The organism is Mesorhizobium sp. B2-3-13 (assembly GCF_006442195.1).
GTDB classification, from domain to species: Bacteria; Pseudomonadota; Alphaproteobacteria; order Rhizobiales; family Rhizobiaceae; genus Mesorhizobium; species Mesorhizobium salmacidum.
Window position 1 is genome coordinate 170,544 of sequence record NZ_VFVQ01000003.1, and the last position, 115,343, is coordinate 285,886.

Annotated in this window: 102 protein-coding genes, 1 tRNA gene and 4 pseudogenes (2 of these 107 cut by a window edge); 41 read left to right on the plus strand and 66 right to left on the minus strand. The window is 62.8% G+C overall.

Annotated elements, in window-relative coordinates; genetic code table 11:
• Positions 1–219 carry the 5' end (the start) of an SRPBCC domain-containing protein gene (locus FJ941_RS05445; protein ID WP_140503722.1) on the minus strand. 249 nt of this gene lie to the left of the window's left edge, so only the first 219 of its 468 coding nucleotides appear in the window; its start codon is at positions 217–219; its stop codon lies off the left edge, out of view.
• Positions 220–233: 14 nt separating this feature from the next.
• Positions 234–548 carry a metalloregulator ArsR/SmtB family transcription factor gene (locus FJ941_RS05450; protein ID WP_140503724.1) on the minus strand — a complete coding sequence of 105 codons (315 nt, stop codon included), beginning with the start codon at positions 546–548 and terminating at the stop codon, positions 234–236.
• 226 nt (positions 549–774) lie between these two features.
• On the opposite strand from FJ941_RS05450, the gene FJ941_RS05455 reads away from it, so the two are divergent.
• On the plus strand, positions 775–1,299 hold the full coding sequence (locus FJ941_RS05455) for a single-stranded DNA-binding protein (protein WP_140503726.1): 525 nt from the start codon (positions 775–777) through the stop codon (positions 1,297–1,299).
• Between the two features lie 131 nt (positions 1,300–1,430).
• Positions 1,431–1,856 (plus strand): OsmC family protein, encoded by a 426-nt coding sequence (locus FJ941_RS05460; protein WP_140503728.1) that lies wholly within the window; start codon positions 1,431–1,433, stop codon positions 1,854–1,856.
• Positions 1,857–1,861: 5 nt separating this feature from the next.
• Here FJ941_RS05460 and FJ941_RS05465 read toward each other — a convergent pair whose 3' ends face one another.
• From FJ941_RS05465 to FJ941_RS05475, 3 genes are all read right to left on the minus strand, one after another.
• A complete protein-coding gene (locus FJ941_RS05465) occupies positions 1,862–2,491 on the minus strand; it encodes a MarC family protein (RefSeq protein ID WP_140503730.1) in 630 nt (209 codons plus the stop codon).
• Positions 2,492–2,589: 98 nt separating this feature from the next.
• The gene (locus tag FJ941_RS05470; protein ID WP_140503732.1) at positions 2,590–2,967 is read right to left on the minus strand and encodes a VOC family protein; all 378 of its coding nucleotides are present in this window, start codon (positions 2,965–2,967) and stop codon (positions 2,590–2,592) included.
• Between the two features lie 32 nt (positions 2,968–2,999).
• The gene (locus tag FJ941_RS05475; RefSeq protein WP_140503734.1) at positions 3,000–3,536 is read right to left on the minus strand and encodes a hypothetical protein; all 537 of its coding nucleotides are present in this window, start codon (positions 3,534–3,536) and stop codon (positions 3,000–3,002) included.
• Between the two features lie 85 nt (positions 3,537–3,621).
• Between FJ941_RS05475 and FJ941_RS05480 the strand changes: the two genes are divergently transcribed.
• Complete coding sequence (locus FJ941_RS05480) at positions 3,622–4,452, plus strand: AraC family transcriptional regulator (protein ID WP_140503736.1); 831 nt, start codon at positions 3,622–3,624, stop codon at positions 4,450–4,452.
• 36 nt (positions 4,453–4,488) lie between these two features.
• Here the strand turns inward: FJ941_RS05480 and FJ941_RS05485 are convergent.
• Positions 4,489–4,762, minus strand: a pseudogene (locus FJ941_RS05485) (SulP family inorganic anion transporter); the annotation flags it as partial.
• A gap of 210 nt (positions 4,763–4,972) precedes the next feature.
• Between FJ941_RS05485 and gyrA the strand changes: the two are divergent.
• Complete coding sequence (gene gyrA / locus FJ941_RS05490) at positions 4,973–7,756, plus strand: DNA gyrase subunit A (protein WP_140503738.1); 2,784 nt, start codon at positions 4,973–4,975, stop codon at positions 7,754–7,756.
• Positions 7,757–7,818: 62 nt separating this feature from the next.
• On the opposite strand, the gene FJ941_RS05495 is transcribed toward gyrA, so the two are convergent.
• Positions 7,819–7,971: a hypothetical protein gene (locus FJ941_RS05495; protein ID WP_140503740.1), complete on the minus strand. Its 153-nt coding sequence runs from the start codon at positions 7,969–7,971 to the stop codon at positions 7,819–7,821.
• Between the two features lie 195 nt (positions 7,972–8,166).
• Here FJ941_RS05495 and coaD point away from each other — a divergent pair, with 195 nt between their 5' ends.
• Genes coaD through tgt form a run of 7 tightly spaced genes read left to right on the plus strand, consistent with a single transcriptional unit; the run spans position 8,167 to position 12,742 of the window.
• Entirely contained in the window at positions 8,167–8,667 is a 501-nt protein-coding gene (gene coaD, locus FJ941_RS05500; RefSeq protein WP_027144953.1) for a pantetheine-phosphate adenylyltransferase, read from the plus strand.
• A 17-nt stretch (positions 8,668–8,684) separates the two neighbouring features.
• The gene (locus tag FJ941_RS05505; RefSeq protein ID WP_140503741.1) at positions 8,685–9,272 is read left to right on the plus strand and encodes a peptidylprolyl isomerase; all 588 of its coding nucleotides are present in this window, start codon (positions 8,685–8,687) and stop codon (positions 9,270–9,272) included.
• Between the two features lie 26 nt (positions 9,273–9,298).
• Complete coding sequence (locus tag FJ941_RS05510; RefSeq protein ID WP_140503743.1) at positions 9,299–9,811, plus strand: peptidylprolyl isomerase; 513 nt, start codon at positions 9,299–9,301, stop codon at positions 9,809–9,811.
• A gap of 11 nt (positions 9,812–9,822) precedes the next feature.
• The gene (locus FJ941_RS05515; protein ID WP_140503745.1) at positions 9,823–10,272 is read left to right on the plus strand and encodes a DMT family transporter; all 450 of its coding nucleotides are present in this window, start codon (positions 9,823–9,825) and stop codon (positions 10,270–10,272) included.
• Positions 10,272–11,360, plus strand: a complete 1,089-nt coding sequence (gene queA, locus FJ941_RS05520; protein ID WP_140503747.1) for a tRNA preQ1(34) S-adenosylmethionine ribosyltransferase-isomerase QueA — start codon at positions 10,272–10,274, stop codon at positions 11,358–11,360. The genes FJ941_RS05515 and queA overlap by 1 nt, the downstream gene beginning before the upstream one ends.
• A complete protein-coding gene (locus FJ941_RS05525; RefSeq protein ID WP_027144957.1) occupies positions 11,350–11,619 on the plus strand; it encodes a hypothetical protein in 270 nt (89 codons plus the stop codon). Before queA ends, FJ941_RS05525 begins: the two co-directional genes overlap by 11 nt.
• Positions 11,612–12,742 carry a tRNA guanosine(34) transglycosylase Tgt gene (gene tgt, locus FJ941_RS05530; RefSeq protein WP_140503749.1) on the plus strand — a complete coding sequence of 377 codons (1,131 nt, stop codon included), beginning with the start codon at positions 11,612–11,614 and terminating at the stop codon, positions 12,740–12,742. Before FJ941_RS05525 ends, tgt begins: the two co-directional genes overlap by 8 nt.
• 19 nt (positions 12,743–12,761) lie before the next feature.
• On the opposite strand, the gene FJ941_RS05535 is transcribed toward tgt, so the two are convergent.
• Positions 12,762–13,181, minus strand: coding sequence for a DUF4864 domain-containing protein (locus tag FJ941_RS05535; protein ID WP_140503751.1), 420 nt, complete (start codon positions 13,179–13,181; stop codon positions 12,762–12,764).
• Between the two features lie 303 nt (positions 13,182–13,484).
• Here FJ941_RS05535 and FJ941_RS05540 point away from each other — a divergent pair, with 303 nt between their 5' ends.
• The 15 genes from FJ941_RS05540 to glpK all read left to right on the plus strand — a co-directional run bounded on the left by FJ941_RS05540 (position 13,485) and on the right by glpK (position 29,680).
• Complete coding sequence (locus FJ941_RS05540) at positions 13,485–13,721, plus strand: Lrp/AsnC family transcriptional regulator (RefSeq protein WP_091574954.1); 237 nt, start codon at positions 13,485–13,487, stop codon at positions 13,719–13,721.
• A gap of 171 nt (positions 13,722–13,892) precedes the next feature.
• Positions 13,893–15,305 carry a circularly permuted type 2 ATP-grasp protein gene (locus FJ941_RS05545; protein ID WP_181166272.1) on the plus strand — a complete coding sequence of 471 codons (1,413 nt, stop codon included), beginning with the start codon at positions 13,893–13,895 and terminating at the stop codon, positions 15,303–15,305.
• 91 nt (positions 15,306–15,396) lie between these two features.
• On the plus strand, positions 15,397–16,338 hold the full coding sequence (locus FJ941_RS05550) for an alpha-E domain-containing protein (RefSeq protein ID WP_140503757.1): 942 nt from the start codon (positions 15,397–15,399) through the stop codon (positions 16,336–16,338).
• 86 nt (positions 16,339–16,424) lie between these two features.
• Positions 16,425–17,219 carry a transglutaminase family protein gene (locus FJ941_RS05555; RefSeq protein WP_140503759.1) on the plus strand — a complete coding sequence of 265 codons (795 nt, stop codon included), beginning with the start codon at positions 16,425–16,427 and terminating at the stop codon, positions 17,217–17,219.
• Positions 17,220–17,250: 31 nt separating this feature from the next.
• A complete protein-coding gene (locus FJ941_RS05560; protein WP_027144963.1) occupies positions 17,251–17,982 on the plus strand; it encodes a peptidase in 732 nt (243 codons plus the stop codon).
• 69 nt (positions 17,983–18,051) lie between these two features.
• Positions 18,052–19,464, plus strand: coding sequence for an aspartate aminotransferase family protein (locus FJ941_RS05565; protein WP_140503761.1), 1,413 nt, complete (start codon positions 18,052–18,054; stop codon positions 19,462–19,464).
• Between the two features lie 127 nt (positions 19,465–19,591).
• A complete protein-coding gene (locus FJ941_RS05570; protein ID WP_140503763.1) occupies positions 19,592–20,359 on the plus strand; it encodes a DeoR/GlpR family DNA-binding transcription regulator in 768 nt (255 codons plus the stop codon).
• 126 nt (positions 20,360–20,485) lie between these two features.
• Positions 20,486–22,012, plus strand: a complete 1,527-nt coding sequence (glpD, locus tag FJ941_RS05575; protein WP_140503765.1) for a glycerol-3-phosphate dehydrogenase — start codon at positions 20,486–20,488, stop codon at positions 22,010–22,012.
• Positions 22,013–22,054: 42 nt separating this feature from the next.
• Positions 22,055–23,134, plus strand: a complete 1,080-nt coding sequence (locus FJ941_RS05580) for an ABC transporter ATP-binding protein (protein ID WP_140503767.1) — start codon at positions 22,055–22,057, stop codon at positions 23,132–23,134.
• A gap of 10 nt (positions 23,135–23,144) precedes the next feature.
• Complete coding sequence (locus FJ941_RS05585) at positions 23,145–24,212, plus strand: ABC transporter ATP-binding protein (RefSeq protein ID WP_140503768.1); 1,068 nt, start codon at positions 23,145–23,147, stop codon at positions 24,210–24,212.
• Entirely contained in the window at positions 24,213–25,079 is an 867-nt protein-coding gene (locus FJ941_RS05590; protein ID WP_140503770.1) for a sugar ABC transporter permease, read from the plus strand. It begins immediately after the preceding gene.
• Positions 25,080–25,185: 106 nt separating this feature from the next.
• Positions 25,186–26,004, plus strand: coding sequence for a carbohydrate ABC transporter permease (locus FJ941_RS05595; protein WP_245262239.1), 819 nt, complete (start codon positions 25,186–25,188; stop codon positions 26,002–26,004).
• Between the two features lies 1 nt (position 26,005).
• Positions 26,006–26,293, plus strand: a complete 288-nt coding sequence (locus tag FJ941_RS05600; protein ID WP_140503773.1) for a DUF2160 domain-containing protein — start codon at positions 26,006–26,008, stop codon at positions 26,291–26,293.
• Positions 26,294–26,373: 80 nt separating this feature from the next.
• Complete coding sequence (locus FJ941_RS05605) at positions 26,374–28,098, plus strand: ABC transporter substrate-binding protein (protein WP_140503775.1); 1,725 nt, start codon at positions 26,374–26,376, stop codon at positions 28,096–28,098.
• Positions 28,099–28,189: 91 nt separating this feature from the next.
• Positions 28,190–29,680: a glycerol kinase GlpK gene (glpK, locus tag FJ941_RS05610; RefSeq protein ID WP_140503777.1), complete on the plus strand. Its 1,491-nt coding sequence runs from the start codon at positions 28,190–28,192 to the stop codon at positions 29,678–29,680.
• A gap of 48 nt (positions 29,681–29,728) precedes the next feature.
• On the opposite strand, the gene FJ941_RS05615 is transcribed toward glpK, so the two are convergent.
• Positions 29,729–30,196: a BA14K family protein gene (locus FJ941_RS05615; RefSeq protein ID WP_140503778.1), complete on the minus strand. Its 468-nt coding sequence runs from the start codon at positions 30,194–30,196 to the stop codon at positions 29,729–29,731.
• Between the two features lie 250 nt (positions 30,197–30,446).
• Here FJ941_RS05615 and FJ941_RS05620 point away from each other — a divergent pair.
• Positions 30,447–30,522: transfer RNA gene (locus FJ941_RS05620), tRNA-Lys, on the plus strand.
• A 38-nt stretch (positions 30,523–30,560) separates the two neighbouring features.
• Here the strand turns inward: FJ941_RS05620 and FJ941_RS05625 are convergent.
• The 10 genes and pseudogenes from FJ941_RS05625 to FJ941_RS05670 all read right to left on the minus strand — a co-directional run bounded on the left by FJ941_RS05625 (position 30,561) and on the right by FJ941_RS05670 (position 41,728).
• Positions 30,561–31,724, minus strand: a complete 1,164-nt coding sequence (locus FJ941_RS05625; RefSeq protein ID WP_083882946.1) for an IS481 family transposase — start codon at positions 31,722–31,724, stop codon at positions 30,561–30,563.
• 140 nt (positions 31,725–31,864) lie between these two features.
• Positions 31,865–32,197 (minus strand): annotated as a pseudogene (locus FJ941_RS05630) (IS481 family transposase); the annotation flags it as partial.
• A 14-nt stretch (positions 32,198–32,211) separates the two neighbouring features.
• Positions 32,212–33,438 carry a cyanate transporter gene (locus tag FJ941_RS05635; RefSeq protein WP_140503782.1) on the minus strand — a complete coding sequence of 409 codons (1,227 nt, stop codon included), beginning with the start codon at positions 33,436–33,438 and terminating at the stop codon, positions 32,212–32,214.
• Positions 33,439–33,483: 45 nt separating this feature from the next.
• On the minus strand, positions 33,484–34,143 hold the full coding sequence (locus FJ941_RS05640; protein WP_140503783.1) for an ankyrin repeat domain-containing protein: 660 nt from the start codon (positions 34,141–34,143) through the stop codon (positions 33,484–33,486).
• Positions 34,140–34,910 (minus strand): aspartate/glutamate racemase family protein, encoded by a 771-nt coding sequence (locus FJ941_RS05645; RefSeq protein WP_140503785.1) that lies wholly within the window; start codon positions 34,908–34,910, stop codon positions 34,140–34,142. Before FJ941_RS05645 ends, FJ941_RS05640 begins: the two co-directional genes overlap by 4 nt.
• Positions 34,911–34,994: 84 nt before the next feature.
• Positions 34,995–36,437: an amidohydrolase family protein gene (locus FJ941_RS05650; protein ID WP_140503787.1), complete on the minus strand. Its 1,443-nt coding sequence runs from the start codon at positions 36,435–36,437 to the stop codon at positions 34,995–34,997.
• A gap of 11 nt (positions 36,438–36,448) precedes the next feature.
• Entirely contained in the window at positions 36,449–38,173 is a 1,725-nt protein-coding gene (locus FJ941_RS05655; protein ID WP_140503789.1) for an ABC transporter ATP-binding protein, read from the minus strand.
• Positions 38,173–39,072, minus strand: coding sequence for an ABC transporter permease (locus FJ941_RS05660; protein ID WP_140503790.1), 900 nt, complete (start codon positions 39,070–39,072; stop codon positions 38,173–38,175). Before FJ941_RS05660 ends, FJ941_RS05655 begins: the two co-directional genes overlap by 1 nt.
• Positions 39,072–40,037 (minus strand): ABC transporter permease, encoded by a 966-nt coding sequence (locus FJ941_RS05665; protein WP_140503964.1) that lies wholly within the window; start codon positions 40,035–40,037, stop codon positions 39,072–39,074. Before FJ941_RS05665 ends, FJ941_RS05660 begins: the two co-directional genes overlap by 1 nt.
• A 119-nt stretch (positions 40,038–40,156) precedes the next feature.
• A complete protein-coding gene (locus tag FJ941_RS05670; RefSeq protein ID WP_140503792.1) occupies positions 40,157–41,728 on the minus strand; it encodes an ABC transporter substrate-binding protein in 1,572 nt (523 codons plus the stop codon).
• A gap of 162 nt (positions 41,729–41,890) precedes the next feature.
• Here FJ941_RS05670 and FJ941_RS05675 point away from each other — a divergent pair, with 162 nt between their 5' ends.
• From FJ941_RS05675 to FJ941_RS05690, 4 genes are all read left to right on the plus strand, one after another.
• Positions 41,891–43,261 (plus strand): amidohydrolase family protein, encoded by a 1,371-nt coding sequence (locus FJ941_RS05675; RefSeq protein ID WP_140503793.1) that lies wholly within the window; start codon positions 41,891–41,893, stop codon positions 43,259–43,261.
• 40 nt (positions 43,262–43,301) lie between these two features.
• A complete protein-coding gene (locus FJ941_RS05680; protein WP_140503795.1) occupies positions 43,302–44,498 on the plus strand; it encodes an amidohydrolase in 1,197 nt (398 codons plus the stop codon).
• Entirely contained in the window at positions 44,488–45,963 is a 1,476-nt protein-coding gene (locus FJ941_RS05685; RefSeq protein WP_140503797.1) for an amidohydrolase family protein, read from the plus strand. Before FJ941_RS05680 ends, FJ941_RS05685 begins: the two co-directional genes overlap by 11 nt.
• 156 nt (positions 45,964–46,119) lie before the next feature.
• The gene (locus tag FJ941_RS05690; RefSeq protein WP_140503966.1) at positions 46,120–46,830 is read left to right on the plus strand and encodes a GntR family transcriptional regulator; all 711 of its coding nucleotides are present in this window, start codon (positions 46,120–46,122) and stop codon (positions 46,828–46,830) included.
• A gap of 549 nt (positions 46,831–47,379) precedes the next feature.
• Here FJ941_RS05690 and FJ941_RS05695 read toward each other — a convergent pair.
• From FJ941_RS05695 to FJ941_RS05740, 10 genes are all read right to left on the minus strand, one after another.
• Positions 47,380–48,177, minus strand: a complete 798-nt coding sequence (locus tag FJ941_RS05695; protein WP_140503798.1) for an ABC transporter permease subunit — start codon at positions 48,175–48,177, stop codon at positions 47,380–47,382.
• A gap of 2 nt (positions 48,178–48,179) precedes the next feature.
• Complete coding sequence (locus tag FJ941_RS05700; protein WP_140503800.1) at positions 48,180–49,037, minus strand: 2-aminoethylphosphonate ABC transporter permease subunit; 858 nt, start codon at positions 49,035–49,037, stop codon at positions 48,180–48,182.
• Positions 49,030–50,175, minus strand: a complete 1,146-nt coding sequence (locus FJ941_RS05705) for an ATP-binding cassette domain-containing protein (protein ID WP_140503802.1) — start codon at positions 50,173–50,175, stop codon at positions 49,030–49,032. Before FJ941_RS05705 ends, FJ941_RS05700 begins: the two co-directional genes overlap by 8 nt.
• Positions 50,176–50,207: 32 nt before the next feature.
• Positions 50,208–51,239, minus strand: coding sequence for a 2-aminoethylphosphonate ABC transporter substrate-binding protein (locus FJ941_RS05710; protein WP_140503803.1), 1,032 nt, complete (start codon positions 51,237–51,239; stop codon positions 50,208–50,210).
• Positions 51,240–51,505: 266 nt separating this feature from the next.
• On the minus strand, positions 51,506–52,516 hold the full coding sequence (locus FJ941_RS05715; protein WP_140503805.1) for an NAD(P)-dependent oxidoreductase: 1,011 nt from the start codon (positions 52,514–52,516) through the stop codon (positions 51,506–51,508).
• 2 nt (positions 52,517–52,518) lie between these two features.
• The gene (locus tag FJ941_RS05720; RefSeq protein WP_140503807.1) at positions 52,519–53,877 is read right to left on the minus strand and encodes an aspartate aminotransferase family protein; all 1,359 of its coding nucleotides are present in this window, start codon (positions 53,875–53,877) and stop codon (positions 52,519–52,521) included.
• 73 nt (positions 53,878–53,950) lie between these two features.
• The gene (gene phnY / locus FJ941_RS05725; protein WP_140503809.1) at positions 53,951–55,408 is read right to left on the minus strand and encodes a phosphonoacetaldehyde dehydrogenase; all 1,458 of its coding nucleotides are present in this window, start codon (positions 55,406–55,408) and stop codon (positions 53,951–53,953) included.
• A 234-nt stretch (positions 55,409–55,642) separates the two neighbouring features.
• Positions 55,643–56,899, minus strand: coding sequence for a phosphonoacetate hydrolase (phnA, locus tag FJ941_RS05730; protein ID WP_140503811.1), 1,257 nt, complete (start codon positions 56,897–56,899; stop codon positions 55,643–55,645).
• A gap of 25 nt (positions 56,900–56,924) precedes the next feature.
• On the minus strand, positions 56,925–58,124 hold the full coding sequence (locus FJ941_RS05735) for a 2-aminoethylphosphonate--pyruvate transaminase (RefSeq protein WP_140503812.1): 1,200 nt from the start codon (positions 58,122–58,124) through the stop codon (positions 56,925–56,927).
• A gap of 142 nt (positions 58,125–58,266) precedes the next feature.
• A complete protein-coding gene (locus tag FJ941_RS05740; protein ID WP_140503814.1) occupies positions 58,267–59,967 on the minus strand; it encodes a Na/Pi cotransporter family protein in 1,701 nt (566 codons plus the stop codon).
• Between the two features lie 146 nt (positions 59,968–60,113).
• Here FJ941_RS05740 and FJ941_RS05745 point away from each other — a divergent pair, with 146 nt between their 5' ends.
• Positions 60,114–60,983, plus strand: coding sequence for a LysR substrate-binding domain-containing protein (locus FJ941_RS05745; protein WP_140503816.1), 870 nt, complete (start codon positions 60,114–60,116; stop codon positions 60,981–60,983).
• Here the strand turns inward: FJ941_RS05745 and FJ941_RS05750 are convergent.
• From FJ941_RS05750 to FJ941_RS05790, 9 genes are all read right to left on the minus strand, one after another.
• The gene (locus tag FJ941_RS05750; protein ID WP_140503817.1) at positions 60,980–63,457 is read right to left on the minus strand and encodes an FAD-dependent oxidoreductase; all 2,478 of its coding nucleotides are present in this window, start codon (positions 63,455–63,457) and stop codon (positions 60,980–60,982) included. The genes FJ941_RS05745 and FJ941_RS05750 overlap by 4 nt on opposite strands.
• 82 nt (positions 63,458–63,539) lie before the next feature.
• On the minus strand, positions 63,540–64,325 hold the full coding sequence (locus tag FJ941_RS05755) for a DeoR/GlpR family DNA-binding transcription regulator (protein ID WP_140503819.1): 786 nt from the start codon (positions 64,323–64,325) through the stop codon (positions 63,540–63,542).
• A 403-nt stretch (positions 64,326–64,728) separates the two neighbouring features.
• On the minus strand, positions 64,729–65,307 hold the full coding sequence (locus tag FJ941_RS29635) for a hypothetical protein (protein WP_281405561.1): 579 nt from the start codon (positions 65,305–65,307) through the stop codon (positions 64,729–64,731).
• Complete coding sequence (locus FJ941_RS29640) at positions 65,201–65,842, minus strand: ABC transporter permease (protein ID WP_140503823.1); 642 nt, start codon at positions 65,840–65,842, stop codon at positions 65,201–65,203. The genes FJ941_RS29635 and FJ941_RS29640 overlap by 107 nt, the downstream gene beginning before the upstream one ends.
• 139 nt (positions 65,843–65,981) lie before the next feature.
• Positions 65,982–67,109: an S-(hydroxymethyl)glutathione dehydrogenase/class III alcohol dehydrogenase gene (locus FJ941_RS05770; RefSeq protein WP_140503824.1), complete on the minus strand. Its 1,128-nt coding sequence runs from the start codon at positions 67,107–67,109 to the stop codon at positions 65,982–65,984.
• Between the two features lie 58 nt (positions 67,110–67,167).
• Positions 67,168–67,818, minus strand: coding sequence for a glutathione S-transferase (locus FJ941_RS05775; RefSeq protein WP_140503826.1), 651 nt, complete (start codon positions 67,816–67,818; stop codon positions 67,168–67,170).
• Between the two features lie 9 nt (positions 67,819–67,827).
• On the minus strand, positions 67,828–69,594 hold the full coding sequence (locus FJ941_RS05780) for a Rieske 2Fe-2S domain-containing protein (RefSeq protein ID WP_140503828.1): 1,767 nt from the start codon (positions 69,592–69,594) through the stop codon (positions 67,828–67,830).
• Between the two features lie 24 nt (positions 69,595–69,618).
• Entirely contained in the window at positions 69,619–70,512 is an 894-nt protein-coding gene (locus FJ941_RS05785; RefSeq protein ID WP_140503830.1) for an aromatic ring-hydroxylating dioxygenase subunit alpha, read from the minus strand.
• Between the two features lie 33 nt (positions 70,513–70,545).
• Positions 70,546–71,403 (minus strand): aromatic ring-hydroxylating dioxygenase subunit alpha, encoded by an 858-nt coding sequence (locus FJ941_RS05790; protein WP_140503832.1) that lies wholly within the window; start codon positions 71,401–71,403, stop codon positions 70,546–70,548.
• A 240-nt stretch (positions 71,404–71,643) separates the two neighbouring features.
• Here FJ941_RS05790 and FJ941_RS05795 point away from each other — a divergent pair, with 240 nt between their 5' ends.
• The 5 genes from FJ941_RS05795 to FJ941_RS05815 all read left to right on the plus strand — a co-directional run bounded on the left by FJ941_RS05795 (position 71,644) and on the right by FJ941_RS05815 (position 77,233).
• Positions 71,644–72,471: a GntR family transcriptional regulator gene (locus tag FJ941_RS05795; protein ID WP_140503833.1), complete on the plus strand. Its 828-nt coding sequence runs from the start codon at positions 71,644–71,646 to the stop codon at positions 72,469–72,471.
• Positions 72,468–73,562, plus strand: a complete 1,095-nt coding sequence (locus tag FJ941_RS05800; RefSeq protein WP_140503835.1) for a BMP family ABC transporter substrate-binding protein — start codon at positions 72,468–72,470, stop codon at positions 73,560–73,562. The genes FJ941_RS05795 and FJ941_RS05800 overlap by 4 nt, the downstream gene beginning before the upstream one ends.
• A gap of 96 nt (positions 73,563–73,658) precedes the next feature.
• The gene (locus tag FJ941_RS05805) at positions 73,659–75,206 is read left to right on the plus strand and encodes an ABC transporter ATP-binding protein (RefSeq protein WP_140503836.1); all 1,548 of its coding nucleotides are present in this window, start codon (positions 73,659–73,661) and stop codon (positions 75,204–75,206) included.
• Entirely contained in the window at positions 75,190–76,284 is a 1,095-nt protein-coding gene (locus FJ941_RS05810) for an ABC transporter permease (protein WP_140503838.1), read from the plus strand. Before FJ941_RS05805 ends, FJ941_RS05810 begins: the two co-directional genes overlap by 17 nt.
• A 28-nt stretch (positions 76,285–76,312) precedes the next feature.
• Positions 76,313–77,233 (plus strand): ABC transporter permease, encoded by a 921-nt coding sequence (locus FJ941_RS05815; RefSeq protein WP_140503840.1) that lies wholly within the window; start codon positions 76,313–76,315, stop codon positions 77,231–77,233.
• A 493-nt stretch (positions 77,234–77,726) separates the two neighbouring features.
• Here FJ941_RS05815 and FJ941_RS05820 read toward each other — a convergent pair whose 3' ends face one another.
• The 8 genes from FJ941_RS05820 to FJ941_RS05855 form a co-directional block, all read right to left on the minus strand.
• Positions 77,727–78,443: an ABC transporter permease gene (locus FJ941_RS05820; RefSeq protein WP_140503842.1), complete on the minus strand. Its 717-nt coding sequence runs from the start codon at positions 78,441–78,443 to the stop codon at positions 77,727–77,729.
• Complete coding sequence (locus FJ941_RS05825) at positions 78,440–79,153, minus strand: ABC transporter permease subunit (protein WP_181166607.1); 714 nt, start codon at positions 79,151–79,153, stop codon at positions 78,440–78,442. Before FJ941_RS05825 ends, FJ941_RS05820 begins: the two co-directional genes overlap by 4 nt.
• Positions 79,154–79,230: 77 nt before the next feature.
• Positions 79,231–80,028 carry a transporter substrate-binding domain-containing protein gene (locus FJ941_RS05830; RefSeq protein WP_140503844.1) on the minus strand — a complete coding sequence of 266 codons (798 nt, stop codon included), beginning with the start codon at positions 80,026–80,028 and terminating at the stop codon, positions 79,231–79,233.
• Positions 80,029–80,103: 75 nt separating this feature from the next.
• Entirely contained in the window at positions 80,104–82,110 is a 2,007-nt protein-coding gene (locus tag FJ941_RS29645; RefSeq protein ID WP_140503846.1) for a DUF2817 domain-containing protein, read from the minus strand.
• A gap of 22 nt (positions 82,111–82,132) precedes the next feature.
• Positions 82,133–83,659, minus strand: a complete 1,527-nt coding sequence (locus FJ941_RS05840; RefSeq protein ID WP_140503847.1) for an FAD-binding oxidoreductase — start codon at positions 83,657–83,659, stop codon at positions 82,133–82,135.
• A complete protein-coding gene (gene hisC, locus FJ941_RS05845; protein WP_140503849.1) occupies positions 83,656–84,777 on the minus strand; it encodes a histidinol-phosphate transaminase in 1,122 nt (373 codons plus the stop codon). Before hisC ends, FJ941_RS05840 begins: the two co-directional genes overlap by 4 nt.
• 47 nt (positions 84,778–84,824) lie before the next feature.
• Positions 84,825–85,952 carry a 2Fe-2S iron-sulfur cluster-binding protein gene (locus FJ941_RS05850; RefSeq protein ID WP_140503850.1) on the minus strand — a complete coding sequence of 376 codons (1,128 nt, stop codon included), beginning with the start codon at positions 85,950–85,952 and terminating at the stop codon, positions 84,825–84,827.
• Positions 85,949–86,989 carry an aromatic ring-hydroxylating dioxygenase subunit alpha gene (locus FJ941_RS05855; protein WP_140503852.1) on the minus strand — a complete coding sequence of 347 codons (1,041 nt, stop codon included), beginning with the start codon at positions 86,987–86,989 and terminating at the stop codon, positions 85,949–85,951. The genes FJ941_RS05850 and FJ941_RS05855 overlap by 4 nt, the downstream gene beginning before the upstream one ends.
• A 121-nt stretch (positions 86,990–87,110) precedes the next feature.
• On the opposite strand from FJ941_RS05855, the gene FJ941_RS05860 reads away from it, so the two are divergent.
• Positions 87,111–88,028: a LysR substrate-binding domain-containing protein gene (locus tag FJ941_RS05860; protein ID WP_140503853.1), complete on the plus strand. Its 918-nt coding sequence runs from the start codon at positions 87,111–87,113 to the stop codon at positions 88,026–88,028.
• A gap of 897 nt (positions 88,029–88,925) precedes the next feature.
• Here the strand turns inward: FJ941_RS05860 and FJ941_RS05865 are convergent.
• From FJ941_RS05865 to recQ, 3 genes and pseudogenes are all read right to left on the minus strand, one after another.
• Positions 88,926–89,171, minus strand: a pseudogene (locus FJ941_RS05865) (IS481 family transposase); the annotation flags it as partial.
• Between the two features lie 756 nt (positions 89,172–89,927).
• Positions 89,928–91,265 carry a hypothetical protein gene (locus tag FJ941_RS05875; protein ID WP_140503857.1) on the minus strand — a complete coding sequence of 446 codons (1,338 nt, stop codon included), beginning with the start codon at positions 91,263–91,265 and terminating at the stop codon, positions 89,928–89,930.
• Between the two features lie 578 nt (positions 91,266–91,843).
• Positions 91,844–93,679 (minus strand): DNA helicase RecQ, encoded by a 1,836-nt coding sequence (gene recQ / locus FJ941_RS05880; RefSeq protein WP_140503858.1) that lies wholly within the window; start codon positions 93,677–93,679, stop codon positions 91,844–91,846.
• A gap of 231 nt (positions 93,680–93,910) precedes the next feature.
• Here recQ and FJ941_RS05885 point away from each other — a divergent pair, with 231 nt between their 5' ends.
• Complete coding sequence (locus FJ941_RS05885; protein WP_140503860.1) at positions 93,911–95,332, plus strand: coniferyl aldehyde dehydrogenase; 1,422 nt, start codon at positions 93,911–93,913, stop codon at positions 95,330–95,332.
• Between the two features lie 260 nt (positions 95,333–95,592).
• On the opposite strand, the gene FJ941_RS05890 is transcribed toward FJ941_RS05885, so the two are convergent.
• From FJ941_RS05890 to uxaC, 8 genes are all read right to left on the minus strand, one after another.
• On the minus strand, positions 95,593–95,931 hold the full coding sequence (locus FJ941_RS05890; protein ID WP_140503861.1) for a cupin domain-containing protein: 339 nt from the start codon (positions 95,929–95,931) through the stop codon (positions 95,593–95,595).
• A 10-nt stretch (positions 95,932–95,941) separates the two neighbouring features.
• A complete protein-coding gene (kduD, locus tag FJ941_RS05895; protein WP_140503863.1) occupies positions 95,942–96,706 on the minus strand; it encodes a 2-dehydro-3-deoxy-D-gluconate 5-dehydrogenase KduD in 765 nt (254 codons plus the stop codon).
• Positions 96,703–97,554, minus strand: a complete 852-nt coding sequence (gene kduI, locus FJ941_RS05900) for a 5-dehydro-4-deoxy-D-glucuronate isomerase (protein ID WP_140503864.1) — start codon at positions 97,552–97,554, stop codon at positions 96,703–96,705. The genes kduD and kduI overlap by 4 nt, the downstream gene beginning before the upstream one ends.
• Before the next feature lie 22 nt (positions 97,555–97,576).
• On the minus strand, positions 97,577–98,347 hold the full coding sequence (locus FJ941_RS05905) for a FadR/GntR family transcriptional regulator (protein ID WP_140503866.1): 771 nt from the start codon (positions 98,345–98,347) through the stop codon (positions 97,577–97,579).
• Between the two features lie 11 nt (positions 98,348–98,358).
• Complete coding sequence (locus tag FJ941_RS05910; RefSeq protein ID WP_027145118.1) at positions 98,359–99,639, minus strand: TRAP transporter large permease; 1,281 nt, start codon at positions 99,637–99,639, stop codon at positions 98,359–98,361.
• 3 nt (positions 99,640–99,642) lie between these two features.
• Positions 99,643–100,167 carry a TRAP transporter small permease gene (locus FJ941_RS05915; RefSeq protein WP_032935732.1) on the minus strand — a complete coding sequence of 175 codons (525 nt, stop codon included), beginning with the start codon at positions 100,165–100,167 and terminating at the stop codon, positions 99,643–99,645.
• A gap of 62 nt (positions 100,168–100,229) precedes the next feature.
• The gene (locus FJ941_RS05920; protein WP_140503868.1) at positions 100,230–101,207 is read right to left on the minus strand and encodes a TRAP transporter substrate-binding protein; all 978 of its coding nucleotides are present in this window, start codon (positions 101,205–101,207) and stop codon (positions 100,230–100,232) included.
• Between the two features lie 33 nt (positions 101,208–101,240).
• Positions 101,241–102,653, minus strand: a complete 1,413-nt coding sequence (uxaC, locus tag FJ941_RS05925) for a glucuronate isomerase (RefSeq protein ID WP_181169719.1) — start codon at positions 102,651–102,653, stop codon at positions 101,241–101,243.
• A gap of 201 nt (positions 102,654–102,854) precedes the next feature.
• Here uxaC and FJ941_RS05930 point away from each other — a divergent pair, with 201 nt between their 5' ends.
• On the plus strand, positions 102,855–104,363 hold the full coding sequence (locus FJ941_RS05930) for a mannitol dehydrogenase family protein (RefSeq protein WP_140503871.1): 1,509 nt from the start codon (positions 102,855–102,857) through the stop codon (positions 104,361–104,363).
• A gap of 145 nt (positions 104,364–104,508) precedes the next feature.
• On the opposite strand, the gene FJ941_RS05935 is transcribed toward FJ941_RS05930, so the two are convergent.
• The 8 genes and pseudogenes from FJ941_RS05935 to FJ941_RS05975 all read right to left on the minus strand — a co-directional run bounded on the left by FJ941_RS05935 (position 104,509) and on the right by FJ941_RS05975 (position 113,064).
• Positions 104,509–104,916, minus strand: coding sequence for a F0F1 ATP synthase subunit epsilon (locus tag FJ941_RS05935; RefSeq protein ID WP_140503873.1), 408 nt, complete (start codon positions 104,914–104,916; stop codon positions 104,509–104,511).
• 112 nt (positions 104,917–105,028) lie between these two features.
• Complete coding sequence (gene atpD / locus FJ941_RS05940) at positions 105,029–106,627, minus strand: F0F1 ATP synthase subunit beta (protein ID WP_181169720.1); 1,599 nt, start codon at positions 106,625–106,627, stop codon at positions 105,029–105,031.
• 69 nt (positions 106,628–106,696) lie between these two features.
• Entirely contained in the window at positions 106,697–107,584 is an 888-nt protein-coding gene (locus FJ941_RS05950; protein ID WP_140503875.1) for a F0F1 ATP synthase subunit gamma, read from the minus strand.
• Between the two features lie 31 nt (positions 107,585–107,615).
• Positions 107,616–109,145 (minus strand): F0F1 ATP synthase subunit alpha, encoded by a 1,530-nt coding sequence (atpA, locus tag FJ941_RS05955; RefSeq protein WP_140503877.1) that lies wholly within the window; start codon positions 109,143–109,145, stop codon positions 107,616–107,618.
• Positions 109,145–109,705, minus strand: a complete 561-nt coding sequence (locus FJ941_RS05960) for a F0F1 ATP synthase subunit delta (RefSeq protein WP_140503878.1) — start codon at positions 109,703–109,705, stop codon at positions 109,145–109,147. Before FJ941_RS05960 ends, atpA begins: the two co-directional genes overlap by 1 nt.
• 246 nt (positions 109,706–109,951) lie before the next feature.
• Positions 109,952–110,347 (minus strand): DUF4345 family protein, encoded by a 396-nt coding sequence (locus FJ941_RS05965; RefSeq protein ID WP_127275645.1) that lies wholly within the window; start codon positions 110,345–110,347, stop codon positions 109,952–109,954.
• Positions 110,348–110,442: 95 nt separating this feature from the next.
• Positions 110,443–110,831 (minus strand): annotated as a pseudogene (locus FJ941_RS05970) (aspartate/glutamate racemase family protein).
• A gap of 49 nt (positions 110,832–110,880) precedes the next feature.
• Complete coding sequence (locus FJ941_RS05975; RefSeq protein ID WP_140503880.1) at positions 110,881–113,064, minus strand: primosomal protein N'; 2,184 nt, start codon at positions 113,062–113,064, stop codon at positions 110,881–110,883.
• A gap of 91 nt (positions 113,065–113,155) precedes the next feature.
• On the opposite strand from FJ941_RS05975, the gene fsa reads away from it, so the two are divergent.
• Positions 113,156–113,812, plus strand: a complete 657-nt coding sequence (gene fsa, locus FJ941_RS05980) for a fructose-6-phosphate aldolase (protein WP_027145130.1) — start codon at positions 113,156–113,158, stop codon at positions 113,810–113,812.
• 79 nt (positions 113,813–113,891) lie between these two features.
• On the opposite strand, the gene FJ941_RS05985 is transcribed toward fsa, so the two are convergent.
• On the minus strand, positions 113,892–115,343 hold the 3' portion of the coding sequence (locus FJ941_RS05985) for a DNA translocase FtsK (protein WP_140503882.1). 1,095 nt of this gene lie beyond the right edge of the window; the window shows 1,452 of its 2,547 coding nt (coding positions 1,096–2,547); the start codon falls outside the window, past its right edge; the stop codon is at positions 113,892–113,894.

Genomic DNA, 115,343 nt, shown 5'->3' on the forward strand with positions numbered 1-115,343 from the left:
CTCGGGCTCGGCGTCGAGGATCTCGCATTCGATCGGCGCGTCAGGCCCGGCGAAGGCAAAGCGGCTGCCGGTCCGCGGACTGATATCGTTCGGCATCATCCAGGCGGCGAGCAATTCCGGCACGGTCAGCGCCCGCCATACTTTTTCCGGCGGCTCGGCAAGGTCGTATTCGAATTCGAGCGCCTCTGGAGCGACCTGGGTTTGGTTTGCGTCTTTCATTGATCGCCCGTCTTTCATTGATCCATGTCCTTCAAAACGGCCTTCAGTTTTTCAATGCGTTCCGGCCAGAACGTCCGATAGCGTTCAATCCAGGAGAGCAGCGGGGCAAGCCCCTGCGGATCGGCGCGATAATAGGCGTTGCGGCCGGCCCGCCGCTCGACCACCAGGCCAGCGCCGCGCAACACTGCCAGATGCTGGGAGACGGCCGGCTGCGACACCGTGAGGCCGCTGCGCAGTTCCGACACGCTCATCTCGCTCGCCGCGAGACGCTCGAAGACGGCGCGGCGCGTCGGGTCGGCCAAGGCGCGGAAAATCTCTGCTTCGATCATGACGAAAGCATAAGTCGATACTTATCGATTTGGCAAGCACTGTTTTGAGACCCATATGCAGCGTTCGGGCATTGCTGCCATTCCTTGACAATTGGGGGCAGTGCATATAGGAACGAAAAGGGAACAAAAACCTTGTGGGAAAAGCCAGCCTTGGCAGGCGGCCAATATCGGCAGCCTGTAAGGTGCTGCGACAAAAATTTGTTTCGGATGAGCGCGGAGAAATATCATGGCGGGCAGCGTCAATAAGGTCATTCTGGTCGGCAATCTCGGGGCGGACCCTGAAATCCGCCGCCTGAATTCGGGCGAGCCGGTCGTCAACATCCGCATCGCCACCTCGGAAAGCTGGCGCGACAAGAATTCCGGCGAGCGCAAGGAAAAGACCGAGTGGCACAATGTCGTCATCTTCAATGAGGGCATTGCCAAGGTGGCCGAGCAATATCTGAAGAAGGGCATGAAGGTTTATGTCGAGGGCCAGTTGCAGACGCGCAAATGGCAGGACCAGACCGGTGCCGACAAATACACGACCGAAGTCGTGCTGCAGAAATTCCGTGGCGAACTGCAGATGCTCGACGCGCGCGGCCAAGGTGAGGGCGGTCAGGTCGGCGGCTACAGCGGTGGCGGCAGCAGCCGTGGTTCCGATTTCGGCCAGTCGAGCCCGAACGAAGGTTTTAGCCGTGGCGGCGATGGCGGCTCCAAAGGGGGCGGTGGCGGTGGCTCGTCGCGCGAGCTGGACGACGAGATACCGTTCTGATCGGAAGCCATACCAAACGGCGAATGCTTGTTGCTTGAGATGCCCCGAGGGTCCTGCACGGACTTTCGGGGTTTTGCATTGTTGATTTTGAGCCGACAGTCGGCGCGATCAACGACTGAAAGGACGGAGCGATGAAGGCACGTGTCAAATGGGTCGAGGAGCGCACCTTTGTCGGCGAATCCGGCAGCGGCCACAAGGTCGTGATGGGCACGGCGTCCAGCCTGGAAGGCAAGACGCCGGGACCGAGCCCGATGGAGCTGGTGCTGATCGGCACCGGCGGCTGCTCGGCCTATGACGTCGTGCACATCCTCGAGAGGGGGCGCGAGGCCGTCGATGATTGCGTGGTCGAGCTCGATTCCGACCGCTCCGAGGCCGATCCCAAAGTGTTCACCCGCATCCATATGCATTTCATCGTCAAGGGCCGGGCGCTGTCCAGCGACAAGGTCAAGCGGGCAATCGACCTTTCGATCGAAAAATACTGCTCGGCCTCCGCCATGCTGGCCAAGACCGCGACGATTACCCACGACTTTGAAGTCATCGATACGACCTCGAAATAAGCGGCCTACGAGACCATCAGCGCCTTGATGCCATCTGCCACGAACTGCACGGCCAGTGCCGCCAGGATAACCCCGAGCAGGCGGGTCAGGATCGAGCGGCCGGTCTGGCCGAGGATGCGGTCGATGCGTTCCGACAGCACGAACACCAGATAGGTTATGACGAGGCAGACGAAAATGATGCCGACCAGGGCCGCCTGCGCGGCAAAGCCCTGAAACGAGCCGGAGAGCAGCACCGTCGCTGAAATCGCGCCAGGCCCGGCGATCAGTGGGATCGCCAGCGGGAAGGCGGCGATGTTGTGGATCATGTCCTTGGTGATGGCGACGTCGCCGATCTTCTCCTTGCGGTCCTGCCGGCGCTCGAAGACCATTTCGAAGGCGATGAAGAACAGCAGGAACCCGCCGGCGACGCGGAACGCCGGCAGGGTGATGCCGAACACCGACAGGATAGAGGCGCCGGCCAGCGCAAACAACGCCATCACCAGAAAACCGATGATCGAGGCACGGACGGAAACTTGGCTGCGCTCCTCGCGATTCATGCCGCGTGTGACGGCCAGGAACAGAGGCGCCAGGCCGGGCGGATCGATGGTCACGAGAATGGTGACGAAGGCATTGAACAGGCTGTCGAAACTCGGCATCGCTGACCCTCCCACCGGGCCAGGCCCGTACCCGCATTGGTAGTGCAAAGCCCGGTCGGTGGGAACTGTCAGGACTGCGAAACTACAGCTCTCGACGGTTAGCCGGCAGTGCCGCAATAGGCCTCCAGGCGATAGCCGTCCGGATCGACGACGAAGGCCGCGTAGTAGTTCTCGCCATAGTCGGCGCGCAGGCCCGGCGCGCCATTGTCGCTACCGCCTTCGCGCAACGCTCCGGCATGAAAGGCATCGACGCTATCCCGTGTCGGCGCCGCGAAGCAGAAATGCAGGCCGGATTTTTCGTCCGCCGGCACCGGCCGCGCCGCCTCATTGACCCATAGCGCGACACCCAGGGCGCCATAGCCGAGCGAACCCGGCGATTGGCTGACGCAAGTGAAGCCGAGCGGCATTAGCGCGGCATCGTAGAAACGTTTGGAGGCGGTGACGTCGCGAACGCCGATCGAGATATGATTGAACATCGTTTTCTCCATTCTTACAATGCTTTGCGGTGTCAACTTCTTGCTGATCGGTGCGCCAGGAATTCCACCTCGGGCCGCCATGTCGCACCATCGTCCTGTGAACGTTCGCCGAGCCATCGGAAGGAATTTTCGGTGATCCGCGAAAAGCTCCAGCGCACCGAGGAGCCGGTGTCATCAGCGCCGACCTGCACGATGGTGTCGCCTTCGGCGCGGCCGAGCTGGCGGCTGAAATACTGGTTGCGCGGGTCGCTCCAGAAAATGTGCCAGGCGTCGACGCGGGGGTCATAGACCCGCAGCGTCGTGCCATAAAAAGTCCATTTGCCGAGCGACGGCGAGGAACCGGCGTCACGCGCGGGCAGGATCCAGACATCCTGGATCGCCCGGCCTTCCAGAACCCAGCCGAAATGCACCTCGCCACGTCCGGTCAGCACCGTGCCGTCCTCGAGATGGCGCGAGGCGTCAAACGTCCAGGCACCGACGAAGCGGCCATAAAGGTTCAGTTTTTCGGCGAGACCTTCCATCGGTCCGGGACTGTGCAAGGCTTCGGCAAATGAGGATTGGTCGAACACGGCAGCGGCCTCTTCTTGTCAGGAGATCGCCAAGAGTAAGTGCTGGCAGGGTTCTGGGCTTGGGAAAAATTGCTATATTTTGGCCATGACGGCGACCGCGGATACCCTTGCATCCGGACCCGGTTGGCACGTGGCGGATGTAATCTGCACGGCCAGCGCCGGCGATCGGCCATTCGAGGAAGCGCATCGGGATTTCTGCGTTGCAGCCGTCACCAGCGGCTCGTTCCGCTACCGCGCGCAGCAAGGCACGGCAGTGCTCGCGCCAGGCAGCCTCCTGCTCGGCAATTCCGGCACATGCTACGAATGCGGGCACGAGCACGGCAATGGCGACCGTTGCCTCTCCTTCCATTTCGGGTCGGCCTATATGGACCGGATCGTGGCCGACGTGCCGGGCGCCAGGACGCTCAGCTTCGCGGCGCCACGCCTGCCGCCGTTACAGGCCTTGGCGCCGCTGCTGGCCGAGGCGGAAGCCGCGCGCGACATGGCCGACACGGACGCATTCGAGGAACTCGCCCTGCGCGTCGCGGGTGCCGCCGTGGCAACGCTCTCCGGCGACACGCATGCCGGGTGCGATCCAAGCCGCCGCGACCAGAAAAGGGTTGCCGAGGCGGTGCGGCGGATCGAACTGGATGCCGACGGGCCGATCTCGCTTCCGGCGTTGGCGGATGAGACCGCGACCAGTCCCTATCATTTCCTGCGCATCTTCCGGCAGGTCGCCGGCATGACGCCCTATCAGTACCTGCTCAGGACCCGGTTGCATCGCGCGGCGGTGCGATTGCGCACGTCCAACGATGCCATCTCGGCAATTGCTTTCGAGGCCGGCTTCAACGATCTGTCGACGTTCAATCGCCGGTTTCGGCGTGTCATGGGCGAGACGCCGGGCCGCTATCGCGCCAGGCGCGCGGGCCGCGGCTGAAAAATCGCGTCACACCCGCGGCATCAGTCCATGATCGGCCAGCATGGCGAGGCCGCCGGCAAACAGTGGCGTGACCGTCGAATCCGCGCTCGCCGAAAGGTGGCGATTGGCGCCGAACAGGGCAAACGCCACCGAACCGGCGACAAAGGCGAAAAAGCCGAGCTCTGGAGCAAAACCGCCGAGCCTGGCTGTCGCCATCTGTTCGGGAATAGCGATCGCGGCCAGTGTCGCCCGCGATCAGGTCACCATTGAGATCCCGGGCCTGCCAGCCGCTCAGCGCCCGGAAAGGCGGCCATAGGCTCCAATTCATGGTGATCGCGGCTTTTGCTTGGGGAGTTGGTCCATTGCCGGCTTTTGCCTTGGCGGCGGCGAAAAGCATAATGGCCATATCGTCGCAATTAGCGGTATCCTTTTGAAATTACCACCGAAAATGACACTGGAAAAGTGCCGTGAACGTTGGAGTTTCGGCCGTGCTTCCTATATAAGCGGGCAGTGATTCCTAATTAGATTGTGATACGATTTGACCGACCAAAAGACACCGCGCGGCGCCGACGGCGGGCCTACCGGCATTGAACCCATCTCCATCATCGAGGAGATGCAGAGTTCTTATCTCTCTTACGCCATGAGCGTGATCGTCAGCCGTGCGTTGCCCGATGTGCGCGATGGCCTGAAGCCGGTGCACCGCCGCATTCTCTATGCTGCGCATGAGAGCGGCTACCACTGGAACCGCAAATATGTGAAATCGGCGCGTCCGGTAGCCGACGTGATGGGTAAATACCATCCGCATGGCGATGCCTCGATCTATGACGCCTTGGTGCGCATGGCGCAGGATTGGTCGCTGCGCGTGCCGCTGATCGACGGGCAAGGCAATTTCGGCTCGATCGATGGCGATCCGCCGGCGGCGATGCGCTATACCGAATCGCGCCTGACCAAGGTCGCGCACGAGCTTCTGGAGGATATCGACAAGGACACGGTCGATTTCCAGGACACTTATGATGCTTCGGACACCGAGCCGAAGGTTCTGCCGGCGCGCTTTCCCAATCTGCTGGTCAACGGCTCGGGCGGTATTGCCGTCGGCATGGCCACCAACATCCCACCGCACAATCTCGGTGAAGTCTGCAACGCCGCCATTGCCGTCATCGACAATCCGGCGATCGACCTGCCGGCGCTGATGGAGATCATTCCAGGCCCCGATTTCCCGACCGGCGGCATCGTGCTTGGCCGCTCCGGCATCTATAGCGCCTATTCCACCGGCCGCGGCTCCATCGTCATGCGCGGCAAGGTCAACATCGAACAGCGCGGCAACGACCGCGAATCGATCATCATCACCGAGGTTCCCTACCAGGTGAACAAGGCCTCGATGATCGAGAAGATGGCCGAACTGGTGCGCGACAAGCGCGTCGAGGGCATTTCGGACATCCGCGACGAAAGCGACCGTCAGGGTTATCGCGTCGTTATCGAGCTCAAGCGCGACGCCGTTGCCGACGTTGTCCTCAACCAGCTCTACCGGTTCACGCCGTTGCAGACGTCCTTCGGCGCCAACATGGTGGCGCTAAACGGCGGCAAGCCGGAGCTGCTGAACCTGATCGACATGCTGACGGCCTTCGTCACCTTCCGCGAGGAGGTGATCAGCCGGCGGACAAAGTTCCTGCTCCGCAAGGCGCGCGACCGCGCCCATGTGCTGGTTGGTCTGGCCATCGCCGTTGCCAACATCGATGAAGTGATCAAGCTTATACGTACCGCGCCGGATCCGCAGACGGCGCGCGAGCAGTTGATGGAGCGGCGCTGGCCTTCGGGTGACGTTGAATCGCTGATCCTTCTGATCGACGATCCGCGCCACCGCATCAACGAGGACGGCACCTACAATCTGTCCGAGGAACAGGCGCGCGCCATCCTCGAACTGCGCCTGCAGCGCCTGACCGCGCTCGGCCGCGACGAAATCGCCGATGAGTTGAACACGATCGGCGACGAGATCAAGGACTACCTCGACATCCTGTCGTCTCGCGCGCGTATCCAGCAGATCGTCAAGGACGAACTCGCCGCCGTGCGCGACGAGTTCGGCACGCCACGCCGCACCGAGCTCACTGACGGCGGCGCGGACATGGAAGACGAGGACCTGATCCAGCGCGAGGACATGGTCGTGACGGTGAGCCATTCCGGCTACATCAAGCGCGTGCCGCTTTCGCTGTACCGGGCGCAGCGCCGCGGTGGCAAGGGCCGCTCCGGCATGTCGACCAAGGAAGAGGATTTCGTCACCCGGCTGTTCGTCGCCAACACGCACACGCCGGTGCTGTTCTTCTCCTCGCGCGGCATCGTCTACAAGGAAAAGGTCTGGCGCCTGCCGATCGGCAACCCACAGTCACGCGGCAAGGCACTGATCAATATGCTGCCGCTGGAGCAGGGCGAGCGCATCACCACGATCATGCCGCTGCCCGAGGACGAGACGAGCTGGGGCGAACTCGACGTGATGTTCGCCACCACGCGCGGCACCGTGCGCCGCAACAAACTGTCCGATTTCGTACAGGTCAACCGCAACGGCAAGATCGCCATGAAGCTGGAGGAGGAGGGCGACGAAATCCTCGGCGTCGAGACCTGCACCGATAATGACGACGTGCTTCTGACGGCGAATTCGGGTCAGTGCATTCGCTTCTCGGTCGGCGACGTGCGCGTCTTCCAGAGCCGGAACTCCGTCGGCGTGCGCGGCATAACTATGGCCGCGACCGACCGCATCATCTCCATGTCGGTGATAGAGCATGTCGATGCTTCACCGGCGGAACGCGCCGCTTACCTCAAGCGGGCGGCGTCGGAGCGGCGGCTTGCCGCCGAGACGGCTGGAGAGGAAGAAGAGATCGCGCTCACCAATGAGGAGATCGGCGAGGAGACCGAGCTTCCAGACGATCGCTACGAATTCCTCAAGGCGCACGAGCAGTACGTGCTGACGGTGACCGAATATGGTTACGGCAAGCGTTCGTCGTCCTATGATTTCCGCCTGACTGGTCGTGGCGGCAAGGGCATCCGCGCCACCGACGTCTCGAAAGCAACCGAAATCGGCCAGTTGGTGGCAACCTTCCCGGTCGGCAACGACGATCAGATCATGCTGGTGTCGGACGGCGGCACCGTCATTCGGGTGCCAGTCAACGGCATCCGTTTCGCCAGCCGCGCCACCAAGGGCGTGACCATCTTCAACACGGCTGAAGGTGAAAAGGTGGTTTCGGTCGAGCGGATTTCGGAGCCGCAATCGGACGAGGAAACGGAAGAGGCCGTGGGCGCGGAGTCGGACAGCGGTCCGGATAGCGCCGAATAGTCCCTGGAGCAGGCTTGACATACGCCGGCCGATGGGCGGCGTGGCAGCAAGTCGGGACTGACTTAGTAGTGACGATATGGCTTGCGCGAGCCAAAGCCTTCGAAGCGCTTGGTGGTTGCCTTGACGCGGATGCGCTGTGCCTCCTGGTGCAGCCCGAATACTGTGGCGATCAGCATGGCGACGGCCATCGCGGTGGCGAGCATGTAGATCAGCATGTGCGTGTTCTCCTGCGCCTTACAAACGGATATATGGGACTTTGGTTTCATCTTATTAAGGGTGGAACCTAGTGAACGCTGCGTGAAGGCTGCGTGATCAGCGTATTCATCTGTCGTTCATGTGCCGGAAAAGGTTCACGGGCCACCTGCCAATCGGATTTGCCTTTGTGAGAGAGGCTCGCTAGAAGCTCCCGCATGACCGAACGCATCGCCCTTTATGCCGGCTCCTTCGACCCGCTGACCAACGGCCATCTCGATGTGCTGAAAGCGTCGCTGGCGGTTGCCGACATCGTTTATGCCGCGATCGGCATTCATCCGGGCAAGAAGCCGCTGTTTTCCTTCGAAGAGCGGGTGCGGTTGATCGAAGCCGCCACGAAAGCCGAATTCGGCCGCGACGGCGCCCGCATCAAAGTGGTCGCTTTCGATGGGCTGGTGATCGATGCCGCCAGACGAGAAGGCGCCTCGATCATGATCCGCGGTCTGCGCGACGGCACCGATCTCGACTACGAGATGCAGATGGCCGGCATGAACGAAACCATGGCGCCTGAGTTGCAGACGGTTTTCCTGCCCGCCAGCCCATCGGTGCGCACCATTACCGCCACACTTGTGCGCCAGATAGCCTCGATGGGTGGCGACATCCGCCCCTTCGTGCCGGCGGCCGTGGCCGGTGCGCTCACCGCAAAATTCGCGAAATAAGCCCGGAGAAAATCCTCATGCAGCTCAAAAGGCTCGCCTCATTCTTTGTTGTGCTCGCCGGTCTCTTGACCGCGTCCGTTTCCGCCCATGCCGCCGATCCGGAAAACACCATGATCATCACCCTGAAAGATGGCGACGTGACTGTCGCCCTGCGCCCCGACCTGGCGCCCAAGCATGTCGCACAGATCAAGAAGCTGGTGCGCGATCATGCCTATGACAATGTTGCTTTTCATCGTGTCATCGACGGCTTCATGGCGCAGACCGGCGACGTCAAGTTCGGCAACATGAACAAGGGTTTCAATGCCCAGGCCGTCGGCACCGGCGGCTCGGACCTGCCCGACCTGCCGGCCGAATTCTCGCAGACCGAGCATTACAAGCGTGGCGTGGTCGGCATGGCCCGTTCGCAGGATCCGAACTCCGCCAATTCGCAGTTCTTCATCATGTTCGCACCGGCACCGCCGCTCGATGGCCAGTACACAATCATCGGCAATGTCGTCAGCGGCATGGAGCTGGTGGACAAGATCAAGAAGGGCGACGAGGCGGACAATGGCACGGTCACCGATCCCGACCGCATGATCAAAGTGCGCATCGCCGCCGACAAATAATTCAATTTTTCAAAAGGATATCTGACATGGCCGAGATCAAGGACCGCGAGAACGCGCTCATCATGGAAACGACCAAGGGCAAGGTCGTCATCGAACTGTTTCCCGATTTGGCCCCCGGCCATGTCGCCCGCATCAAGGAACTGGCCCGCGAAGGCGCCTATGACGGCGTCGTCTTCCATCGCGTCATCGAAGGCTTCATGGCGCAGACCGGCGACGTCAAGTTCGGCAATTCGAGCAAGCCTTCGTTTGCGCCATCGCGCGCCGGCATGGGCGGCTCTGAAAAGCCTGACCTGAAGGCTGAATTCTCCAACGCGAACCACGGCCGCGGCACCTGCTCGATGGCCCGTTCGCAGAACCCGAACTCGGCCAACTCGCAGTTCTTCATCTGCTTCGACGATGCCGCGTTCCTCAACCGCCAGTACACGGTCTGGGGCCAGGTCATCGAAGGCATGGACAATATCGACAAGATCAAGCGCGGCGAGCCGGTGCAGGATCCCGACAAGATCGTGTCGCTGAAGGTCGCGGCCGACGTCAAGTAAGGCGAACGACAATGATGGGCGTCGTCTGGTCGCTTCTCGGCATCCTGTCCGGCGCCTTCATTGCCATTCAGGCGCCGATCAATTCGCAGCTTGCGCGCGGCCTGGGTCTCCCGGTCGCGGCCGCCGCGTTTTCGTTCCTGTCGGGTGCGATCGTACTCGGCATCATCTCCGTCACGGTGGTGAAGCTGCAAGAGATTTCGCTCGACTGGAAGGCGCCGGCACCCTGGTTGTTCGTCGCCGGCGGCATGCTCGGCGGCTTCTACGTCACGCTTTCAACTATCCTGACGCCGCGCATTGGTGCGGCCGCCCTGATGGCGTTCCTGGTGGCCGGTCAGTTGATCGCCGGCATGCTCATCGACCGCGTCGGCTTCCTTGGTGTCGCTGTGCGCGAAATCTCGCTCGGCCGGATCGCCGGCGCCGTGCTTCTGCTGGCCGGAGCGCTGCTCGTTCGGCTGTACTGATGCGCGTCGACCTCTTCGATTTCGACCTGCCGGAGGAGCGCATCGCGCTTCGCCCGGCAGAGCCGCGCGACAGCGCCAAAATGCTCGTCATCGAGCCGGGCAAGGGGCTGGAGGACCGCACGGTTGGCGATCTGCCGTCCTTGCTCCGCACCGGCGACGTGCTGGTCTTCAACGACACCAAGGTCATTCCAGCGCAGCTGAAAGGGATCAGGCGACGCGGCGAGGCGGTGGCGCAGGTCGAGGCCACGCTGCACATGCGCAAGGCTCCAGACCGTTGGCTGGCGTTCATGCGGCCGGGAAAGCGCATCGCCGCCGGCGACCGCATCCATTTCGGCCATGACGGCAATTCCTGTTTCCTCGGCCAGCTCGATGCCACGGTGATCGAGAAGGGCGAGGGCGGCGAAGCGCTGCTCGGCTTTGACCTATCCGGTCCCTTCCTCGACGAGGCGCTGCACGCGGTCGGCCACATTCCGCTGCCGCCCTACATCGCCTCGAAGCGCGATGACGACGAGCGCGACCGTGCCGACTACCAGACCATCTATGCCCGGGAAGAAGGTGCCGTTGCCGCGCCTACCGCTGGCCTGCATTTCACGCCGGAGCTTTTTGCGGCGCTGGACGCCAAGGGGGTCGAGCGCCGCTTCGTCACCTTACATGTGGGCGCCGGTACGTTCCTTCCTGTGAAGGCGGACGACACCGCCGACCACAAAATGCATGCCGAGATCGGCTCGGTCAGCCCGGCGACCGCCGATGCGCTCAACGCCGCGAAGGCAAGGGGCGGGCGCATCATCGCCGTGGGTACGACTTCGCTGCGCCTGCTCGAGAGCGCGGCGCGTGAAGACGGCACGCTGGCGCCATGGTCAGGCCCGACCGACATCTTCATCACGCCCGGCTACCGCTTTCGCACCGCCGACATGCTGATGACCAATTTCCATCTGCCGCGCTCGACGCTGTTCATGCTGGTTTCGGCCTTCAGCGGCCTCGACACGATGCGTGCCGCCTATGCGCATGCCATAACGAATCGCTACAGGTTCTACTCCTATGGCGACGCAAGCCTGCTTTACCGAGCGGAGGTGAGCGATGGACGATGATCTGCAAACCCTCGATCGCGAAAGCCTGATCGCGGAAGTGAAAAAGCTGCGCGCCGGCATTCGCGCACACCGCGACACCACAGGGCACGATCTGTGCTGGCATCACCCCGATCTGTGGGACCTGCTGCCTGAGAAGACCGAGCCGTCGATCGCTGTGCCCCCCTGGCCCAAATTCATGCGCGGCTGCATCCGATATCGCCAATCGCTCGACAGGCAGGCGCCGGATGCGCCGGTCCACGACAAGGAATTCAATGGCTGAGACGTTCACCTTCAAGGTGCTGGCGACCGATGGCAAGGCGCGGCGCGGCTTGATCGACATGCCGCGCGGCGAAATCCGCACACCGGCCTTCATGCCGGTCGGCACCGGTGGCACGGTCAAGGCCATGTACATGGACCAGGTGCGCGGCGTCGGCGCCGACATCATCCTTGGCAACACCTATCACCTGATGCTGCGGCCCGGGGCCGAGCGCGTGGCGCGGCTCGGCGGTCTGCACGAATTCGCCCGCTGGCCGCACCCGATCCTGACCGACAGCGGCGGATTCCAGGTGATGTCTCTGTCGAAGCTGAGGAAGCTGACCGAGAAAGGCGTCACCTTCCGTTCGCACATCGATGGCGCGGCTTATGAAATGTCACCGGAGCGCTCCATAGAAATTCAAGGATTGCTCGATTCCGACATCCAGATGCAGCTCGACGAATGCACGGCGCTGCCCGCCGAGATGAAAGAGATCGAGCGCGCCATGGAATTGTCGCTACGCTGGGCGGAGCGCTGCAAGGCGGCGTTCGGCGACCAGCCGGGCAAGGCGATGTTCGGCATCGTGCAGGGTGGTGACAACGCGGCGCTCAGGGTGCGCTCGGCGCAGGCGCTGAGCGCGATGGACCTGAAGGGCTATGCTGTCGGCGGCCTGGCTGTCGGCGAGCCGCAAGCAGTGATGCTCGACATGCTCGACATCACGTGCCCGGAACTGCCCGACAACAAGCCGCGCTATCTCATGGGCGTGGGAACGCCGGACGATATCCTGAAATCGGTGGCGCGCGGCATCGACATGTTCGACTGCGTGATGCCGACGAGGGCCGGCCGGCATGGTCTTGCCTATACCAGGCGCGGCAAGGTCAATCTGCGCAACGCCCGCCACGCCGACGATCCGCGCCCGCTCGACGACGAGAGCGATTGCCCCGCGGCGCGCGACTATTCGCGCGCCTATCTGCACCATCTGGTGCGCTCGCAGGAGGCGCTCGGGGCGATGCTGCTGACCTGGAACAACCTTTCCTATTACCAGAAGCTGATGCAGGACATCCGGGCCGCGATCGAGGCGGGCAGCTTCGAGGCACGCGGCGCCGATATCAGCGAAGGCTGGGCGAGAGGCGACATCCCGGCGTTGTAACGCACCGACGCTGCAGCGTTCAGGTGCTCAGCGAGTTCGAGGCGCGCAGGCTGCAGCCGGTGATCTGGAAGGTGCCGTCGGGCTGTTGCTGCAGCGTGTAGACCGCCTCGTAGTCCTTGCCGTCGGGGCCGACGATCAGCACGTGCTGGACGATCGAACCCGAGCCGGTCTCCTCGAACTTGCCGAAGGAATAGGACTGCGGCTTGCGCACCGGTGGGTAGCCGTTGGTCACCATGTTCATGAAGGCATCGACGGTCGGGAAGACCTGCTTCACGTTCGGGGCGGCGAAGCTATAGGCCTTGGCGCCGTCATTGGCGATGAGGGCCTTCAATTGACCGTCGATGACGGCCTGGCCAGCCTTGATCTCGGCGTCGCCGGCAAACGCTTGGGAAGCCAGCATGAGCGAAACGAACGCGAATGCGAAAAAGCCGCGGCGCATGGCCTGTCTCCACCGTCCCTCGAGAAGCCGCCTCCAGCAAAAGCTGTTCCGGGAGGCATTCTAACATACGGGTGGCGGCGCTTCACGGTTTCAGCGGGCGGCAATATTCGTCCCGCCGCGGCGAATTCCTACGCGTAAGCTTCCTTTAGGGCGGGGCTCTCATCGTGGACCCTGAGGGAGAGAGCATGCTGCGCGAGGCCGCGGCCAAGGCAGGCGCCGGCTAAGTGCGCATTCCAACGCTTGAAAGGCCGCCTCCAGTCTGCCAGAAGGGCCGCTGGACCTGGAAGTTAGCGGGACGAAGCCATGAAGGCGTTTTTCGTGCAGATCAAATGCGAGCTGGGCAAATCCTATGAGGTTGCCAGCGCGCTTGCCGACGCCGAGATCGCCTCGGAAATCTACTCCACCGCCGGCAATTACGATCTGCTCGCCAAATTCTATGTCGACGATGAGGAAGACGTCGGCCATTTCGTCAACGAGAAGGTGCAGGTTCTTCCCGGTATCAAGGACACGTTCACCGTCGTCACCTTCCGCGCCTTCTAGCAGCGCGGGGCATTTGCCCGGGCATGAGGCAGAGCCTGATCAAGCTCATATTTCAGCTGCCTCAATTTTAGGCAGCCGCAACATACTGATCGTCCGGATCTCCCAAATCACCGATTGCGCTTGATTTTCTCCAACGACGCCAGTGAAATGGCGTCACAGGGGAGTATGCGATTGGCAGCGTTCGATGAAATGCTTCCGGAGGTTTCCGGACTTAGACGACCGTATTCGGCTTACGATCGCTGGCTGAAGGAGCAGGATCCAGCCAGACTTACCGAAAAGATGCAGGACGCCGAACGCGTCTTCCGCAAGACCGGCATCACGTTTGCCGTTTATGGCGAGCAGGAAGCATCCGAGCGGCTGATCCCGTTCGATATCGTTCCCCGCATCATTTCAGGCAATGAGTGGCGTCGCCTGACGCAAGGCATCGAGCAGCGCGTACAGGCGCTGAACGCCTTCCTCGACGACATCTACCATCGCCAGGAAATCCTTCGCGCCGGCCGCGTTCCCAGGGACCTGATCGCCAGGAACGAGGCATTCCTGCCGGAAATGATCGGCGTGCGGCCGCCGGCCGGAGTCTATACCCACATCATCGGCGTCGACATCGTGCGTATCAGCGAGGACGAGTTCTATGTGCTGGAGGACAATGCGCGCACGCCGTCCGGTGTCTCCTACATGCTGGAGAACCGCGAAACGATGATGCAACTGTTCCCCGAGCTGTTCCAGAAGATCAAGGTGCGGCCAGTGGAGAATTATCCGCAGTTGTTGCGCCAGTCGCTGGCGGCGGTGCGGCCGCAGAACACCAAGGGTGCGCCGACCATCGCGGTGCTGACGCCCGGCAGTTTCAATTCCGCCTATTTCGAACACGCCTTCCTTGCCGACCAGATGGGTGTGCAGCTGGTGGAGGGGCAGGATCTGCGCGTCGTCGATGGACATGTCGCGATGCGCACGACCGAAGGCTACAAGCAGATCGACGTTCTTTACCGCCGCGTGGATGATTCTTTCCTGGACCCGCTGACCTTCAGGCCGGATTCAGCTCTCGGCATACCCGGCATCATGGATGTATATCGCGCCGGTAACATCACCATCGCCAACGCACCGGGAACCGGTATCGCCGACGACAAGGCGATCTATTCCTATATGCCCGAGATCGTCGAATTCTACACCGGCCGCAAGGCAATCCTCGGCAACATCCCGACCTGGCGCTGTTCGGAGCCGGACAGCCTGAAATATGTGCTCGAGCATATCCACGAGTTGGTGATCAAGGAAGTGCATGGTTCGGGTGGCTACGGCATGCTGGTCGGACCGGCCGCGACCAAGAAGGAATGTCAGGATTTTGCCAAGAAGCTGCAAGCCAAACCGTCTAATTACATCGCCCAGCCGACGCTCGCGCTCTCGACCTGTCCGATCCTGACTGAAAAGGGCCTGGCGCCGCGCCACGTCGATCTCAGGCCCTATGTGCTGGTGTCCGATCGCATCCAGATCGTGCCCGGTGGGCTGACGCGCGTTGCGCTGAAGGAAGGCTCGCTGGTGGTGAATTCCTCTCAGGGCGGCGGGACAAAAGACACTTGGGTGCTGGATGACTGAGCTGAGCGGGGGGACGCAGCGATCATGAAACCCATTCTTCCCTACTCCCTACTCCCTATTCGCTATTCGCTCGATATCAAGGCAAGCTGACATGCTTCTCGGCCGTACCGCGAACGGACTTTATTGGATGAACCGCTATATCGAGCGGGCCGAAAACATGGCGCGGCTGGTCGACGCCGGGCTGCGTATGGCGCTCACTCGCACCCAGAGCGCGTCGGAGGAGTGGAATTCGGTGCTGCTCAGCGCCGGCTCCGACGTCGCCTTCAAGCAGAAATACCCGGACTATACGGCGGCCAATGTCTCCGACTTCCTTTTGCGCGACACGTCGAACCCATCGAGCACGATGTCGTCGATCGAGACTGCCCGCAACAATGCGCGCATGGTGCGCACCGCGCTGACGCGCGAGACGTGGGAGAGCATCAACGAAGCCTGGATGGCGCTGAAACGGATGCTAGCGAGGCCGATCGACGAGCGCGACCTGCCCACCGTGCTCGATGCGATCAAGCGCGAGACCGCACTGATCCGCGGCTCGTTCTACGGCACCATGCTGCGCAACGAGATTTTCGACTTTTCGCAGCTCGGCACCTATGTCGAGCGCGCCGACAACACCGCCCGCATCCTTGACGTGAAATACTACGTGCTGCTGCCATCGATCTCCTGGGTCGGCTCGACGCTCGACAACTATCAGTGGGAATCGATCCTGCGCTCGGTGTCGGCGCATCGCTCCTATCGCTGGGTCTACGACGCCGACTACAAGCCGACCAATATCGCGGACTACCTGATCCTCAACGTCCGCATGCCGCGATCGCTGACCTTCTGCTACCGTTTCCTGGCAGAGCATCTGAAATTTCTCTCCGACGACTATGGCGAGCGCCATGCGTGTCACGCAACGGCGGAAAAAACGCAGGCGATGCTGAGGGCAGGGTCGATCAAGGACATATTCGACGCCGGCCTGCATGAGTTCCTGGCCGGGTTCATCCGCGACAACACCAGGCTCGGCGACGAGATCGCGCAAGACTACAGGTTTTATTGAAACATGATCCCGAACCGAAGGACCGCGTCAGCGAAAGGTGGGTACCGGCTTTCGCCAGGGATCATGCACTCGAACGGAAGATGGCCATGCGGCTGAAAATCACGCACCGGACAGAATACCGCTACGACGCACCGGTGCAGTATTTGCTCCAGAGGCTACGGCTGCTTCCCATGAGCGGGCCGACCCAGACCGTGCTGTCCTGGGCGCTGAAGGTCGAGGGCGCGCGCGAGGAAGTGCGATTTACCGACCATTACGGCAACGATAGCAGGCTGCTGAGCGTCGAGGGTGATCACGACTTCATCACAGTCGAAGCGTTGGGCGAGGTGGTGACGCGCGATACATCAGGTGTCAGCGGGCCGCATCAAGGCTTCGCGCCACTCTGGTTGTTCGCGCAGGAGACCGCTTTGACCACCATAGGCGGCGGCATCCGTGATCTTGCCGAGGCGCTCGGCAAGGGCACCGACCTTGACAGGCTGCACCGGCTGATGGCCGCCATCGGCGAGCGCGTCGCCTACACGCCGGGAACCACCAATGCGACGACTCCGGCCGAAGAGGCCTTGATGCTGAAGACCGGGGTTTGCCAGGATCATAGCCACATCTTTGCCGCCGCCGCACGCGCCATGGGATTTCCGGCCCGCTATGTCAGCGGCTATCTGATGATGGATGCGGCGGTGAAGCAGGCGGCGAGCCACGCCTGGGCCGAAGCCCATGTCGCGGGCCTCGGCTGGGTTGCCTTCGATCCCGCCAATGGTATTTCTCCCGACGAACGCTATGTGAAGGTGGCCACCGGCCGCGATTACCGTGACGCTTCGCCGGTGTCGGGAATTCGACTGGGACAGGCGGAAGAACTGCTTGCGGTCACCGTCACGGTAGAGCAGTAATCCCCCAGGGATTACTGCCTCAAGAGATTCCATGACCTATTGCGTCGGCCTCAAGATCGATCGCGGGCTCGTGTTCATGTCGGACACGCGCACCAATGCCGGGATGGATTCTATCTCGACCTTCAAGAAGATGCACGTCTGGGAGCAGCCGGGCGAGCGCGTCATCGTTTTGATGTCGGCCGGCAATCTGGCGACGACGCAGGCCGTGGTCAGCCTGCTCGACGAACGCACCAAGGCGGTGACCGACCGCCACGAGAAGCTGCTCGAAACGCCATCCATGTACCAGACGGTGCGGCTGGTCGGCGACACGGTCAAGGAAGTGATCGCGCAATCGTCACCAGCGGGCGAGAAAGCCGATTCCTATTTCAATGCCTCCTTCATCCTCGGTGGGCAGATCAAGGGCAGCCCGCCGCGCCTGTTCATGATCTATCCCGAAGGCAATTTCATCGAATCGACTGACGACACGCCGTTCTTTCAGATCGGGGAAACCAAATACGGCAAGCCGATCATCATCCGCGCTTACGAAAAGACGATGAGCCTCGCCGAGACGGTGAAACTGCTGCTGGTGTCGTTCGATTCGACGCTGAAGTCGAACCTGTCGGTCGGCCTGCCGCTCGACCTGCTTTTCCTGGAACAGGGTGCCTTTCAGGTTGGTCTGAAAAAGCGGATCGCCCAGGACGACCAGTATTACCGCACGATCTCCGACGGATGGTCGAATGCCCTGAAGACGGCGTTCGCCAGCCTGCCGGATTTTCCTGGCTAGTCCGCATATCTCGCCGTTCGCAAAAGCCGGCGCGTCACCGGCGGCGAAAGATCATGTCGGGAGGACAAGATGAACAATGATGATTTCCGGCAATGGTCGCAACGTGCCGCTGATTGGGGCGCCGACTATCGCAACAATCTGCGTGAGCGGCCGGTGCGGCCGCTGGTCGAGCCGGGCGACATTTTCAGGAGCATAGAGGCGTCGCCGCCCGAAGACGCGGAGCCGATGGACAGGATTTTCGCCGACTTCGAAGAGAAGATCGTGCCGGGGATGACGCATTGGCAGCACCCGCGCTTCTTCGCCTATTTTCCGGCCAACGCTGCGCCCGTCTCGGTGGTGGCTGAATACCTGGTGTCGGCGATGGCCGCGCAATGCATGCTTTGGCAGACGTCGCCGGCGGCGACCGAACTTGAAACGCGGACCGTCGACTGGATGCGCCAGGCGCTCGGCCTGCCGGAGGGTTTCTCCGGCGTCATCCAGGATTCGGCCTCGTCGGCGACACTCAACGCGGTTTTGACCATGCGCGAGCGGGCGCTGGACTGGCAAGGCAAAAAAAAAGGATTGGCCGGGCAGGGGCGGTTGCGCATCTATTCCTCCGACCAGGTGCACACTTCGATCGATCGGGCGATCTGGGTGTCAGGGATAGGCGAGGACAATCTCGTGCGCATTCCGGTCGCCGGCCGTTTTCGCGCCATGGAAGCGGCCGCACTCGAAGCGGCAATCGTCGCCGATCGCGAGGCCGGCATGCTGCCCGCCGGCATCATCGCCAGCGTCGGCGGCACCAGCACCGGCGGCACGGACGATATTGCAGCGGTTGCGGAGATTGCCAGGCGGCACGGGCTCTACCTGCATGTCGATGCCGCCTGGGCCGGGTCGGCGATGATCTGCCCGGAATTTCGCCATTTCTGGGCCGGCGCCGAGTTGGCTGATTCCATCGTCTTCAACCCCCACAAATGGCTGGGCGCGCAGTTCGATTGCTCGATGCAGTTCATCCGGCAGCCGGAAGACGTGATTCGTACACTGGCCATCAAGCCCGAATTTCTCAAGACACATGGCCGCGACGGCATCATCAACTACTCCGAATGGTCGGTGCCGCTTGGTCGGCGCTTCCGGGCGCTGAAAGTTTGGTTTCTGCTGCGCGCCCATGGACTGGAAAACCTGCGAACCATGATCCGCAACCATGTCGCCTGGAGCGAAGGCCTTGCGCTGCGTCTGGCAAGGGAGCCGGATTTCGAAATCGTGAGCGAGCCGATGCTGTCGCTGTTTTCATTCTGGCACAAGGCTGCAGCGGGCGCCGATGCCGACGAGCACAATCTGCGGCTGGTCAATGCGATCAACGACGATGGCCGCATCTACCTGACGCAAACGAAAGTCGATGGGAGGGTGGCGATCCGCTTCCAGGTCGGTCAGTTCGATGCCACGGCAGAGGACGTCGACGCCGCTTTCACCGTCATCACCGAAATAGCGCGTGCCATGGCCTGAAAAGGCTGGGTCAAGGTCGCGCCGAGGTTCACCCGTACAATCATCGGATTTCGTTAGCCGGCTTGCACCTTTTCATCGGTTTCGTTTTCGATTATAAGCAAGAAAAACGAAAACGGGAGCTTGCCTGATGTATCTGTCGCCGCGCCATGCCGAGATCATCCAGATGGCCAAGGACAATGGCCGCGTGCTGGTCGATGATCTGGCCACGCATTTCAACGTGACGCCGCAGACCATCCGCAAGGACCTCAACGATTTGTGCGACCAGCGGCTGCTTTCGCGCATCCATGGCGGCGCCTTGTTCCCGTCTGGTATCGAGAACATGGAGTATGAAGCCAGGCGCAAGATCGCGGCCGACGAGAAGGAAGCGATTGGTCGCGCGGCGGCCAGGTTGATCCCCGACAACGCCTCGCTGTTCATCAACATCGGCACCACGACCGAGGCGGTCAGCAAGGCGTTACTCGATCACGACGGCCTGATGGTCATCACCAATAACATCAATGTTGCCAATAGGATGCGCATCTACCCGTCGATCGAGGTGGTGATTGCGGGCGGAGTGGTGCGCGGCTCGGACGGGGGTGTCGTCGGCGAGGCGGCGGTCGATTTCATCAGGCAGTTCAAGGTCGACTATGCTGTCATCGGCGCCTCGGCCATCGATCATGATGGCGCCTTGCTCGATTTCGATTTTCGCGAAGTGAAGGTCGCGCAAGCGATTATCGCCAATGCCAGGCATGTCATCCTTGTATCCGACCAGACCAAATTCGAACGCACGGCACCTGTGCGCATCGGTCACCTGTCGCAGGTCAACACCTTCATCACCGATCGCTGCGATATCGCTTCGGTACGCAAGATCTGCCAGGAGGCCGAGGTTCAGCTGATCGAGACATCGCTTGGCTGAGATGAATCACGGTCTTCTCGCAGGTGTGTGATATTTCGTTTGACATTCGTTATGAGTTCGAAATAATTCCGCAACGGTTTCGCAAAAGACCCAAAATGGTGCAATGCGAAATCGTGGAGGAGCTAAGTGGACACATCTTCAGTCCGGGACATTTTCGTCATAGGCGGCGGCATCAACGGTTGCGGCATCGCCCGTGATGCCGCTGGGCGCGGTTTTTCGGTCTTTCTCGCCGAGATGAACGATCTCGCCAGTGGAACCTCGTCCGGCTCGACCAAGCTGATCCATGGCGGGCTGCGCTATCTCGAATTCTACGAATTCCGCCTGGTGCGCGAGGCGCTCATGGAGCGCGAGGTTCTGTGGAAGAACGCGCCGCACATCATCTGGCCGATGCGCTTCGTGCTGCCCTATGCCAAGGGCCTGCGCCCCGCCTGGTTGATCCGGCTTGGCCTTTTCCTTTACGACCACATTGGCGGGCGCAAATTGCTGCCGGCGACCAGGACGCTCGACATGACGAGCGACCCGGCCGGTAAGCCTTTGAAACCTTTGTTCAAAAGGGCTTTCGAATATTCCGACGGCTGGGTCAACGATGCGCGGCTGGTGGCGCTGAATGCACGTGACGCCGCTGACCGGGGCGCAACGATCCGGACCCGCACGAAAGTGATTGGAGCCCGCCGCGAAGGCGGCATCTGGACGATAAAGATCGAGAACCTGCAGACCGGCGAGACCGAAGAGGTCAAGGCCCGGTTGCTGGTCAATGCGGCGGGTCCTTGGGTCGACCACGTGCTGTCCGGCGTCGTCGGGCAGAATGACGTTCACAATGTTCGCCTCGTGCAGGGCAGCCACATCGTCATCGCCAAGAAGTTCGACGATCCGCGCGCCTATTTCTTCCAGAACAAGGATGGCCGCATCATCTTCGCCATTCCCTACGAGGACGAGTTCACGCTGATCGGCACCACCGATCAGGATTATCCCGGCGATCCGCATGATGTGAAGATCAGCGACACAGAGACCGATTATCTCTGTGCCGCGGCCAGCGAGTATTTCGCGGTTCCGGTCAAGCTCTCGGACATCGTCTGGACCTATTCGGCCGTGCGTCCGCTCTATGATGACGGCGCCTCCAAGGCGCAGGAAGCGACACGCGATTATGTGCTGAAGGCCGAAGGCGGCGAGGGCGCCGCGCCGTTGGTCAACGCGTTTGGCGGCAAGATCACCACCTATCGCCGGCTGTCGGAATCGATGTTGGAGAAGATCGAAGGGTTTCTCGGCAAGCGCGGCAAGCCGTGGACATCAGATGCGCCGCTGCCAGGTGGCGATTTTCCCGCCACCGGTTTCGATGCGCAGGTGACGAAGCTGAAATCGGCCTATCCGTTCCTCGACGCACGCCTGGCCCGCCGGCTGACCCGGCTTTACGGCACGCGAGCGCAGGTTCTTCTGGGCCTGGCCAAATCGAATGCCGATCTGGGCCGCAATTTCGGTGCCGATCTCTACGAGGCCGAGATACGTTACCTCGTCGAAAACGAATGGGCTATCACAGCTGAAGATGTACTATGGCGCAGGACCAAGCGCGGCCTGCATCTCGGCCGCGAGCAGGTGGCATCGCTCGATGAATTTATGCGCGGCATAAGCCGACGGCATGTCGCGGCTGCTGAATGAAGAAGGTTTTGAGCTGATGCTGAAAGCCTGGGAGGAGGCGTCATGCTGGAACTGAGGAACGTCACCAAGACGGTCGGTGCGGTCGAGCACATCCGCGACGTGTCGCTGACGCTTCAGCACGGCTCGCTTAACGTATTGCTCGGGCCCACGCTTTCCGGCAAGACCAGCCTGATGCGGCTGATGGCCGGCCTCGATGTACCGACTTCCGGCTCGGTCTGGTTCGACGGCCAGAATGTCACCGGCACGCCGGTGCAGAAGCGCAAAATCGCCATGGTCTACCAGCAGTTCATCAACTATCCGGCGATGACCGTCTATGACAATATCGCCTCACCGCTCAGGGTGGCCGGCGTCGAGCAGCGCAAGATCGACAGCCAAGTGCGCGAAGCGGCGGCACTCCTCAAACTGACCCCCTATCTCGACCGCACGCCGCTCAGCCTGTCGGGCGGCCAGCAGCAGCGCACAGCGCTGGCGCGTGCCATCGTCAAGAATGCCAGCCTGGTGCTGCTCGACGAACCGCTTGCCAATCTCGACTACAAGCTGCGCGAGGAATTGCGGGCGGAACTGCCAAGGATCTTTGCCGCCGCCGGCACCATCTTCGTTTATGCCACCACCGAGCCGCATGAAGCCCTGCTGCTCGGCGGCAACACGGCAACGCTGTCGGAAGGCCGCATCACCCAGTTCGGGCCGACCATCGACGTATTCCGCAAACCGATCGATCTGGTGACGGCCAGGACCTTTGCCGATCCGCCGCTCAACACCATCGTGCTGGCCAAAAAGGGGGCGGATTTTCTGCTCGAGGGCGGGGTCAAGCTGCCGGTGCCGGCGGAACTCGTCGGCATCGCCGATACGAACTATACGATCGGCTTCCAGCCGCACCATCTTTCGCTCGATCGGCCCAATGTCTCCGCGGTGCCGGTGCGGGCAAAGGTCACCATCACCGAAATCACCGGGTCCGAGAGCTTCATCCATCTCGACTTTGCCGATGCCCGCTGGGTGATGTTGACCCACGGCATCAGGGATTTCGAGACCGACGCGGTGGTCGAGGTGTTCATCGACCCGCGTCACATCATGGTCTTCGACGAGCACGGCCATGCCGTGACCGCGCCGAAGCTGGCGGCTTAGGAGGGGCGATATGGCACGCATCGACGTCAACCATGTCAGGCATTCCTATCTGCCGAACCCGCGCACGGATGCCGATTTCGCGCTACGCGAAGTGCACCACATTTTCGAGGATGGCGGTGCTTATGCGCTGCTTGGGCCGTCCGGCTGCGGCAAGACCACGCTGCTCAACATCATATCGGGGCTGCTTCACCCCTCGCACGGCCAGTTGCTGTTCAATGGCAGGGACGTGACCACACTGTCGACGCAGGAGCGCAACATCGCGCAGGTGTTCCAGTTCCCGGTCATCTACGACACCATGACCGTCTACGACAACCTGGCCTTCCCGCTGCGCAATCGCGGCGTGCCGGAACCAGATGTCGACCGCAAGGTGCGCGAGACGCTCGACATGATCGACCTCGCCTCGTGGGCGAAAAGGAAGGCAAGGGGCCTGACCGCCGATCAGAAGCAGAAGATCTCGCTCGGCCGTGGGCTGGTGCGCTCGGACGTCAACGCCATCCTGTTCGACGAACCGCTGACCGTCATCGATCCGCACATGAAATGGGTGCTGCGCTCGCAGTTGAAACAGCTCCACCGCCGCTTCGGTTACACGATGGTCTATGTCACGCACGACCAGACCGAGGCGCTGACCTTCGCCGACCAGGTGGTGGTGATGTATGATGGCGGCATCGTGCAGATCGGCACGCCGGCGGAACTGTTCGAGCGGCCGCGTCACACTTTTGTCGGCTATTTCATTGGATCGCCAGGCATGAATGTCGTGCCGGTGGCAATCGAAGGCAGGACTGCGACGCTCGGCTCGCAACGGATCGAATTGCCTGGAGTACCGAAGGCGGGCAGAGGCGCGGTTGAGCTTGGTATCCGCCCGGAATATGTGCGGCTCGGCCGCGATGGAATGGCGGTTTCAATCACCAAGGTCGAGGATGTCGGCCGCCACAAGGTGGTGCGCGCCAAGCTGGAAGGCCGCGACATCGCGGCGGTCATCGGCGAGGACGAAACCGTACCCGCCGAACCAAAGGTGCGGTTCGACCCGGCCGGCATCAACATCTATGCCGATTCCTGGCGCGTCGAGATGGGGGCGTAGATGGAAAAGACCTGGAACAACAAGGCCTGGTTCCTGGTGCTGCCGGTGCTGGTGCTGGTGGCCTTCACCGCGGTCATCCCGCTGATGACGGTCGTCAACTATTCGGTGCAGGACACGTTCGGCAACAATGTCTTCACCTGGGCAGGCACCGAATGGTTCGAAGACCTGCTCTCGTCCAGCCGCTTCTGGGAGGCGATGGTTCGCAACCTGATCTTTTCCTTCATCATCTTGGCCATCGAAGTGCCGCTCGGCATCTTCATCGCGCTCAACATGCCGAAAAAGGGCTGGGGCGTGCCGGTCTGCCTGGTGCTGATGTCGCTGCCGCTGCTGATACCGTGGAACGTGGTCGGCACCATCTGGCAGGTGTTCGGGCGCAGCGATATCGGTCTGATGGGCTACTACCTCAACGCGGTCGGCATCGACTACAATTATGTGCAGGATCCATTCGACGCCTGGGTGACGATCATCATCATGGATGTCTGGCACTGGACCAGCCTTGTCGTGCTGCTCTGCTATGCCGGCCTGGTCTCGATCCCGGATGCATTCTACCAGGCGGCCAAGATCGACGGTGCGTCGCGCTGGGCGGTGTTTCGTTACATTCAGTTGCCGAAGATGCAGCGCGTGCTTCTGATCGCCGTGCTGCTGCGGTTCATGGACAGCTTCATGATCTACACCGAACCCTTCGTCGTCACCGGCGGCGGTCCGGGGAACTCGACGACGTTCCTGTCGATCGACCTCGTCAAGACGGCACTCGGCCAGTTCGACCTTGGTCCGGCGGCGGCAATGTCGCTGGTCTACTTCCTCATCATCCTGTTGTTGTCATGGGTGTTCTACACCGTGATGACCAACTACGACGCGGAGCGCTGATATGGCTGGCGCCAACGAACGCACCGAGCGCAATGCAATGAGCCGGACCGCCCCCGCGGAAGGGGGGCTCGCCAGTTCACTGTCACAGAGCGAACTCGACAGGCGGATGCGCCGGCGCGGCGAGGAATCGCGCTGGTGGTGGATCGTGCCAACGCTCTACATCATCGTTCTGCTGCTGCCGATCTACTGGCTCATCAACATGAGCTTCAAGACCAATGCCGAGATCGTCAACTCGCTGACGCTTTACCCGCACGCACCGACGATCGCCAACTACGTCACCATCTTCACGCAGAAGGCCTGGTATTCCGGCTACATCAACTCGATCACCTATGTCGTCATGAACATGGTGATTTCGGTGTCGGTGGCCCTGCCGGCGGCTTACGCTTTCTCGCGCTATCGCTTCCTTGGCGACAAGCATCTGTTCTTCTGGCTGCTGACTAACCGCATGGCGCCGCCGGCCGTGTTCGCGCTGCCGTTCTTCCAGCTCTACTCGGCCTTCGGCCTCATCGACACGCACATAGCGGTGGCGCTGGCGCACTGCCTGTTCAACGTGCCCCTGGCGGTGTGGATCCTGGAAGGTTTCATGTCGGGCGTGCCGAAGGAAATCGACGAGACAGCCTATATCGACGGGTATTCCTTTCCGCGGTTCTTCATCAAGATATTCATGCCGCTGATCGCCAGCGGCATCGGCGTCGCCTGCTTTTTCTGCTTCATGTTTTCGTGGGTCGAACTGCTGATCGCCCGCACGCTGACCACGACCGATGCCAAGCCGATCGCCGCGACCATGACGCGTACGGTGTCGGCCTCGGGCATGGACTGGGGTCTGCTGGCAGCCGCCGGCGTTTTGACACTGATCCCCGGCGCGCTCGTGATCTGGTTCGTGCGAAACTATATCGCCAAGGGCTTTGCCCTGGGGAGGGTCTGACATGAACCTCGACTTTTCCTGGATGGCGTGGACCTTGCCGACGGCCGCGTTCTTCAGCGTCATCGCGCTGCTTTTGCTTGGCATGGGTGTCTGGGAATATGCCTCGCCCGGCGGCAATCCGCGTATCGGCGTGCTGCGCTTCGAGACGACGCGCGGCGACCGCCTCTTCGTTTCGCTGCTTGGCAGCGCCTTTATCCATCTCGCTTGGCTGGGTCTGGTTGGGTCCAACCTGTGGTGGGCTCTCGCTCTCTCTGTGGTCTACGCAATTGGCGTGTTCCGCTACGTATAGAGGGGGATACTGATGGAGCGGCCCGTAGGTGGTCGCTCCAGTTCGCACTTGAAACCTTTTAAAAACTCGGAGGAGACACAATGCGACGGCAATTTTTAACATCAACGACAGCCCTTGCCCTTTTGCTCGGCGCGGGCCACGCCTATGCCGGAATGGATGAGGCAAAAGCCTTTCTCGACAAGGAGATAGGACCTCTTTCGACGCTCTCGCGCGCCGATCAGGAAAAGGAAATGCAGTGGTTCATCGATGCGGCCAAACCGTTTGCCGGCATGGACATCAAGGTCGTCTCGGAAACCTTGACCACCCACCAGTATGAATCGCAGGTGCTGGCGCCTGCCTTCACTGCCATCACCGGCATCAAGGTTACGCATGACGTCATCCAGGAAGGCGACGTCGTCGAGAAGATCCAGACCCAGATGCAGACCGGCCAGAACCTTTATGACGGCTGGGTCAACGACAGCGATCTGATCGGCACCCACTGGCGCTACCAGCAGGTGCGCGACCTGACTGATTGGATGGCGGGCGAAGGCAAGGACGTCACCGATCCGATGCTCGACGTCAACGACTTCATCGGCACCAAATTCACCACGGCGCCGGACAAGAAGCTCTACCAGCTTCCCGACCAGCAGTTCGCGAACCTCTACTGGTTCCGTTACGATTGGTTCAATGACGAAAAGAACAAGGCCGACTTCAAGGCCAAGTACGGCTATGACCTCGGCGTGCCCGTCAACTGGTCGGCTTACGAGGACATTGCCGAATTCTTCACCGGCCGTGACGTCGGCGGCAAGAAAGTCTATGGCCATATGGACTACGGCAAGAAGGACCCATCGCTCGGCTGGCGTTTCACCGACGCCTGGCTGTCGATGGCCGGCAACGGTGACAAGGGCCTGCCGAACGGCCTGCCGGTCGACGAATGGGGCATCAAGGTCGACGAGAACTCTCGTCCGGTCGGCTCATGCGTGGCGCGCGGCGGCGACACCAACGGCCCGGCGTCGGTCTATGCGATCCAGAAATACCTCGACTGGTTAAAGGCTTATGCGCCGCCGGAGGCGCAAGGCATGACCTTCTCTGAATCGGGTCCGGTTCCGGCGCAGGGCAACGTGGCGCAGCAGATCTTCTGGTACACCGCCTTCACCGCCGACATGGTCAAGCCCGGCCTGCCTGTCATGAACGACGACGGCACGCCGAAATGGCGCATGGCGCCGTCGCCGCACGGTTCCTACTGGAAGGACGGCATGAAGCTCGGCTATCAGGACGTCGGGTCGTGGACGTTGATGAAGTCGACACCGACCGACCGCGCCAAGGCCGCCTGGCTCTACGCGCAGTTCGTGACCTCCAAGACCGTGGATGTGAAGAAGAGCCATGTCGGTCTGACCTTCATCCGCGACTCCACGATCCACGACAAGAGTTTCACCGAACGCGCTCCCAAGCTCGGCGGCCTGATCGAGTTCTACCGTTCGCCGGCGCGCGTACAGTGGACGCCGACCGGCACCAACGTTCCCGATTATCCGAAGCTGGCACAGCTCTGGTGGCAGAACATCGGTGACGCTTCGTCGGGCGCCAAGTCGCCGCAGGAAGCCATGAATGGCCTCTGCGCCGATCAGGAGAAGGTTCTGGAACGAATAGAGAAGTCGGGTGTCCAGGGCGATATCGGTCCGAAGATGGCCGAAGAGCATGACCTTGCTTACTGGAATGCCGACGCGGTCAAGAAGGGCAACCTCGCGCCGCAGCTGAAGCTGGACAACGAGAAGGAAAAGCCGGTCACCATCAATTACGACGAGTTGGTCAAGAGCTGGCAGAAGTAAGACGGTCTATGCGGGCGTTCGCGCCCGTATGAATTGAGGGAGGCGGCGCGTTGCCGTCTCCCTTCTTTGTGTCAAGGCGGAGGATGCGGGAATGAGCGGTTTTGTGCTGGCGATCGACCAGGGGACGACATCGACCCGGGCGATCCTGTTCGACGGCAAGATGAAGGTCGTAGGCAGCGGGCAGAAGGAATTCGCCCAACACTATCCGGCCTCCGGCTGGGTCGAGCACGATCCCGAAGAGATCTGGGCAAGCGTCATGACCACCGTGAAGGCTGCACTGAAGGCCGCCGGCCGTAGCGCCTCGGAGGTGGCCGCCATCGGCATCACCAACCAGCGCGAGACCGTCGTCATCTGGGACAAGGCAACCGGCAAACCGATCCACAACGCCATCGTCTGGCAAGACCGCCGCACGGCACCGCTGTGCCAGAAGCTGAAGAAGCAGGGGCTGGAGAAGAAATTTACACGCAAGACAGGGCTTCTGCTCGACCCCTATTTCTCGGGCACCAAGATCGCCTGGATGCTAGACAAGGTGAAGGGCGCGAGGAAACGTGCCGAGAAGGGCGAATTGCTGGCCGGTACCATCGACAGTTTTTTGATCTGGCGGCTGACCGGCGGCAAGGTGCACGCCACCGACGCGACCAACGCCTCGCGCACGCTGGTCTACAATATCGAGAAGAATGCCTGGGACGACGAACTGCTTTCCATCCTGCGCATCCCGGCCGCGATGCTGCCGGAGGTCAAGGATTGCGCGGATGATTATGGAATCACAGAGAACAACTTGTTTGGCACCGAGATTAGAATCCTAGGGGTTGCCGGCGACCAGCATGCCGCGACCATCGGCCAGGCCTGTTTCGAACCGGGCATGATGAAGTCCACCTACGGCACCGGCTGTTTTGCGCTGCTCAACACCGGCAGCGATCTGGTGCGCTCCAAGAACCGGCTCTTGACGACCATCGCCTACCGGTTGAACGGCAAGACCACTTATGCGCTTGAAGGCTCGATCTTCATTGCGGGTGCCGCGGTGCAATGGCTGCGTGACGGCATCAAAGTCATCGGCAAAGCCGAGCAGAGCGGCAAGCTCGCGGCGGAAGCCGATCCGACGCAGAACGTCTATCTGGTACCGGCCTTTGTCGGGCTCGGCGCGCCGCACTGGGACGCCGGGGCGCGCGGCGCCATCTTCGGGCTAACCCGAAATTCCGGTCCGGCCGAGTTCGCCCGAGCGGCTTTGGAATCAGTCGCTTATCAGACTCGCGACCTACTCGACGCCATGCACAAGGATTGGAAGGGCGCCAAGGCAAAGACGGTGCTCAGGGTCGATGGCGGCATGGTGGCTTCGGACTGGACCATGCAGCGCCTGGCCGACATACTCGACGCGGCGGTTGACCGGCCGACAATCCTGGAGACGACCGCGCTGGGGGCTGCCTGGCTCGCCGGCTCGAAGGCGGGCGTGTGGCCCAAGGTGAGGGAGTTCGCGAAAAGCTGGGCACTTGAGCGACGGTTCGAGCCTGATATGGGTAGCTCGATCCGATCCGCCAAGCTGGCAGGCTGGCGCGATGCCGTGCGCAGGACGCTGAGCGCATAAGGAAAGGCCCGCGCCGTTCCGCCGCGGGCCTTCCACTCACACCACGCATCAGTAAGGCGAACGGCATTCCCGACGAGGACCGTTGTTCGGCTGGAAGGTATTGTCCGAGGCGCGGTAGCTCCGATAATGGTCGTAGCACCACTGCACATGGGCATTGCCTTCATAGACGCGGTTGTTCTCGTTGACGATTGCGCCGGTGATCAAGGCGCCAGTCGCAAAGGCCGCGAGCGGGAACCAGTAGTCGCCATGACGGCGATAGCCGCGGCGATATTCACGATAGCCGCGGTGACCATTCCAATACATGTCACCGTTGCGGCTAAAGCTGCGATTGCGTGAGAAATTGCGGTCGAAGGAGCGGTTTCTCCTCCACTCCCGGTACTGCACTGTCTGCACATCCGGCATTGCCGCCTGGGATAATGGCACGTAGCTCGGCTGGGCGTTGACCGGCACCACCTCCGCCGCGACGAATGTGGCCGAGAGGGTGGCGGCAAGCAGGCCCGTTGTGATTCTATTCATTGGTATTCTCCGCAAAGGTTTGTCGGGCGTCCCATTGGCAAAAAACGATAGCGCGTCGGATTTGTTCCCCATGCTGGCGGCCGCCGGACTGAGATCGACTGCCTGGCTGCTCGCCAGAGCCCGGGGAACAAGCAGGGGCCAGCGATTTAGGGCAAAGCGCGGGTTTGGAACCCATCTTTTCCGGTTGACCGGTCGCGGCACTCTCCCTATGTTCCGCGCAATTTCGAGGGCGGCCTTTTCGAGCCCGCGGGAGCGCGTAGCTCAGCCGGTAGAGCAACTGACTTTTAATCAGTAGGTCATGGGTTCGAATCCCATCGCGCTCACCAAAAACTCAAGGGTCCGTTCCGGACACATAGGTTACGGTTTATACCGGAGACATGGGTAACACTTTTGGCCCGAAGGGGTTTTGGAGTGGTTCGAGCCTGCATGTCTCATCGTCGAAATATCCCAAATCATAGTCCATGAAGCTAGCCAGCCAGATATGGTCCTCGACCTGTTTGATGCCGACGCTCTGGCCGGCGAAGACGAGGCTGAGGTTGATCTTCTTTCTGTTATAGCAGATGCGGCCGCAGGTAGTGACGATGACAGCCTTGTCGTGAAACGGATAATCGAGATCTGGCAGGCCGGCATAGGGTCGCGTTGAGGGTGCGTAACGCTCTGCCGGACAGTCCATGCCGAGGGCCTGGTGGGGGCGTTCTGAGTTGAACTCGTCGATGAAGTCATCGAACCTGGCCTGCTGCTGCAGAAAGTTGGCGCCTGCCGGTTTGGTGGTTTCCTTCTTCAGGGTCAGGTGCATGCGTTCATGGCGCCCGTTCTGCTGCGGGCAGCCCGGTTTGATGCGCTCGATGTCGATGCCCAGGCGCAGCCACCAGACCGACAGTTTGCTGAGGTTGAACAGCGCATTGGGGCTGGCGAAGGGAACACCATTGTCGGTCCTGATCGCGCTGGGCAGGCCGAACTCCTTGAAAACCCTTTCGAACACGGTGAAGGCATAGGCTTCCTTCGTGGTCGACAGCGCCTCGCAGGCGATGAGATAACGGCTGGCGAAGTCGGTGATCGTCAGCGGATAGCAATAGCGCCGATCGGCGAGCATGAACTCGCCCTTGTAGTCGGCACACCAAAGATCGTTGGGCCGACAGCCGTTGGAAAGCGGTGTTCCCGTCGCCCTGTTGCGCCTTCGCTTGCGGTGCTCGACCATGCCGTGCCGGTCGAGCACGGCGTGCACGGTCGAAATCGCGGGCCGGTGCACATCCGGATATAGCCGGGCCAGCCGCTCGCGTATCTTCGGCGCACCCCAAGTCGGCTTGTCTTGCTTCAGACGCACAATCAGCTTCTCGATTTGAAACGGAAGCTGATTGGCATGGCGGTAGGGCCGGCGCGATCGATCCGTCAGCCCCTCCAAGCCGCTATCATTGTAGCGCGTGAGGATCTTGTAGCCGGTCTTGCGCGAGATATCGAACTCACGGCAAAGCACGGCCATCTTCTCGCCGTCCAGCAGCCGCGCGACGAACTTCAGCCGCTCGTCCATGACGTTACACTCCTTCCAAGGCACCTTGCTCTCCTTGCAAAGGGCCGAAAGTGTAACCCATCTATCCGGAATGAACTGTCACCCATCTCTCGGGAAGGGCATCGGGTGTACGGCCCGGAGACATGGGTAACAGTTCGTACCTAAGACATGGGTGACAATCTCGTGCCGAACGGATTGTCGATGGTCTGCAAGGTTCTCTGCTCCAGGTCGATGTACCCGAGATCATAGCTCATGAAGGAGACGAGCCAAATGGCGTCGTCGACTTCCTTGATGCCGAGCCGTTGACCGGCGAGCACATGCGAGATGTTGATTTTCTTCCTATGCATGCAGATGCGGCCGCAGTTGGTGACGAGAATGTCGCGGTCGTGGAAAGGGTAGTGCAAGTCCTGCAAGCCGGCATAGGCTCTTGAAGAGGGTGCGTACAGGTCCGCTGGCGCCTTCATGTCGAGCGCCTCATGCGGCCGCTCGCAAGACTTCGCCGATGAGTTCAGCGGCTCGCAGCGGACGGAGCCGGCGAATTCCCCGCAGGCCTCATGATCTCGGCGTAACCTTTGGGATTGAAGCGCAGATAAAGGAATGTTGTGGTCGTCACGCAGACAAGATGCATGATCCATCCGGAGGCGAAGCTCCCGCTCCAGTCATGCAAGAGAGCGGTGGCAAAGGGGCCAAGTGCCGCAATAAGGAAACCGCCACCCTGCATCAGCGCAGCCAGGGCGCCGGCCTGCTCCGGTCGCGGCAAATGATCCAGGGCTATGACGATCGCAAGCGAGAAGCTTCCACCAAGGCCGGCGCCGCATATCCCAACCCAGAGAATGGGCGACTGTGCCGGAAAGAACGCCAATCCGGCAAAGCCTGCTGCCTGCAGAAACAAGGTCAGCAAGAGCCAGGGTCGACGGTCAACGTTTGCGCGGGCAAGTATCGGCAGCGCCAGGGCCGAGATCGCTTGGCAAACGGCCATCACGGCGACGAGGTTGCCGCTTGCAACACTGCTCCACCCTTGCGCCTGGTAATAGGGTGCAAGCCACGCAACCATGGATGAATAGCCGGAATTGACCAGTCCGAATGCCGCCATCAGCGCCCATGTCCGCGGGCGGCGCAGCAGCAGGCCGGTCAAGGCGCGATCGGGCCTTGCCTCCTTGGCGTCGGACAGGACGCGGAATGCCGCGCATAGTGCGATGCCGGCGGGAACGGCGAGCCAGGCCAGTGCCGCACGCCAGCTGTAGCCACTGTTGACAAGCTGGGGCGCCAGGCGCGCGCCGAGTGCGCCGCCGCCCATGATCATGCAGGAATAGAGGCCGGTCACCGCAGGCGTGCTTGCCGGAAATCTTGCCTTGATAATCCCCGGAAAGGCCGCCTGGATGAAGGCCACCCCTGCCCCGCAAAGTGCGGCTGTCAGGATCAGTGACAGGCCGCCGGTCGCGACAAGCCTGATCAACGAGCCCGAGGTCAGCACCGCAAGAGCCAGGAGTAGGCCCCGGCGTGTCCCGACAGCCGCCTGGATGCCTGGTGCAACAAAAGCACCGACACCCATCAACAGCATCGGCAGCAGTGTCAGCATGGCCAAGCTGCTGTAGCCCATGCCGGTGTCGGCCACGATATTGGCCAATATCGGCCCCGGCGCCGTCAGGAAGGGACGCAGGTTGATTCCGACCAATACGACCAGGACAAGCAAACTCCATTGCCTGCCGGCCGCAGGCTGTGTGGTCCCCGACATGGTCTTCCTAACCTTCTGGTACAGTGCGGGCTTTGCCGATGCCGCTCATCTGGCGCCCGCCTTTTCCAGCAGGCTCACCATTTGCACGTAGCCGTTCTTGCGCGCGTGCCGCAGCGGCGTCACGCCATCCTTGTCGGCGAGATTGACGTCGGCGCCGGCGTTGATCAGCCGGCTTACGATCTCAACATGACGCGGTCCGCCATCGGCCAGAATGATGGCCTCCAGCAAGGCGGTCCAGCCGAGCTTGTTGACGTGGTCGACATCGACGCCGGCCTCAATCAGCATGCTGACGGCCTCGACATGCCCGCGTTCGGATGCCGGAATAAGAGCGGTGCCGCCGTAACGGTTGGTGCTCTTGAGGTCGGCTCCGTGCTCAAGCGTCATCTTCAGGATTTCGATATGCCCGCGGGCGCCCGCGTAAAGGTATGGGCTGTCGCTGATATTGTCCTTGGCGTTGACGTCAGCGCCGGCCTCGATCAGGGCCCTGGCGGCGTCCACCCTGTTGCGCTGGATCGCGACGAGAAGAGCCGTGCGGCCGTTTGCGTCGCGCGCGTCGATGCTGGCTCCCTTGGAAACGAGCGTCTTGACCGTGGCGACGTCGTCCTGTTCCGCCGCCGAATAAAGTGTCGTCTCATTCATGGTCTGTCCCAACGCGATCAATGGAATGCAGGCGGCGATCCCGCACAGCAGAATTCTGCGCTTCATGATCCGGCCAAGCTCCTCGATAGGCTGGCTGCGGAACTCGGATGCCTTGCCGCGGCGAACGACGCTGCCTTGCCCTGCCGGGAGGCGGTGAAATCATGCGGCCTGGGGTGCAATTCCAGACCGACAAGCAACTCGGCAAGCCTGACAGCCGCCGAAACCCCTTCGACCACCGGGATGCAATGAAGGCCTGACAGCCGCTTCGCCATGTCGGCCATCCCGGCGCAACCAAGGACGATGGCGTCGGCGCGATCCACCCGGAGCGCCTCCCGAATCTCGGCGCCGATGATCGACAATGCCGCCTCGCCGTCCGCTTCCAGCGCCAGCACCGGAATGCCGCTTGCCCGTACCGTGGCGAAGGACGAAAGGCCGTAGCGGACCAGATTGTCCTCGAGAATGGAAATGGAAACCGGTAAGGTCGTAATGACCGTGAAGCGCCTCGCCATGATGCTCGCGACACGCGCCGCGGCCTCGCCTATGCCGATGACGGGCTTGCGCGTCAGCATACGCGCGGCGTCGAGCCCGGTGTCGTCGAAGCAGGCGATGATATAGGCATCGACGGCGTCGTCCTGCTCGGCGCGTTCGATGCGCTCGAGAAGACCCGGAACCGCCATTGCGCCATCGATCGCGCCCTCGATCGAAGCAGGTCCGTTCTCGTTCTGCATGACGATGATTTCCGTGCCTGCCTGCGCTGCCCGAGATGCCGCGGCACCGATGGACGTCGTCATCGACGCTGTCGAATTGGGATTGATAATGCCGATGCGTGTCATGCGATAATTCCTGAGGGCTGACCGACGGAACGAGCGTTGCAACCGCCGGCGATCGCCGGTGACCTGTTTCGTCTCCAGATCGACCTATTCGATCAGATCCGTGTCGCGGCTGTGCCTCCAGAACCTGGCGGGGGTCCTGAGCAGCTCGCGCAGGCCCAGCCGCTCGATCATCAGTTCCGTCTCGCGTTGCGCGGCATCGAGCACGGCATCCTGATCGACATGAACGGGCTTGCGGTCCCGCAAGAGCACGCGTCCGCCGACCAGCACGGTGTGGACATCGTTTCCATTGGCGAAATAGGTGACGCGGAATTCCGGCATGTTCGCGGGGTAGAGATGCGGACGTCGGAGGTCGACCAGGATCACATCGGCCTTCTTGCCGGGCTCCAGCGATCCGACCTCATGATCGAGCCCAAGCACGCGCGCGCCGTCGATGGTGCACATCTCCAACGCCTTGCCCGGCGGAAGCCAGCTTGGGTCGTGGAAGTAGGTGCGGTGGTAGTGCATGCATTGCTGCATGTGGCGGAACATATCCGCCGAGCGATCTGGTGCGGTCGCATCGGAGCCGATGGCGACCGTGACGCCGGCGTCCAGGAGTTCGGTCACCGGGCAACGTGCCAGAATGGCGGCTACCGCGCTGGGATTGTGCACGATGCTGGTGCCGGTCTCGGCGCAGATGGCGATTTCCTCTTGAGTAAGAGCGGTTGCATGCGAGAGCAGCGTGCGCGGTCCGAGAACGCCGATCTCTCGGGCGATCTTCACGCTGCCCTTGGTATGACCATCCTGGGTGAAGACCAGGCCGCGCTCCTCGGCGATCCGCTTGACCTTTCGCGATTGCGCCATGGCATCCCCGGCGCCGGGACCATCGAGATGCTCTTGATGCACGGTCGGCGTCAGCAGGGCGACATGCAGGCGATCCTCGTGAGTGCCATGCCAGCGGTCGGCCAGCTGTTGGGAAGTGGCAAGCTGCTGGTCGAACGATACCGGATAGTCCGTGCGGCTGGAGCCTTCCCAGCGCGCATAGGTCAGGGGATGCGGCGGGCGCGTCGTGCCGACGGCCACGACGGAACGCGTGCCGATGCCGAGCACGCCCTCCATATGCGCATCGCCATAGGCCGGGTCGTCGGTGCGCATGACGGAATCGCCGCCACCCAGCAGGGACACACCGGTCGTCACGCCGAACCGCAGGCGCTCCAGCGCGGCAAGCTGCGCCTCCGCGTGCCAGAACTCCGGCGTCGAGCCCACCGTGTAGGCCCCTTGGCATGCCCGGTACCAGAGATCACTGCGTCCGCCGCCCAACGTCTTGATCAGCCCATGCCCGGCATGAGCATGGCTGTCGACGAAGCCGGGCATGATGGCCATCCCAGTGGCATCGATCGTTTTGCACGCTGGATGGGCTGTCGCCACATCCTCCGCGCGGCCGACAGCAACAATGCGATCGCCTTTTATGGCGACGGCGCCATTGGCGATGATCCGCCGTTCGGGATCGATTGCAATGACGGTGCCGCCCCTGATCAGAACATCTGTCATGCTGCTATCTCTCACAGGCTCGCTTGAGCATTTTCTCTGGACAGGACACGGTCGAGCGAGGGCGCGAGGCGCAGCAATTCCCGCGTATATTCATGGGCGGGAGCGGTAAACAGCGTTTCGGCGTCCGCAAGTTCGACGATCTCGCCCTGTCTCATCACCGCGACGCGGTCGCACATCTGACGTATCACCGCGAGGTCGTGGCTGATGAACAGCATCGACAGGCCCGCGAGATCGCGTAGGTCCTTCAACAGATTCAGGATCTGCGCCTGCACCGATACGTCGAGCGCCGAGGTCGGCTCGTCGCAGATCAGCAGGGATGGCCGTGGGCCGAGCGCCCTTGCGATCGCGATACGCTGGCGCTGGCCGCCGGAAAAAGCGTGGGCGAACCGCGTGCCCGCATCGCCCGGAAGCCCGACCGCCTCCAGCAGCGTCTCGGCATCCAGCCGCGCCTCCGCCGCGTTCGAGGCGAGCTTGTAGAACAGGATCGGTTCCGCGATGGCCGCGTTGATCCGCAGCCTCGGATTGAGGGCCGAATAAGGATCCTGAAACACCATCTGCAGAGACTGGCGAACGGATTTGTCGCGACGCGCGCCAAGCGCCGTGCCCTGAAAATCGATCGTTCCCGAACTCTGCGTTACAAGACCGGCGATGGTGTTGGCGACGGTGGTCTTGCCGCAGCCGGACTCGCCCACAAGTCCGAATATTTCGCCACGGCGCACATCGAAGGACACGTCCTTCACAGCCTTGAACACCGATGCCCTGCGGCCCGGGATGAAGGACCGCTGGCCGTACTCCACGCACAGGTTTCGCACCGTCAGCTTGGCCTCACCACCGCCGCTTGTGGCGCCGCCGGTATTCTTGCTGCGCACGGCCTGGCGCGCCTCCAGCGTTGCTTTCGTCTCCTCGCTCGGCACCGGCAGGCGCTCGAGCCGGATGTCGATCGGCGGAACGGCTCCGATCAGCGTGCGCGCATAAGGTGCTTTCGGCTTGGCCAGCACATCACGCGCGGGCCCGCTTTCCACCACGCAACCGTTCTGCATGATCGTCACGCGGTCGGCGATTTCCGCCACCACGCCCATATTGTGGGTCACCAGCAGGACACCGACGCGGCGGTCATCGGCGAGATCGCGGATCAGCTTGAGGATCTGCGCCTGCACCGACACGTCGAGCGCCGTCGTCGGCTCGTCCGCGACAATCAACCTGGGACCGCAGGCGAGCGCGGTGGCGATGACAACGCGCTGGCGCTGCCCCCCCGACAATTGATGCGGATAGCTGCCAAGCCGGCGCTCCGGCTCGGGAATGCCGACTGCCTTCATCAGGTCGAGTGCGCGGCCGCGGGCTTCGCCGCGGCCGATCTTCAGATGCGCCAGCATGCCCTCGCACAACTGGCTTTCAACCGTGAAAAGCGGGTTCAGGCTGGTCATCGGATCCTGGAAGATCGCGCCGACGTCACGGCCTGGAATGATGCCCTTGGTGCGGCCGGTGCGGATGTCGATTGGCTTGCCCGCTATGGTGATGGCGCCCGAGGCAATCCTGCCCGGTGCCTGCAGCAAACCCATCAACGCGTTGCCGACGGTCGTTTTTCCCGCCCCGGATTCTCCGACCAGTGCGTGAATCTCGCCGGGTTGGATCGTCAGGTCGATGTCGTCGACCGCGGCGAGGACGCTGCCGTTGGCAAGCGGATATTCGACCCGCAGGTTCCGGATGTCGAGGACGGGCGAAATTGCGTTTTCCATCAGTTCGTCATCAGTTTGGGGTTGAAGCGATCACGCAGATAGTCGCCGATCACGTTGACGGCCAGAACCAGAATCACCAGCACGATGGCGGGCATCACGGCGATCCACCACAGACCCGAGAACAGGAACTCGTTGCCGATGCGGATCAGCGTGCCGAGCGAGGGATAGGTGGCCGGCATGCCCGCGCCCAGGAATGACAGCGTGGCTTCGGTCAGGATAGCGCCGGCGAGGTTGATGGTGGCGATCACCATCACCGAGCTCATCACATTGGGAAGGATGTGGCGCATCATGATCCGGCCAGACGGAAGGCCGATGACCTTGGCGGCCCGCACATAGTCGCGGGAAATCTCCACCATGCTGGATGCCCGCACGGTGCGCGCATATTGCACCCATTCATTGATCGCGATCGCAAAGATCAGGATAAGCGGAGCCCAGCTCGTCACGGTTTCGGCGCTTAGTTGCGCGCGGGCGATGCCGCTGATCAGAAGCGCGACGAGGATCGTCGGGAAGCTGACCAGGACATCGGCGATCCGCATCACGATGCTGTCGATGATGCCGCCGAAAAAGCCGGCTATCGATCCGAGCGCCACACCTATCGCGGCGGCCAGCAGCACCGCCCCGGCGCCGATCAGGACAGATATGCGCAACCCGAACAAGATGACCGACACCAGGTCGCGCCCCTGGTTGTCGGTGCCGAGCAGGAAGCGCGGATCGCCACCGTCCATGAACACAGGTGGAATTTCCATGTCGATCAGCGAATAGGAGGAGACGTCACGCGGATCGATCGGCGCGATCAGCGGGGCGAAGATCACCAGCACCAGCATGGTCGCCAGGACCAGGCCGGCAATCATCACCGAGACGGGCGGAAGCCTGCGCAGCAGGGTGGCATTCGTCGCCATTATCTTGTCCTCAGCCGGGGGTCGATGAAGGCATAGAGCATGTCGACGAGCATGTTAATCAGCACGAACAGGAAGCCGACGAAGAGGAGATACGCAGCAAGAACCGGGATGTCCGGATAACTGACGGCGTTGGTGAAGAGCAGTCCCATGCCCGGCCATTGAAAGACGGTTTCGGTGACGATGGCGAAGGCGATGAGCTGGCCGATCTGCAGGCCCGTGACGGTTACGACCGGCATCAATGCGTTGCGCAGCGCCAGACGTCCATAAATGTAGGTGCGAGGCAGACCGCGCGCGAAGGCGAAACGGATATAGTCCGAAGACAGCACGTCGATCATCTCGGAGCGCACCAGGCGCATGATCAGCGTCAGTTGGAACAAGGCCAGTGTGATCGACGGCAGGATCAGCGATTTCAGGCCGGAAGCCGTCAGGAAGCCGGTCTTCCAGAAGCCGAGATCGACGAGGTCTCCTCGTCCGGATGAGGGGAGCCAGCGAAGGTTGACGGCGAAGATCAGGATCAGCAGCAGGCCGGTAACGAATGTCGGCATCGAAATGCCGACCAGCGACAGCGACTGGATCAGCCGCGACAGGAAGCCGTTCGGCCTCAAGGCGCACACGATCCCTAACGGAATGCCGATGGCCAGCGACATGACGGTCGCGACCACCACCAGTTCCAGCGTTGCGGGAAGCCTGGTCAACAGAAGATTGACGACCGATTCCTGATAGCGAAAGCTCGTTCCCAGATCGCCGTGGAGCGCACGCCCCACGAAGCCGAGGAACTGGACCAGAAGCGGCCTGTCGAGGCCGAGCGTGGCGCGCAATGCGTCCTTCTCGGCCTGGCTGGCTCCTTCACGCACCATTGTGGCGACAGGGTCGCCGACAAAGCGGAACATGATGAAGGCGATGGCAGTTACGGCAGCCATCACGAGGATGGCCTGAAGCAATCTTACCGATAGAACCCGGATCATCAGGAATACCTTGTAGGAAGCGCGGATCGAGCCGGATGGGATTTGCACCGGCCGCCGGTGGGCGTGCGCAAAAGCGGCTTCGCTTTCGTGGGCACACACCGGCGGCGTGGTTTCAGCAGCTATTTCATATGCGCGAACCAGGGACGCACGTATTCGTCGGGGAATTGCGGCATGTCGACCTTGTCGCTCATCGCCCAGGCCACCGGCTGCTGATGCAGCGGCAGATAGAGGGCTTCGTCATGCGTGATCTTGAAGGCTTCCTTCAGCATCTCGACGCGCTTGGCCTCATCGAGTTCGGTCGAAGCCGAACGGGCCAGTTCGTCGATCTTGGCATTGGAAAGGCCATTAGGATTACTGCCGCCGAAATTGCCGTCATTGGTCGCCAGCAAGGCCTGCAGCACGCTGTAGCCGTCCATCGGCGGCAGGGAAGCCCAGCCCAGCATGTAGATGTCGAGATCGCCCTTATCCATGCGTGGAAAATAGGTTGTCTTGCTTTCGACATGAACGTCGGCCTGCACGCCGATCTTGGCCCACATCGAAGCGATCGCCAGACATATCTGTTCGTCGGCGATGTAGCGGTCGTTGGAACAGGCCAGCCCGACCTTGAAGCCATCGGGATAGCCGGCCTCCGCCAGCAGCGATTTCGCCTTGGCGACATCATAGTCCAGGGGCACGTCGATCGACTTGTCGTAACCGGTGACCTCCGGCGCGACCAGCATGCCTGACGTGCGGGACTTTCCGCGCATCAGACGCTTCTGGATCGTGCTCAGGTCGACCGCATGCCAAAGCGCCTGGCGCACCTTCAGGTTCAGCAGCGGATTGGGCTTGCCGGGCTCGGCATGAAGTTCGGGCCGGAAGCTGAAGCCGAGAAAGATTTCGCGCAGGGACGGGTTCTCGACCACCTTCAGGCCGGGGGTGTTGCTGACGCGGTCGATATCCTGCAGCGGAATCGGGGCGATCATGTCCAACTCTCCCGAAAGCAGCGCGGCGACGCGCGTGGCGGCCGACGCGATCGGACGGAATTCAACGCCCGTCAGATTGTGCTGGGGCTTGTCCCACCAATCCTTGTTCACGGCGAAGACGGAGCGCGAATCCGGCTCGTAGCTGACCAGCTTGAAGGCACCCGTTCCGTTGGCATGATTGCTGGCATAGGTAACGACGCCGGTCGAAGCATTGCCGGGCTTGAGGGCGTTGTGCTCCTCCATCCACGGCTTGCTCATCATGTATATGGCAACCAGATCGTTCAGCAGCAGCGGATAGGGTCCGCGTAAGGTCATGTCGACCGTGTAGTCATCGATCTTCTCGACGCCGGTGACAGCGGAGAGGTTTTCCTTGTTGCGCGCCCCCGGATCGATCTGGCGCTGGATGGTTGCGACCACGTCGTCGGCATTGAAGGGCTGGCCTTCGTGGAACTTGACGCCCTGCCGCAGATGGAAGCGCCAGCGGGTCGGCGAGACGGTCTCCCAGGAGGTCGCGAGCGCCGGTTCGATGGCCATATCCTTGTTGCGCCGCACCAGCGCGTCGAACACCATGTTCTGCACGCTTTGGGTAAAGCTGTCGACCTGGGCGTTCGGATCATACGAGATGACGTCGCCCGCCGACGACCAGCGCAATGTCTGCGCAAGCGACGGCGCCGTTACCGACATGACCATCGCGAGCCCCGCCAGGAGGGCCTTGACACACTTCTTCACACGTTTCTCCCATTTCTTGTATACCAATTCACATTTCAATTGGATACGATTATTCCCGTTGCTACCGTACATATCTTGTGCACAATATCAAGCCTGCCATCTTCGATTTCGCTTTCGCATGTGCAAAAGCACTGAAACACCGTTCCGGAATGGGGAATACCGATGGTCAAGTCTCTGCTCATAGAAAACGGCGTGATCGTCACCATGGACGCAGGGCGCAGGATTTTCTCGAAGGGTCATGTCCTGGTGGAGGACGACCGGATCGCTGCCATCGGCGACGCCGCGCCGCCCGCGCCAAGCCCGAATGCAACCCGCATCGACGCCTCCGGCATGGTGGTGATGCCGGGTCTCGTCGACACACACGCCCATGCGGGCCACATGTTGACCAAGGGCCTGGGAGACGATTCGGAAGCATGGATGAATACGGCCGGGCGTATCTATGCCGAGGCAACCGACAGCGAATTCTGGGCTGCGGAAGGCGCATTATCAGCGCTTGAGCGCATAAAATGCGGCACGACCACCGCCGCGCTGCTGTTTGGCGGCGGGCCGGATATTATGCGCACCGAGGCGCCCGAGGCGGCTCAGGCGCATCTGGCCGCCGTCGCCGGGATGGGCGTGCGCGAGATACTCGGTGTCGGTCCGAACCGGCCGGGCGCGGCCCACGTCTATCGCGACTACTCACGAAGCCCCTGTGCGGACATCTCCGTTTCGCCGGAGGCCCAGTTGGCCGTGTGCGCCAGACTTGTCGACGACTGGCAGGACCGCAACGGTCGTTTGCGGCTCGCGATTACCCTTCCGGTTTTCACCGCACGCGAGCTCGAAGATCCGGCAGTATACAATCTATCGCGCAAAGTGCGCGACTTTTCTCGGGAAAAGGGTATGCTGCTCATACAGGACGGGCATCGCGGAGGGTCTATCGCCGCTAATGCGGAGCGGCTCGGGCTGTTCGATGGACATTCGCTGCTGGCGCATTGCGTCGAACTGACCGAAGCCGACATTGCCGCGCTGAAAGACACCGGCGCCAAGGTGGCGCACAATCCAAGTGCGCTGATGTCGGTCTCCGGCCGCTGCCCGGCGATAGAACTGATGGAGGACGGCGTCACCGTATCGCTCGGCACGGACGCGTCGGCACCCGACCGCTCCTTCGACATGTTCCGCAACATGTTCCAGGCGCACCGCTACCATGCCCGGCATTTCAGGGACGACGCAGTCCTGCCGCCGATGCAGCTGCTGGAGATGGCGACCATCGAAGGCGCGCGCGCTTTGTCGATGGAAAGCGAGATCGGCTCGCTGGAGCTGGGCAAGCGCGCTGACATCATCCTGGTCAATATGCGCCAGCCGCATCTGTGGCCACCGGCGCATCCCGTGCAAAGGCTAGCACGCTTCGCCAACGGTGCGGACGTGGATACGACGATTGTCGACGGCCGCATCCTGATGCGCGCACGCAAGCTCGTCGACCGTGATGAGGATGCCATTCTGGATCGCGCCGAAAGGGCTTTCCATCTGATGATGAACCGCGCCGGGCTGGCATAGGCCCGTGGCAAGCCGGGACCGGAAACAGGGGGAGACCCAGATGACTGAAGACCTTCTCATTCGCAATGTCAGGCCACTGGGCGGCGCCGTGACCGATCTCTACATTCGCGACGGCCGGTTCGCGCAAGCAACCGGCGGGAAAGCGGCACACGAGATCGATGGGCGCGGGCACATCGCCCTGCCCGGCTTGGTCGAGGCGCATACGCATCTCGACAAGACGCTTGTCGGCATGGACTGGTTTCACAATCGTGTCGGCCCCACCCGCAACGACAGGATCCTCGCCGACCGGACGGCCAAGCGGGAACTCGGCATCGACGGGCGCAGGCAGTCAGCGCGCCAGATCCTGCAGACGCTGGCTTTCGGCGTCACGCATATCCGCAGCCATGTCGACGTCGACACGGAAATCGGCATCGCCAACATCGAGGGCGTCGTGGCAACGCGGGAAGCCTTCAAAGGGCTGGTCGACGTGCAGATCGTCGCCTTCCCGCAAAGCGGCATGCTCGGACGCGAAGGCACGCTGGCGCTGATGGAGAGTGCGCTGAAGGCGGGTGCCGACATCGTCGGCGGCATCGACCCGGCGACGATCGAGCGGGACCCAGTGCGCCATCTCGACGCGATTTTCGCGCTCGCCGATCGGTACGGCAAGCCGATCGACATTCATTTGCACGAGCCGGGAGAGTTAGGCGCCTTCTGCCTCGAACTGATCGTCGAACGCACCCGGGCGCTGTCCCTCCAGGGCCGCGTCATGGTGAGCCATGCCTATTGCCTCGGCATGCTGGATACACAGAGGCGGCACGCGCAGGTCGACGCGCTCGTCGCTCAAGACATCGCCGTCATGACCGTCGGCAGCCCGTCCGCGCCGGCGGTGCCGCTGCGCATATTGCGCCAATCCGGTCTCGTCGTCGCGTCCGGCTCCGACGGGATACAGGGCACCTGGGAGCCATGGGGCAATGGCGACATGCTGGAGCGGGCCAAATATCTGGCGCAGCGCAACGGCATGACCAACGATGCCGACCTGGAGGAGATGGCGCGCATCTGCACCTTCGGCGGCGCCGAGGGCATCGGCCTGACCGACTATGGGCTTTCGCCCGGGTGCCATGGCGATGTCGTGCTGGTTGGCGCGCGGACCCTTGCCGAAGCCGTCGCCCTCACCCCGCAAAAGCGCACGGTTATCCATGGCGGGCGCGTGCTTGTGCGCGACGGTGTCCTGGCCGGAGACCTGCCTGATGCCGCATAGCCATCAGACGAACCGGCGCGACGATGGTCCTACCCTGCTCACCGCGCGCTGGGTTGTCGGCCACCGTGACGGACGCCATGTCCTCTATGAAAACGGCGAGATCGTCCATGAGCACGGCACGATCCTCTTCGTCGGCCATCATTATGCCGGGCCGGTAGAGCGGCGGATCGATCATGGCATGGCTCTGATCGGTCCGGGGTTCATCGACCTCGACGCGCTTTCAGACCTGGATACCGGCGTGCTCGGCCTCGACCATCAACCCGGTTGGAAGAAGGGCCGCGTCTGGCCGCGCGACTATGTGGAAGCCGGGCCGGTCGAAATGCTGGACCCCGACGAACTGGCCTTTCAGAGACGCTATGCCTTCGCGCAATTGATCCGCAACGGCATCACCACCGCTTTGCCGATCGCATCGCTGTTCTATCGCGCCTGGAACGAAACACCGGACGAATTCGTCTCCGCCGCGCAAAGCGCCGCGGAATTGGGGCTTCGCGTCTATCTCGGGCCAGCCTTTCGCGCCGGCCATTCCGTCGTCGAAGCGGATGGCAGCATCGTCGTCGAGGTAAATGAAGCGCGCGGCTTGGCAGGCCTGAAGCAGGCCATTGCCTTCTGCGAGGAGCATGAGAGCCGGTTTTGCGGGCTGGTGCGCACGATGCTCGCGCCGGACCGGGTGGAATTCTGGACCCCCGGCCTGTTGCGCCGGACCGCCGATGCAGCGCGCGATCTCGACGTGCCTGTCCGCCTCCACTGCTGCCAGTCTTCGTTCGAGGTCGAGACGATGCGTGGCCGGTTCGGCACGACATCGGTCCGCTGGCTTCAGGACATCGGCTTTCTCGATGACAGGGCGTTGCTGCCGCATGGGACCCATGCCACCGACGACGATCTCTGTATCATCGCCAACTCCGGCGCGACATTGGTCCATTGTCCGCTGGTGATGGCGCGGCATGGCGCGGCGCTCGACAATTTCGCGCGGCTCCGCAGCCAGGGTTTGCGCATCGGCATGGGCACGGATACCTGGCCGCCAGACATGGTCTTGAACATGCAGCTTGGCCTGATGCTCGGCCGGATCATGGCCGGCAATTTCGAAACGCCGAAATCAGCCGACCTCTATGACGCCGCGACAACCGGCGGCGCCGATGCGCTTGGGAGGCCCGATCTCGGGCGCCTGCAGGAGGGGGCAGCCGCCGATATCGTCGTGTTCGACCTGTCCGGCAATCACCTGGGCCAAGTGGTCGATCCGATTGCCTGCCTCATGACATCCGCGAGCGGGCGCGACGTGCACACTGTCATCATCGACGGCCGCACGGTGATGAGCGCCGGAACGATCGCCGGCTTCGATTTCGAAACGGCCCACGGCCGTGCGCAGGCCCAATTCGAGCGCCTTCTACATCGCTATCCGCAACGCACCTGGCAACATCCCGGCATTGCGGAGATTTTTCCACCCAGCTATCGGACATTCGTGGCATGAGAGTCTTACACAAACACCTGCCGGCAATTGGAAATGATTTGCCGGCATGCAGGCCGGCGGCCTTATGACCTCGACGGCGGGCTGGCAACTTTTCTAAACTCTTGCTTTGCGAATGCTTTTCTTCGTGCGCGCTTGGACATGAACTCAGGATCGGCCATGACACTGACGATACGTAACCAGAAATCTGCCGGGTCCAAATCCGATGCGGTCTATCGCACCTTGAAACGCGCAATACTCGATCAGGCGCTGACGGCGGGAACCAAACTTCCCGAGGATTCGATTGGCGAACGGTTGGGTGTCAGCCGCACCATCGTCAGGCAGGCATTGGCAAGGCTGAACGGCGAGGGCCTGGTTGAATTGCGTCCGCACAAGGGAGCCTGCGTGGCCGAGCCAAGCCTTGACGACGGCCGCAACATCTTTGCGGTGCGGCGTGCGTTGGAGGCTCTGGCGATCGATACGCTGATCGGCAAGCTTACACCGCAGACGATCGGGCAACTCGAAGCCCATGTCGCCGCGGAAGATGCAGCAAAAGCCAACAGCACCGCGGCATCGGTTCGACTGGCCGGAGAATTTCACGTGCTCCTCGCCATGCTGACGGAAAACGATCTGTTGGTGCGCTATGTCACGGAACTCGTATCACGCTCGTCGCTCATTCTGTCGCTTTACGGACGGCCGCATTCGGCCGATTGCGCCGTCTCGGAACATCGTGAGATCATCGCCGCGCTCGCGCAGGCTGATCGGAACAAGGCGATTGCCCTCATGGAGCATCATATCGATGCAATCACCACGCGCGCGCTGCTGAAGGCCAATCCAGGAAATGATTTTCCCGATCTCCTCGCCGCCTACGCACGGGAGGAAGGCCTGTGAGGTATTGGATGGGCCCGGCTGCACGGCGTATCGTGGTTGTTTTGCGTAAATACCATCAGCGCCGAACCTTGGAGACGCTCCGTCTCGGCGCGGCGAAGCTGGCAAGCACATCCTGGCCGCAGAATTCGCTGATGGCACAGCGTTATTCCGCGTTGCCAGTTGCTGTTGGCCACCAGTTCAACCAGCGAACAAGACCGTACCTGCGAATGTACCCACCGGTGCTGCCGCGGCTTTCACTGCCAGCCTCGTAGCGCGACCTACCTTTCGTCGCGCTCAAGGATCCGCTGGCCCGGCGCCAGGTTGGGCTGCCTTCCCGCGCTTCCGAGATCGCCTCACCGGCTACGGAAGCTTTGGCCGCGAACTGCGTCGGATCGTCAACGCGATTGCCGACGAATTGGATGTTGAGGTGATTGCGGCCTGAGGCGGGCGAGGTCGGCTGGCCACTTGGCCGAAGGCACTCTACGCAGTGGCCAGTGCTTCGGCCAAGCCTTCGAGCAAATCCTCCGCTCGCTCTAAGGATATTCCGCAAGCTCGAGCATTCCACGCGACCTACCTGCCAACCGACTTCGTGGTAACTCGTTCGAGACCAAGCAGTAGTATCAGCGTTGCGGCGACCAGGATCATGGTGAGCGCCGCTCCGTTGAAGATGTCACCGCGGTCGGTCAGACTGAAGATCGCCACCGGCAGCGTCACCCAGCCTGGCGGATAGACCATCACGGTCGCGCCAAGCTCACCCATGGAGAGTGCGAAGCTTAAGCCGAAGGCGGCGACCAGATAGGGAGCGAGCAGCGGCAGCGTGACATGCCAGAGCCGGTAGGCCGGCCTGGCGCCAAGGCTCGACGCCACCTGTTCGAAATCGGGCGAAAGCCGTGCCAGCCCGGCCGAGACATTGCCGAAAGTGAAAGCCGAAATCAGCACGAAATGCGCGATCATGACGATCGCTACCGTGCCGTTGAACAGAAGCGGCGGATGGCTGAACGCAACCAGCAGGCCAAGCCCGACGGATACCGAAGGCACCGCGCTGGGGACAAAGAACAACAGGCCAAGCAGCCGCTTTAAGGCATGCGCATGAAGGCGAAGCGAAAGGGCCGCCCAGGTGCCGCTGACCAGCGCCAGGGCGCTGGCCAGGAAGCCGGTGATGAGGCTGGCCTTGACCGAATTCCAGGCCGCGCCCTTGACGACGTCGGCGTAGTGCTCCGTCGTCAAGCCATTGGGCAGCACACCGTTCCATTGGTCGGCGAGACTGGACAAAAGAATGACCGCCAGCGGCGCCAGGAACAGCACGCCGAAGATCAGCGCGAAGAGCATCCACAGCACGATCCGACCAAGGCGCGACCAGACCAGCATGACTAGACCCCCAGCCGGCCGGCGGCGAAGCGGTATAGGCCGAACAGGCCGAGCGACAGCGCGATGTTGACCACGGCGATGATGCAGGCGACCTGATAGGCCGATTCCTGGATCGCCTTGCCGTAGATCAGCAGCGGCAGCGTGATGACGCCCTTGGCGCCGATGAACAACACGATGCCGAATTCGTTGACGGTGAGCAGCAGACAGAGGCTGCCGCCGGCGATGAGCGCGGGCACCGCGGCCGGCAGGATGACTTGACGGACGATGCGGAAAGGCCTGGCGCCCAACACACTTGCCGCTTCGATCTGGCCACGATCGACCAGCGAGAAGGTGGCGAGGAGCGGCCGCAGGATGAACGGCGTGTAGACGGTGACTTCGGCCAGCACCACGCCCCAAGTCGAATAGAGGAAATCGACCGGCGGCAACGGCAGCGAGAAGGCCTCCATCAGCCCGGTGTTGAGCATGCCGGCGGAGCCGTAGAGGAAGGTGAAGGCAAGCGTCACCAGGAAGGTTGGCAGCGCGATGAAGGTGTCGATCAGCCGCGCGATGAAGCCGCTGCCGGGGAACGGCACGAAGGCCAGGATCAGTGCCAGCACGAGGCCGACCACCAGGCATCCGGCCGTGGCCGTGACCGAGATCGTCACCGTGTTGATCAGCGCGTTGAGGAAGAAGCGCGAATGCAGCACGCGAAAAATCTCGGTGGCATTGGCGACACCGCCGTCATCCAGAAAGGCCTGCCGGGCAATCAGCGCCAGCGGATAGAAGAACAGCAGGGCCAGCAGGGCCGCCGGCGGCACGATCCAGAATTTGCCGGGCTCTCTCCTGATCGCCGGCACGCCAATTGCGACGGCGTCAGACACCGGAATCTTCCGGAAGCAGCGACGTATCGGCCGGTGCGAAAAACAGCGGCACCCTGGCGCCGGGTTCCGGCAATGCCATGGGTAGTTTCGTTGCCGAGACGCGCACCGGCGTGCCGTCGACATCGAGCACGAGGTGGGTGAGTTCGCCCTGCCAGTGCACTTCCCTGAGTGTGCCGACGATGCGGTTGGTGTGCTCGGCGTCGGCCGTCAGGCTGAGATGCTGCGGCCTGATGCAGAGCAGGCTCTTGTCGCCGGCCTTCTCGTCGCGACCGGCGCCGGTGAGCACGGCATCGCCATGCCTTGCCGTGGCAAAGCCTTTCGACCCGACAGGCTCTTCAACCGTCACCGGCAGAAGGTTGGCGCGGCCGAGGAACTCGGCGGTAAAGCGATTTGGCGGACGGCGGTAGAGTTCCGTCGTCGGTCCGTGCGAACAGACCCTGCCGTCGCGCATGATGGCGATCTTGTCGGCAAGGGTCAGCGCCTCGGTCTGGTCGTGGGTGACGTAGAGGATCGTCAGGCCCGGCAGGCTGCGGTGCAGGCGGGCGATTTCCTCGACCATGTTGCGGCGGATCTGCGCGTCGAGCGCCGAGAGCGGTTCGTCGAGCAGGAGCACGCGCGGCCGCACCGCCAGTGCCCGTGCAATCGCCACACGCTGCTGCTGGCCGCCCGAAAGCTCGCGCGGATAGCGCCTGGCAAAGGCAGACATGCCGACGGTGCCGAGTGCATCCTTGACCCGCTCGGCGATCAGCGCCTTGTCGGCGCCTTGTGCCCTGAGGCCGAAGGCAACGTTGTCCTCGACCCGCATATGCGGAAACAGCGCATAGTTCTGCACCACCATGCCGAGACCACGCTCGTAAGGCGGCAGGTCGGTGACGTCGGTGGCACCGATGCGGATGCGGCCGCTTGCAGGCCGCACGAAACCCGCCACGGCCCGCAAGGCAGTGGTCTTGCCGGAGCCGGAAGGGCCGATCATCGCCAGGATCTCGCCCGGTGCGATGTCCAGGGTCAGCGGATGCAGCACGATAAGCGCGCCATAGGCGACGCTGACTTTGTCGAAGTGGACGTTGGAACCGGCGCCGCGAACCTTCGCGGCGTCGATATCCATAACACTGGTACCCGTGAAGGCGACGGCCGACATGGCGTTGTTCTCCCGACTGGTTCCCTTGGGGATCAACTTCCGGTCGCTTCGTTCCACTTCTTGACGTAGTCGGGAAGCTTGGCCAGCGCGTCATTCCAGTTCGGCGACCAGATGGTCAGGCCCTTCATCGCGTCCTGCAATTTCGCGAAGTTGGCGTCGTTCGGCGTCACGTCCTTGCGGGCCGGCAGGCCGATAGCAACGGAGCTCACCGTCGACTGCGCATCCTTGGAGAGCAGGAAGTCGATCAGCTTCTTGCCGTTGTCGCCGTTGGGAGCGCCGGTCACCAGGCCGATCTCATAGGGCAGCGCGAAGGTCGAACGGGTGCCGTCCGGCCCTGCGGGCCAGAACACCTTGATGTTCGGATTGTCTGCCATCTGCGACATGTTCATCTGCAGGTCGCCATTGGCGATGTGCAATTCGCCCTTGTTGACGAGCGCGGTCAGCTTGCCGGTCGAGGCGGACGGGCCGACATTGTTTTCCTGAAGCTTCTTCATGAACGCGAAGCCCGCATCCTCACCGCCGAAGGCGTGGATGATCTGCAGCATCACGGCGGTGCCGTCGCCGGCCTGGCCGGGCGTCGAATACTGGATCTTGCCCTTGAATTTCGGGGCGAGCAGATCGTCGTAGCTCTTCGGCGCTTCCGGGAGCGCGGCGCTGTTGTAGATGAAGTTCATGTAGTTGTTGACCAGCGGCCGGTACTTGTCGGTGCCGCCGTCGATCTGGTCGGCGCCTTGCGGCTTGTAATCCTGCAGCAGGCCGTCGGCGGCAGCGCGCTGGACGAAGGGCGGCAAGGTCACCAGCACATCGGCCTGCGGGTTCGACTTTTCCTTGGCGACGCGCTCGACGACGCCGCCCGAACCGGCCTCGATATACTGCACGGTGATGCCGGTGGCCTTGGTAAAGGCAGCGAATTCGGTCTCATACCAGCTGCCATTGCCATCATGCAGGCCGTCGGCGGAATAGATAGTGACGACGCCGTCGGCGAACGCCGGTGCGACGAGAGCCGACGACGCCAGAAGCGACGCGGCGAAGGTCATTGCGATGGTTGCGTTTCGCGATTTCATGGATCAGTTCCCCTTTGATTGATGGCACATTCTGCGATGCACTAGGACCGATCGGCTTCGTATCTCTGGCGGACGTTGAGCCGATTGGATGTCGTCGTTGTGACAACTTTGGGGATCGGCAATCGATAAGTAAAATCTATTTATTTTATGACAGACAAGCTTCCTCTGATATTTGTCATGGAACTGTCGCATCCATGTTGTGGAGGCATTCCGAGTTCGCGGAACCGGCCCGTGGTAGGGTCCCTGAAAGTTAAAAGTGATGGAAATCAGGAGAATAAAATGCCTGCCGTCTGCGCCCGCAGACGAGGATCGAACGAGCGGACTGTCACCGGACGCCCGTCGAGGATTTCGAAGCAGCGGGCGAGCGTGTCCTCTTCAAGCCGGCGCATCGCTTCCGCGGTGAAAAATGTGAGATGCGGAAAGAGGATCACATTGTCGCGACCGAACAATGCGCTCATCGGATGGCCGGACTTCGCCAAAGGCTCGACCGAATAGACGTCGAGCCCGGCGCCGGCTATGCGCCCGGCGAGGATCGCCTCGACGAGTGCCGCCTCATCGATCAGCGCGCCGCGAGAAACGTTGATGATGACGGCGGAAGTTTTCATGCAAGCGAGTTCGGCCTTGCCGATCAGGCCACGCGTCTTGTCGTTCAGCACACAATGGATGGAAACGAAGTCGCAGGTCCGCAGCATGGTGTGGAGATCGTCGGCCTTCTCGATGCCGGCAGCGTGCATCGTCGCAGCATCGACGCCAGGATCGAAACCAAGAATCCGCGCGCGAAACCCTTGGCCTGCCATGCGTGCCATGCTGCGGCCGATCTTGCCGCAGCCGACGAGCCCCAGCGTGGCGCCGGAAATGTCACGTCCGAGCCAGTGTTGCGTGGGCCAGACCCAGCCGTCGCGCGACACTGCCGCCGTGATGGCCGGCAGCCGCTTGGCAAGCGCGATCATCAGGGCGAAGGCGCCTTCGGCGACGGTCTCCTCGGCATATTCGGGCACATTGACGACGGGAATGCCGCGCCGGATCGCGGCGGGGATGTCGATGGCATCGACGCCGACGCCATATTTGACGATGCCCTTCAATTTCGGTGCGGCGTCGATCACCCGCGCCGTAATCGGCGTGTAGCACATGAGCAGAAGATCGGTGTCAGCGACGGCCTTGATGAGATCGTCTTCGGGAATGCCGTCAGGCAGTGTCGCGAGTTCCACGCCGCGCGCCCGCAAACCGGCGTCAATCCCGGGGCATTCGAGTTCCCGATCGGTGCGCACGGCCTTCATGGTCAGGCCGCCAGCACGGCGCGCTCGACAATGTCGAGCGCCCGGTCGAGATCACTCTTCGAAATGACCAGCGGCGGCGACAGCGTCAGCACGTTACCCTGGCTGATCTTGAAGCTCAGGCCCTGCTCCAGGCAGGCATAGAAGACCCGTTCGGCAAGCGCGCGCGCCGGCTGCCGCGTGGCCCGATCCTCGACCAGTTCGACGCCGACCATCAGCCCCCTGCCCCTGACATCGCCGACATGGGCCGAGCGAGCCATCAGGTCTTGCATGCGTCCCAACATATGTTGGCCAAGCTCGGCCGCGCGCTCGACCAGCCCTTCCTCAAGGACGATGTCGATCGTGGTCAGCGCGGCGCGCGTCGTCACCGGGTTCTTTTCGTGGGTGTAGTGACCGATGGCGAAGCCGCCGGTGACGTCGAGGTCGCGCCGCGCAATGACGGCGGCGATCGGCAGGATGCCGCCGCCCAGCGATTTGCCGAGCACGACGATGTCGGGCGTCACGCCATCATGCTCGTGCGCGAAGAATTTGCCGGTCTTGCCGAGGCCGGTCGGGATCTCGTCGAAGATCAGCAGCGTGCCGCGCCGGTCGCAGGCTTCGCGCACCCGCTTCCAGAAGCCGGGCGGCGGCGGATTGGGCGTCGCCCGCATCGGCTCGGCGACGACCGCCGCCACATCCTGCTCGCGGCCGAGCACATAGGCAATCATGTTGGCGCAGGCGGTCCCCGACGCTTCCAGCGAATCGTGGCCGTAGGGACAGCGATAGCCGTCCCAGGGCGCGACATGCTCGGTGCCGGTCATCATTGGGCCGGCGATGTGCGAACGGAAAGTCGCTTCGCCGCCGACACTTGCCGCGCCGAAACCGGCGCCGTGAAACGCATCCCAGAACGACACCGTCTTGAAGCGGCCTGTCGCGGCACGCGCGATCTTCAGCGCCACTTCGATGGCATCCGAGCCGCCTGTCGTGAACAGCACCTTGCCGAGATCGCCGGGAGCAAGTTCCGCGAGCTTTTCGGCCAGCTCGACAGCGGGCTCGCAGGTGAAGCGGCGCGGTGCGAAGCAGAGATCATCAAGCTGCTTCTTGATAGCGGCCACCAGCCTCGGATGGCCGTAGCCGAGATGATGCACGCTGTTGCCATGGAAATCCATGAAGCGCCGGCCGGCCGTATCCTCGATCCAGATGCCTTCCGCTTTGGCGATCGTCGACAGGCAGGGACTGGACAGGCTCTGGTGCATGAAGGCGGCAGCGTCGCGGTCGAGCAGGCCGCGGATACGCAGATCATCCTGGCCGGCGTCCCAGCGGCCGCGCGCCGCCGTGGTGTTGGAATCACCCTCGGTATGCACGAGCTCAGATATTGCGGCCATAACGCTCTCCGAAACGCGAATGAGGGAGCGTGGAACGCCCCCTCGTTTTGTCCTGCCAGTCAGTGTGATCCGGTCAGGACCAGGGCAGCGAAAACGTCTTCACATTGGTATAGCTCTTCATCGCCTCGATGACGCCTTCCTTGTAGCCATTGCCTGAATCCTTGATGCCGCCAAAGGGCGACATCTCGATGCGGTAGCCCGGCACTTCCCAGATATTGACCGTGCCGACCTGCAGACCGGCGATGTATTTCTGCATGCGTGGAAACGAGTTGGTGCAGACACCCGATGACAGGCCGAAGGCGGTCGAGTTGGAGAGCGCAATGAGTGCCTCGTCATTGTCAGGCGCGCGCACGATCGGGATGATCGGCCCAAACGTTTCTTCCATCACCAGTTCCGACTTATGCGGTACGCGATCGACGACGATCGGCGGCAGCAGCGCACCCTGGCGACCGGGATTGTAGAGGATCTCGGCACCTTGCTCGGCGGCCATGTGGACGCGGGCTTCGAACAACGCCGCCGCCTTCTCGTGGACTACGGTGCCAAGATCGGTCGAACGGTCCATCGGATCGCCGAAGCGGATCTTCTTCGCCCGCTCCAGCACCAGCGGCACGAAACGGTCGGCGACGCTTTGCTGAACGAGAATGCGCTTGACCGCCGTGCAGCGCTGGCCGGAATTCTTCGTCGCACCGGCGACGGCGAGATCGGCGGCCTTGGCTAGATCGTCATCGGAGAGATCGTTGAGGATGATCAGCGGATCGTTGCCGCCGAGTTCCAGCACCTGGCGCCTGTAGCCGGCGGTGCGGGCGATCATCTTGCCGACCGGCACGCCGCCGGTGAAGGTGATCAAGTCGATATTCTCGTTGGTGATCATCTCGTTGCCGATGTCGACCGGCCAGCCGGTCACCACCGAAAGCATTTCCGGCGGCAGGCCGGCTTCATAAAGAATGTCGGCCAGCAGCAGCGCAGTCATCGGCGTCAGTTCGGTCGGCTTCACCACCACGCAATTGTTGGTGGCGATCGCCGGCGCCACCTTGTGCGAGACCATGTTGAGCGGATGGTTGAACGGCGTGATCGCGGAGATCGCCCTCAGCGGCTCGCGGGTGGTGAAGATCTTGCGCGCCTTGCCATGCGGTGTGAGATCGCAGGAGAAAATCTGGCCATCATCCTGGATGCACATCTGCGCCGACAGCGTGAACACGTCATAGGCCCGGCCGACTTCATAGAGCGAATCCGTCTTGGAGATGCCGAGTTCGAGCGTGATCAGATCGGAGATCTCTTCCCGGCGCGACGCCAGCGCTTGCGCGGTGCGAAACAGGATCTGCTGGCGCTCATAACGCGTCAGCTTCGACTTATAGCCGGCGGCGATGTCGAACGCCTTGCGGGCATGCTCGGCGCGGCCCGCCGGCACGGTGCCGATAACGGTATCGTTCCAGGGGTAGCGCACCTCGACGACGCCGTCGGCATCGACCTTCTTGCCGGCGATACGCATCGGCTCATGACGAACTTTGATGGCAGGGTCAAGCTTGGTCATGTGAGTCTTCCCGGTGCTTAGTGAGCCACATCGAACTTTTGTCGGCGCGACCATCGCGTCTTGGCGATGCTTCCCCCACTCCGTCGCCGCTGCGCGGCGCCACCTCTCCCCTCTCCGGAGGGAGAGGAAGGAAGCCAAGATCGGCAACCCGCGCGCCCTTCCTCTCCCCCGTCGATCGGGGGAGAGGTGCCGAGCGAAGCTCGGCGGAGTGGGGGTCGACAATCGCGCTCGACATCAAGCCTGCGCCGCTGCCATCGTTGCGTAGAGGAACGCGTCGAAATTGCGCAGCGTCGGCTCGTTCGGCAAATCCAGCAGCACGCGGTTGACGATGAACGGCACCTCCTGCTCGGTCAGCCCGCCATGCGAGCGCAGCGGTTCGTTGAGCGCCGCCAGATCATGTCGGTGTTCGCTGGTGCCAATGGTCTTGTTCTCCGTCGAGATCAGCACGATGTCACCGATGCGGTCGGCCGGTAGCTCGAAACGCTCGCAAGCCGTCGGGCTGTCGACGACCAGCATAATGCCATCGATCTTGGCCAGCCGCGCCATGATGCCGGCCCGGTCGGCGCCATCAGGAAGATAGGCGGTGGCAAACGAGCCGAGGGCGCCGTGGTGCACAACATAGGGGTCGGTGATCGGCAGGATGACTCTGGCGGCGTCCTTGCCCAACCACTCGTCCAAAAGGTCCTGGATATAGACGACGTCGGGCGAACCGTCGGCCTTGTGCTTGGGCTTCATGCCATGGTCGGCGGTGACGACGATCGCCGCGCCCAGCGCATCGAGTTCGGTCAGGTACTTGTCGAACATTTCATAGAAGGCGTTGGCCTGCGGCACGCCAGGCGCGTATTTGTGCTGCACATAGTCTGTCGTCGTCAGGTACATGATGTCGGGGCGGAACTCCTTCAGCAACTGGACGCCAGCGGCGAAGACGAATTCCGACAGCTCGGCCGAATAGACCTCGGGCACCGGCAGGCCAAAGTGCTTCGAGGCATTGTCGATGCCGTGTTCTGCGACAGTCGTGGTGTCCGACTTTTCCGCCGAGAGACACAGCGCGCGGCCTTCGTCGAAGGCCAATCCCTTGCCGAGCAAGGCGCGCAGCTTGTCCTTGGCGGTGACCACCGCGACCTTGGCGCCGGCATCATAGAAAGCCTGGAAGATCGTCGGCGCGCGCAGGAAGCGCGGGTCGTTCATCATCACTTCCTTGCCGGTCTCGCGCTCGTAAAGATAGTTGCCGCAGATGCCGTGCACTGAAGGCGGCCGACCAGTGGCGATCGACAGATTGTTGGGATTGGTGAAGCTCGGAATGACCGAGTGGGCGAAGCGCACCGTGCCCTTTTCCTTGATCCTGACCAGAGCCGGCATCAGCCCGGCATGAATAGCTTCGTCGAGATAGGCCGGCTCGCAGCCGTCAAGGCAGATGGCGATGGCCGGCACACGCGGCCAGGCGTAGGTGCGGCCGTTGACCGCGACATTGATCGGAGACATCTGGTTCATCGAAAATCCCTTGAATAGTGCCGCTTCAGGCGGCGAGTTTGGCGCGCTCGGCGATTGCAGCGGCGGGTGGGGCAGCCGTGTCTACGCCCATTTCCTTCAGTGACTGGGCCGCCGCCCCGACGACGCGGCGCATGACATGTTCGTCCATCTGGCCGATGCAGCCGACGCGGAAGGAGTCCACGGCGGTCAGCTTGCCCGGATAGATGATGAAGCCCTTGTCCTTCATCAGCTCGTAGAAGCGGTCGAAGGCGAAATTGGCATGGGCCGGGTTGAAGAAGGTGACGATGATCGGCGACAGCCAGCGGTCTTTCAACAAGGTCTCGAAGCCAAGGTCGCGCATGCCGGCCACCATCACGTCGCGGTTCCTGGTGTAGCGAGCACCTCGGCCGGCGACGCCGCCCTCGGCCTCGTGCTGGCGCAGCGCTTCGAGGAAGGCAGCAACGACATGTGTCGGCGGCGTGTAACGCCACTGGCCGGTCTTGTTCATGTGCGCCCACTGGGCATGGACATCGAGCGACAGCGAGTGGCTGCGGCCCCTGGCGGCCTCCAATTCGTTCTTGCGGGCGAGGATGAAGCCAAAGCCCGGCACGCCCTCGATGCATTTGTTGGCGGAGGAGACCATCGCCTCGTAGCGGATATCGTTGACATCAAGCGCGACGGCGCCGAAGGCGCTCATGGAATCGACGAGCAGCTTGCGGCCCTTGGCGTGGACGGCTTCGGCGATCTCGGCGACCGGATTGAGGATGCCCGAACTGGTCTCGCAATGGATGGCGATGACATGCGTGATCGCCGGGTCGGCCTCGAGAGCCGCCGCCACCTCGTCACCGCGCGGCGGCAGATAGTCGCCCTTGTCGATCAGCATATAGGCGCGACCAAGATACTGCATGGTCTGCGCGGCACGCAGGCCGTAGGCACCGTTGGCCAGGACCAGCACCTTGCCATCCCTGGGCACGAACGAACCCAGCATCGCCTCGACGCAAAAGGAGCCGCTGCCTTGCATCGGCACGCAATCGAAATCGCCAGTCGTGTCGCCGGTCAGCGCCAGCAGGCGGCGGCGCATATCGGCGGTCATGCCGCGAAAATCGCCGTCCCATGATCCCCAGTCGCGCAGCATGGCCTGCTTGACCGAATAGGCCGTGGTCAGGGGGCCTGGGGTCAGAAGATAGGGCTCGCCCAGTGCCGGACTGGCCAGCGGCTCGGCGGCAAATTTGGTCTCGGCGAGCATGGTGTCCTCCGACAGATCGCTGCTTTTTGATATGGCCTAAGTTTCGGCCTGAATGACATATTTGTAAAATCGTTATTTTGTATCGATGTATCGATTTGGACGATGGATAAGTTTGCCGGCTTCATCGAGCAGTTCCGCCTTGTCATGCCACCGCGGAAGCCATCTCATCCGCAACCCCGCCGCCCTTCGCCAGCCGGCTTTCGAGCAGATCGCCGCTTTGCGTCAGCAGGGGATAGGCGACCGACGCCATCAGCGAGTTGATTTCCTTCAATGCCCCGACCGCCTCGAGATGGATGTCGCTCGTGTCGATGCTCTGCGGCATTCCCGATTGCAGGCGCTTCAGGTGACGATCATGGCTCATGCGTTCCAGCTTGCGCATCCGCTCCTTCTGGATGACGAGTTGCCGCGCCGAGTCGAGATCGCTCGACACCAGCACGTTGAGCGCAAGCTGCATGTTAGCCATGACACGGTTATGAAGCCCGGACAGTTCGCTCCAGCCATCGCGTGAAAAGCGCAGGTTCTTGTCGCGCAATTCCCGGGCGAGCACGAGCAGGTTCTTGGCGACGATGTCGCCGGCGCGTTCGAGATTGATGGCGAAATCGGTGAGTTCGATACCGCGCTGGGCTTCGGTCGCGGTCATGCTGCCGCGATTGACCTCGGCGATGTAGAGCTTGATCTCGGTATGGGCGCGGTTGACCTCGTCATCGAGCTTCTGCGCCTGGCGGATCTGATCGGCGGTGCCGGCGTCGAAGAAATCCATCACCGGACGCAGCATCACCTCGACGACCTCGCCCATGCGCAGCAACTCGCGGGTGGCACTGGCCAGCGCGAGACCTGGCGTGCGCATGACGGTACGATCAAGCGCGCTGCTGCGGCGCGACATGAGGTCCGCGCGTGCCTTTGCCGGCGGTCTGTCGGCGATCAGCAAGGTCACCAGCCTTTCCATCATGCCGGTGAAAGGCAGGCAGCAGGCGACGAGTGCCAGATTGAAAGCGAGATGCAAATTGACCAGTTGCCGGCCTTCGGTCGAACCAAACAGATGGGTCGGAAACACCACCGCCTGAAGCGCAAACAGGGCGGCAAGTGCTGCCGCGCCACGGAAGATCAGATTGCCGAGCGGGACGCGGCGCGCCTCGACGGCCTCGCCTCGCGTGAGCCACACGGCGATCAGCGCGCCGCCGCAATTGGCGCCGAGGATGAAGAAAAGACCGACCTCGACTGGCAAGACTCCCTGCGCGGCGAGCGTGACGAACAGCAGGATTGCCGCCACGCTGGAGTGGATCAACCACGTGAACAGCGCGGCAGCGGCAAAGGCGGTGAAATAGTCGGCGCGCAGATAAGAGATCACCAGGGGCAGCAATGTGCTCTGCCGCATCGGCGCGGTCGCCTCGCCGATCATGTGCAGCGACAACAGCACGAAGGCGATGCCCATCGTGATGCGTCCGCCTTGCTTGATGCTGCGTGCCTCGAACTTCAGGAACATCGCGCCGCCGACCAGGATTAGCGCCGGTATCAACCAGCTGAGGTCGAACGACAGCACCTGCACGACCAACGCCGAACCAAGGTCGGCGCCAAGCAGGATCGCCAGCCCGGCGGTCACCGACACCATGCCGCTGGCGACAAACCCTGCCGCCAGCACGGCGACGGCGGTGGAACTCTGCAGCAGGACGGCAAGCACGATGCCAATCCCCGCCGACCTGACCCGCGCATCGCGAGCCTGTCGCAGGGCATCGCGCAATGCAGGCCCGCAGGCCCGCTCGACGCCCGTGCGCACCATGCGCACGGCCCAAAGCAGCAGCATGACAGCACCCGCCAAATGCAGCAGGATGATGGAAAATTGCATGGTTACGCCTCCGGGTGTCCGTGGCCGGCAAAGACGTCGACCCTCACTCAGGCTAGATTTGGCTGAACATAAGTCAAATCGTTCATTTCTATTTTTCAATTAATGTGGCTTATGATAGGCTTCCGGGATCTCGAAGGGCGGAAAAGATGCGCTACGTCCAGTTGCGGGCCTTTCATCAGGTGGCGATTTCAGGCGGTTTTTCACGCGCTGCGGAAGCGCTGTTCCTGACCCAGCCGGCCATCTCGGACCAGGTGCGCAAGCTCGAGGAAGAGTATGACGTCCTGCTCTTCAACCGGAACAAGAAGCAGGTCAGGCTGACCCATTCGGGCCAGAAGCTGCTCGAAATAACCCACCGCATGTTCGACACCGAGCAACAGGCACTCGAACTGTTGACGGAATCGCGCGCCCTGCGCGCCGGCACGCTGCGCATCGTAGCCGATGCAGCGCATCATCTTCTTCATATCCTCGGCAGCTTCCGGGCGCGCTATCCCGGTGTCCAGGTTTCGGTGCGCGCCGGCAACACCGAGACGGTGATCAGCAGCCTCTACAGCTACGATGCCGACATCGGCGTGCTGGGCGAGGTGCCTACGGGGCGCGACTTCGAAGTGCTGAAGCTCAACTCCACGCCGATCATCGCTTTCGCCTCCATCGATCATCCGCTGGCGGGTAGGAAATCGCTGACCCTCAAGCAACTCGCGCTGGAATCGCTGGTGATGCGCGAGCGCGGCTCGAAGACGCGTCAGAAGCTCGAAGAACTCGCCGCGGTGTCGAAGATCGAATTGAGACCCGTGATCGAGGCCGAAGGCCGCGAGGCGGTCCGCGAAATCGTCGCCTCGGGCGCCGGCATCGGCTTTGTCTCGGCGGCCGAGTTCGGCCAGGATTCGCGGCTGGTGGCGATTACCATCGACGCCCCCGAGACCTTGATGGACGAAGCGCTGATCTGCCTGCGTGAACGCAGCGGCGGCAAGCTCGTGCGCGCTTTTCTCGACATGGCGCGTTCCATGTCGGTGGATTAAGCTGCAGCTTTCACCTCCACCACATCCGCCTTCACCCGCTCCGACTTTGGATCGTAGGGACTGCGCAGATGCGCCGTGGCAGTATGGCGCACGCCGGCAAGGTCGATCTCGAAACGTCCGCCGGTGACGAACGCGGCATCGACGCCAGCTTCATTCTCGATCAGTCCGAGCGCTACCGAGCGGCCAAGCGTGTGGCCGTAGGCAGCCGAGCGGACTTCGCCCACCGGTTTGCCGTCGCGCAGGATCAGTTCACCGCCCCACAGCATCGGTTCGGCATCGTCGAGAGTGAACAGCACGACGCGCTTTACTGGTGCCGCCGATGACTTTGCCTTGACCAACGCCTCGTGGCCGATGAAGCCGCCGGGTTTGTCCATGGCTACGGCAAAGCCGAGCCCGGCCTGCCAAGGGTTGATGTCAGGGGTCAATTCCCGACCCCAGGCACGAAAACCCTTTTCGATGCGCAAGGCGTCGAGCGCATAGTAGCCGGCGTCCAGCACTCCGAATTCGCGGCCGGCATCATGCAGCGCCTCGTAGACGCCGACGGCAAATTCGGTCGGCACGATCAGCTCCCAGCCGAGCTCTCCGACATAGGTCATGCGGTTGGCATAGGCGGTGGCATGGCCGATATCGATCTCGCGGATGGTGGCGAAGGGAAAGCCCGCGTTGGAGAGATCGGCCGACGACAGTCTGGCGAGGAGATCGCGCGAGCGTGGCCCCATCACGGCCAGCACGGCGTAGGCGGAGGTGACGTCAGTCAGGATCGCATGCGCATCGGCCGGAATGTTCTTGATGATCCAGTCGGCGTCGTGGACCGCTTGCGCGGACCCTGTGACGATGAGGAATTTTTCCGCGCCCAGCCGCATCACGGTGAGATCGCTTTCATAGCCGCCACGCGCGTTGAGCACACCCGTGTAGACCGACGTGCCTATAGGTACATCGACATTGCCGGCGCAGATCCGGTCCAGCACGGCGCAAGCGTCGCGGCCCTGGACAAGCAGTTTTGCGAAAGACGTCTGGTCGAAGATGGCGACAGCCTCGCGCGTCGCCTTCATCTCGCGGCGGACCGCCTCGTGCCAATTCTGGTGGCCGAAGGCATAGTCATTCTCGGGCTTCTCTCCCGGTGCGGCGAACCAGTTGGCGCGCTCGCAGCCCATCTTGGAGCCGAAGCAGGCGCCCCTGGCGGCCAGCCGGTCATAGAGCGGCGAGCGGCGGAACGGCCGCGCGGTGTCGAGTTCCCGGTTCGGCCATGGCATGGCGTAGTGCAGGCCGAGCGTCTCCTTGACCCGGTCATGCAGCCAGCGCGGGTTGTTGTTGAACGAGGCGAAGCGCCTGATGTCGACCGGCCACAGATCCATGGTCGGTGCGCTGTTGACGATCCATTCGGCCAGTGCCCTGCCCGCGCCGCCGGCACTGGCGATGCCCATCGAATTGAAGCCAGCGCCGACATAGAAATTCTTCAGTTCCGGTGCTTCGCCGAGGATGAAATTGTTGTCCGGCGTGAAGCTTTCGGGACCGTTGTAGAATTTCTTGACCTCGGCATGCGCCAGCTGCGGCACGCGGACCAGCGCGTTTTCCATTAGGATTTCGAACTGGTCCCAATCGTCGGGCAACAGCGCGAACTCGAAATTTTCGGGGATTCCATTCATGCCCCACGGCTTGGCATGCGGCTCGAAGCCGCCCATCACCAGGCCGCCGACCTCTTCCTTGAAGTAGATGAAGCCGTCAGGGTCGCGCATCACAGGCAGGTCCGGGTGCACGCCCTCGATCCTGCCGGTGACGATGTACATATGCTCGGCCGAATGCAGCGGCACCGAGACGCCGCACATCAAACCCACCTTGCGCCCCCATTGGCCGGCGCAGTTGACGACGATCTCGGTGGCGATGTCGCCGCGCTCCGTTTCGACGCCGCAGGCGACGCCGTTTTTCACCGTGATGCCGGTGACCTTCACCCGCTCGAATATCCTAGCGCCGCGGTTGCGCGCGCCCTTGGCCAGAGATTGCGTCAAGTCTGTGGGATTGGCCTTGCCGTCTCCCGGCAGCCAGACGGCGCCGACGAGATCGTCCGTCGCCATTACCGGCCAGAGATCTGCAGCCTCCCGGGGCGAGATGACGTCGATCTCCACGCCCTGAGCACGCGCCGACGCGGCCGTGCGCTTCAGCACCGTCATGCGATCAGCGGTGCGCGCAACAGACAGCGAGCCGCAATTCTTCCAGCCGGTGGCAAGGCCGGTTTCGGCCTCCAACTCGCTGTAAAGCTGGGTGGAGTATCTGATCAGGCTGGTCATGTTCGAATGGCTGCGCAACTGACCGACAAGACCGGCAGCATGCCAGGTGGTGCCGCCGCTGAGTTGTCCCTGCTCAAGCAGGACAACATCGGTCCAGCCGAGTTTTGTCAGATGATAGGCGACCGAGCAGCCAATGATGCCGCCACCGACGATGACAACGCGAGCGTGGGTGGGAAATTCATTTGCCATGAGCGTTCCGCCATTGGAGGGATGGTCGGGACACTAACACAGAGAAACCAAATATCAACTCAAAAAGTCACAAAATATCACATCAAGCAACGAGGAGCTCTGGCCCCTTTCGCGAAAGCGCCTCCGCAAGCGTTGGTCCGGGATTGGCGTCGACGATAACGCCGGCAGCCCGTTCGAAATTCGGAATCCTGAGCGGTGTCAGCTTGCCGAACTTGCTGCTATCGAGCACGAAATAAGCCTTGCCGGCGAGCGCGATCATACGGCCGCGCTGCTCGGCGCCGGCACGGGTGAAGTCCGTCACGTCGCCTTCCGGCGACAGGGCGCCGCCACCGAGAAAGGCGATGTCGACGCGAAAGCGGCCCATTGCATCGAGTGTGTCGATGCCGGAAGCCGCCTCCTCGCCCGGATCGATTTCGCCGCCCAGCATATGCACGCGCATGCCCGGGACATGGCACAGATGCAGCGCTATCTTCAGGCTTGCCGTGCAGATGGTAAGATCGCGCAACTTGATCATGGCCTGCGCGACGGCCAAGGTGGTGGTGCCGGAATCGAGAAAGACCACCATGCCATTCCTGATCAATCCGACGGCCGCCTTGCCGATCGCCGCCTTGCCATGAGCGTTTTCCTGGCTGCGCAAGCTCATCGCCGGTTCGCTCGGTTCAAAGCGGGCAGCACCACCGTGCACAATGTCGAGTTGTCCCTGATCCGACAGCAGCTTCAGATCACGACGGATGGTTTCGCGCGAGACATCGAAGAAGCCGGCGAGTTCAGCAATGCTGACTGATCCCTGGGCGCGAACGCGTTTCAGGATCTCAGCATGGCGACGGGGCGCAAGGACTCGGCTGACAGCAGGTTGCGATTCAGACATGCTCCACCTTGGCCAAGCCCCGGCAATGTTGCAAGATGCGGCATTTGCCGGTGTGCCCAACTTGATGGTCGATACCACCATCGCTTCTTAATCGGCAAACACAACCGCACGGCGCCCCGCGAGCTTCGCCGCCAGCTCGTCTGAGAGGAAACCTGCATGTGGCGAGCAGGCACCAATTTCGGTATCCGTGGACAGAGTTCCGCCTCCTGCGGTGACATGGTTCACTTGTCACGGGCAGGCAGTGGAAGCGTAATTTGCCAAAATCGATATGCGCACAAATCCTCGCCCGGATAATTTGCGACGACAGCGGAAATGATCATCGGTGACTCACCCATAGGCTGGCGACAAAGCAGATCGACGACGCAATGATCAAATTTCGAAACAAAAAGCATGACCCGACGCTTCAGACTATGTCTCGCATGCCCCAGCTCATGGACAAACGCTCCCCGAGCGGCGTGAAACGAGCGATCAGCGAAACGAGCGACTGGCCGCTTTTTGCCGAGAAGACGACATCCGGCATCCAGGTGGTAGGCAGAAACGGCCGCAACCACCCCAAGCTGATGCCTTGGATGGCCGGCACCAGTGCCGCGGGCACATCGCCAAGCACGCGCATATAGACGGCGCCACTGGCCAGCCCTCCGAAGAACAGCCCTGCCATGACCGTGCCAAGCGGTCGTAAGCCGCCGATCATGCCAACGATGATGCCGGCATAGCCAAGCCGGACAAGGTTGTCGGCGCGCAGCCTATGCGCCACGCCGAACAGCTCGATTGCGCCGGCAAGTGCCGCGAGCGCCCGGCTTGCCATCAGGATGATGGTGACCGTGCGGCCGATGTTGACGCCCTTGTGCCGAAGCGCCTCTGGATTGTAGCCAAGGTCACGGATCGCGTAGCCAAGCGGCGTCCGCGACAGCACCATTGAGCAGATGGCGGCGGTGAGAAGGGCAACAGCACGCCTGCATGCAACCTGCTGCTGCCAAACAATGCGGGCAGGAAGGCTTCGGTGGGCAGCATTGGCGACTGTTGGTAGAAATCGTGCCGCCGCTCTCACCCCACGGGCCGCCCTGCAACATCCAGGAGAGCAGGTAGACGACGAGATAGTTGAGCATCACCGTCGAGATGATTTCATTGACGCCGAAACGGTTCTTGAGCACCGCGGCGAGCCAGCCAAGCGCCACGCCGGCCGCCATGCCGAAAACGAGCACGCCAGGGAAGAACACCACGCCTGGCAGGCTGGCCAGCACCTGCGCGCCGAGATAGCCGCCCATGGCGCCTGCAAACACCTGACCTTCCTGGCCGATGCTCCACAACTGTGCGCGGAAGGCGATGACGGTGGCCAGGCCGGTAAGGATAATCGGCGTCGCCTTGACCAGCGTCGTGGCTATCGCCTTGGGCGAGCCGACGGCGCCTTGCACGAGTGTTGAAAAAACCTGGCCGACATTGGCGCCGGTCGAGGCGGGCAGCAGGGCGGACACGGCAAGTCCGGCGGCAATGGCCATGGCGAAGGACGCGGCGGCCATGGGCCATCGCGCTCGGTTCTTGGTTCGAAGGGGATGATTGAATAGCCTCCTCCCTACGTCCGGTCATCATGGCGCCGACTTCCGAGACGGTTGTCTTCCTGGGGTCGCTGGCCGGATGGCCGGCGGCGTGTGGCCGTCTTCAGTAAACCACGACACTCCGGATCGACTTGCCCTCATGCATGAGGTCGAATCCCCTGTTGATGTCATCGAGCTTCAACGTGTGGGTGATCATCGGGTCGATCTGGATCTTGCCGTCCATGTACCAATCGACGATCTTCGGCACGTCGGTGCGACCGCGTGCGCCGCCGAAGGCGGTGCCCATCCAGCTGCGACCGGTAACCAACTGGAACGGCCGTGTCGAAATCTCCTGGCCGGCGCCGGCGACGCCGATGACGACCGACTTGCCCCAACCGCGATGCGAAGCTTCCAGCGCCTGGCGCATCACCTTGGTGTTGCCGGTGCAGTCGAACGTGTAGTCGGCGCCGCCGATCTGGTCGGCACCGCGCTTGGTCATGTTGACGAGGTGAGGGACGATGTCGCCGTCGATCTCCTTCGGATTGACAAAATGCGTCATTCCGAATCGCTCGCCCCAGGCCTTCTTGTCGTTGTTCAAATCGACACCGATGATCATATCGGCGCCGGCAAGCTTCAGGCCCTGGATGACATTGAGGCCGATACCGCCGAGGCCGAAGACCACTGATGTCGCACCTTGCTCTACCTTGGCGGTGTTGATGACCGCACCGATGCCGGTGGTGACGCCGCAGCCGATGTAGCAGATCTTGTCGAAAGGGGCGTCCGGATTGACCTTCGCGACCGCGATCTCCGGCAGCACGGTGAAGTTGGAGAAGGTCGAGCAGCCCATGTAATGAAAGATCTTGTCCTTGCCGATCGAGAAGCGCGACGAGCCGTCCGGCATCAGGCCCTGGCCTTGCGTGGCACGGATAGCGGTGCACAAATTGGTCTTGCGCGACAGGCAGGACGGACACTGCCGGCATTCCGGCGTGTAGAGCGGGATGACGTGGTCGCCCTTCTTGACCGAGGTGACGCCCTTGCCGACATCGACCACGACGCCGGCGCCTTCATGGCCGAGAATGGCCGGGAAGATGCCTTCGGGGTCGGCGCCTGACAGCGTGAACTCGTCGGTATGGCAGATGCCGGTCGCCTTGATCTCGACCAGCACCTCGCCCTCGCGCGGGCCGTCGAGGTCGACCTCCATGATCTCAAGCGGCTTTCCGGCTCCAACAGCGACAGCGGCGCGGGTTTTCATTTCTCTCTCCCAAACTTGCCCGCCGAGACGATCGCCCGGCTATACGATTGAAAATTAATTATGCGGCAGCCTTGGCCGGTCCCGCAGGAAACACGCCCGACATGACGGTAAAACCCTTGATGCGCTTGACGCGATCGCACCAGCGCCGCATAGCCGGATAGTCCTGACGCGGAATGCCACCCTCCTCCGACAGCATGATGTAGGGAAAGCAAGCGATGTCGGCGATGGTCGGATGATCGGCAGGACAGATCCAGCCGCGCCCCTGCTGTTCGCCGAACCACAGATGCTCGTCGAGGATACGGAATAGCCGGTGCGCGCCGGCGCGCGCCGCATCGATGTCGAAATCATAGAACAGCCCATCGTGCAGGCGGGCGGCCGATGCGGTGGAGGTAATGCTGTCGGCGAAGGCCAGCCACTGGCTGATCTCGCCGAGCAGGGCCGGGTTGTCCCTGGGGTACCAGGTGCCAGACGGATCGTATTTCGCGGCGAGGTAGACCAGGATCGCCTGGGCGTCGCGCAGCACCAGCCCGTCATCGTCGATGACTGGCAACTGCCCGAGCGGATTGAGCCTCAGGAACCATTCCGATTTGTGTTCGCGGCCGGGATAGAAATCGATCGGGACCGTCTTGTAGTCGACGCCGAGGAAGCTCATCAGCAAACGCAGCTTGTAGCAATTGCCCGACAGTTCGTAGTCGTAAAGCGTGATCATCGGCTGCTCCTAGGTATCCAGCACGAGGCGCGCCGATTTGGCCCGCGACACGCAGGTCATGATTCTGGTGCCGGCTTTCCGCTCGGCATCGTTGAGATAGACGTCCTGGTGGTCCGGCTCGCCTTCGATCACCGTCGCCACGCAGGTGCCGCAGGCGCCTTGCTCGCAGGACGACGGCACATCGATGCCGTTCTCGCGCATCACCTGCATAATCGTCTTGCCGGCAGGCACCTGGAGCGTGACGCACGAACGCGCCAAGGCGATCTCGAAGCTCGAACTGTCATCGATCTTGTTGGCGTTCTTGAAGTACTCGAAATGTACCGCGCTCTTCGGCCAGCCCTGCTCGGCCGCGATCTTTCGCGCCGCCTCCAGCATCGGTCCGGGTCCGCAGATATAGAGATGCATCCCATTCCGGTAACCGGCGAGGATCTGCCGCAGCTCGGCTCCGGTCGCGTCCGGCGATAGTGCGAGATGCGGCTTGAGTGCATCGCCGAGATGCTTCAGCCGATCAGAGAAAGCGAGGTGTTCTTCGCCCTGCGCGAAATAGTGAAGCTCGTGCGTCAGTTCCTGGTTCTTCAGCGCCTGCGCCATGGCCAACAGCGGCGTGATGCCGATGCCGCCGGCTACGAACAGCGTCTTGATCGCATCGCGGCGCAGCGGGAAATTATTGCGCGGCTCGGAAATCGCCAGCACGTCGCCTTCGCGCACGGTTTCGTGCATGCATTTCGAACCGCCCTTGGAATCGCGCTCCAGCTTGACGCCGATGACGAAGCTGTCGGTTTCGCCAGGACCGTTGGTGATCGAATACTGCCTGATCTCGCCATTGGGCATGTGCACGTCGATGTGCGCACCGGGCTGGAAGGTGGGCAGGATGCCTTTGATCGGGCGAAGCTCGAAACCGGCAATGCCGTCGGCCGCTTGCCATTTCCTCGCCACCGTGACGCGCAGTGCCGCCTTACGGGCATGCGTGCTCGCTTCAGGCATTTCGGCGAGTTCGGTGGACACCCTTTCGTAAACCGGTTCGATCGGCGCCGGCGCCTGCGCGGTGGCCGCCTCGCGCTCCGCCTCGTCGCGCAGCTTCGACAGCCTTTCATTGTGGTGGCGCAGGATGGCGATGCGCGCCGCCCCTTCTGCATCCTCATCGAGCACGCCGCGGATGACCGAACGGTTGGAATCGACCGGCTGGACGAAGAAGACCCCTCGCGTCTGCGCGCCGCCGTCCGCCGAGCGCAGCGCCACCACGAAATCCTGCGCAGCTTCGACCACGGTCTCGGCACCTTCGCCTTCGACGGCGGCGCTGGGCTGGAAACGATAGGCCCTCAGTCTTTCCACAACCTTGCCGGCCGGTGCGTTGACCGGGATTCCGCGCAAGACCAGCAGCTTGCTCTCGGTCAGCCCGGTGACATCGGGGACCTCACCCCGCGGCTCCTCGGACGACCAGACAAGGCCATAGCGCTCCACCGCCGGGAAGGTCCGGTTGGTGATGGTGCGGGCCGGTGCATCGGCGGGGTGCGCGGGGATATAGGTGCAGCCGGCCGTGCGGTTCGAATAGCGCCAGCCGTGATACTGGCATTTCAGCTCGCGGCCGTCATTGATGCCGATCGACAACCTGACGCCGCGATGCAGGCAGCGGTTCTCCCAGATGTTGACGTACCCGTCGTCGGCACGCCAGACCGCGAATTCCCGGCCGAGCAATTGGCCGTGGAAAACATGGCGGTAGGGCAGGTCATGGGCGGCAGCGATCGGATGCCACTGGCTCTTGGCTATTTCCAGCATTCGTCGTCTCCAAAAAATGTCTTGTCAGGCCGCGGCCGGAATGACCCCGTAGGTCACGCCCTTCTGGCTGAGCCAGCGCCGGTATGCGATGGCGGACTTGTCAGCACGGATCGGAGTTTCGGCGCGCGGATCGAGCGGCAGGCGTTTCGGCACCTGGTTTTCCAGGATCGGCTTGTCCTGGCCGAAGATCGTCTGCTGGAAGCGCTTGATCACCTTGTCTTCATTATCTTCGTCGAGCACGCAAAGCAGCATGTGCGCGCGCACGTGCTCCTGGTCGACCGGCTGCAGGAAGATGGCGATCACATCACGCCGGGCCTCGTCGACCGGGCTCGATTTGTAGAGCACCGAGCAATAGGGATGCGGCACGCGATAGACGTAATCCACGTCCGCGCCACCGTCGGAAGCGGTCGAAGCCATCGGCTGGAAGAAGCGGCAACGCGTCGCCAGGATCTCGTCGCGGTCGACGGAGATCTCGACATCGTACTCCTTGACCTCGGTGTGCGGCTCGACGCCGAGAATATCGGTGTGGACATAAGGAAAGTGGCCCATGTCGAGAAAATTCTCGATGGCGCGGGGCGCCGAGACGTTGACGCCGAACGTGGCTGCATTGAGCTTGCGACGATCGGGTTCGCCATATTCCGGGATCGGGAAAAGATCGGCCGGCGGCGAGCCGAGCGAGGTCCAGACATAGCCGTAGGCGCTCCTTGCCGGCAGCCGGTCGGCAGCCGGAACCTGGTCGGCCCGGTGCATATCCTGCCGCGATCGCCAGACGACGGGCTCTCCATCGGCATCGACGGCAAAGCTTAGGCGCTCCTCCAGCAGAACCGTTTCCTGGAAGGCTCCGGGAGCGAGTTCGGCGATCGCGCCTACGGGGTGCCAGAGATTGAGGATCACCGGATCCGAGCATTTTGTCATCATATTACCCTCTTCAATGCCGCCAGGGCGCCCAAATCAGATTTGCGCCGGTATAGCGCCGTAGGTGACGGCCCGGTCACGCAGCCAGCGTCGGTAGGAAATCGAGACGGCGTCGGCGCGGATCGGTGTCTCGGCGCGCGGATCGAGCGGCAGGCGCTTCGGCATCTGGTTCTCCAGGATCGGTTTGTCCTGGCCGAAGATGAGCTGCATGAAGCTGCGAACCGTCGCCGCCTCCATACCTTCCTTGAGATAGCAGAGGTAGGGATGGGCGATGCAGTTTTCCTCGTCGACCGGCTGCACGAACAGGGTGATGACGTCGAGCCGATGCTTCTGGATCGGATTGCTCTTATAGAGCGCCACCGTATAGGGCCGGATCACCTTATAGATGTAGTCGACGACAAATCCTTCCTTGGCGGTCGGCGAGGCGATGGGCTGATAGAATTTACATTCGGTCGCCAGCACCTCGTCCTGAGCGGTGATTTCCACCTTGTAGGGGGCCACTTCCGTATGCGGCTCTTCGCCAAGCCAGCCGGTGTGGATGAAGGGGAAATGGCCCATGTCCAGAAAATTCTCGACGGCCCGAAGGCCGGACACCTTGACCGCGATCGACCCGCCACTGACGAGATGGCGGTCGGCCTCGTTGGCCTCGGGAATGTAGATGATGTCGCGCCAAGGCTTGTCGAGACATGCCCAGATGAAGCCGTAGCGCTCAGCGCTCCTCAGCACGGAGCCGGTATCGGAGCGCACGACCTCAGTCCTGTCGCGACGCCTGCGCACCACGAGGTCGGCCCCCAGCAGACGTGTCGGAAATGGCGTGTCCTGGCTGAGCGATTCCTGGTCGGCGACAACATGCCAGTCATTCAGAAGCTCGCGATCGACGCAGCGGGTTGCCATCGGCTTCCCTCCCAACTCGGCTAGCCCTTCACCATGAACCTAGCCCGGCGTTTCGAGATCACGAAACCACAAGATTGGATATCAATCAATAATTTTTTGTCGGCCAAATTCGTTTTTTGTGTTGACAGATTTCCTCGATTGCATTCCGATGCATGAAATTCTGAATCCGGGAATATGTTGCGTCCCGGCTCACTGTGGGAGCCTGCTGATCATGTCCTGGAAGTGGCGGAGAGCAATGCCGTGAGTGGGCGTTCCCAAACGATCGCCGACACTTTGACGCGCGCCATTATCGATCATCGGCTCGTGCCGGGCTGCAAACTCGGCGAACGGGAATTGGCCGAGATATTCGACGTCAGCCGCATCGTGGTGCGTCAGGCGCTGATAAGGCTCGCGGATGACGGGCTGGCCCAGATCGAGCGCAATCGCGGCGCCTTCGTCGCCAAACCGAGCATGCAGGAAGCGATGGAGATCTACGACGCGCTGACGCTCGTCGAACAGGGCGTGGCGGCCCAGCTCAGCGATCGCCTGGGGCCGGCAGGCTGGGCCGAACTGCGCCAGCATGTCGAGCGGCAGCGTCAGGCCGTCGCCGCCGGCAATGATGCGCTCGCCGACGTGCTCGGACAGGAATTCCACACCGTGTTCGTGCGGCTCAGCCGCAACAAGGTGATGCAGGAAATCCATGCGCAGCTCGTGCGCCGCACCACGCTGCTGCGCTCGCTCATCACCGCCGATTTCGACTACTGCAACCTGCTCGACGACCACTCGCGGGTCGTCGACCTCCTCGAAAAAGGCCGCCTAAAACAGGCGATGGATCTGATCGACACCCACCATCGCACCGTGGTGCGCGGCTACATCATGGATCGCGAGGTGTTTCCCGAGATGACGCCAGCCGAGGCGCTCGCTCCCTATCTCGACGGCGACAAGGCGGCAGCCGTTCCGCTGCGAAGGTCGCCGAAGACATCCGGCGATGGCGACGCGGCAATGCATCTCCATCTCCTCCCCGGAACAGACCAGGCACCGACAAGCCGGGCATCGACAAAAAAAACCAACAGAGGGTTATCATCATGAACAATTTAACCAGACGCGAATTCCTGAAATACAGCGGCGCGGCCGGTGCGGCCCTTGGCTCGGGAGGACTAAGCACTATCGCGCGGGCGCAGGAGGTGCTGAAGATCGGTGCCGTCTATGTCTCGCCGGTCGCTGAGATCGGCTGGACCAAGCAGCACAGCCTCGGGGTCGATGCCATCAAGGCCGAGTTCGGTGACAAGGTCGAGCTCACCGTCATCGACAATATTTTCATGCCGCAGGACGCCGAGCGCGTCTTCCGCGAACTGGCCAGCGCCGGCAACAGGCTGATCTTCGGCACAAGCTTTTCGCACGGAACGCCGATGCAGAAGGTGGCGCCGCGATTTCCCAAGGTGGCATTCGAACACTGCTCAGGCATCGTCCACCTCGCCAATCTGGGAACCTTCGAAGCCAAATATTACGAAGGCACCTTCGTCGCCGGCGCGGCGGGCGGCACCATGTCGAAATCGGGCAAGATCGGTTTCATCGGCGGCTTTCCGATCCCCGACATCGTCGGACCGGCCAATGCGCTGCTGCTTGGCGCGCAAAGCGTCAATCCGAATGCCACCTGCAATGCCATCTTCCTGAATTCCTGGTTCGATCCCGGCAAGGAGAAGGAGGCGGCCAAGACGCTGATCTCGCAAGGCTGCGACGTCGTCTGCTCGATGACCGACACCGCCACCGGCGTGCAAGTCGCCGGTGATGGCGGCGCCTGGTCAATCGGCTACGCCAGCGACATGTCGAAATTCGCCTCGGGCAAGCAGCTGACCTCCTTCGTTCTCGACTGGACCAGCGACTATGTCGGCGCCGCCAAGGCGGTCGCCGCCGGCACCTGGAAGCCGGAAGTGCGCTGGGATGGACTGGCTGCCGGCGTGGTGAAAATGGCACCCTACAATGAAGGCATTCCCGCCGACGCCCGCGCCAAGCTCAAGCAGATCGAGGCCGACATCGGCAGTGGCAAGGTGCACCCCTATGCCGGCGAGCTGAAGGACCAGGACGGTAACGTCAAGGTTGCCGCCGGATCGGTTCTGGCCGACGACGACATTCGCGGCATGAACTGGTTCGTGAAGGGGATGATCGGCAGGCTAAGCTGATCGTCACCCAGGCCGGGCGGCGCTGAAGCTTCATGCTTCGGCGCCTGCCCGCTTGCGCATCGTCCCACCTCGCCCAATGCCACGGCAGGACTCGCCATGCACCCGCGTCTAGAACTGCGCAATATTTGCAAACGCTATCCCGGGGTCGTCGCCAATGACGATGTTTCGCTGTCGATCCAGCCGGGCGAGATCCATGCCGTGCTGGGCGAAAACGGCGCAGGCAAATCCACTTTGATGAAAATCATCTATGGAGCCGCGCAAGCCGATTCGGGCGAAATCTACTGCGACGGCAATCCGATCGCCACGCATAACCCGGCGATGTCCCGCGCGCTTGGCATCGAAATGGTCTACCAGCATTTCGCGCTGTTCGAGTCCGTTTCAGTGGTCGAGAACATAGCGCTCTCGGCCAGCAGCACCTTCCATCTGCCTTCGCTCGCCAACAGGATCCGCGAGCTGTCGCGTCGCTACGGCATGCCCATCGATCCACATCGCCAGGTGCATGACCTGTCGGTCGGCGAACGCCAGCGTGTCGAGATCGTGCGCTGCCTGCTGCAGGCGCCGAAACTGCTGATCCTGGACGAGCCGACCTCGGTGTTGACGCCGCAAGCGGTGATGAAACTGTTTGAAACGCTCCGGCAGCTGGCCAGCGAAGGCTGCAGCATCGTCTATATCAGCCATAAGCTTGATGAGGTGCAGGAGCTTTGCGACACCGCCACCGTGCTGCGCAACGGCAAGATCACCGGCACCGCGCGCCCGAAGGAGACGACGTCGCTGGAGCTTGCCCGCATGATGGTGGGCTCGAAACTGCCCGAAATGCATGTCGGCCCGCCGGCGCCGAGCGACAGGCCAGTGCTCGAGGTCAACCGCCTTACAGTGAAGGCCCGGGATCATTTCGGCGTCGACCTGAAGAACGTGTCGTTCAACGTGCATGGCGGTGAGATCGTTGGCCTGGCCGGCGTTTCCGGCAATGGCCAGGCCGAACTGATCGCCCTGCTGAGCGGCGAGCGCACGCATGAGCGCAACGACGCCATCCGGATTTGCGGAACGGCCGCAGCCCGTCTTCGCCCACAGGAACGGCGCAAGCTCGGCGTCGCCTTCGTTCCCGAAGAGCGGCTCGGACGCGGCGCCGTGCCGTCGCACACCTTGTGGGAAAATGCGGTGCTGACCGCGCACCGCTTCGGCACGGTGCGCAACGGGCTGGTCGACCGGCGCAGGGCCAAGACCTTCGCCAAGGGCATCATCGAAAAATTCAAGGTCAAGGCCAACGGGGCGCACGCAACCGCGCAAAGCCTGTCCGGCGGCAATCTGCAGAAATTCATTGTCGGGCGCGAGATCGCGCTCCAGCCGAAGCTCTTCCTCGTAGCTCAGCCGACCTGGGGGGTCGATGTCGGCGCGAGCGCCTTCATCCGGCAGACCATCGTCGACCTCAGTCGTGCCGGCGCGGCGGTGCTCGTCATCTCGGAAGAACTAGACGAGTTGTTCGAGATCTGTGATCGGCTGCTGGTGATCTGCCAGGGGAAGGTCTCCCCGCCGCTGGCGCGCAAGACGACCGATCGCGAGGAGATCGGACTTCTGATGACGGGCCGCGGCATGCGTGACGGCGTATTGGCGAATGGGGTCGGCAACGATGCGCTTCAGGATTGAACAAAGACCGGAGCCTTCCTCGCTGATGCGCATCGCCGCGCCAGCACTGGCAACACTGTTGACGGTTGTCGTCGGATCGATTTTCTTCGCATCGCTCGGACACGATCCGCTGGCGACCCTCAATGCCTTCTTCATCGAGCCGCTCTCCTCGATGAACGGCCTGTCCGAATGGCTGCTCAAGGCCTCGCCGCTGATCCTGATCGCCTGCGGGCTGGCGGTCGGCTTTCGCGCCAATGTCTGGAACATCGGCGCCGAGGGCCAGTTCACCATGGGCGCGATTGCCGCCAGCGGCGTCGGGCTTTTCTGGCCGGACCCCGAAAGCGTGCTTCTGTTGCCGCTGATGTTTCTCGCCGGCATGGGCGCCGGCATGGCTTGGGCGGCGATCCCCGCTTTCCTGCGCGCCCGCATGAACACCAACGAAATCCTCGTCACGCTGATGATGACCTATATCGCCACGCTGTTCCTGTCCTATCTCGTGCATGGACCCTGGCGCGATCCGGCCGGCTTCAACTACCCGCAGACCGCGCTTCTCCCGACGGCGGCGCTGTTTGGGTCCTTCGACCCGGCCTACCGGCTTAATTCCTCGATCTTCATCACCGTCGTCGCCGTATTCCTGATGTGGCTGTTCACCGACCGCAGCTTTCTCGGCTACAAGATGTCGGTAAGCGGGGCCGCACCGCTGGCCGCCCGCTATGCCGGCTTCCGCGAATCGGCGGCGGTGTGGATCGGAATGCTGGCGGGGGGTGCGGCGGCCGGCATCGCCGGCATGGCGGAGGCCGCAGGACCGCTTGGGCAGCTTTCGCCGCAGATTTCGCCAGGCTACGGTTTCGCGGCCATCATCGTTGCCTTCATCGGACGGCTGAACGCCTTCGGTATCGTGCTTGGCGGGCTGTTGATGTCGCTGCTTTTCCTGGGCGGCGAAGGTGTGCAGATGACGCTCGGCCTGCCGTCAGCGCTGACACGCATCTTCCAGGGCATCCTGCTGTTCTTCCTGCTCGCCGCAGACCTCTTCATCTTCTATCGCGTTCGCCTGGTAAGACCCGTCCGGGACACGCATGCGCTAGAGACGGCACGATGAGCAGCTTTCGGACAGGGGAGACAGCCTGATGGATCTGTTCATTGCCATTTTCACCGGCACCGTCATCGCCGCCACGCCGCTGATCTTCGCCGCGCTCGGCGAACTCGTGGTCGAGAAATCCGGCGTTCTCAATCTCGGTATCGAAGGCATGATGCTGATGGGCGCTGCCCTTGCTTTCTGGGCGGTCACCGCGGGCTATTCCATGCCTGCCGCGATCCTGGCCGGCGCGCTGGCCGGTGCTGCCGCCTCCCTGCTGTTCGGCGTCCTGGCGCTGACTTTCCTGACCAATCAATATGCCGCCGGTCTGGCGCTGGCGATCTTCGGCTCGGGCGTCTCGGCCTTCCTTGGGCGCGGCTTCGGCAGCGAACCGATCGAGGCGCTGCACCGCGTCGACATCCCTATGCTGTCCGATTTGCCGCTGATCGGCCCGCTGCTGTTCCGCTTCGATCCGATGGTCTATCTGGCCCTGCTGATGTTCGGCGCTATAAGCTGGTTCCTCTACCGGACCAAAGCCGGCCTGGTTCTGCGCACGATTGGCGAGTCGCCGCAGACATCGCATGCGATCGGCTACCCCGTGATCAGGATCCGCTACATGGCCGTGCTGTTCGGCGGGCTGATGGCGGGTCTGGCAGGCGCCTATTTGTCGGTTGCCTATACGCCGCTATGGGTCGAGAACATGACCGCCGGCAAGGGCTGGATCGCGCTGGCGCTGGTGGTCTTCGCCACCTGGCGGCCGCTGCGCATCCTGCTTGGCGCCTGGCTGTTCGGCGGCATGACGATCCTTCAGCTGCAAGGACAGGCGCTGGGGCTGGAGGTACCGTCCGAACTGTTGTCGGCCCTGCCTTATCTGGCGACCATCATGGTCCTTGTGCTGATCTCCAGGAACCGTCAGATGCTGGCCCTGCATTTCCCGGCCTCGCTGGCAAAGCCCTTCCGCCCGACGAGATGAGCCAGGGATGTCGGGTTCAAAATCTGTCTTTGCACTCGTTGCCGACCTTTGCCGCACGCGCCAGCCAGGGACCTTCAACCATCGAAGTGGCCAGGCTAGGTGCTCAGCGGTAGCAGCGAGGCCGGAATGGACGGCTCGATGAGTGTGGGGAAGGCGGTAGCGCTCTCCCGGTACCACAAACCACTAACCTATTGAAACAGCTGTGTTCGGCGCCATCGATATCATCGGCACTGGTTCGCCCCAGATGAGATGCGCACGAAACCATTGCGCATGCCGATCCGAGGGTCGGTGGAATCTGCTGAGGCTCTCATAATTCTTGCGTGGGTCTTTGACTCGCCGCGCTCGCCCAATCGTCGGCAGTGCGAAAGAAGAAGCGCCTAATATAGCTGTCAGCGCCACAGCTATGGTGGCCGATCCGCCATGCTTGCCCGCCAAGGTTGACGAAGGCGGCCTGATCGCGAAGAACGAGCACCAGACGCGTCATGAAACCACGTCAGATCGATTTGAGTGCGGTCGATTTCTGACTAGAGGAGGACTCATGCCTCATTAGAAAACGCTCTATGGAACGGATAATCGCGATCAGCAGCAGATTAATCACCAGGTAGAGCACTCCGGCAATGGCAAAAATCTCGAAGATCGCGAAGGTCTGGCTCATCAGCCGCTTGGCGTAGCCGGTGATTTCGAGCACCGTGATCGTCGAGGCGAGGCTGGTGCCTTTGACGACAAGGATCAGCTCGTTGCCATAGGCCGGCAGTGCCTGGCGGATGGCGAGCGGGAACTCGATGCGGCGGAACCGCAGCATGCGCGACATGCCGCACGCCTGGGCCGCTTCGACAAGACCGACCGGAACCGACATCAATCCGCCGCGCAGGATTTCTGACGTGTAGGCGGCCGTATTCAATGCAAGCGCCAGCACGGCACAGCGTGCGCCGTCGCTGATCAGCCACCACAAAGCCGCATTGTCCTTGATCAGCGAAAGCTGGCCAAGCCCGTAGTAGAACAGGAAGATCTGCACCAGCAGCGGAGTCCCGCGAAAGACATTGCTGTAGTATTTGGCGAAACCTGACAACATCCGGTTCGACGACAGCCGCATCAGCGCCAGACCGAGGCCCAGATTGAAGCCGATCGCCACCGAAACGAGGGTCAGCGCCGCCGTGACCCACAGGCCCTTCAGCAGAACGGGAACCGCAAGTTGAATGAGGTCTATCATACTGCTTTTCTCGTCCGCAGCCTGAGCAGGCGTTCGATCCCGTCGAAGGCGGCCTGGCTTACAAGCGTGATGGCGAGATAAACCACCGCCGCAATCAGGTAGAAGATGAACGGGTGGCGGGTGGAGTTCGCGCCGATGAAGGAAATGCGCATCAACTCCTGAAGGCCGACCACAGAAACCAAGGCGGTGTCCTTGATCGTCGTCTGCCAGACATTGTTGATGCCGGGAACCGCGATGCGCAGCATCTGCGGGGCGATGATGCGGCGAAAGATCCGAGCGCCCGACAGTCCTAGGGCGCGAGCGGCCTCGATATGCCCATCGGGGATCGCGCCCAGAGCCCCGCGCACGACCTCGGTCGAATAGGCGCCGGAGATCGCGCCGATGGCGATGACCGCGATGACGAACGCATAGCCGCTCTCCGCGACACCGGCATAGCCGAACGCGGTCATGACCTTGGTTACGAATTCAACCGAGCTGAAAAACAGGAGGTAGATGATGAGAAGTTCGGGCACCCCGCGCACCAGCGAGGTATAGGCATCAACGAGCAGCGAAAGCGGGAATATTCGGGCCCATTTGATCAGCCCGCAGACGATGCCGATCACCAGACCGGCCGCCATACTGACGAAACCCACAAGGATTGTGATCGACGCGCCACGCAGGATGGCGGTCACCCAACCCGCTTCCCAAACCTGCCAAAGACCGAATTCCATCTGAGTTGCCCTAAGTCTGTCGTGCCAATGAGACGCATGCGCCCGGCTGCCCGGGCGCAGGCCAGAATTCCAAGGCGTTATTTGCAGGGCCGGGAAATGTCCGTCTTGAACCATTTCTGGCTGGCCTTGCCGACCGAGCCGTCCGCGATCAACTCGCAAAGCGCCTTGTCGATCTTGGCCTTGAGTTCGGTGTTATCCTGCGCGATGCCGACGCCGATGCCTTCGCCAAGCGTCGGGTCGAACGTGCTCTTGATCTCAACACCTATGAGTTGGAAGTTCTTGCCATCCGGCTTGTCCAGAAAATCCTGCAAGGCGGATTGATCGGCGAAAGCCGTATCGATCCGGCCGCTCGCAAGGTCGATCTGCATCTGGTCGAGTGTGTCGTAGGTTTTCAGGTCGGCATTCGGCGCACGCTTCTCAAGAAAGTGCGCGTGCGTGGTGCCGGCCTGCACGCCGACCTTCTTGCCATCGAGCGATTTCAGCAGGGTGTCGACATCGGTGATGGCGGCCAGATCAGAACCCTTGGCCGCGACGAACATGTTGGCCAGTTCGGCATAGCCGACGCTGAAATTGATCTCCTTCTTGCGGTCGGCGGTGATCGACATACCCGAGATGATGACATCGAAGCGCTTGGCCTTCAGCGCCGGGATCAAACCGTCGAACGCCTGTACGACGAAATGGCAGGTCACCGCGAGTTTGGTGCACAGCAATGCGCCGACATCGGCGTCGAAACCGGTCACGTTGCCATTGGCGTCGGACATGCTCCATGGCGGGTAGGCGCCTTCCGTACCAATCGACAGCTCGCCCTCGGCCGCCAATGCGCTGCCCATACTTCCCACCAGACATGCGAGCAGCGTGAAGACTTTCAGTTTCATATCAGTTCCCCTTGTTGTTGATCTTCATTGCCGTTGTCCGGTGCGAACCGGACGCTTCGAGGATGCGGGCTTGCCTCACAGTGTCCGTGCCAGGAATTGGCGCAGACGCTCCGAGCGCGGGCTGCCGAACAGCTCCGCTGGTGCACCCTCTTCCTCCACCTTTCCCTGGTGGAGAAACAGAACCTTGTGGGAGACCTCGCGCGCGAACTGCATCTCATGCGTCACGAGGATCATGGTGTTGCCTTCCTCCGCCAGTTGACGGATCACCCGCAGCACCTCGCCGACCAGCTCGGGATCGAGCGCCGATGTCGGCTCATCGAAGAGGATGACCTTGGGCCGCATCGCCAGTGTGCGCGCGATCGCCGCCCGTTGCTGCTGGCCGCCGGACAACTGGCCGGGATAATGGGCGTGCTTGTCGGCGAGCCCTACCTTCTTCAGCAGCGCGTGCGCATGTTCGATGGCTTTCTCGCGCGGTTCCTTCAGCACGTGCCGGGGCGCCTCGATGATATTCTCCACCACCGTCATGTGCGGCCATAGATTGAAGTTCTGAAACACCATGCCGACGCGCGCGCGGATACGCTCGACCTGCGCCATGTCGGCCGGGCCAAGACGGCCGCTCGACAGCGGCTTCATCTTGATGAGTTCGCCGTCGATGGCGACCTTGCCGCCGTCCGGCTGTTCCAGAAGATTGATGCAGCGCAGGAATGTGCTCTTGCCCGAGCCTGACGAGCCGATCATGGAAATCACTTCGCCGGCATGCGCGGTAAGATTGACGCCCTTCAACACCAGAAGCGAGCCGAAGCTCTTGTGAAGCTCGTCGATCTGTACGGCCGGCGTCGTGATCTTCGCTTCGTCGGCGGGCGCCGGATCGGCAACCCCAGCGCGAATGGTGGGCAGCGGCGGTTCGCCTTTGACGGCTTCGTCCTGATCCAGATCGACAGCCTTCAGGTCCGCCAGCGCGCGGTCGAAATGGCGCAGGCTGCTGGACAGGCAGGCGCGCTGCCAATCCGGATCATCCGGAATGAAGGCAGAGCGCAGCGTGTCCCGGATCCGTTTGCCCAGCGGCGAGTCGGGCTTGCCGAACAGATGCAGCCAGTTGTCGGCCTGCACCGCTTGCATGACGGCCGGGCCGTTCAGCGTGCCGCATTCGACCACAAGCGGCAGCACGCGCGCGTTCGGCATTGCCTTGCGGACGGCGTCGGAGACATAGCCGGTCGCCGTCGCAGCGATGCCGGTGCCTGTCTTGGCGCCCGGGCCGGTCAGCACGGTCGACAGCGCCGGCCCGAAAATGGATTTGCCCCAGGCAAGGCCAGCATGCTCGGAACTCGCCACCGAAAGCAGCGCCGGATAGCCGTAGGGCCCTGCCCCCGTATGCAGATCAAAGACAATGACTTGACGCGCCTCGCGGGCAAAGGTCTTCAGGATTTCGTTCAGCGTCCTGTTCGACCAGACCGGGCCGCCGCCACCATAGAACATCCCCTCGGCGAACTCATACTGGCCGGCCTCGACGATCGCCGCCAGCCCGGCATGTCCAAGCCTCCTGCGCGCCATGGCCAGCTTCTCGTCGGCCGCTATGCGGTCCGGCCCTTCCCATTCGCGGTATGCCAGGGCGTCATGCAGACCGGCATAGCCGTTGTTGACCGGAGGACTCGAAGACCAGTCGATGAAGTTGCGGTTGAGGTCGACATTGTCTTCGTTGACGCGCCGCGACCACGCCGTGCCCCACGGATTGATGAGGTGAATGGCTAGGATTGCCGTGTCGTCAGGCAAGCGCCGCAGGTTCTTCTGGCCGAGCCAGGCGGTCTGGCAGGTCGAGCCGAACGGCCCCTCGACACCATGCGTGCCGGAGATAAGCACGATCAGCTTGCGCGCGTCGCGACGGCCAAGCAGTGCCACATCCGTCGCCAGCGCCCCGCCATCAGGCCCGTTCAGCGGATGGACATATTCAGACAGCTCCGCGCCCGCCCGCTCGGCCGCTTGGCGAAATTCTTGGCGCAAGGCGCCGAAACAGGCATGGGCCGGGGTCGGCTCGTCAGGGCGCATGGTCGATCCCACTGGACGGCTGGCGGTCAATCCGTTCATTCCCTGTGGTTCCGGCATGGGGTTACTCATCGGTGAGGTCGCTCACGTTCTTGAAGGGCAATCGGCGTTCGCTACCAGAATGAGATGGCCTGGAGGATCGGACGAACCAGGCGTCGCAGGGAAGCACCTTGTCGGGATTCATGATCGACTGAACGTCCAGCACTCGTTTTACCCGCTCCATCACGGCGAGCTTCGTCGGGTCCGCCGTCGCCAGCAGAGAATGGATGCGCTTCGACCCAACACCGTGCTCGGCGGAAAAGGAACCGCCAATTTCCCGCAGCTGTTGATACAGGACGCCCTCGACAGCCTCCGCCATGTCAAGGCCAAGCGGGCCTTTTCGGTTCAAGATGATGTGCAGATTCCCGTCGGCCAGATGTCCAAAGACATAGGGCGCGAGATCCGGTTCAATCGCGGCGAGCGCAGGCAGAATCCCGTCGAGGTAGGCCGGAATTTCCGACAGAGGCACCGACACGTCGAAGGAGGGCGCATGGGGATAGGCGCGGTAGAGCACGCTGGTGTCCTCGCGCAGCCGCCACAAATCCTCCTCTTGCCGCCGCGAGGCCGCGATGATGCCGGTCGCTTCGGGATAGCGCTCCATTACCTCCGAATAAATCCGCTCGAAATCCTCGCGCAGCGCCTCTTCGCGCGCACCCCCAAGCGACAGCAGCAAAAACAGCGGCTGGTCGAGCGGCACGCCTGGTTCGGACCATTCATGCGCGGCGGCGGCCAAGTTGAAATACGAGGCCCACATCGCCTCCGCCGCGCGCAGATGCCCAGCATCCGATTCAAGCGCGAGACGAATGATCCGCAGAGCGGCATCGACCGATGGCAGCCCGAAAAGCGCGGTCGCTGTGGCGCGCGGCGAAGGGTCGAGCTTGACGACCACGCGGGTGACGATGCCGAGCGTGCCCTCGGCACCGATGAAGAGATGTTTCAGATCATAGCCGGCGGAATTCTTCACCACCCGGGTAAGATCGGAATAGACCGATCCGTCGGCCAGAACGGCCTCGAGGCCAAGCACGCGGTGGCGCATGACGCCGTTGCGAAAAGCCATCACGCCGCCGGCATTGGTGGACACCATGCCGCCGATCGTCGCCGAGCCGCGTGCGGCAAGATCGACGCCCGGCTCCAGCCGGTGTTCGCGCGAGGCCTCTTGCAGCGCTTCAAGAGTGACCCCGGCGCCGACGACGGCTACGCGTTCGACGGGATCAAGCCGCTCGATGCGGTTCATGCGCATCATCGAAAGGACGATCTCGCCTGGCCGCGAAACGCTGCCGCCGACCAGGCCGGTCCGCCCACCTTGCGGCACGATCGGGATCTCGTTCTGGCGGCAGATGCGCACCACCGCCGCGACTTCGGCGGTCGATAAAGGCGCAACGACGATGCCGGCGCCACAATCCGCGCCATTCGAGCCAAGGTCGATCGCCCCGGCATCCTCTCCGGTACGCACATTCGCCGCACCGACGACATCGCGGATCGCGTTGATAACCGACGGCGGCACCGCCTGGTCGGTCGAGTTCATTTGCCTTGGAGACGCGAGGCCGGTCATCGCGTTACCAATTCCTGGACGGCCGCAATCAGCCGGTCGTTGTCAGCCGGCAGCCCGATAGTGGCGCGCAGATAGTGCTCGTAGCCGGCTTCGCGCCACGCCTTGACAATGATCCCTTGCTTCAGGAGACCGGCGGCGAGGTTCGAACTGTCGCCCTTGCAGTCAAAGAACAGGAAGTTAGTCTGCGACGGTGCAACCCGGAAACCAAGGCCGGCAAGCGCGGCGGCGGTGCGCGCGCGCTCGGCCCTGACGCGGCCTGCCGACGCCTTCATCCAGCTTTCGTCGGCGAGTGCGGCGATGGCTGCGGTCTGCGCCGCCGCATTGACGTTGAACGGCGTCTTGGCAGCGGCGATCACTCGCGCCAGTTCGAGGCTCGAACAGACGGCATAGCCCACGCGCAACCCCGCCAGGCCATAGGCCTTCGAAAATGTCCGCAGCACCACATGGTCGATGCCGCTGTCGCGCAGAACCTTGATGCCGTCGGGTGCGCCGGGATCGGCAAATTCGAAATAGGCTTCGTCGAGGACAAGAAGCGTGCCTGGCTGCACGGCGCCGATCAGCCGTTGCAGGCTGGAATGGTCGAGGCCCGGCCCGACCGGGTTCCATGGCGAGGATATGAAAACGATCCGCGGCCCGGCAGCGATTGCCGTTTCGAGCGCAGCAAGATCGAACCCCATTTCGGGTGTCATCGCGATCTTGATGACAGCGGCACCCGCCGCCAGCGGCTCTATCTCATGCAGGCCGAAGCTCGGCACTGTGGTAACGACAGAGGCGCCCGGCACCAGAACGGCGCGCGAGATGGCGGCGATCATCTCCTCGGAGCCGTTGCCGGCAACGATCAGGCCGAGATCGATCGCCAGCCACTCGCCAAGCGCTGCCCGCAGCACCATGCAGGCCGGATCGGCATAGCGCCAAGGTTCGAACGATGAGGAGGCCAATGCGGCCATGACGGCGGGTGAACAGCCGTGGGGGTTCTCATTGCTGGCCAGCCGGGCAATGTCGTGGCGGCCACTCAGCGCCCGCGCCATCGCAATGTTCATGCCGGCATTGTAGGGCGGCAACGCCGCGATATGCGGATTGAGCGGCAGACTCGACACTGGTTTGACCGACTGTTCCAAATTCCGACTTCCGTTTCCCCGCGCGCATACGCGGCATCGCGATCTTGTCAAATATCCAGGACGATTGATCCGCTCGGCTTCGAGCAGCACAGCAGCACTTCGCCTGCCCCAAGCTCGTCCAGCGGTTCTTCGAAATAGACGACGTCGCCCGAGACCAGCCGCGACTTGCATGTGCCACAGATGCCGGACCGGCAGCTGAACTCCGGTTCCAGACCCTGATCCTCGGCAAAGTCGAGCAGCGATGCGGCGGACCCGTCCCAGACAGCTTTGAGGCCAGATTTTCGGAACTCGACGATTGTCTCCTCGGCTGCCGGCGCGATTCTTGCCGTCTGCGCAACAACCGCTGGGGTTCGTACGGCATCAGGCTCAAGCACCGTCGCCGGGCCGAAGAATTCGTAGGCGATGCGGTGCTTCGGCACGCCAAGCTCGCGCAACATAGCGTAGATCGCTTTCATGAACGGCGGCGGACCACAGAGGTAGAAATCGTAATCGTCTAATGGTAACAGGCGCTGTAGCACGGACCGCGAAATCATGCCTTCGCTGTGGAAGTGTTGCTCGGCATTGTCGCGTTCGGACGGGGATCGGTAGCAGTAGTGCGCGGTCAGGCCTGGCCGTGTCGCCACAAGGCCGGTCACCTCGTCGCGCAAGGCATGCACGTCGCCGTTCTCGCAGGCGTGAATGAACACGGCACGGCGGCACGGCGTCGAAGCCAGCGCATGCAGCATCGACACCATCGGCGTCAGCCCGACGCCGCCGCTGAGCAGCACGACTGGACGGCTGCTCGCATTATCGAGCACGAAATCGCCGCGCGGCCCTTCGGCCTGAAGTATGTCGCCGACTTCGATCCGGTCATGCAGGAAGCATGAGCTTATCCCGTCAGGCAGACCGGGCGCGGGTGCTGCTTCACGCTTTACGCTGATCCGGTAGCGACCCTTGGCGGCCGGGGAACAGGAGACGCTGTAGTTGCGCAGCACATATGCCTTTTCGCCGGCTCCCTGCGGCATAGGTATCTTGAACACCAGGAACTGCCCTGGCTCGAAGTCGCGCCAGTCCCCTGGATTCACCGGCTCGATATGGAACGACGTGATGATGGCGCTTTCGCGCACCTTCGCGACCACCTTCAGGTCGCGAAATCCGCTTCTTGCGATCGTGTCGCGAGCGGTGAATGCGTTCATTCGACGGCCGCCAATTGCTGGCTCTCGCCGGCGATCAGCTTGGCCAGGTTGCGGCGAAAGCGCAGTGGCCCGACATCGATCTTGAGATCGAGATTAGGTGTGCGCTTGTTGGCCATGCCTTTGTGCACCGCATTGAGCACGGTGCGGTCCTCGTCGAAAGCGCCGCGCACGGAGGTGGCGAACTGGCGCGACACCTCCAGATCGTCGGGAGCGAAATTGCGCATCTGGAACCAGTAATATTTCGTCTGGCTCTCATCGACCGGCGTCATGAAGTTGTAGCTGTCCATGAGGAACACGTCCTCGTGCAGCGGCTTCCCCTCGCCCCCGGTGCGGGCCGGCACGAAGATCGCCTTGATGATCGCGTTGGAGGGGTAGCGCACCTCATAGTGCTGCTTGCGGTCGCAATTGCCGGAGAACTTTAGGAAAGGCGCATAGAAGGGCGCCGGCGCGGCATCGACCACCCAGCGCCACACGGTCACGCCGTCCTCGCCCACGGTGGTTTCGAGCGGCGCATCCTCCATGGCCTGAACACCGCCAAAGGAGGACTGGTGGACCCAAGACACATGCGAGGGGTCGAGCAGGTTGTCGGTCATGTAGAGGTAGTTGCAATCCAGCGCCATCGACTCGCCGCGATTGACACCCCACGCCGGATCGCCCCAGTGATCGACCGCGAAAATCAGGTCGGGATCGGCCTTTGCCGCCTCACCCATCCATATCCAGAGCAGTCCGTAGCGTTCGGCGATCGGATAGGAGCGGACGCACGCGACATGCGGTATCTTTTCCGCGCCCGGTACCCGCGTGCAGGTTCCCGTGCTGTCGAAGGTCAGGCCGTGGTAACCGCATTCGACCGTATCGCCCTTGATGCGGCCCATGGACAGCGGCAGCTTGCGATGCGGACAGGCGTCTTCGAGCGCCGCCACCACGCCGTCGGTACGGCGGTAAAGAACAATGTCCTCGCCAAGGATCCGGATCGGCACCAGCTGGCCGGCAATCTCATGATCCCATGCGGCAACGTACCAGCAGTTTCGAAGAAACATGGCGTCCTCCCCAGCTTGTGAGCCCAAATGAATATCTTGCGAGTTCGGGACGACATAGGACTTGCATCTGCGTTCTATTTTAGAAAAACTAAATCAAGCTGACCCCAGGATCGTTGCCCAGGTGAACAAGACGCCCCCTCTGCGTGCGATACAGGCCTTTGAGGCGTTTGGCAGGCGTGGCAGCGTGACGGCCGCGGCAAACGAGCTCGGTGTATCCGTCGGCGCTGTCAGCCAGCAGATACGCAAGGCCGAGGATGCGTTGGACGCACGGCTTCTGGAACGTCGCGGCAGGAGCGTCGCCCTTACAGCACTGGGCCGCGTCTACCACGCGGCGGTTTCCATCGGCTTCGAAAAGATACGCGAGGCCCAGGATGTCATCGAACGGGCCCGTTTCGCCGACACTTTGACCATCTCCTGCCTGCCGTCGCTCGCCAGCAAATGGATCGGTCCGCAGCTTCTGGATTGGCAGATCGGCCATCCCGGCGCCACCGTGCGACTGGTCGGCGCCGAGACAGAGCCAAGGCTGAGCGCTGAACAGGTCGACTTCCGCATTTCCTACGGCACCAAATACCGTGATTTCGAGCACTACACCGAGTTGTTCACCGACTGGGTGGTGCCGGCCTGCTCGCCCGCGCTGCTGGCGAAACATCCGGTCCGCAAGCCCGCCGATATCCTCGATCTGCCGCTTCTCAGTATCGAATGGGCACGCGACCATCGTTCGCCGCCCACATGGGCGGAATGGGCGGCAAGCATCGGCGCGGTGCACCGCAAGACATCGGGTGAAGTCGCCTTTTCGCTGTCGAGCGCCGCGATCGATGCTGCAGCCAACGGCAGGGGCTTCGTGCTGGCACAACTGTCGATGGCCGCCGACGACATTGCCTCGGGCAGGCTGGTGGCGCCGTTCGACAAGCGCGTCAGGCTGCCAGAGCCCTATTTCCTGGCCTGGGACCGGGCGATGCTGGAAAAACCTTTTGCGCCAGAGCTGCGAACTTGGATTGTTTCAATTTCCAAGCGGCTTGGCGCAACCTTGGCAGGTTAGCCGAGCGCTGATCTCGGGACGCACGTTCCGTCTGTTCTCACAAGGACAGAAGGTCGGATGGTCGGCTGACTGAATGCCGAATCGCGAGCCTTTTTAGATGTTGGGTGCGGGGCTTGAACGCGCCTGACTAGCCGAAAAACCATCCCTTTCGCACGTCGTTGCCGCCGATTGCCGCACGCATCGTTGCAAGGTCTTTCGAGATCGGCAGCCTGAGTTACGTGTGGCAGGTGCTATCACCGAGAAGGAGAAATTGGCGAACAGGCCCGCGATCATTTCCTTCAAACCTCGGTGACTCATTGGATAACGCTCAATTCAATTTCGAGTAATTAAACGTAACTCATTGATATAACATTCAACTGTGAACCCGGAGGGACTCGAACCCCGGCGAACCGGTTGTGGATCAAGGGTTCGACGTTCGCCTAACTCCGAACCAAACATCCGCAATCGATCCTCTGACAGGGGCCGGCCTCGCCAATCTTACGACCTAGGCAAACATTGCCCGCCAATACCCCCCGCCCCAACAGAGTAAAGTACCGACGCAAATGTGGTTGACGCCGGACCCCAGATCCGGGCACCAGTGATGATGCCCAGACGCGGGCGAGGCCTGAAATCCAGCGCGGCTTCTACGGCTTGTGAAAGCGTGAATTTGTGCTGGCTGGGGGTCCAGGTTCCGTAGCCAGCTGACGTGCACTGCCCCTGAATCTCAAGTAGAGAATTTGATGCGGGGCTGAATCCGCGATGAGATGTGCCCCCGGTCTCCGGCTACATGGCGAACGCGCACTCTTTGGGAGGCAGTTCGTCCCAGTGCTGGGGATGCGATCGAGATGGCCCTTTGAGGACCATCATATTTTCATGGCAATCTTCCGACGTCAGATCGGGGCTCTTGTTACGTCGGCCGAGCGGCAGCAGCGTGTAGTGCCGGAAGGCGACGATGACGGCCTCCTCGCCGAGCGAGAGCACCGTCGACCGCAGCTCTTTCGGCCCGGTCGGAAGGTCGGTTGTTGAGGTCCGCTCCCCCCTTGGCGACGGTCTTCTGGTTGATCCCTAGCGCTTGGCCAGCGCCCTCAAGCTCTCTTGACTATGTTGTATCGCTCGACGGACCGCCTCTGTCGTCGTGGCGCTCCCATGGAGAACCTGGCCCATAGTGCCTCCTTTGATTCGGGAGACAAGAGTGCCCCATCAAAGCCTGGGATCAAACACCTAGGGTGCACCTATGTCAGCCTGATCACTTTGCCCGTCGCGTCGAGGTCGCATCTGATCCGCGCCTGCCGGATCTCGGCGCCACCTTGCCTTTTATAATGGATGCGAACTGCTATCGGGGCCGAGACCGCGCCTCGGCTTAGACGGCGTAAGGAACCTGCGCTCGTCGCATGTATACTCACGACGCCAAACGGGGAGGCGGCCGACGCAATCGCGACACGGCAGGCGCGAACAGTTGCACCCGGCGTGCCCGGTATTGCTTCGATTGCCGTCACGGCCGATGAGCGACCACCCTCGCCGTAAGGCCGCAGGACGCGTGGCAGGGAGATGTGTGGCACGCCTGCGGCCGGGGCGGTCGTGGCGGCGGGATGACCAGGGGTATTGCCTGGCGGAGCGCCTGCTGGGGTACTTTCGGACGAGGCGCCTTGCCCACTGAGTTGGCCGCTGGCTCCAACACTTGCGCCTACTGAGCCGTCGCCTGTCCCGACCGAAACTCCGGCGTCGGCTCCTACGCTACCGACGCTCGCGCCAATACCGATTGACGCCCCGTTCTGGCCGACGCCCACACTGGTGCCAACCCCGACATTGCCGGCCTTGGCACCAACTCCTGCCTCAATAGCCATGGCAGGTTGAGTCGCGATTACAATCGAGAAAACGGCCGCGACGTATCTGCTCATCGCAATCCTCCATCCCCGGCTGTCATTGACTGAACCCCTCAGCCGGGGGTCGCGTGGGAAGCAGCGCGTCTGGCAGCGTGATCGTCGTCAGGCGAACGACCCGCGACTTGGGCACTCCCGCGTTGCCGACCTCCTGCTGCCCTCGGTTGAGCGATCTGCGCCGGGGCGCATGTGCGCTTGCGCGATCGGTGGGGAGTGCCTTTGCCGCGTTTTCGATATGCGAGGTGCAGCGCTCAGCCCAGCGCTTGAGGGCCTCGATGTCCTTGCGGGCCGACGCGAGGTCGCGTGCCAGGTCAATGGCTTTTTTGCGCTCCTGCTCCGCCGCCTCGTTGAACGCCGTCGATATCCGGGTCAATTCCTCCGTTGCGGCGTCGCCTTCCCGCCGAGCAGTTTCAAGATCACTCGCCAGCGCGTTTGCTCTCTCGCGTTCCTGTGCGAGCGCGTCGCCAGCCTGCCTTGCAGCAACTTCAGCAAGCTGCCTGCCCTGGATGGCGCCGGCCCGCGTTGTTGCTGCCAGCTTCGCGCCCGCCTCCAGCGCTTCGATGGACTGACGGGCCCCGGCGATATCACGCTCCAGGAGCCCGACTTTCCGCCGCTCCTCTTCAAGCGTCTGCCTGGCCTCGGCCAGAGACCTTTCCGCGGTATCGCGTGCAACGGCCTCGGCACTCAGGCGCGGCTGCGCCAGGTCGCGCGGAAGCCCGTCGGCTTTTTGCCGCTGCGCTTCAAGGGCAGGTTGCGGCTGGTTCATCGGGTCGGCGACCGCGCGCGACGGCGCGCTTGCGTTTTCTATGACGCGCCGCGTGGCAGCCAGTTCTTGGCGAGCCGCCGCCGGTTCGCGGGGCAGATTTTCCCCATGCGCACTGCCGGTCTTGAGTGCATCGATATCATCGATATCCTTGTGCAGCGTGAGGAAGCTCTGTTCACTGGCTGCGCGTTCGCGTTCAGCCTGGTCATGCTCCCCCTTAACCCGGACTTGCGAGGCAAGCGCTTCGGCGCGAGTTGCCTCGCTTTCCCTCCGAGCGGCGGTCAGACCACGCCTCAACGCGTCGACCCAAGACCGCTCCCACCCCAGGGCTTGCCTCTGTTCCGCCGCAGCAGATTCCGACGATCCGCCATCCGGCGGCACGATTTGGGTGGGAGCGACAGGAGGTTTCGTTACTAGCGGAGCGAGCCCGACTGCTGCAAATCCAAGCAACATCATGAGGCAAAACGGAATGAGGCGCAGCGGGGCGGCTCTCGACCGTTTGCGGTCGTCATACTGTTTAAGGCCGTCATGAAACAAGGCAGCGATCGTGTATACTCGGTCAGGACAGTCGCCGAGGGGCGCGGAAGCCGAGTTGGATCTCCGCTCGTAATTCATTGCGGATCCTCCATGGCGTCGACCGCGCTGGTGAAACGCTGTGGCGTCAGTCGGCGAAACCCGAGCGCCCCGCGCTAACACGCCAGGCAAACCCTTAGGCAGATCATCAACCTACCAAAGGCAGGTAGGGGTCGTCAGTTACCGAATCAGGGTAGGGGACTTCCGAATCTTCTCAAAACTGTCGGCACAGATCCCCTAAAGGACTAACCCGGATATCTCACACACAATATTTCGGCGAAGGTCTTTCAGCTGAGATTTGCAGGCATCTGAGCTGCGGGCAAGGGCCATCGCCGAGGAGCGGCGGGCTTGAGCGGCGTGAAAAACATTGCAATCGCAAGCAGCAGGGCGACTGACAGCGCACGGCGGGGATTTCGCAAGAACGCAGATTGACTTGTTCAACCAGGATCTTGGGCGATCCCGGCAGATCGGCCGGGCCGAATGGGAGCGCGTCCCTGCGGGAAACAACTTCGGACTGGCTGGCCAGCAGGCTGCGCTCCCAACTTTGAGGCCGCGGCTGTCATTGCTCATTGGGAGCAGCCGGATCAGCACTACAGTCTGGAGTCGGGCCCTCGCGGTCTTCAGCCAGCCTGATGCCCCGCAATCTCGGCGAGAAAAATCTCGCCGAACTCCTTGAGCTTCGCCCCTCCCACGCCGTTCACCTCGGCGAAGGCGTCGAGGTCGCGCGGGCGGCGGTCGGCCATGTCGATCAGCGTGCGGTCGGAAAACACCACATAGGCCGGCACCTGGCGCTCCTTGGCCAGCCGCAGCCGCAACGCCTTGAGCGCTGCCAGCAGCGAGGCGTCCACGCCCTCGGCGCCGGCGGCGGAGCCTTCCCCGGAACGCTTCCTGCCGCGCGCCAGAGGATCCCGCGTCTCGGCGCGATACTGGAATGCAATCTCGCCGCGGCCGAGCGCGCGGCCGCTTTCGGAGATGGCGAGACCGCCATGACCCTCGGGATCCGGCATCAGGAACCCGCCCGCAACCAGTTGCCGGATCAGCGACAGCCACACTGTCTTCCTGTGCGCGGCGCCGGTGCCAAAGCTGCTTAGCGTCTGATGGCCTCTCGCCAGCACCTTCTCGGTCTCGTGGCCAAGCAGGATGTCGATGACATGGGCCGCGCCGAAGCGCTCGCCACTCTGCGCGACCGCCGCAAGGATTTTCCGCGCCTCGGCACTGCCATCGGCGCGCGGCGCCTGATCGAGGCAGTTGTCGCAATTGCCGCAGGCTTGAGCCTCTTCGCCGAAATAGCCGAGCAGCACCTGGCGCCGGCACTGCGCCGTTTCGCAATAGCCGATCAGCGTGTCGAGCCGGCGGTGCGACCGTCTCTTGTGCTCGGGTGAGGCGTCCTCGTCGTCGATGAACAGCCGTCGCATGCGGATGTCGCCAAGACCGTAAAGCATATGCGCCTCGGCCTCGCGTCCGTCGCGGCCGGCGCGCCCGATTTCCTGGTAATAAGCCTCCAGGCTGCCCGGCATATCGGTGTGGAAGACATAGGCGACGTCGGGTTTGTCGATGCCCATGCCGAAGGCGATGGTCGCCACCATGACGACGCCGGACAAGGTCATGAAGGCGTTTTGATTGGCCTCACGCGCCTCCTTGCTCATGCCGGCGTGATAGGCAAGCGCTCTGACGCCGTTCTTCTCGAGGAAGGCTGCCATCTCCTCGGTCTTCTTGCGCGACAGGCAATAGATGATACCGCTCTTGCCCGCATGGCGCTCTATGAAGCCGAGCAGCTGGCGCTTGCTGTCCTGCTTGGGCGCGATGGCCAGCTTGATGTTGGGCCGGTCGAAACCCAGCACCAGCGTTTCGACCCGCTCAGCGAACAGCCGGGCGGCGATGTCGCTGCGCGTGCTCTCGTCGGCCGTCGCCGTCACCGCGATGATCGGCACGTTGGCGAAGATGCCGCGCAACCGCGACAGGTCTTCATATTCGGGCCGGAATGCCGGCCCCCATTGCGAGATGCAATGCGCCTCGTCGATGGCGATCAGGCTGATGTCGAGCCTGGAAAGCGCCTCGAGCATGCGCTCGGTCATCAGCCGCTCCGGCGCCAGATAAAGCAGCCGCGTCTGGCCCGATGCCACGCGGCGCCACGCCGCGACATTGGCCTCGCGGCCGAGCGAGGAATTGATCGTATCGGCGGCGACGCCGGCAAGCCGCAGCGCCGCGACCTGGTCCTGCATCAGCGCCACCAACGGCGAGACGACGAGAGTTAGCCCGCCCAGGACCAGCGCAGGAACCTGGTAGCAGAGCGATTTTCCGGCCCCCGTCGGCATGACGGCCAGCACATGGCGCCCGCCGAGCAGTGCGTCCATGACGTCGGCCTGGCCGGGGCGAAAATCATCGAAGCCGAACACGTCCTTCAGGACGCGCCGCTTGGGATCCTCGGCCCGAACACTCGCCGTCTGTGCCTGCATCAGGCTGCCGCCTGGCTGGGAGCAATTTTTCGGGGATTGGAGAGGATGTGGAAACCGACCAAGAGACTCTCCGCGTGATCCCCTGGAGTAGCGCAGCCGTCACCGGGCCGCAACAGGGCCGGCTCGTTCTCTGCCCCTGTGAGAGATCGCGCTTCCCCTGCGGTATCTGCGCCCTGCTGGATTCCTCGGCGCCACGATGTAAGCTCGACCCGACATGCCAGGGAGGGTGCGATGCTGCAGACCAGACAGGATGTCCTCGGCGAACGGTTCCGGTTGCAGCGTGCCGCCTTCGAGAAGCAGCCCTTTGCCGACCTTGGCCTTCGTAAAGACCGCCTCAAGCGCCTGCTGGCGCTGACCGAGCGGCACGAGACTGAAATCTGCGCCGCGATCGGCGCCGACTTCGGCGGTCGCTCGGCGCACGAGACGCGGCTTGCGGAACTGTTTGTCGTGCGCGCCGGCATTCGCCATGCCCTTGCGCATGTTGGCGGCTGGATGCGGGAGCGTCGTGTCGCCACCACCTTGCCCTTCCTGCCGGGCAAAAACCGCCTCCTGCCGCAGCCGCTCGGAGTGGTCGGCATCGTATCGCCCTGGAACTACCCCTTTCAGCTTGCCGTCGCGCCGGTCACGGCAGCGCTCGCCGCCGGCAACCGCGTCCTGGTAAAGCCCTCCGAACTGACGCCTGCTTTCTCGGAACTGCTGGCCAGACTGGCCGGCGACCACTTCGCCCCGGACGAACTCAGCGTCATCACCGGCGATGCCGAGATGGGCAAGGCCTTCGTCTCGATGCCGTTCGACCACCTTCTGTTCACCGGTTCGACCGCGGTCGGTCGCCAGGTCGCGATCGCCGCCGCCGCCAACCTGACCCCGGTCACGCTCGAACTCGGCGGCAAGTCGCCGGCGATCCTCGACGCCTCCTGCGATCTCGACACGGCAACAGCCAGCGTCGCCTATGGCAAGCTGTTGAATGCCGGGCAGACCTGCATCGCGCCGGACTACCTGCTGGTGCCCAAGGGACAGGCAGGCACGGTCGCCGCGAAGCTCGCAGTCGCCGTGGCGCGGCTCTACCCCACTCTGCGCGACAACCCAGACTACACCGCCATCGTCAGCGACCGGCATTACCAGCGCCTGCGCGCCATAATCGCGGAGGCCCGCGAGGCCGGCGCAGATGTCGCCGAGATCAACCCGGCCGGCGAAGACCTCGGCACCGCGGGCCGGAAGCTTTTGCCGACCCTGGTCAGCAACGCTGGCCCCGACCTGCGGCTGATGCGCGAGGAGATTTTCGGCCCGGTGCTGCCGATCGTCGAATACGCCACGGTCGACGACGCGATCGACTATGTGAACCGGGCCGACCGGCCGCTGGCGCTCTACTGGTTCGGCAACGACAGCACCAACCGCCAACGCATCCTGCGCGAGACCGTCGCCGGCGGCGTCACCATCAACGACTGCATGCTTCATCTGGTGCAGGAGAACCAGCCCTTCGGCGGCGTCGGCGCGAGCGGCATGGGTGCCTATCACGGCGAATGGGGGTTCCGCACTTTCAGCAAGGAGAAGCCGGTCTTCCTGCAGTCGCGCTTGAGCGCGGGAGCCCTTCTGCGGCCGCCCTATGGCAAGACGTTCGAACGGCTTTTCGGGCTGCTCAAGCGCATCACCTGACCAAGGTCGCGCGCATTAAGTTTATATTCACCATGATCCGGCAGGTTTCCGGTCCTGCGGTGATGTTTTGAGTACCGCGGCGCATTGGAGCAATTCCAGGAAAAGTGTGAAACGGTTTTCCGTCCGGAATTGCGTCAGACAGAGGCAGAACGTTTCGCCGTTTCTGTGAAACGGTGACACGCTCTGGCGCCCAGGCAACAAACCCGCGCTTCCCTGGAGGCGCGGGTTTTTCATTGGCCGAGGAACCGTTGGCGGCCCGGTCAGGCGAGAAAATCGGCGCGGTGCGGCGCAAAACTGTCGACCAGACGCCCGGCCTCAAGCGCCCTGACGCCGTGCACCAGCCCGGAGGGAACGATGAAGCTGCCGCCGGTCTCCAGGATTTCGGTCCGTCCGTCGATGGTCACCTCGAAACGGCCTTCGGCGACATAGCTTGCCTGGACATGCGGGTGCGAATGCAGCGCACCGACGCCGCCCTTGTCGAAGCCGAATTCGACCATCATCAGCTCGTCGGTGGATAGGAGCACGCGCCGGCGATTGCCGTCCGGGGTCGGAGTCCAGGCAGCCTCGCCGGCTTGCGCGAAAACTTTCAGCTCGGTCATCGTCACCTCCTCACCGCGCCAGCCAGCCGCCGTCCACAGGCACCACCGCGCCATGCATGTAGTTCGAGGCCGGCGCCAGCAGGAAGACGGCGGCATCACCAATGTCTCCGGGCTCCCCCCAGCGGCCGGCGGGAATGCGCCCGAGGATGGCCGCACTGCGGTCGGGATCGGCGCGCAACGCCTGCGTGTTGTTGGTCTCGATATAGCCCGGCGCTATGCCGTTGACGTTGATGCCTTTCGCCGCCCACTCGCACGCGAGCAGACGGGTGATGCCGAGCAGGCCATGCTTTGACGCCGTGTAGGACGCAACGCGGATGCCGCCCTGGAAACTCAGCACCGAGGCGATATTGACGATCTTGCCCTGGCGTCCCTCGGCAAGGACGCGCCGCGCAAAGGCCTGGCAGAGCAGGAAGGCGGTCTTCAAATTGACGTCGATGACATCGTCCCAATCGGTCTCCGTCAGGTCGACGGCATCTGCGCGGCGGATGATGCCGGCATTGTTGACCAACCCGTCGAGCGGCCCGCTTTCGTCCCAGACACGATCGAGCATCGGTCCAGCCGCGCCCGTGTCGGCAAGGTCGGCGGCAACCGTCTCGAATTCGCTGCCCAGAGCCGCGACCTTGCTCGCCGTCTCCTCCATCAACGAGCGGCCGACGCCGATCACCGCGCCGCCGGCGCGCGCGATCGAGACCGCGATGCCCCGGCCGATGCCGGTGTTGGCGCCGGTGACCAGGATGCGCTTGCCGGCCAGGCTGAAGGCTGTGAGATCGCTCACCGCAGCACGTCCATCGCCACCGCGTCGACATCGGTGTAGTCGACATTGTCGCCGGCCATCGCCCAGATGAAGGCGTAATTGGACGTACCGGCGCCAGAGTGGATCGACCAGCCCGGCGACAGCACCGCCTCTTCGTTGCGCATGACGATGTGGCGTGTCTCGTCCGGCTCGCCCATGAAATGGAAGACGCGCGCCGCCTCGGGCAGATCGAAATAGAGATAGGCCTCCATGCGCCGGTCATGCACATGGCACGGCATGGTGTTCCAGATCGAGCCTGGCGCCAGCTGCGTCATGCCGACCACGAGCTGGCAGGTTTTTGTCCCTCCGTCATGGATGAACTGGAAGATCGAGCGCTCGTTGCAGGCCTCCTTGCTGCCGAGATCGAGGCGCTTGGCGTCGCCGAGGCGGATCAGCCGGCTGGGATGAGCCTGATGTGCCGGCGCGCTGAGCAGGTAGAATTTAGCCGGCGCGGCTTTGTCGGACGAAGCGAATGACACATCGCTGGAGCCCATGCCGAGATAGAGCATGTCGCGCGCCCGCAGGTCGAAGGACTGGCCGCCGGCTTCGATCGAGCCGGCGCCGCCGATGTTGACGGCGATCATTTCGCGCCGGTCGAGAAAACCTTTGGTGCCGGTCGGCTTGATCGCTTCCAATGGCAATGCCGTCGCCACCGGCATGGCGCCGCCGACGATCATGCGGTCGTAGTGGGTATAGGTCAGGCTGACGCGGCCGGGCTCGAAGAGGTCTTCGATGTGGAAATTATGGCGCAGTTCGTCCGTTCCCATGGCGGCGGCGGCAGCCGGGTCGATGGCGAAGCGCGATGTGTAGTCGGTGTGGTTCTGGCTCATCTCTGTCCTGACTTCTGGTGGATCATTCCCCGGCGGCCGCCTTGACCGAACTGGCGTAAAAGGCCTGCCGCGCCTGCAGGCGCTCGCGGTAGCGCTGCTGGCTGGCGCCGAGATGGGTGCGCATCGCCTCGCGCGCGGCTTCGGCATGGCCCGCCGTGATCGCGTTCAGGATCACCAGATGCTCGCGCTGCAGCCCGCGCTGGTAGCTGTCGGACTGCACAAGTTCGGTCGACCAGGGCGAGGTCACGTCGCACGGAATGGCGCGCCGGCCGAGCACGTCGAGCATTTCGACATAGAACGGATTGTTGGTGGCGCTGGCGATGGCGCGATGGAAGGCAAGGTCGGCGGGTCCGGTCGGCTGGCTGTCGAGCAGCATCCGCTCGAACTCGAAGAAGGCTTCCTGGATCGCCGCTTCCTGCGCTGCGTTGCGACGGATGGCGGCGAGGCCGGCCGATTCGATTTCGATCGCCAGGCGCACCTCGAGCACGTTGAGCGCGATGGAATCCTTGGCTCCCATGTCGGCTGCAAGCGCGCCGAACATGGTCGAAATGTGGTCGGTGACGAAGACGCCGGCGCCCTGCCGCGGCTCGACAAGGCCGTCGGCGGCAAGCTTGGCCAGCGCCTCGCGGATGACGGTGCGGCTGACGCCGAAGGTTTCGGTCAGCTGGCCCTCGGTCGGCAATTTTTGGCCGGGCAGAATCTCGCCCGCCAGCAATTGCTTGCGGATCGCCGTGATCACGCTTTCAGAAAGCTTGGGTTTTCGTTCGACCTTGAGATCGGGACTGACGGACACGTGGCGATCTCCTAATGGAACAGGCCCGGCAGCCACAATGAGATTTCCGGTACGTAGGTGACAAGCATCAGCACGGCGAAGGCGGCGCCGTAGAATGGCCAGATTGAGCGCATCGCGGTCCAGATCGGAATGCGGCCGATGGCGCAGCTGACAAACAGGACCGCGCCGACCGGTGGCGTGCAAAGCCCGATGCCGAGATTGAGGATGAGGATCACGCCGAAATGCACGGGATCGACGCCATAGGCCATGACCACCGGCAGGAAGATCGGCGTCGTGATGATGATCAGCGGCGACATGTCCATGAAGGTGCCGAGGATGAGCAGCACGATGTTGATCAACAGCAGGATGACCAGCTTGTTGTCGGATACCGACTGCAGAAAGGCGACCAGCGCCGCCGGCACCCTGAGATAGGCGAGCAGCCAGCCGAAGGCCGCCGCGCAGCCTATGATCATCAGCACCATGGCCGTGGTGCGCACCGACGCCGTCGTCGCCGCGACGAAGTCGCCCCAGCTCATCGAGCGGTAGATGATCAGCGTCACCAGGAAGGCATAGACGATGGCGATGCAGGAGCTCTCGGTCGCGGTGAAGATGCCGGACCTGACGCCGCCGAAGATGATGGCGATCAGGATGAGGCCGGGAATGGCGGCGACAAGCAGCTGCATGGCCCGGCCGAAGCCGGCGAAGGGCTCCGTCGGATAGCCGCGGCGGCTGGCAACCCAATAGGCCGTTATCATCAGCGACAACGCCAGCAGCAGACCCGGCAGCACGCCGGCCGTGAACAGGTCGGCGATCGAGATACGGCCGCCGGCCGAAATCGAATAGATGATCATGTTGTGGGACGGTGGAATGAGAAGCGCGATGATGGCGCCGACCGACGTGATGTTGACGGCGTAGTCGATGCCATAGCCGCGCGCCTTCATCTGCGGGATCATCAGCCCGCCGACCGCCGACGCATCCGCCACCGCCGAGCCGGAAATGCCGCCGAACATGGTCGACGCAGCGATGTTGACCTGCCCCAGACCGCCCCGCAAATGGCCGACCAGGGAGCCTGCCAGTGCGACCAGCCGCGCGGCGATGCCGCCGCGCACCATCAGGTCGCCGGCGAAGATGAAGAAGGGGATGGCCATCAGCGAAAAGACGCTGACGCCGGAATTGAGCCGCTGGAACACCACGACCGGCGGCAGCCCGAGCGTGAGGATCGTCGCGAAGCTGGCGACGCCGAGGCAGAACGCGATCGGCGTGCCGATGACCAGCAGGAACACGAAGGTGCCGAAGAGGACCATAAGTGCCATGGTTCAGGGCTCCTCGCCGGTTGCATGGATGTCGGCGTCGACGGGCAGGCCGGCAAAACGCCCGGCCAGCCGTTCCAAGGAAAACAGGCAGACCAGCGCGCCACCCAGGATGACCGGCAGGAAGCTGACGCCGCCCGGCAAAGCGAGCGAAGGCATCACCGTGTTCCAGGTCAGCCTCGCCAGTTGTACGCCATAGACGATCATGCCGGCGCCGAAGGCCAGCACGACAAGATCGGAAATGCTGCGCAGCACCGCCTTGGCCGAGGCAGGCAAGACATAGAGCAGCACGTCGAAGCCCAGATGCGTGCGTTCCCGCACGCCGACGGCGGCGCCAAGAAAAATGAACCAGCCCATCAGCAGAACCGAGAAGGATTCCGTCCAGCTCGGCGAACGGTTCAGCACATAGCGCGAGAAGACCTGCCAGAAGATGATGATCGTCATCAGCGTCAGGCCGGCGCCGCTGATCCAAAGCGCCAGCCTGGCAAGTCCTGACAGGACCCGCTCCGCACCCAGCCAGAATCCTCGCATGGCCGACGCGTCCGAACGCAGCGCGGAGGTCTCCGCGCTGCTCGATCCATTGAGCCTGCCGTTCATTTCTCGGCCTGTATGCGGGCGGCCAGGTCCTTCAGTTCGGGCGTCGACAGGTACTTGTCGTAGACGGGCTTCATCGCGTCGATCAGCGGCTGCTTGTCGATATCGCTGACCTTGACGCCCGCGGCCTCGACGATGCCGCGCGACTTCTTCTCCTGCGCGTCCCACAGTTCGCGCATCTTGACGACGCTGTCCTTGGCCGCCTGGCGCACGATCGCCTGGTCTTCCGGCGAGAGCTTGTCCCAGCTTGCCTTCGACATGACCAGCACTTCCGGCACGATCTGGTGTTCGTCCATCGTGTAATGCTTGGCCACTTCGTAGTGCTTGGCGGATTCGAAGCTCGGCCAGTTGTTTTCAGCGCCGTCGATGACGCCGGTCTGCAGGGCCGAATAGACTTCCCCATAGGCCATCGGCGTGGCGTTGGCGCCAAGCGCGTTGACCATGTCGACGAACACATCGGACTGGATGACGCGGAACTTCATGCCTTTCATGTCCGCCATCGAGGTAATGTCCTTCTTGGTGTTGTAGAAAGACCGAGCACCGGAATCGTAGAAGGCGAGGCCGACGAGGTCGTGCGCCTCGAACGCCTTCAGGATCTGGTCGCCGACAGGGCCGTCCATGACGTGGCGCATGTGCTCGACGGAGCGGAATATGTAGGGCAGCGACGGCACCGCGGTCTCCGGCACGATACCGTTAAACGGTCCCATCGAGACACGGTCGAGGTCGATGACGCCTGCCTGCGTCTGCTCGATCGTGTCCTTTTCCTCGCCGAGCTGCGCCGAGTGATAGACCTCGATCGAATAGCGGCCGGCGGTGCGCTGCTTGATCAGGTCGCCCATGTACTTGACCGCCTCGACGGTCGGGTAACCGTCCGGATGGGTATCCGAGGATCGCAGCACGGTTTCGGCGTTGGCAGCGCCGATCAGCAGCGAACCGATGGCGAATGTCGCCGCCGTCAATTTCGAAAAATGCAACATGACTTCCTCCCTTTGAAAATCGAAACGCCCGGCTCAGAGCCGGTACGCATTCTTGGCGAGCGTGTAGGCAAGCTCCTTCGCGAGTTCATGCGCCTCCTCCTCGCGCAGCCGGTGCTCGGCGACGAGGCGCGCCAGGTAGGCGCAGTCGACGCGGCGCGCCACGTCGTGACGGGCCGGGATCGACGGAAAGGCGCGGGTGTCGTCGTTGAAGCCGACCGTGTTATAGAAGCCGGCGGTCTCGGTGGTCATCTCGCGAAAACGGCGCATGCCTTCCGGGCTGTCGTGGAACCACCAGGCCGGCCCGAGCTTCAGCGCCGGATAGACGCCGGCCAGCGGCGCCAGTTCGCGCGTATAGCCGGCCTCATCCAGCGTGAACAGGATGATGGTGAGATCACGCTCCAGCCCGACACAGTCGAGCAGCGGCTTCAGCGCAGTCACATAGTCGGTACGCGTCGGGATGTCGAAGCCCTTGTCCCTGCCGAATTTCTGGAAAACACCAGGCGAATGGTTGCGCGAGGAGCCCGGATGGATCTGCAGCACCAGCCCGTCATCCCGGCTCATCTTGGCCATCTCGGTCAGCATCTGGGCGCGAAACAGCTTCCGTTCGCGCTCGTCTTCCGAGCCGGCGCGGACCCGGTTGAACAGCTCCTGCGCCGCCGCGTCGGAAAGATTGGCGGTCTCCGCCGTCGGATGGCCATGGTCCGATGAAGTCGCGCCGAAGCTCTTGAAGAAAGCGCGCCGCTGGCGGTGCGCGTCGAGATAGCCGGCCCAGGTCCCGGTGTCGCAGCCGGTGATCTCGCCGAGCCGATCCAGATTGGCCGAAAAGCCTTCGAAATCGGGATCGACGACGGCGTCCGGCCGATAGGCGGTGACGACGCGGCCCTCCCAGCCGCTGTCGCGGATCATCTGGTGCCATCTGAGCTCGTCGAGCGCGCCTTCGGTCGTCGCGATGACCTCGATGTTGAAGCGCTCGAACAGGGCGCGAGGGCGGAAGTTCTCCCACTGCAGTACCGTCGCGATCGTGTCGTAATGGCGATCGGCGGTTGCGGCGCTCAACGGCTCTTCGATGGCGAACAGATGCGCAAGCACATGGTCGAACCACAGCCGGGTCGGCGTGCCACGGAAGAGGTAATAATGTTCCGCGAACAGCCGCCAGATCGCCCGGCCGTCGGTCTCGACGGGCGCACCATCGAGGGTCGGCACGCCGAGAGCCTCCAGCCGCACGCCCTGGCTGAACAGCATGCGAAAAATATAGTGGTCCGGCACGATGAGCAGCTGCGCGGGATCGGGGAACGGCTCGTTCAGCGCATACCAACGCGGATCGGTATGCCCATGCGGGCTGATGATGGGCAGGTCCTTGATGCCGGCATAGAGATCGCGGGCGATCGAGAGCGGACGCGCCTCGGTTGGAAACAGCAAATCCGCATTGATCAGTGCCACGGCCATCCTCCCAGCCCTATCGGTAGGGTTGACCAGAAATAATGTCAACATACAAAAATTAGATTGTTGTATGATGACTTTTGAGCAAAGCTGAGCATTGTCGGCGAACGCCGCCGGTGTTACGCCGCCAGTGTTCTGCGGCTTGCGATCCGCCTGTGGATACCAGCCGTTCCATGACCCCGTTTCACGAGATGAGTGCGCGAACCGATGACAGACCGCCGCCTTTCCAACCGCACGGCGCCCGCATTACCGGCCAAGGTCGCCGCGCCTCGATATGAACGCGGTGCGGTTACACCGGGCATCGTGCATCTGGGCGTCGGCGCCTTTCACCGCGCCCACCAGGCCGCCTATATCGATGAATGCCTGGCGGCCGGTGAGACGGGCTGGGGCATAACAGGCGTGTCATTGCGCAGCGCCGATACGCGCGACGCGCTGGCGCCGCAGGATGGGCTTTACACACTGGCGGTCCGCGGCAGCGGCGGCGAGAAGCTGCATGTCATCGGCTCGATCGGTTCGATGCTGGTGGCGCCGGAAGATCCGGGCGCGGTGCTGGCGGTGCTGACCGATGCGCGCACCCGCATCGTGACGCTGACGATCACCGAGAAAGCCTATCTGCGGGCGGTGGGCGGTGGGCTGGACGCGACGCATCCCGACATCGTCCACGACTTGGCCAATCCGCAAAAGCCGAAGACGGCGCATGGTTTTCTGACCGAAGCGCTGGCCCGCAGGCTGGCCGCCGGCACCCCGCCTTTTACCGTGCTTTGTTGCGACAACCTGCCGGCCAACGGCGCCACCTTGCACAGGCTGCTGATCGAATTCGCCAAATTGCGCGATGCCAGTCCTGGTTCGGCGGGCGATGCTGGGGTCGCCGGCCACATCGCAGGTCATGTCGCATTTCCCTCGAGCATGGTCGACCGCATCGTGCCGGCCACGACCGATGCCGACAGGTCGCGGATATCGGGCGAACTTGGTATCGAGGACGCCTGGCCCGTGATGACGGAACCCTTCAGCCAATGGGTGATCAAGGACGATTTCCCGGCCGGCCGTCCGGCCTGGGAAAAATTCGGCGTCACCATGGTCGGCGATGTCGCCCCTTTCGAGGACATGAAGCTGAGGCTGCTCAACGGCGCGCATTCGGGCATCGCCTATCTCGGCCTGCTCAGCGGCCACGCCACGGTCGATCGCGCCTTCGCCGATCCGGCGATAAGGCAGTTCGTCGATGCGCTGTGGGAGGAGGCCGGATCGACATTGCCGGATGATGCCGGCCTCGACACATCAGCCTATACGACCGAGCTCGCCGAGCGTTTTTCGAACACGGCACTTGCCCACCGCACGGCGCAGATCGCCAATGACGGCAGCCAGAAACTGCCGCAGCGCATCATCGCTTCGGCTATCGAGTGCCTCGAAGCCGGCACCGAGCTGGTCCATCTCACGCTGGTGGTGGCAGCCTGGATCGCGGCCTGCGCGGCGCGCGGAAAGAGCTTGCCGGAGGGCCATTTCACCGATCCGATCGATGCTCCGCTGACGGCGCTTTTGGACCAGCAGCTGCCGGCGAACGAAACCGTGACGGCGGTGTTCGATCTGACCGGCTTCGCCAGGGATCACGCCGAACGCCAGACGCTGATCGAACTCGTGGCCGTCCACCTCGTCCACCTGCGGCGGGACGGCACGACTTTGGCCTTTGCTGCGCTCGGCATAGAGGGCGAAGGGCCGTAAGGCGAAGCTGGCATGGATCAGCAGGCGATAGAGGACTTTGATGCCGGCGCTACAGCATCGCCGCCATAGCTGAATTCTCGCCGCTCGAACAAAACAAAAAAGCGAGGCAAGTGCCCCGCTTTTCACTTCGCTTCTGAATTGAAGTTCAGGCCGGCAGGATGGCGCCTTCCAGCGTGGTGAGCTGGCCAAGGAACTGCTCCGCCTTGCTGCGCGCCTGGTCGTCCTTGGCGTCCACGGCGTCTTCCCTGGCTTCCTGGATGCGGCGGGCGAGATCGGCGCGGTCGACATCCTTCACCGCGACGGCCGATTCCGCCAGCAGCGTGCAGCCGGCCGGAACGATGTCGGCAAAGCCACCGAACACGACATAGCGTTCTTCGCCGCCCGAGGCGTTCTTCACCGTGACGACGCCCGGCTTGATCGTGGTCATGACCGGCGCATGATGGGCCATGACGGTCATCTCGCCTTCGGCGCCTGGAATAACGACGGATTCGACCTCGGCGGAAACCAGCAGGCGCTCCGGAGAGACCAGTTCGAACTTGAAAGCTTCAGCCATATCAACTTAGCAGGTAGGGAATAGTGAGTAGTCAGTAGTGAAGGGGTGCAAAGGCCCCTTGGTCACATCTGCTATTCTCTACTCACTACTCACTACTCCCTATTCGCTTGAATTACGCCGCTTCAGCCGCGAGGCGCTGTGCCTTCTCGACCGCTTCGTCGATGCCGCCGACCATGTAGAAGGCGGCTTCCGGCAGGTGGTCATAATCGCCGTTGCAGAGGCCCTTGAAGCCCTTGATGGTGTCGGCGAGGTCGACCAGCTTGCCCGGCGCGCCGGTGAACACTTCAGCGACGAAGAACGGCTGCGACAGGAAGCGCTCGATCTTGCGGGCGCGGGCCACCGTCTGCTTGTCCTCTTCCGAGAGCTCGTCCATGCCCAGGATGGCGATGATGTCCTGCAGCGACTTGTAGCGCTGGAGGATCGACTGCACCTGGCGGGCGACGCCATAGTGCTCGTCGCCGACGACCAGCGGGTCAAGCATGCGCGAGGTCGAGTCCAGCGGATCGACGGCCGGATAAATGCCCTTTTCGGCGATCGAACGGTTCAGCGTCGTCGTCGCGTCAAGGTGAGCGAATGAGGTCGCCGGCGCTGGGTCGGTCAAGTCATCGGCCGGCACGTAGATCGCCTGCACCGAGGTGATCGAGCCCTTGGTGGTGGTGGTGATGCGTTCCTGCAGCGCGCCCATGTCGGTGGCGAGCGTCGGCTGATAGCCCACGGCCGACGGGATACGGCCGAGCAGCGCCGACACTTCAGAACCCGCCTGCGTGAAGCGGAAGATGTTGTCGACGAAGAACAGCACGTCCTGGCCCTGGTCGCGGAAATATTCGGCAACCGTCAGGCCGGTCAGGCCGACGCGCGCGCGCGCGCCCGGCGGCTCGTTCATCTGGCCGTACACCAGCGCCGCCTTCGAGCCTTCGCCGCCGCCCTTCTTGTTGACGCCGGATTCGATGAACTCGTGATAGAGGTCGTTGCCTTCGCGGGTGCGCTCGCCGACGCCGGCGAACACCGAGTAACCACCATGCGCTTTGGCAATGTTGTTGATCAATTCCTGGATCAGCACGGTCTTGCCGACGCCGGCGCCGCCGAACAGGCCGATCTTGCCGCCCTTGGCGTAGGGAGCCAACAGGTCGAGCACCTTGATGCCGGTGATCAGGATCTGCGCTTCCGTCGATTGTTCGATATAGGCCGGAGCCGGCTGATGGATCGAGCGCAATTCGACCGCGTCGACCGGGCCTGCTTCGTCGACCGGCTCGCCGATGACGTTGATGATGCGGCCGAGCATGCCCGGGCCGACCGGCACGGCGATCGGGCCGCCGGTGTCGCGCACTTCCTGGCCGCGCACCAGACCTTCGGTGGAGTCCATGGCGATGCAGCGCACGGTGTTTTCACCGAGATGCTGGGCAACTTCGAGCACCAGGCGGTTGCCGACATTGTCGGTCTCGAGCGCGTTCAGGATCGGCGGCAGATGCTCGCCGAACTGCACGTCGACGACCGCGCCGATGACCTGGCGGACCTTGCCGACAACGCCGGTGGCCCTGGTGGCCATGGCCTGGGTCCTGGCAGCGGCGGCCTTGGCCGGTGCTGCTGCTGCCTTGGCCGGGGCCGCCTTTGCCGCCGCTGCCGGAGCCTTGGCCGCCTTCGCCGGGGCTGCTGCCTTCGCCGGGGCTGCTGCCTTCGGGATTGCCTTCTGCGGGGTCGCTGCTTTCGCCATCGTCTTTACCCTTTTCGTCCTTTGTTTCTCACGCGGTCCGGTTCGCGGGCCATGACCCGCGGACCGCGCCTAGAGCGCCTCGGCGCCCGAAATGATTTCGATCAGTTCCTTGGTGATCTGTGCCTGCCGCTGGCGGTTGTAGGTGATCGACAGTTTGTTGATCATCTCACCGGCGTTGCGCGTCGCATTGTCCATGGCGCTCATCTTGGCGCCCATTTCGCCCGCCGCGTTTTCGAGCAGCGCGCGGAAAACCTGCACCGCGATGTTGCGCGGGATGAGGTCGGACAGGATTTCGCCCGGCTCCGGCTCATACTCGTAGACGGCGCTGGCGCCATCCGTCGACTCGGGCCGAGCCGAAGAGGCGGACGCTGCCGGAATGATCTGCTGCGCGGTCGGAACCTGGCTGATCACCGACTTGAACTGCGAATAGAACAGCGTGCAGACGTCGAAGGCGCCCTCGTTGAACAGGTGGATAACCTTGCGGGCGATCGCATCGGCATTGACGAAGCCGAGCGTCTTTACCTCGCGCAGATCGACGCGCTCGATGATCATCGCGGCATAGTCGCGGCGCAGTATGTCGAAACCCTTCTTGCCGACGCAGATGATCTTGACCTGCTTGCCATCGGCCAGAAGTCGGCGGATATGGTCGCGGGCATGGCGTGCGATCTGCGAATTGAAGCCGCCGCACAGGCCGCGCTCGGCTGTGCAGACGACGAGCAGATGCACATCATCCTTGCCGGTTCCCGCCATCAGCGCCGGGGCATCGCCACCGCCACCGACAGCCTGGGTGATGTTGGCCAGGACGGAACCCATGCGCTCCGAATAGGGACGCGCCGCTTCCGCCGCCTCTTGCGCACGGCGCAGCTTCGCCGCGGCGACCATCTGCATCGCCTTGGTGATCTTCTGCGTCGCCTTGACCGAGGCGATACGGTTACGAAGGTCTTTTAATGAAGGCATGCTTCAAACCTGATCCCGACTTGCACTTCGCTCAGGCGAAGGTCTTGGCGAAGGCGTCGATCTCGGCCTTCAGCTTGGCGCGCAGATCGTCCGACAGCGCCTTTTCCTTGCGGATGGCCTCGAGGACGTCCTTGCCGGCCGAACGCATGTGGCTGAGCAGGCCGTGCTCGAACTTGCCGACCTGGTTGACCGGCAGCTTGTCGAGGTAGCCGTTGACGCCGGCGAAGATCACCGCGACCTGCTCTTCCGTCTTCAGCGGCGAGAACTGCGGCTGCTTCAACAGTTCGGTCAGGCGCGAGCCGCGGTTGAGCAGGCGCTGCGTGGCGGCATCGAGATCCGAGCCGAACTGCGCGAAAGCCGCCATTTCGCGGTACTGCGCGAGCTCGCCCTTGATCGAGCCGGCAACCTGCTTCATCGCCTTGATCTGCGCCGAGGAACCGACGCGCGACACCGACAGGCCGACGTTGACGGCCGGACGGATGCCCTGGAAGAACAGGTTGGTTTCGAGGAAGATCTGGCCGTCGGTGATCGAGATCACGTTGGTCGGAATGTAAGCCGACACGTCGTTGGCCTGCGTTTCGATGACCGGCAGCGCGGTCAGCGAGCCGCCACCCAGGTCGTCGTTGAGCTTGGCAGCGCGCTCGAGCAGGCGCGAGTGCAGGTAGAAGACGTCGCCCGGATAGGCTTCGCGGCCCGGCGGACGGCGCAGCAACAGCGACATCTGGCGATAGGCCACGGCCTGCTTCGACAGATCGTCATAGCTGATCAGCGCATGCATGCCGTTGTCGCGGAAATATTCGCCCATGGTGCAGGCCGTGAACGGCGCCAGGAACTGCATCGGCGCCGGATCGGACGCGGTGGCGGCGACGATGATCGAATATTCGAGCGCGCCGCGCTCTTCCAGCACCTTGACGAACTGCGCGACGGTCGAGCGCTTCTGGCCGACGGCGACGTAGACGCAGTAGAGCTTTTCCTTCTCAGGACCGTTGTCGTGCACCGACTTCTGGTTGAGCATCGTGTCGAGGATGATGGCGGTCTTGCCGGTCTGGCGATCGCCGATGACCAGCTCGCGCTGACCGCGGCCGACCGGGATCAGCGCATCGATGGCCTTGAGGCCGGTCGACATCGGCTCGTTCACCGACTTGCGCGGGATGATGCCGGGCGCCTTGACGTCGACGCGCTTGCGCTCGATCGCCTTGATCGGGCCTTTGCCGTCGATCGGGTTGCCGAGCGCGTCGACGACGCGGCCGAGCAGGCCGGGGCCGACAGGCGCGTCGACGATGGCGCCGGTGCGCTTGACGGTGTCGCCTTCCTTGATATCGCGGTCGGCGCCGAAGATGACGACGCCGACATTGTCGGCTTCGAGATTGAGCGCCATGCCGCGGATGCCGCCGGGGAATTCGACCATTTCGCCGGCCTGGACATTGTCGAGACCGTAAACGCGGGCGATACCGTCACCGACGGACAGCACCTGTCCGACTTCGGAGACCTCGGCCTCCTTGCCGAAATTCTTAATCTGGTCTTTCAGAATTGCGGAAATTTCCGCGGCGCGGATGTCCATCAGCCGACCTCTTTCAGTGCAAGCTTGAGCGAATTGAGTTTGGTTTTGAGCGACGTATCGATCTGGCGCGAGCCCATCTTGACCACCAGTCCGCCGAGCAGCGACGGGTCGACGGTGACGGAAATGGCCACGTCCTTGCCGGCAACGCTCTTCAGCGCCGCCTTGAGTTCGGTCTGCTGGGCCGCGGTCAGCTCATGCGCCGACGTCACTTCAGCAGCAGCCTCGCCACGGTGCTCAGCGGCGATCTGGCGAAATGCCTTGATCATGCCGGGCACCGCGAACAGGCGGCGGTTCTTGGCGACGACGCGCAGGAAATTGCCAGTCAGGCCGGTGATGCCGGCCTTGTCGGCGATCGCCGCGATGGCCTTGGCCTGGTCCTCGCTGGAGAATACCGGGCTGTTGATCAGCCGGGCGAGGTCCGCGCTGCCCGCCAGCATGGCCTCGAAACCGTTCAGGTCGGCCTCGACCTTGGCCACGGAATTTGACTGCGATGCCAGTTCGAACAGCGAACCGGCATAGCGCTCTGCGACACCTGAGATTGGCGATGACGATTGGGCCACGGACCGTCTTTTCTCTTGTCTGACAGGCCGCAGATTGTTGGCGCGAGCAAAAACTCTGGCTAAATCTTTGACCTTACTGCATTTTTCCAAGCACGGAGGCGCGGCTTCCGCTATCCCCGGCCGAAAGTCGATTGCCGTCTAGCACAGGCATTTTAAGACCGCAATGCGTCGTTCCGCATGGTTTTCAGGCACTATTGTCGCATCCGGCGAAAGACTCGGGTCCTGCGCGCCGGAATACCCTTGGATTCAGGGCACAAAGCCGAAGGCAAAGGCGAGCGGCAAGGCCGCGAGCGCCAGTTCCACCACGATGGAAACCCAATTGAAAGGTGTATTGGCGCCATCCGACATCATCGACAGCAGCCGGCCGAAGGCGGTGAACAGCCAGGAGAAGCCGAGCGCCATGTAGACCAGCGGCTGCGCGAGCAGGATGCAGCACAAGCCGACCCCTAGATAGAAGCCCGACATGCGGCCTCGGCCTTCGGCGATCGCCGCCGCCTTCTCGGGTTTGGCCTGCAGGCGCAGGATGCGGAACGCCAGGCCCGGCGCCAGGAAGAACAGAAGGCCGAGCAGCACGGTGAAGACCGCGCTCGACCAGGCCAGCCATTCGCCCTGGCTCGTCGGCCATGGAAGCGCAAAGTCCATCGTGTCCCCTCGAAAAGTCTGCTTTGAAATCGCGGGCATTCTAGCGAAGGAAAAATGCCGCGCCAGATGGCTCCAGGCACTTTAGGAGACGCGCATCAACCGAGCGCGAATTCCACCGCCGCCTCGGCATGGATGCGCGTCGTGTCGAAAACCGGAATGTCGAAATCGCCCTGGCCGATCAGCATGGTGATCTCGGTGCACCCTGCACCTGGTCGGCCAGCTTATGCATGGTGTTGGTGCACAAGAGCAGACCTTCCGCACCGCCGGCCTCGAGCTTGCGCGCGGCATCGGTCAGCAGCGCGCCGGCGCCGTCCCAGTCGCCATGATGCTGCCGCTCAGCAATCTCGGAAAAATCGAACGACCAGAGCAGCAGCTTCGCCGAATGCAAGCCGCCAAGGCGCTCGCGCACGATCTCGTTGAGCAGGCGGTAGTAGATCGCGGTCGGTTCCCAGCTCATGCCACCGAGCAAGCCCAGGGTTTTCATGTGGTCTTTCCGTTTCTCTCGCCGAGACAACTGTAGCTGAAATTGCGCCCTACAAAAAACTCTGGGGGTCGATGTCAACCTGCACCCGGACCGAGCCGCGCTGCTTCGGTCCGTTGGCGAGCATGGCTCTGATAAAACCTTGCATGTCGGCGCGCCGTTCGCCCTGAATCAGCAGGCGGAAGCGGTGGCGGCCGCCGAGCAGCGACAGCGGGGCTTCCGCCGGCCCGAGCACGAACAGGTCCGACGCTTCCGGTGCCGCGCGGCGCAGGCCGCGTGCATGGCCTTCCGCTTCCGCCCGCGTCACCGCGCTGACGATGACGCCGGCCAACCGGCCGAAGGGCGGCAAGGCAGCGCGTTCGCGCTCCGAAATCTCGCGCTGGTAGAAAGACTCGGCATCGCCTGAGACGATCGCCCGCATCACCGGATGGTCGGGCTGGAAGGTCTGCAGCAGGCCAAGGCTCTTCTTGCCGGTGCGGCCGGCACGGCCGGTCACCTGGCTGAGCAGCTGAAACGTGCGCTCGGCGGCCCGCGGATCGCCATTGGCAAGGCCGAGATCGGCGTCGACGACACCGACCAGCGTCATGTCCGGGAAATTGTGGCCCTTGGCGACCAGTTGCGTGCCGATGACGATATCGGCCTCGCCATTGGCGATTGCCTCCAGCTCCAGCCGCAATCGTCGTACACCGCCCATTATGTCCGAGGACAGCACGATGGTGCGCGCGTCCGGGAAATGCGTCACGACCTCCTCGGCGATGCGTTCGACCCCCGGCCCGCAAGCCACCAGATGGTCGAGCGTGCCGCATTCCGGGCAGGCTTCGGGACGGCGCTCATTGTGACCGCAGTGATGACACACCAACTGGCCGCGAAAGCGGTGTTCGACCAGCCAGGCCGAGCACACCGGACAGCCGAAGCGATGGCCGCAGACCCGGCACAGCGTCAGCGGCGCATAGCCACGCCGGTTGAGAAACAGCAGCGACTGCTCCTTCTTCTCCAGCGTCCGGCGCATATGGTCGATCAGCACCGGCGACAGGAAGCCGCCACGGGCGGGCGGGGCGCGGCGCATGTCGATCGACTTGAGATCGGGAAGTGCCGCCTCGGCGAAGCGGGCGGAAAGCACAGCCCTGGCATAACGGCCCTGGCTGGCATTGACCCGGCTCTCGACCGACGGCGTCGCCGATGCCAGTACCACGGGGAAGCCGCCTATATGGCCGCGCACGACAGCCATGTCTCGCGCATTGTAGAAGACGCGGTCTTCCTGCTTGTAGGCGGGGTCGTGCTCCTCGTCGACGACGATCAGGCCAAGCTCGCGGAACGGCAGGAACAGCGCCGAGCGCGCGCCGGCAACGACGCGCACGCCGCCTTCCGCCACTTGCCGCCAGACTTTTTCACGCATTCGCGGTGGCAAATCCGAATGCCATTCGCCCGGCTTGGCGCCGAAACGTTGCTGGAAGCGTTCGAGAAAGGCGTGCGTCAAGGCGATTTCCGGCAGCAGGATAAGCACCTGCTTGCCCTGCTCGAGCGCGGCCGCCACCGCCTCGAAATAAACCTCCGTCTTGCCCGAACCGGTGACGCCGTCGAGCAACGCGACATTGAACTCGCCGGCCGCGACATTGGCGCGCAGCATCGACGCGGCCTCGTTCTGGTCCGGCATCAGTTCGGGAACGGCATAGCTGGGATCAGGCGCGGCCACCACCGGGCGCGGCGGGATCATCACCGTCTCGAACACGCCTTGCGCTTTCAGCCCCTCGATCACCGTCGACGATACGCCCGCGGCGTGCGCGAGCCCGGAGCGCGTCCAGGCCAGCCCGCCTTCGGCCGTCTCCAGCACGCGGGCCCTGGCATCGGTCATCCGGTCGGGCACGAGCAGGGTGCGCTGAAGCCCTTCGATCCAGGGTTCGGGATCAAAGGCCTCCGGCGCCCTGAGCAGCATGCGCGCCACCATGCCCGGCGGCGACAGCGTGTACTGCGCCACCCAGTCAACGAAGCGGCGCATGGCGCGGTCGATTGGCGGACAGTCGAAAACCTGCTCGATCGGGCGCAATTTCCTGGCATCGACCTGCTCGACAACGCCGTCCCAGACAATGCCGGCGACCTGGCGCGGCCCGAGCGGCACGCGCACGATCGAACCCGGCACCACGCGCATGCCGGCCGGCACGGCATAGGTGTAGGGGCGTTGGGCCGGCATCGGCACCAGCACCGGCGCGGCCGCGACAAAGGGCGAATCTTCGATCATGAGGCGTGACCTTGCCCTGACTTTGGTCTAGATCAAAGAGCAACGCTGAACGTGCCTTCCCAAGCACGACGAAATCGTCAGGAGACCCGCCATGAAATTTTTTGCCGACACCGCCGATATCAAAGAGATCAAGGAACTGAACGATCTGGGACTGCTCGATGGCGTCACCACCAATCCCTCGCTGATCCTGAAATCGGGCGGCAAGATCATCGAGGTCACCAAGCAGATCTGCGACATCGTCGAAGGCCCGGTCTCGGCCGAGGTCGTGGCGACCGAGTTCAAGCAGATGATGGCCGAGGCCGAGGTGCTGGCCAAGATCGCGCCCAATATTGCCATCAAGGTGCCGCTGACGCTGGACGGCCTGAAGGCCTGCAAGACGATCCGCACCGAGATGAACCGCATGGTCAACGTCACGCTGTGCTTCTCGGCCACCCAGGCGCTGCTCGCGGCCAAGGCCGGCGCGTCCTTCATCTCGCCCTTCGTCGGCCGCATCGACGACACCGGCTCGGACGGCATGGAACTGATCCAGGAGATCCGTCAGATCTACGACAACTACGATTTCCAGACCGAGATCCTGACCGCCTCCGTGCGCACGGTGAACCACGTCAAGCAGGCGGCTCTCATCGGCGCCGACGTCATCACCGCGCCGCCGGCGACGCTGAAGGCGCTGGTCAACCATCCGCTGACCGACAAGGGCCTGGCCGCCTTCCTCGCCGATTGGGCCAAGACCGGCCAGAAGATCGGCTGAGCGGTCCCACACCAGATACGAAGAAAGGCCGGGCAACCGGCCTTTTTCATACGCTGCGGATCAAGAGGTGACCGCCCGATCAGTCGGTGCCGTCGTCGGGTGGCGCGATAGGCGACGGGCGCTTGCCCGCCATGATCTCGCGCTTGCCGACATGGTTGGGTGCGCCGACCAGACCCTCCTTCTCCATGCGTTCGACCAGTGAAGCCGCGCGGTTGTAGCCGATGCCGAGGCGGCGCTGGATGTAGGACGTCGAACATTTCTTGTCGCGCAACACCACCTTGACCGCCTCATCATAGCTGGGATCGCCATCCTCGGCGGCAACGGCTCCCTTGTCGAAGACCGGACCCTGGTCGCCCTCCTCTTCCTCTTCATCCTCGTCGGCCGTCACGGTCTCCAGATATTCGGGACGGCCCTGCGCCTTCAGATGCGCCACGACATGCTCGACCTCGGCGTCGGAAACAAAGGGGCCGTGCACACGGGCAATGCGCCCGCCGCCCATCATGTGCAGCATGTCGCCCTGGCCGAGCAGCTGCTCGGCGCCCTGCTCGCCCAGGATGGTGCGGCTGTCGATCTTGGAGGTGACCTGAAAGGAGATGCGGGTCGGGAAATTGGCCTTGATCGTGCCGGTGATGACATCGACCGAAGGCCGCTGCGTTGCCATGATCAGGTGGATGCCGGCGGCGCGCGCCATCTGCGCCAGGCGCTGGATGGCGCCTTCGATCTCCTTGCCGGCAACCATCATGAGGTCGGCCATCTCGTCGACGATGACGACGATGTAGGGCATCGGCGCGAGATCGATTTCTTGCTGTTCGAACAGCGGCTCGCCGGTGCCCTTCTCGAAGCCGGCCTGCACGGTCATGACGACCGTCTCGCCCTTGTCGCGGACTTGGGCGGCGCGCTCATTGTAGCCGTCGATGTTGCGCACGCCGAGCCGCGCCATCTTGCGATAGCGATCCTCCATCTCGCGCACCGCCCATTTGAGCGCGGTAACGGCCTTCTTGGGATCCGTGACGACGGGGGTCAGAAGGTGCGGGATACCGTCATAGACGGAGAGCTCAAGCATTTTCGGGTCGACCATGATCAGCCGGCATTCTTCCGGCTTCAGCCGGTAGAGCAGCGACAGGATCATGGTGTTGATGGCGACCGACTTGCCGGAGCCGGTGGTGCCGGCGACGAGCAGGTGCGGCATTTTCGCCAGCTCGGCAATGACAGGTTCGCCGCCGATCGTTTTGCCAAGGCAAAGCGCCAGCTTGCAGCTGGTCTTGCGAAAGCCCTGCGATTCGATCAGTTCGCGGAAATAGACGGTTTCGCGGGTCTCGTTCGGCAGCTCGATACCGATGACATTGCGGCCGGGCACGACGGCGACGCGCGCCGAGACCGCCGACATGGAGCGGGCGATATCGTCGGCGAGGCCAATGACGCGCGACGACTTGACACCCGGCGCCGGCTCGAACTCGTAGAGGGTAACGACCGGGCCAGGGCGAACGTGGATGATCTCGCCGCGAACACCGAAATCCTCCAGCACGCTTTC

Excerpts from the sequence above, each read along its gene's own strand:
- FJ941_RS05450 (WP_140503724.1), bottom strand. The coding sequence starts at position 548 with ATGATCGAAGCAGAGATTTTCCGCGCCTTGGCCGACCCGACGCGCCGC.
- FJ941_RS05455 (WP_140503726.1), top strand. The coding sequence starts at position 775 with ATGGCGGGCAGCGTCAATAAGGTCATTCTGGTCGGCAATCTCGGGGCG.
- FJ941_RS05460 (WP_140503728.1), top strand. The coding sequence starts at position 1,431 with ATGAAGGCACGTGTCAAATGGGTCGAGGAGCGCACCTTTGTCGGCGAA.
- FJ941_RS05465 (WP_140503730.1), bottom strand. The coding sequence starts at position 2,491 with ATGCCGAGTTTCGACAGCCTGTTCAATGCCTTCGTCACCATTCTCGTG.
- FJ941_RS05470 (WP_140503732.1), bottom strand. The coding sequence starts at position 2,967 with ATGTTCAATCATATCTCGATCGGCGTTCGCGACGTCACCGCCTCCAAA.
- FJ941_RS05480 (WP_140503736.1), top strand. The coding sequence starts at position 3,622 with ATGACGGCGACCGCGGATACCCTTGCATCCGGACCCGGTTGGCACGTG.
- FJ941_RS05495 (WP_140503740.1), bottom strand. The coding sequence starts at position 7,971 with ATGCTGATCTACATGCTCGCCACCGCGATGGCCGTCGCCATGCTGATC.
- coaD (WP_027144953.1), top strand. The coding sequence starts at position 8,167 with ATGACCGAACGCATCGCCCTTTATGCCGGCTCCTTCGACCCGCTGACC.
- FJ941_RS05505 (WP_140503741.1), top strand. The coding sequence starts at position 8,685 with ATGCAGCTCAAAAGGCTCGCCTCATTCTTTGTTGTGCTCGCCGGTCTC.
- FJ941_RS05510 (WP_140503743.1), top strand. The coding sequence starts at position 9,299 with ATGGCCGAGATCAAGGACCGCGAGAACGCGCTCATCATGGAAACGACC.
- FJ941_RS05515 (WP_140503745.1), top strand. The coding sequence starts at position 9,823 with ATGATGGGCGTCGTCTGGTCGCTTCTCGGCATCCTGTCCGGCGCCTTC.
- queA (WP_140503747.1), top strand. The coding sequence starts at position 10,272 with ATGCGCGTCGACCTCTTCGATTTCGACCTGCCGGAGGAGCGCATCGCG.
- FJ941_RS05525 (WP_027144957.1), top strand. The coding sequence starts at position 11,350 with ATGGACGATGATCTGCAAACCCTCGATCGCGAAAGCCTGATCGCGGAA.
- tgt (WP_140503749.1), top strand. The coding sequence starts at position 11,612 with ATGGCTGAGACGTTCACCTTCAAGGTGCTGGCGACCGATGGCAAGGCG.
- FJ941_RS05535 (WP_140503751.1), bottom strand. The coding sequence starts at position 13,181 with ATGCGCCGCGGCTTTTTCGCATTCGCGTTCGTTTCGCTCATGCTGGCT.
- FJ941_RS05540 (WP_091574954.1), top strand. The coding sequence starts at position 13,485 with ATGAAGGCGTTTTTCGTGCAGATCAAATGCGAGCTGGGCAAATCCTAT.
- FJ941_RS05550 (WP_140503757.1), top strand. The coding sequence starts at position 15,397 with ATGCTTCTCGGCCGTACCGCGAACGGACTTTATTGGATGAACCGCTAT.
- FJ941_RS05555 (WP_140503759.1), top strand. The coding sequence starts at position 16,425 with ATGCGGCTGAAAATCACGCACCGGACAGAATACCGCTACGACGCACCG.
- FJ941_RS05560 (WP_027144963.1), top strand. The coding sequence starts at position 17,251 with ATGACCTATTGCGTCGGCCTCAAGATCGATCGCGGGCTCGTGTTCATG.
- FJ941_RS05565 (WP_140503761.1), top strand. The coding sequence starts at position 18,052 with ATGAACAATGATGATTTCCGGCAATGGTCGCAACGTGCCGCTGATTGG.
- FJ941_RS05570 (WP_140503763.1), top strand. The coding sequence starts at position 19,592 with ATGTATCTGTCGCCGCGCCATGCCGAGATCATCCAGATGGCCAAGGAC.
- FJ941_RS05580 (WP_140503767.1), top strand. The coding sequence starts at position 22,055 with ATGCTGGAACTGAGGAACGTCACCAAGACGGTCGGTGCGGTCGAGCAC.
- FJ941_RS05585 (WP_140503768.1), top strand. The coding sequence starts at position 23,145 with ATGGCACGCATCGACGTCAACCATGTCAGGCATTCCTATCTGCCGAAC.
- FJ941_RS05590 (WP_140503770.1), top strand. The coding sequence starts at position 24,213 with ATGGAAAAGACCTGGAACAACAAGGCCTGGTTCCTGGTGCTGCCGGTG.
- FJ941_RS05595 (WP_245262239.1), top strand. The coding sequence starts at position 25,186 with ATGCGCCGGCGCGGCGAGGAATCGCGCTGGTGGTGGATCGTGCCAACG.
- FJ941_RS05600 (WP_140503773.1), top strand. The coding sequence starts at position 26,006 with ATGAACCTCGACTTTTCCTGGATGGCGTGGACCTTGCCGACGGCCGCG.
- FJ941_RS05605 (WP_140503775.1), top strand. The coding sequence starts at position 26,374 with ATGCGACGGCAATTTTTAACATCAACGACAGCCCTTGCCCTTTTGCTC.
- glpK (WP_140503777.1), top strand. The coding sequence starts at position 28,190 with ATGAGCGGTTTTGTGCTGGCGATCGACCAGGGGACGACATCGACCCGG.
- FJ941_RS05615 (WP_140503778.1), bottom strand. The coding sequence starts at position 30,196 with ATGAATAGAATCACAACGGGCCTGCTTGCCGCCACCCTCTCGGCCACA.
- FJ941_RS05625 (WP_083882946.1), bottom strand. The coding sequence starts at position 31,724 with ATGGACGAGCGGCTGAAGTTCGTCGCGCGGCTGCTGGACGGCGAGAAG.
- FJ941_RS05635 (WP_140503782.1), bottom strand. The coding sequence starts at position 33,438 with ATGTCGGGGACCACACAGCCTGCGGCCGGCAGGCAATGGAGTTTGCTT.
- FJ941_RS05640 (WP_140503783.1), bottom strand. The coding sequence starts at position 34,143 with ATGAAGCGCAGAATTCTGCTGTGCGGGATCGCCGCCTGCATTCCATTG.
- FJ941_RS05645 (WP_140503785.1), bottom strand. The coding sequence starts at position 34,910 with ATGACACGCATCGGCATTATCAATCCCAATTCGACAGCGTCGATGACG.
- FJ941_RS05650 (WP_140503787.1), bottom strand. The coding sequence starts at position 36,437 with ATGACAGATGTTCTGATCAGGGGCGGCACCGTCATTGCAATCGATCCC.
- FJ941_RS05655 (WP_140503789.1), bottom strand. The coding sequence starts at position 38,173 with ATGGAAAACGCAATTTCGCCCGTCCTCGACATCCGGAACCTGCGGGTC.
- FJ941_RS05660 (WP_140503790.1), bottom strand. The coding sequence starts at position 39,072 with ATGGCGACGAATGCCACCCTGCTGCGCAGGCTTCCGCCCGTCTCGGTG.
- FJ941_RS05665 (WP_140503964.1), bottom strand. The coding sequence starts at position 40,037 with ATGATCCGGGTTCTATCGGTAAGATTGCTTCAGGCCATCCTCGTGATG.
- FJ941_RS05675 (WP_140503793.1), top strand. The coding sequence starts at position 41,891 with ATGGTCAAGTCTCTGCTCATAGAAAACGGCGTGATCGTCACCATGGAC.
- FJ941_RS05680 (WP_140503795.1), top strand. The coding sequence starts at position 43,302 with ATGACTGAAGACCTTCTCATTCGCAATGTCAGGCCACTGGGCGGCGCC.
- FJ941_RS05685 (WP_140503797.1), top strand. The coding sequence starts at position 44,488 with ATGCCGCATAGCCATCAGACGAACCGGCGCGACGATGGTCCTACCCTG.
- FJ941_RS05690 (WP_140503966.1), top strand. The coding sequence starts at position 46,120 with ATGACACTGACGATACGTAACCAGAAATCTGCCGGGTCCAAATCCGAT.
- FJ941_RS05695 (WP_140503798.1), bottom strand. The coding sequence starts at position 48,177 with ATGCTGGTCTGGTCGCGCCTTGGTCGGATCGTGCTGTGGATGCTCTTC.
- FJ941_RS05705 (WP_140503802.1), bottom strand. The coding sequence starts at position 50,175 with ATGTCGGCCGTCGCCTTCACGGGTACCAGTGTTATGGATATCGACGCC.
- FJ941_RS05710 (WP_140503803.1), bottom strand. The coding sequence starts at position 51,239 with ATGAAATCGCGAAACGCAACCATCGCAATGACCTTCGCCGCGTCGCTT.
- FJ941_RS05715 (WP_140503805.1), bottom strand. The coding sequence starts at position 52,516 with ATGAAGGCCGTGCGCACCGATCGGGAACTCGAATGCCCCGGGATTGAC.
- FJ941_RS05720 (WP_140503807.1), bottom strand. The coding sequence starts at position 53,877 with ATGGCCGCAATATCTGAGCTCGTGCATACCGAGGGTGATTCCAACACC.
- phnY (WP_140503809.1), bottom strand. The coding sequence starts at position 55,408 with ATGACCAAGCTTGACCCTGCCATCAAAGTTCGTCATGAGCCGATGCGT.
- phnA (WP_140503811.1), bottom strand. The coding sequence starts at position 56,899 with ATGAACCAGATGTCTCCGATCAATGTCGCGGTCAACGGCCGCACCTAC.
- FJ941_RS05735 (WP_140503812.1), bottom strand. The coding sequence starts at position 58,124 with ATGCTCGCCGAGACCAAATTTGCCGCCGAGCCGCTGGCCAGTCCGGCA.
- FJ941_RS05740 (WP_140503814.1), bottom strand. The coding sequence starts at position 59,967 with ATGCAATTTTCCATCATCCTGCTGCATTTGGCGGGTGCTGTCATGCTG.
- FJ941_RS05745 (WP_140503816.1), top strand. The coding sequence starts at position 60,114 with ATGCGCTACGTCCAGTTGCGGGCCTTTCATCAGGTGGCGATTTCAGGC.
- FJ941_RS05750 (WP_140503817.1), bottom strand. The coding sequence starts at position 63,457 with ATGGCAAATGAATTTCCCACCCACGCTCGCGTTGTCATCGTCGGTGGC.
- FJ941_RS05755 (WP_140503819.1), bottom strand. The coding sequence starts at position 64,325 with ATGTCTGAATCGCAACCTGCTGTCAGCCGAGTCCTTGCGCCCCGTCGC.
- FJ941_RS29640 (WP_140503823.1), bottom strand. The coding sequence starts at position 65,842 with ATGGCCGCCGCGTCCTTCGCCATGGCCATTGCCGCCGGACTTGCCGTG.
- FJ941_RS05770 (WP_140503824.1), bottom strand. The coding sequence starts at position 67,109 with ATGAAAACCCGCGCCGCTGTCGCTGTTGGAGCCGGAAAGCCGCTTGAG.
- FJ941_RS05775 (WP_140503826.1), bottom strand. The coding sequence starts at position 67,818 with ATGATCACGCTTTACGACTACGAACTGTCGGGCAATTGCTACAAGCTG.
- FJ941_RS05780 (WP_140503828.1), bottom strand. The coding sequence starts at position 69,594 with ATGCTGGAAATAGCCAAGAGCCAGTGGCATCCGATCGCTGCCGCCCAT.
- FJ941_RS05785 (WP_140503830.1), bottom strand. The coding sequence starts at position 70,512 with ATGATGACAAAATGCTCGGATCCGGTGATCCTCAATCTCTGGCACCCC.
- FJ941_RS05790 (WP_140503832.1), bottom strand. The coding sequence starts at position 71,403 with ATGGCAACCCGCTGCGTCGATCGCGAGCTTCTGAATGACTGGCATGTT.
- FJ941_RS05800 (WP_140503835.1), top strand. The coding sequence starts at position 72,468 with ATGAACAATTTAACCAGACGCGAATTCCTGAAATACAGCGGCGCGGCC.
- FJ941_RS05805 (WP_140503836.1), top strand. The coding sequence starts at position 73,659 with ATGCACCCGCGTCTAGAACTGCGCAATATTTGCAAACGCTATCCCGGG.
- FJ941_RS05810 (WP_140503838.1), top strand. The coding sequence starts at position 75,190 with ATGCGCTTCAGGATTGAACAAAGACCGGAGCCTTCCTCGCTGATGCGC.
- FJ941_RS05815 (WP_140503840.1), top strand. The coding sequence starts at position 76,313 with ATGGATCTGTTCATTGCCATTTTCACCGGCACCGTCATCGCCGCCACG.
- FJ941_RS05820 (WP_140503842.1), bottom strand. The coding sequence starts at position 78,443 with ATGATAGACCTCATTCAACTTGCGGTTCCCGTTCTGCTGAAGGGCCTG.
- FJ941_RS05825 (WP_181166607.1), bottom strand. The coding sequence starts at position 79,153 with ATGGAATTCGGTCTTTGGCAGGTTTGGGAAGCGGGTTGGGTGACCGCC.
- FJ941_RS05830 (WP_140503844.1), bottom strand. The coding sequence starts at position 80,028 with ATGAAACTGAAAGTCTTCACGCTGCTCGCATGTCTGGTGGGAAGTATG.
- FJ941_RS29645 (WP_140503846.1), bottom strand. The coding sequence starts at position 82,110 with ATGAACGGATTGACCGCCAGCCGTCCAGTGGGATCGACCATGCGCCCT.
- FJ941_RS05840 (WP_140503847.1), bottom strand. The coding sequence starts at position 83,659 with ATGACCGGCCTCGCGTCTCCAAGGCAAATGAACTCGACCGACCAGGCG.
- FJ941_RS05850 (WP_140503850.1), bottom strand. The coding sequence starts at position 85,952 with ATGAACGCATTCACCGCTCGCGACACGATCGCAAGAAGCGGATTTCGC.
- FJ941_RS05855 (WP_140503852.1), bottom strand. The coding sequence starts at position 86,989 with ATGTTTCTTCGAAACTGCTGGTACGTTGCCGCATGGGATCATGAGATT.
- FJ941_RS05875 (WP_140503857.1), bottom strand. The coding sequence starts at position 91,265 with ATGAATTACGAGCGGAGATCCAACTCGGCTTCCGCGCCCCTCGGCGAC.
- recQ (WP_140503858.1), bottom strand. The coding sequence starts at position 93,679 with ATGCAGGCACAGACGGCGAGTGTTCGGGCCGAGGATCCCAAGCGGCGC.
- FJ941_RS05885 (WP_140503860.1), top strand. The coding sequence starts at position 93,911 with ATGCTGCAGACCAGACAGGATGTCCTCGGCGAACGGTTCCGGTTGCAG.
- FJ941_RS05890 (WP_140503861.1), bottom strand. The coding sequence starts at position 95,931 with ATGACCGAGCTGAAAGTTTTCGCGCAAGCCGGCGAGGCTGCCTGGACT.
- kduI (WP_140503864.1), bottom strand. The coding sequence starts at position 97,554 with ATGAGCCAGAACCACACCGACTACACATCGCGCTTCGCCATCGACCCG.
- FJ941_RS05910 (WP_027145118.1), bottom strand. The coding sequence starts at position 99,639 with ATGGCACTTATGGTCCTCTTCGGCACCTTCGTGTTCCTGCTGGTCATC.
- FJ941_RS05915 (WP_032935732.1), bottom strand. The coding sequence starts at position 100,167 with ATGCGAGGATTCTGGCTGGGTGCGGAGCGGGTCCTGTCAGGACTTGCC.
- FJ941_RS05920 (WP_140503868.1), bottom strand. The coding sequence starts at position 101,207 with ATGTTGCATTTTTCGAAATTGACGGCGGCGACATTCGCCATCGGTTCG.
- uxaC (WP_181169719.1), bottom strand. The coding sequence starts at position 102,653 with ATGGCCGTGGCACTGATCAATGCGGATTTGCTGTTTCCAACCGAGGCG.
- FJ941_RS05930 (WP_140503871.1), top strand. The coding sequence starts at position 102,855 with ATGACAGACCGCCGCCTTTCCAACCGCACGGCGCCCGCATTACCGGCC.
- FJ941_RS05935 (WP_140503873.1), bottom strand. The coding sequence starts at position 104,916 with ATGGCTGAAGCTTTCAAGTTCGAACTGGTCTCTCCGGAGCGCCTGCTG.
- atpD (WP_181169720.1), bottom strand. The coding sequence starts at position 106,627 with ATGGCGAAAGCAGCGACCCCGCAGAAGGCAATCCCGAAGGCAGCAGCC.
- FJ941_RS05950 (WP_140503875.1), bottom strand. The coding sequence starts at position 107,584 with ATGCCTTCATTAAAAGACCTTCGTAACCGTATCGCCTCGGTCAAGGCG.
- atpA (WP_140503877.1), bottom strand. The coding sequence starts at position 109,145 with ATGGACATCCGCGCCGCGGAAATTTCCGCAATTCTGAAAGACCAGATT.
- FJ941_RS05965 (WP_127275645.1), bottom strand. The coding sequence starts at position 110,347 with ATGGACTTTGCGCTTCCATGGCCGACGAGCCAGGGCGAATGGCTGGCC.
- FJ941_RS05975 (WP_140503880.1), bottom strand. The coding sequence starts at position 113,064 with ATGATCGAAGATTCGCCCTTTGTCGCGGCCGCGCCGGTGCTGGTGCCG.
- fsa (WP_027145130.1), top strand. The coding sequence starts at position 113,156 with ATGAAATTTTTTGCCGACACCGCCGATATCAAAGAGATCAAGGAACTG.